Annotated in this window: 103 protein-coding genes, 1 tRNA gene and 1 pseudogene (1 of these 105 cut by a window edge); 96 read left to right on the plus strand and 9 right to left on the minus strand. The window is 41.4% G+C overall.

The window, feature by feature from the left end; translation table 11 throughout:
- The first annotated feature begins 588 nt into the window (after positions 1-588).
- Together T356_RS21125 and T356_RS0110965 are read left to right on the plus strand one after the other, a co-directional pair.
- Entirely contained in the window at positions 589-753 is a 165-nt protein-coding gene (locus T356_RS21125) for a hypothetical protein (RefSeq protein ID WP_155839023.1), read from the plus strand.
- Positions 754-1,250: 497 nt separating this feature from the next.
- Positions 1,251-1,655, plus strand: coding sequence for a hypothetical protein (locus T356_RS0110965; protein ID WP_026514518.1), 405 nt, complete (start codon positions 1,251-1,253; stop codon positions 1,653-1,655).
- Positions 1,656-2,115: 460 nt separating this feature from the next.
- Here the strand turns inward: T356_RS0110965 and T356_RS0110975 are convergent, their stop codons facing one another.
- Positions 2,116-2,391: an HU family DNA-binding protein gene (locus T356_RS0110975; protein WP_026514519.1), complete on the minus strand. Its 276-nt coding sequence runs from the start codon at positions 2,389-2,391 to the stop codon at positions 2,116-2,118.
- A 346-nt stretch (positions 2,392-2,737) separates the two neighbouring features.
- On the opposite strand from T356_RS0110975, the gene T356_RS20435 reads away from it, so the two are divergent.
- From T356_RS20435 to T356_RS0111040, 13 genes are all read left to right on the plus strand, one after another.
- On the plus strand, positions 2,738-3,838 hold the full coding sequence (locus T356_RS20435; RefSeq protein WP_051563383.1) for a helix-turn-helix domain-containing protein: 1,101 nt from the start codon (positions 2,738-2,740) through the stop codon (positions 3,836-3,838).
- Complete coding sequence (locus tag T356_RS0110985) at positions 3,835-4,740, plus strand: alpha/beta fold hydrolase (protein WP_155839024.1); 906 nt, start codon at positions 3,835-3,837, stop codon at positions 4,738-4,740. The genes T356_RS20435 and T356_RS0110985 overlap by 4 nt, the downstream gene beginning before the upstream one ends.
- A 122-nt stretch (positions 4,741-4,862) precedes the next feature.
- A complete protein-coding gene (gene cysK, locus T356_RS0110990) occupies positions 4,863-5,798 on the plus strand; it encodes a cysteine synthase A (RefSeq protein ID WP_026514521.1) in 936 nt (311 codons plus the stop codon).
- 223 nt (positions 5,799-6,021) lie between these two features.
- Complete coding sequence (locus tag T356_RS0110995) at positions 6,022-7,209, plus strand: MalY/PatB family protein (RefSeq protein ID WP_026514522.1); 1,188 nt, start codon at positions 6,022-6,024, stop codon at positions 7,207-7,209.
- A gap of 12 nt (positions 7,210-7,221) precedes the next feature.
- The gene (locus T356_RS0111000; protein WP_330370932.1) at positions 7,222-8,412 is read left to right on the plus strand and encodes a PLP-dependent aspartate aminotransferase family protein; all 1,191 of its coding nucleotides are present in this window, start codon (positions 7,222-7,224) and stop codon (positions 8,410-8,412) included.
- A 129-nt stretch (positions 8,413-8,541) separates the two neighbouring features.
- Positions 8,542-8,703, plus strand: a complete 162-nt coding sequence (locus T356_RS20860; RefSeq protein ID WP_155839025.1) for a YezD family protein — start codon at positions 8,542-8,544, stop codon at positions 8,701-8,703.
- A 74-nt stretch (positions 8,704-8,777) separates the two neighbouring features.
- Entirely contained in the window at positions 8,778-9,650 is an 873-nt protein-coding gene (locus T356_RS0111010; protein ID WP_026514524.1) for a radical SAM protein, read from the plus strand.
- Positions 9,643-10,017, plus strand: coding sequence for a NifB/NifX family molybdenum-iron cluster-binding protein (locus tag T356_RS0111015; RefSeq protein ID WP_035780984.1), 375 nt, complete (start codon positions 9,643-9,645; stop codon positions 10,015-10,017). Before T356_RS0111010 ends, T356_RS0111015 begins: the two co-directional genes overlap by 8 nt.
- Positions 10,018-10,151: 134 nt before the next feature.
- Positions 10,152-11,000 (plus strand): nitrogenase iron protein, encoded by an 849-nt coding sequence (nifH, locus tag T356_RS0111020; protein WP_026514526.1) that lies wholly within the window; start codon positions 10,152-10,154, stop codon positions 10,998-11,000.
- Between the two features lie 38 nt (positions 11,001-11,038).
- Positions 11,039-12,034 carry a PLP-dependent cysteine synthase family protein gene (locus T356_RS0111025; RefSeq protein ID WP_026514527.1) on the plus strand — a complete coding sequence of 332 codons (996 nt, stop codon included), beginning with the start codon at positions 11,039-11,041 and terminating at the stop codon, positions 12,032-12,034.
- Positions 12,035-12,060: 26 nt separating this feature from the next.
- The gene (locus tag T356_RS0111030; protein WP_026514528.1) at positions 12,061-13,536 is read left to right on the plus strand and encodes a nitrogenase component 1; all 1,476 of its coding nucleotides are present in this window, start codon (positions 12,061-12,063) and stop codon (positions 13,534-13,536) included.
- Positions 13,537-13,555: 19 nt separating this feature from the next.
- Positions 13,556-14,854 carry a nitrogenase component 1 gene (locus tag T356_RS0111035; RefSeq protein WP_026514529.1) on the plus strand — a complete coding sequence of 433 codons (1,299 nt, stop codon included), beginning with the start codon at positions 13,556-13,558 and terminating at the stop codon, positions 14,852-14,854.
- A 116-nt stretch (positions 14,855-14,970) separates the two neighbouring features.
- Positions 14,971-15,558 carry a hypothetical protein gene (locus tag T356_RS0111040; RefSeq protein WP_026514530.1) on the plus strand — a complete coding sequence of 196 codons (588 nt, stop codon included), beginning with the start codon at positions 14,971-14,973 and terminating at the stop codon, positions 15,556-15,558.
- 454 nt (positions 15,559-16,012) lie between these two features.
- On the opposite strand, the gene T356_RS0111045 is transcribed toward T356_RS0111040, so the two are convergent.
- Together T356_RS0111045 and T356_RS20440 are read right to left on the minus strand one after the other, a co-directional pair.
- Complete coding sequence (locus T356_RS0111045; protein ID WP_026514531.1) at positions 16,013-17,074, minus strand: alpha/beta hydrolase; 1,062 nt, start codon at positions 17,072-17,074, stop codon at positions 16,013-16,015.
- Positions 17,074-18,174, minus strand: coding sequence for a helix-turn-helix domain-containing protein (locus tag T356_RS20440; RefSeq protein WP_026514532.1), 1,101 nt, complete (start codon positions 18,172-18,174; stop codon positions 17,074-17,076). The genes T356_RS0111045 and T356_RS20440 overlap by 1 nt, the downstream gene beginning before the upstream one ends.
- Positions 18,175-18,448: 274 nt before the next feature.
- Between T356_RS20440 and T356_RS0111055 the strand changes: the two genes are divergently transcribed.
- From T356_RS0111055 to T356_RS0111085, 7 genes and pseudogenes are all read left to right on the plus strand, one after another.
- Positions 18,449-19,396, plus strand: a complete 948-nt coding sequence (locus T356_RS0111055; RefSeq protein WP_026514533.1) for an ABC transporter substrate-binding protein — start codon at positions 18,449-18,451, stop codon at positions 19,394-19,396.
- Between the two features lie 55 nt (positions 19,397-19,451).
- Positions 19,452-20,213 (plus strand): ABC transporter permease, encoded by a 762-nt coding sequence (locus T356_RS0111060; protein WP_026514534.1) that lies wholly within the window; start codon positions 19,452-19,454, stop codon positions 20,211-20,213.
- Complete coding sequence (locus T356_RS0111065) at positions 20,213-20,986, plus strand: ABC transporter ATP-binding protein (protein ID WP_026514535.1); 774 nt, start codon at positions 20,213-20,215, stop codon at positions 20,984-20,986. Before T356_RS0111060 ends, T356_RS0111065 begins: the two co-directional genes overlap by 1 nt.
- 16 nt (positions 20,987-21,002) lie before the next feature.
- Positions 21,003-23,114 carry an anaerobic carbon-monoxide dehydrogenase catalytic subunit gene (gene cooS, locus T356_RS0111070; protein WP_026514536.1) on the plus strand — a complete coding sequence of 704 codons (2,112 nt, stop codon included), beginning with the start codon at positions 21,003-21,005 and terminating at the stop codon, positions 23,112-23,114.
- A gap of 221 nt (positions 23,115-23,335) precedes the next feature.
- On the plus strand, positions 23,336-24,385 hold the full coding sequence (locus tag T356_RS0111075) for a DNA/RNA helicase domain-containing protein (protein WP_026514537.1): 1,050 nt from the start codon (positions 23,336-23,338) through the stop codon (positions 24,383-24,385).
- A 228-nt stretch (positions 24,386-24,613) separates the two neighbouring features.
- A pseudogene (locus T356_RS19230) lies at positions 24,614-25,105 on the plus strand (ABC transporter permease subunit); the annotation flags it as partial.
- Positions 25,106-25,138: 33 nt separating this feature from the next.
- Positions 25,139-26,035 carry a LysR family transcriptional regulator gene (locus T356_RS0111085; RefSeq protein WP_026514538.1) on the plus strand — a complete coding sequence of 299 codons (897 nt, stop codon included), beginning with the start codon at positions 25,139-25,141 and terminating at the stop codon, positions 26,033-26,035.
- Positions 26,036-26,463: 428 nt separating this feature from the next.
- Here T356_RS0111085 and T356_RS0111090 read toward each other — a convergent pair whose 3' ends face one another.
- The 3 genes from T356_RS0111090 to T356_RS0111100 form a co-directional block, all read right to left on the minus strand.
- A complete protein-coding gene (locus T356_RS0111090; protein ID WP_330370934.1) occupies positions 26,464-27,126 on the minus strand; it encodes a methionine ABC transporter permease in 663 nt (220 codons plus the stop codon).
- Complete coding sequence (locus tag T356_RS0111095) at positions 27,126-28,097, minus strand: methionine ABC transporter ATP-binding protein (RefSeq protein ID WP_026514540.1); 972 nt, start codon at positions 28,095-28,097, stop codon at positions 27,126-27,128. The genes T356_RS0111090 and T356_RS0111095 overlap by 1 nt, the downstream gene beginning before the upstream one ends.
- A 194-nt stretch (positions 28,098-28,291) precedes the next feature.
- Positions 28,292-29,221, minus strand: a complete 930-nt coding sequence (locus tag T356_RS0111100) for a MetQ/NlpA family ABC transporter substrate-binding protein (protein ID WP_026514541.1) — start codon at positions 29,219-29,221, stop codon at positions 28,292-28,294.
- 198 nt (positions 29,222-29,419) lie between these two features.
- Between T356_RS0111100 and T356_RS0111105 the strand changes: the two genes are divergently transcribed.
- Both T356_RS0111105 and T356_RS19235 read left to right on the plus strand, forming a co-directional pair.
- The gene (locus T356_RS0111105; RefSeq protein WP_051563385.1) at positions 29,420-30,526 is read left to right on the plus strand and encodes an FAD:protein FMN transferase; all 1,107 of its coding nucleotides are present in this window, start codon (positions 29,420-29,422) and stop codon (positions 30,524-30,526) included.
- Between the two features lie 164 nt (positions 30,527-30,690).
- The gene (locus T356_RS19235; protein ID WP_051563386.1) at positions 30,691-31,695 is read left to right on the plus strand and encodes a CPBP family intramembrane glutamic endopeptidase; all 1,005 of its coding nucleotides are present in this window, start codon (positions 30,691-30,693) and stop codon (positions 31,693-31,695) included.
- A gap of 58 nt (positions 31,696-31,753) precedes the next feature.
- On the opposite strand, the gene T356_RS0111115 is transcribed toward T356_RS19235, so the two are convergent.
- A complete protein-coding gene (locus T356_RS0111115; RefSeq protein WP_026514543.1) occupies positions 31,754-32,848 on the minus strand; it encodes a pyridoxal phosphate-dependent aminotransferase in 1,095 nt (364 codons plus the stop codon).
- 81 nt (positions 32,849-32,929) lie between these two features.
- Between T356_RS0111115 and T356_RS0111120 the strand changes: the two genes are divergently transcribed.
- The 8 genes from T356_RS0111120 (at position 32,930) to T356_RS0111160 (ending at position 44,481) form a co-directional block, all read left to right on the plus strand.
- Positions 32,930-34,120 (plus strand): nicotinate-nucleotide--dimethylbenzimidazole phosphoribosyltransferase, encoded by a 1,191-nt coding sequence (locus T356_RS0111120; RefSeq protein ID WP_035780985.1) that lies wholly within the window; start codon positions 32,930-32,932, stop codon positions 34,118-34,120.
- 2 nt (positions 34,121-34,122) lie between these two features.
- A complete protein-coding gene (locus tag T356_RS20445) occupies positions 34,123-35,127 on the plus strand; it encodes a bifunctional adenosylcobinamide kinase/adenosylcobinamide-phosphate guanylyltransferase (RefSeq protein ID WP_051563387.1) in 1,005 nt (334 codons plus the stop codon).
- Entirely contained in the window at positions 35,124-35,942 is an 819-nt protein-coding gene (locus T356_RS0111130; protein ID WP_026514545.1) for an adenosylcobinamide-GDP ribazoletransferase, read from the plus strand. The genes T356_RS20445 and T356_RS0111130 overlap by 4 nt, the downstream gene beginning before the upstream one ends.
- 131 nt (positions 35,943-36,073) lie before the next feature.
- A complete protein-coding gene (cbiB, locus tag T356_RS0111140; RefSeq protein ID WP_051563388.1) occupies positions 36,074-37,165 on the plus strand; it encodes an adenosylcobinamide-phosphate synthase CbiB in 1,092 nt (363 codons plus the stop codon).
- A 53-nt stretch (positions 37,166-37,218) separates the two neighbouring features.
- A complete protein-coding gene (locus tag T356_RS0111145) occupies positions 37,219-38,829 on the plus strand; it encodes a spermidine synthase (protein ID WP_026514547.1) in 1,611 nt (536 codons plus the stop codon).
- Between the two features lie 277 nt (positions 38,830-39,106).
- Positions 39,107-40,966, plus strand: coding sequence for an endo-1,4-beta-xylanase (locus tag T356_RS20865; RefSeq protein ID WP_081777820.1), 1,860 nt, complete (start codon positions 39,107-39,109; stop codon positions 40,964-40,966).
- A gap of 30 nt (positions 40,967-40,996) precedes the next feature.
- A complete protein-coding gene (locus T356_RS20450) occupies positions 40,997-44,050 on the plus strand; it encodes a family 43 glycosylhydrolase (RefSeq protein ID WP_051563389.1) in 3,054 nt (1,017 codons plus the stop codon).
- Between the two features lie 164 nt (positions 44,051-44,214).
- On the plus strand, positions 44,215-44,481 hold the full coding sequence (locus tag T356_RS0111160) for a hypothetical protein (RefSeq protein WP_026514548.1): 267 nt from the start codon (positions 44,215-44,217) through the stop codon (positions 44,479-44,481).
- 64 nt (positions 44,482-44,545) lie between these two features.
- Here T356_RS0111160 and T356_RS0111165 read toward each other — a convergent pair whose 3' ends face one another.
- Positions 44,546-45,049, minus strand: a complete 504-nt coding sequence (locus tag T356_RS0111165; protein ID WP_026514549.1) for a hypothetical protein — start codon at positions 45,047-45,049, stop codon at positions 44,546-44,548.
- A gap of 128 nt (positions 45,050-45,177) precedes the next feature.
- Here T356_RS0111165 and T356_RS0111170 point away from each other — a divergent pair, with 128 nt between their 5' ends.
- The 13 genes from T356_RS0111170 to T356_RS0111230 all read left to right on the plus strand — a co-directional run bounded on the left by T356_RS0111170 (position 45,178) and on the right by T356_RS0111230 (position 58,355).
- Positions 45,178-47,247 carry a CotH kinase family protein gene (locus tag T356_RS0111170; protein WP_026514550.1) on the plus strand — a complete coding sequence of 690 codons (2,070 nt, stop codon included), beginning with the start codon at positions 45,178-45,180 and terminating at the stop codon, positions 47,245-47,247.
- Positions 47,248-47,356: 109 nt separating this feature from the next.
- Positions 47,357-48,568, plus strand: a complete 1,212-nt coding sequence (locus tag T356_RS0111175; RefSeq protein ID WP_026514551.1) for an ABC transporter substrate-binding protein — start codon at positions 47,357-47,359, stop codon at positions 48,566-48,568.
- A 180-nt stretch (positions 48,569-48,748) separates the two neighbouring features.
- Positions 48,749-49,645: a branched-chain amino acid ABC transporter permease gene (locus T356_RS0111180; RefSeq protein WP_026514552.1), complete on the plus strand. Its 897-nt coding sequence runs from the start codon at positions 48,749-48,751 to the stop codon at positions 49,643-49,645.
- Positions 49,646-49,658: 13 nt separating this feature from the next.
- A complete protein-coding gene (locus tag T356_RS0111185) occupies positions 49,659-50,717 on the plus strand; it encodes a branched-chain amino acid ABC transporter permease (protein ID WP_026514553.1) in 1,059 nt (352 codons plus the stop codon).
- Positions 50,717-51,475, plus strand: coding sequence for an ABC transporter ATP-binding protein (locus tag T356_RS0111190; protein WP_026514554.1), 759 nt, complete (start codon positions 50,717-50,719; stop codon positions 51,473-51,475). Before T356_RS0111185 ends, T356_RS0111190 begins: the two co-directional genes overlap by 1 nt.
- A 31-nt stretch (positions 51,476-51,506) precedes the next feature.
- Positions 51,507-52,220 carry an ABC transporter ATP-binding protein gene (locus T356_RS0111195; RefSeq protein WP_026514555.1) on the plus strand — a complete coding sequence of 238 codons (714 nt, stop codon included), beginning with the start codon at positions 51,507-51,509 and terminating at the stop codon, positions 52,218-52,220.
- Positions 52,221-52,358: 138 nt separating this feature from the next.
- Positions 52,359-52,985: a cytidylate kinase-like family protein gene (locus T356_RS0111200; protein WP_026514556.1), complete on the plus strand. Its 627-nt coding sequence runs from the start codon at positions 52,359-52,361 to the stop codon at positions 52,983-52,985.
- A 476-nt stretch (positions 52,986-53,461) separates the two neighbouring features.
- Complete coding sequence (locus tag T356_RS0111205; protein ID WP_026514557.1) at positions 53,462-53,791, plus strand: hypothetical protein; 330 nt, start codon at positions 53,462-53,464, stop codon at positions 53,789-53,791.
- The gene (locus T356_RS0111210; protein ID WP_026514558.1) at positions 53,775-54,158 is read left to right on the plus strand and encodes a YwqH-like family protein; all 384 of its coding nucleotides are present in this window, start codon (positions 53,775-53,777) and stop codon (positions 54,156-54,158) included. Before T356_RS0111205 ends, T356_RS0111210 begins: the two co-directional genes overlap by 17 nt.
- 12 nt (positions 54,159-54,170) lie before the next feature.
- Positions 54,171-56,570 carry a hypothetical protein gene (locus tag T356_RS19255; protein ID WP_035780986.1) on the plus strand — a complete coding sequence of 800 codons (2,400 nt, stop codon included), beginning with the start codon at positions 54,171-54,173 and terminating at the stop codon, positions 56,568-56,570.
- A gap of 5 nt (positions 56,571-56,575) precedes the next feature.
- Complete coding sequence (locus T356_RS0111220) at positions 56,576-57,118, plus strand: hypothetical protein (protein ID WP_026514559.1); 543 nt, start codon at positions 56,576-56,578, stop codon at positions 57,116-57,118.
- A gap of 68 nt (positions 57,119-57,186) precedes the next feature.
- A complete protein-coding gene (locus T356_RS0111225) occupies positions 57,187-57,732 on the plus strand; it encodes a hypothetical protein (RefSeq protein ID WP_155839026.1) in 546 nt (181 codons plus the stop codon).
- Between the two features lie 68 nt (positions 57,733-57,800).
- Complete coding sequence (locus T356_RS0111230) at positions 57,801-58,355, plus strand: hypothetical protein (RefSeq protein ID WP_155839027.1); 555 nt, start codon at positions 57,801-57,803, stop codon at positions 58,353-58,355.
- Between the two features lie 259 nt (positions 58,356-58,614).
- Here T356_RS0111230 and T356_RS0111235 read toward each other — a convergent pair whose 3' ends face one another.
- Positions 58,615-59,622 carry a DUF6709 family protein gene (locus T356_RS0111235; RefSeq protein WP_026514562.1) on the minus strand — a complete coding sequence of 336 codons (1,008 nt, stop codon included), beginning with the start codon at positions 59,620-59,622 and terminating at the stop codon, positions 58,615-58,617.
- Positions 59,623-59,790: 168 nt separating this feature from the next.
- Here T356_RS0111235 and T356_RS20455 point away from each other — a divergent pair, with 168 nt between their 5' ends.
- The 51 genes from T356_RS20455 to T356_RS0111490 form a co-directional block, all read left to right on the plus strand.
- Positions 59,791-62,769 carry an LTA synthase family protein gene (locus T356_RS20455; protein ID WP_081777821.1) on the plus strand — a complete coding sequence of 993 codons (2,979 nt, stop codon included), beginning with the start codon at positions 59,791-59,793 and terminating at the stop codon, positions 62,767-62,769.
- A 41-nt stretch (positions 62,770-62,810) separates the two neighbouring features.
- A complete protein-coding gene (locus tag T356_RS19265; RefSeq protein WP_051563391.1) occupies positions 62,811-63,851 on the plus strand; it encodes a 5'-3' exonuclease in 1,041 nt (346 codons plus the stop codon).
- Between the two features lie 254 nt (positions 63,852-64,105).
- Positions 64,106-64,393 (plus strand): flagellar biosynthesis anti-sigma factor FlgM, encoded by a 288-nt coding sequence (gene flgM, locus T356_RS0111250; protein WP_026514563.1) that lies wholly within the window; start codon positions 64,106-64,108, stop codon positions 64,391-64,393.
- A 26-nt stretch (positions 64,394-64,419) separates the two neighbouring features.
- A complete protein-coding gene (locus T356_RS0111255; protein WP_242846599.1) occupies positions 64,420-64,947 on the plus strand; it encodes a flagellar protein FlgN in 528 nt (175 codons plus the stop codon).
- A 136-nt stretch (positions 64,948-65,083) separates the two neighbouring features.
- Positions 65,084-66,742, plus strand: a complete 1,659-nt coding sequence (gene flgK / locus T356_RS0111260; RefSeq protein ID WP_026514565.1) for a flagellar hook-associated protein FlgK — start codon at positions 65,084-65,086, stop codon at positions 66,740-66,742.
- A gap of 30 nt (positions 66,743-66,772) precedes the next feature.
- Positions 66,773-68,623 carry a flagellar hook-associated protein FlgK gene (locus tag T356_RS0111265; protein ID WP_026514566.1) on the plus strand — a complete coding sequence of 617 codons (1,851 nt, stop codon included), beginning with the start codon at positions 66,773-66,775 and terminating at the stop codon, positions 68,621-68,623.
- Positions 68,624-68,983: 360 nt separating this feature from the next.
- Positions 68,984-71,092, plus strand: coding sequence for a flagellin N-terminal helical domain-containing protein (locus tag T356_RS20460; protein WP_051563392.1), 2,109 nt, complete (start codon positions 68,984-68,986; stop codon positions 71,090-71,092).
- 82 nt (positions 71,093-71,174) lie between these two features.
- Positions 71,175-71,633: a flagellar assembly protein FliW gene (gene fliW, locus T356_RS0111275; protein WP_026514567.1), complete on the plus strand. Its 459-nt coding sequence runs from the start codon at positions 71,175-71,177 to the stop codon at positions 71,631-71,633.
- A 24-nt stretch (positions 71,634-71,657) separates the two neighbouring features.
- Positions 71,658-71,873 carry a carbon storage regulator CsrA gene (gene csrA / locus T356_RS0111280; protein ID WP_026514568.1) on the plus strand — a complete coding sequence of 72 codons (216 nt, stop codon included), beginning with the start codon at positions 71,658-71,660 and terminating at the stop codon, positions 71,871-71,873.
- Between the two features lie 187 nt (positions 71,874-72,060).
- Positions 72,061-73,248: a CgeB family protein gene (locus T356_RS0111285; RefSeq protein WP_026514569.1), complete on the plus strand. Its 1,188-nt coding sequence runs from the start codon at positions 72,061-72,063 to the stop codon at positions 73,246-73,248.
- 166 nt (positions 73,249-73,414) lie between these two features.
- Positions 73,415-73,888 (plus strand): flagellar protein FlaG, encoded by a 474-nt coding sequence (locus tag T356_RS0111290; protein ID WP_051563393.1) that lies wholly within the window; start codon positions 73,415-73,417, stop codon positions 73,886-73,888.
- Positions 73,889-74,000: 112 nt separating this feature from the next.
- Positions 74,001-75,527, plus strand: a complete 1,527-nt coding sequence (gene fliD, locus T356_RS0111295) for a flagellar filament capping protein FliD (RefSeq protein WP_026514571.1) — start codon at positions 74,001-74,003, stop codon at positions 75,525-75,527.
- A gap of 59 nt (positions 75,528-75,586) precedes the next feature.
- Positions 75,587-75,988 (plus strand): flagellar export chaperone FliS, encoded by a 402-nt coding sequence (fliS, locus tag T356_RS0111300; RefSeq protein WP_242846600.1) that lies wholly within the window; start codon positions 75,587-75,589, stop codon positions 75,986-75,988.
- A gap of 96 nt (positions 75,989-76,084) precedes the next feature.
- Positions 76,085-76,564 carry a flagellar export chaperone FlgN gene (locus T356_RS19275; protein WP_051563394.1) on the plus strand — a complete coding sequence of 160 codons (480 nt, stop codon included), beginning with the start codon at positions 76,085-76,087 and terminating at the stop codon, positions 76,562-76,564.
- 272 nt (positions 76,565-76,836) lie between these two features.
- The gene (locus T356_RS0111310; RefSeq protein WP_026514573.1) at positions 76,837-77,667 is read left to right on the plus strand and encodes a flagellin N-terminal helical domain-containing protein; all 831 of its coding nucleotides are present in this window, start codon (positions 76,837-76,839) and stop codon (positions 77,665-77,667) included.
- Between the two features lie 273 nt (positions 77,668-77,940).
- A complete protein-coding gene (locus tag T356_RS0111315; RefSeq protein ID WP_026514574.1) occupies positions 77,941-78,771 on the plus strand; it encodes a flagellin N-terminal helical domain-containing protein in 831 nt (276 codons plus the stop codon).
- Between the two features lie 218 nt (positions 78,772-78,989).
- Positions 78,990-79,697 (plus strand): ribulose-phosphate 3-epimerase, encoded by a 708-nt coding sequence (locus T356_RS0111320; RefSeq protein WP_035780990.1) that lies wholly within the window; start codon positions 78,990-78,992, stop codon positions 79,695-79,697.
- Positions 79,684-81,840, plus strand: coding sequence for a LicD family protein (locus tag T356_RS0111325; RefSeq protein WP_026514576.1), 2,157 nt, complete (start codon positions 79,684-79,686; stop codon positions 81,838-81,840). Before T356_RS0111320 ends, T356_RS0111325 begins: the two co-directional genes overlap by 14 nt.
- A 359-nt stretch (positions 81,841-82,199) precedes the next feature.
- Positions 82,200-82,979, plus strand: coding sequence for a glucose-1-phosphate cytidylyltransferase (gene rfbF, locus T356_RS0111330; protein ID WP_026514577.1), 780 nt, complete (start codon positions 82,200-82,202; stop codon positions 82,977-82,979).
- 3 nt (positions 82,980-82,982) lie between these two features.
- Positions 82,983-84,827 carry a thiamine pyrophosphate-binding protein gene (locus tag T356_RS0111335; RefSeq protein ID WP_026514578.1) on the plus strand — a complete coding sequence of 615 codons (1,845 nt, stop codon included), beginning with the start codon at positions 82,983-82,985 and terminating at the stop codon, positions 84,825-84,827.
- A 12-nt stretch (positions 84,828-84,839) separates the two neighbouring features.
- Positions 84,840-85,475 (plus strand): ribonuclease domain-containing protein, encoded by a 636-nt coding sequence (locus tag T356_RS0111340; protein ID WP_242846601.1) that lies wholly within the window; start codon positions 84,840-84,842, stop codon positions 85,473-85,475.
- A 3-nt stretch (positions 85,476-85,478) separates the two neighbouring features.
- A complete protein-coding gene (locus tag T356_RS20465; protein WP_051563395.1) occupies positions 85,479-85,754 on the plus strand; it encodes a barstar family protein in 276 nt (91 codons plus the stop codon).
- Between the two features lie 28 nt (positions 85,755-85,782).
- Positions 85,783-87,051, plus strand: coding sequence for an SLC13 family permease (locus T356_RS0111350; RefSeq protein ID WP_026514580.1), 1,269 nt, complete (start codon positions 85,783-85,785; stop codon positions 87,049-87,051).
- A gap of 250 nt (positions 87,052-87,301) precedes the next feature.
- Positions 87,302-87,979 carry a hypothetical protein gene (locus T356_RS0111355; RefSeq protein ID WP_026514581.1) on the plus strand — a complete coding sequence of 226 codons (678 nt, stop codon included), beginning with the start codon at positions 87,302-87,304 and terminating at the stop codon, positions 87,977-87,979.
- A 10-nt stretch (positions 87,980-87,989) separates the two neighbouring features.
- The gene (locus T356_RS0111360) at positions 87,990-88,508 is read left to right on the plus strand and encodes a YqeG family HAD IIIA-type phosphatase (RefSeq protein WP_035780992.1); all 519 of its coding nucleotides are present in this window, start codon (positions 87,990-87,992) and stop codon (positions 88,506-88,508) included.
- A gap of 131 nt (positions 88,509-88,639) precedes the next feature.
- Positions 88,640-89,359, plus strand: a complete 720-nt coding sequence (locus T356_RS0111365) for a VanW family protein (RefSeq protein WP_242846602.1) — start codon at positions 88,640-88,642, stop codon at positions 89,357-89,359.
- Between the two features lie 42 nt (positions 89,360-89,401).
- Positions 89,402-90,670 carry a M18 family aminopeptidase gene (locus tag T356_RS0111370; protein ID WP_035780996.1) on the plus strand — a complete coding sequence of 423 codons (1,269 nt, stop codon included), beginning with the start codon at positions 89,402-89,404 and terminating at the stop codon, positions 90,668-90,670.
- Between the two features lie 30 nt (positions 90,671-90,700).
- Positions 90,701-91,963 (plus strand): SseB family protein, encoded by a 1,263-nt coding sequence (locus T356_RS0111375; RefSeq protein ID WP_026514585.1) that lies wholly within the window; start codon positions 90,701-90,703, stop codon positions 91,961-91,963.
- 180 nt (positions 91,964-92,143) lie between these two features.
- Positions 92,144-93,037, plus strand: coding sequence for a chemotaxis protein CheX (locus T356_RS0111380; protein WP_026514586.1), 894 nt, complete (start codon positions 92,144-92,146; stop codon positions 93,035-93,037).
- A 22-nt stretch (positions 93,038-93,059) separates the two neighbouring features.
- Positions 93,060-93,416: a response regulator gene (locus tag T356_RS0111385; protein WP_026514587.1), complete on the plus strand. Its 357-nt coding sequence runs from the start codon at positions 93,060-93,062 to the stop codon at positions 93,414-93,416.
- 235 nt (positions 93,417-93,651) lie between these two features.
- Positions 93,652-94,377 (plus strand): elongation factor P 5-aminopentanone reductase, encoded by a 726-nt coding sequence (gene ymfI / locus T356_RS0111390; protein ID WP_026514588.1) that lies wholly within the window; start codon positions 93,652-93,654, stop codon positions 94,375-94,377.
- A 14-nt stretch (positions 94,378-94,391) separates the two neighbouring features.
- Positions 94,392-95,168 carry a Cof-type HAD-IIB family hydrolase gene (locus T356_RS0111395; RefSeq protein ID WP_035780998.1) on the plus strand — a complete coding sequence of 259 codons (777 nt, stop codon included), beginning with the start codon at positions 94,392-94,394 and terminating at the stop codon, positions 95,166-95,168.
- A gap of 82 nt (positions 95,169-95,250) precedes the next feature.
- Positions 95,251-96,177 carry a thioredoxin-disulfide reductase gene (gene trxB, locus T356_RS0111400; protein ID WP_026514590.1) on the plus strand — a complete coding sequence of 309 codons (927 nt, stop codon included), beginning with the start codon at positions 95,251-95,253 and terminating at the stop codon, positions 96,175-96,177.
- A gap of 218 nt (positions 96,178-96,395) precedes the next feature.
- Entirely contained in the window at positions 96,396-97,754 is a 1,359-nt protein-coding gene (locus tag T356_RS0111405; protein ID WP_026514591.1) for a C40 family peptidase, read from the plus strand.
- Between the two features lie 482 nt (positions 97,755-98,236).
- Positions 98,237-98,767 (plus strand): ribosome hibernation-promoting factor, HPF/YfiA family, encoded by a 531-nt coding sequence (hpf, locus tag T356_RS0111410; protein ID WP_026514592.1) that lies wholly within the window; start codon positions 98,237-98,239, stop codon positions 98,765-98,767.
- Complete coding sequence (locus tag T356_RS0111415; RefSeq protein WP_026514593.1) at positions 98,764-100,878, plus strand: CotH kinase family protein; 2,115 nt, start codon at positions 98,764-98,766, stop codon at positions 100,876-100,878. Before hpf ends, T356_RS0111415 begins: the two co-directional genes overlap by 4 nt.
- Positions 100,879-101,084: 206 nt before the next feature.
- Complete coding sequence (locus tag T356_RS0111420) at positions 101,085-102,275, plus strand: acetyl-CoA C-acetyltransferase (RefSeq protein ID WP_026514594.1); 1,191 nt, start codon at positions 101,085-101,087, stop codon at positions 102,273-102,275.
- A gap of 258 nt (positions 102,276-102,533) precedes the next feature.
- Positions 102,534-103,328, plus strand: coding sequence for an enoyl-CoA hydratase-related protein (locus T356_RS0111425; RefSeq protein ID WP_026514595.1), 795 nt, complete (start codon positions 102,534-102,536; stop codon positions 103,326-103,328).
- 128 nt (positions 103,329-103,456) lie between these two features.
- Entirely contained in the window at positions 103,457-104,329 is an 873-nt protein-coding gene (locus T356_RS0111430) for a 3-hydroxyacyl-CoA dehydrogenase family protein (protein ID WP_026514596.1), read from the plus strand.
- Positions 104,330-104,509: 180 nt separating this feature from the next.
- The gene (locus tag T356_RS0111435) at positions 104,510-105,670 is read left to right on the plus strand and encodes an acyl-CoA dehydrogenase (RefSeq protein ID WP_026514597.1); all 1,161 of its coding nucleotides are present in this window, start codon (positions 104,510-104,512) and stop codon (positions 105,668-105,670) included.
- A gap of 134 nt (positions 105,671-105,804) precedes the next feature.
- The gene (locus T356_RS0111440; protein ID WP_026514598.1) at positions 105,805-106,596 is read left to right on the plus strand and encodes an electron transfer flavoprotein subunit beta/FixA family protein; all 792 of its coding nucleotides are present in this window, start codon (positions 105,805-105,807) and stop codon (positions 106,594-106,596) included.
- A gap of 25 nt (positions 106,597-106,621) precedes the next feature.
- The gene (locus tag T356_RS0111445; RefSeq protein ID WP_026514599.1) at positions 106,622-107,668 is read left to right on the plus strand and encodes an electron transfer flavoprotein subunit alpha/FixB family protein; all 1,047 of its coding nucleotides are present in this window, start codon (positions 106,622-106,624) and stop codon (positions 107,666-107,668) included.
- A 110-nt stretch (positions 107,669-107,778) separates the two neighbouring features.
- On the plus strand, positions 107,779-108,789 hold the full coding sequence (locus T356_RS0111450) for an energy-coupling factor ABC transporter permease (protein ID WP_026514600.1): 1,011 nt from the start codon (positions 107,779-107,781) through the stop codon (positions 108,787-108,789).
- Complete coding sequence (gene cbiQ, locus T356_RS0111455; RefSeq protein WP_026514601.1) at positions 108,789-109,562, plus strand: cobalt ECF transporter T component CbiQ; 774 nt, start codon at positions 108,789-108,791, stop codon at positions 109,560-109,562. The genes T356_RS0111450 and cbiQ overlap by 1 nt, the downstream gene beginning before the upstream one ends.
- A gap of 42 nt (positions 109,563-109,604) precedes the next feature.
- The gene (locus T356_RS0111460) at positions 109,605-110,324 is read left to right on the plus strand and encodes an energy-coupling factor ABC transporter ATP-binding protein (RefSeq protein WP_026514602.1); all 720 of its coding nucleotides are present in this window, start codon (positions 109,605-109,607) and stop codon (positions 110,322-110,324) included.
- A gap of 138 nt (positions 110,325-110,462) precedes the next feature.
- Positions 110,463-111,644, plus strand: a complete 1,182-nt coding sequence (locus T356_RS0111465; protein ID WP_026514603.1) for a DUF4885 family protein — start codon at positions 110,463-110,465, stop codon at positions 111,642-111,644.
- A 43-nt stretch (positions 111,645-111,687) separates the two neighbouring features.
- Positions 111,688-112,863 (plus strand): acetyl-CoA C-acetyltransferase, encoded by a 1,176-nt coding sequence (locus T356_RS0111470; RefSeq protein WP_026656774.1) that lies wholly within the window; start codon positions 111,688-111,690, stop codon positions 112,861-112,863.
- 27 nt (positions 112,864-112,890) lie between these two features.
- Positions 112,891-114,030 (plus strand): HD domain-containing phosphohydrolase, encoded by a 1,140-nt coding sequence (locus T356_RS19285; RefSeq protein WP_035781001.1) that lies wholly within the window; start codon positions 112,891-112,893, stop codon positions 114,028-114,030.
- Positions 114,031-114,099: 69 nt separating this feature from the next.
- Positions 114,100-114,173: transfer RNA gene (locus T356_RS0111480), tRNA-Arg, on the plus strand.
- A 95-nt stretch (positions 114,174-114,268) separates the two neighbouring features.
- Positions 114,269-115,036 carry a GNAT family N-acetyltransferase gene (locus T356_RS0111485; RefSeq protein ID WP_026514605.1) on the plus strand — a complete coding sequence of 256 codons (768 nt, stop codon included), beginning with the start codon at positions 114,269-114,271 and terminating at the stop codon, positions 115,034-115,036.
- Between the two features lie 29 nt (positions 115,037-115,065).
- Positions 115,066-115,343: the 5' portion of an SPOR domain-containing protein gene (locus T356_RS0111490; RefSeq protein ID WP_026514606.1), read on the plus strand. 781 nt of this gene lie beyond the right edge of the window; only the first 278 of its 1,059 coding nucleotides appear in the window; the start codon lies at positions 115,066-115,068; the stop codon falls past the right edge of the window.

The raw sequence follows: 115,343 nt of genomic DNA on the forward strand, positions 1-115,343 counted from the left end.
GGAATCGATTTGTGCCCGTAGAAATAAGCGATTCTGGGAAGAGCTCTACGGGTATGGAATCCCGAAAATCGATTTGTTCCCGTAAAAATAAGTGAATATGGGAGTGAATTTACGGGTATAGAATCCAGAAATTTGACTTGCGCACGTAGAAATAGCTGAAATGTGAGAAAGAGTTTACGGACACAAAGGTTGTAATTGAATCTGAGTAACGTAGGGGGAAAGAGCATATTTTTGATTACTAAGCTATATCTCTGGAGAAAAAATATAGAAAGATTTAAAGGATGACCCAGATAAGAATTGCGATAGATTATCGTCTTATCTGGGTTTTTTGGTCGGATTAAAGGGAAAAATGCAAAGAATTCCAGATAAATCGCAGTAATAAGATAGTATCTATCTGTGTTTTCATGGCGTGTTCCGGTACAAAAGATCAGAAATCCCATATAAAAACTGTGATAAGATAGTGCTTATCTGTTTTTTTATTATGAATATCGTAAAAAAGAGCTAAAAATCCCATATAAATAATTGCGATATGAAACTATTTATCTGTAAAACTCATGAAAGAAGTCGGAGAACACAGGATAGATATTAATGCTATTGGTGCTTGCATTAACAGGGGGCAAAAAAGAAGCAAAAGACGTAACTGAAGGAGAAATGGCTACGGGAGAGAAGTCTTTGACTGCGAAATCAGAGCCTTATGATGTGGGTGGATGTCTGGGAGAAAAGAGTTATTTTGCCGAAATATCATGCAATTGAACAGGATGATAAAGAAATAGTACAGCTTTTTCCTTGCATAATAAAAATCCATACGCATATCATAAAGTAAATATATTCTTGCTTTTCCGTCATTTTAAGAACTATCGAATGTTAGGAAAAGAATATTACTAGTGCTGCTGTCATCAAATAACTCGACTTTTTATGCAGAATAAATTGTTATTTTGTGAGACGAAGGAATGAGTCGTACCGGGCGGTACGACGATTGACGACAACGAAAACCACAACACATAATCAGTAGTTTTTACGTGAATATCCCTGATTATTTGCATGGCTTCACATAAAACTTAGTGCTGCTGTCATCAAATAACTCGACTTTTTACGTAGAATAAATTGTTATTTTGTGAGACGAAGGAATGAGTCGTACCGGGCGGTACGACGATTGACGACAACGAAACAAATAACAATTTAGGCAAGTAATAAAGTCGACTTATTTGGTGACAGTAGCACTAAGATGATGAGAGGTATGATCAGGCATTATGGGTATGGCAGTAAGAAGCAAGGAAATTATTTACGACACAAGAATTGACGGAAGGGAGATTCAGACAGACGGTGGAAACAAAGTGACGTTTACCGGCAATTATTTCTGGTTAAAGACAGAAGGATTTTTGGAAGAATTAAACGTGTATTTCTTTGTGGATATCGACGGAGAAAAACAGGTAATCGAATGGAATAAAGGCGACAGTGGCGAAGGTTGGTATTTGCGCCGTTGGAAGGAAAGAGGAGAAGAAAAATCTTCATCACTTGATTCGTATATTTACAAGATGATCTATTCCAAAATGCCTGAAAAAGAAGGACAGATCTCAAAACCTGAATGGTTATTTTTTGACAGCGGATCTGAAGAGAGCAGAACATTCATTAATATGTTGGAAAATTTGAAATAATCTAAAGTAATATTGTTGCGGATATAGTCTTCTATAGCCGTAGAAAAAGGATTATCCAATCAATGGTTTGGATAATCCTTTTTTCTTAAATACTATATGAATGATATTCTTTTTACAGCGAAGATTGGCTTGAAAATCTTACATGGAGACCTGTTGGCGAAATGGTATTTAAGAACAGTAAAATGTCTATGAAGAAGGATATCTCGCCGGATATGGCACGCCTTCTTAGTGATGTGACAACGGCCTTATACATTGTGATAAATGAGAGATATTGAAGATTCTATTGTAGAAACTATGAATGAATCTAAGTCTAAGCCCGGAGTGGGTACGTTTATTGTGGCATGCGTCGGCATACTTTCAACGTTCACAGGCTGCGGTATATTTACAATAAAGAAATTAAGGGCATAAAAAATATAAAGCCGGAAATCGCGATGATTTCCGGCTTTAAAAGCATTATTTGTTAAGCGTTAACAATATCCTTCAGAGCTTTACCTGCTTTGAATTTAGGTGCTGTAGAAGCAGGGATCTCAATCTTTTCACCTGTCTGGGGGTTCTGTCCAACTCTTGCAGCTCTTTCAGCTGTCTCAAATGTTCCAAAACCAACGATCTGAACCTTACCTTTGTTTGCAAGCTCATTTGAAACTACTTCGATAAAAGCTTTAACTACTTTCTCTGATGCAGCTTTTGTAAGATCGGCCTCCGTAGAGATTGCCTCAATAAGTTCTTCTCTGTTCATACTTTGAACCTCCTTAATGCTTTTTCCATCACATAAATCGCTTAAATCACTTAAGATACGGTGTGACTAAGGAATAATAATACAATTGACGGGCATTGTCAATTTTTTTATAACGCAAAATAGCGTAAATACTGGACTTAGAACTGTTTAGTGTTCACTTGTTAATGTAATTGTATTTTTTTGACTTATAATAAATCTAAAGGATCTATACGATACGTATAGAAAAAACTTTCTTAAATATACATATGGTGTATTATATTTTTCCAAATGCTCAAATAAAATATATACATAAGCGCTGCGATCGAAGCGAAATGACAGATAAATATTGATAGTAGGGAGACGTGATATGAAGCTAAAACTGCATGAAAACATAAAGAGATTGAGAAAAGAGAAAAATCTGACTCAGGATAAATTGGCGGAGATACTTGGTGTTACAGTAGGCGCAGTGTCAAGGTGGGAAAATGAAAATAATACTCCCGATATAGTGATGCTGACAACGATTGCAAGTTTCTTTGATGTATCAGTCGATGCTTTATTGGGATATGATGTTGCATCCAAAAAAGCTAAAGACATTGTTGCGAGAATTGACGCATGTGTTGCTGAACATAATTTTGAGGAAGCGATAGAACTGTCGAGGGATGCTTTGAACAGGCATCCTCATGATTTTGCGGTCATATATTCTTCGGCAATGGTATATCAGGTAAGGGCACTTGAGAGACAGGATAAAGAAGATGCGATTAAGGCAATAGATCTTTTGACCGGATCACTTCAATATCTTTCGCAGAATAATAACCCTGAGTTAAATGAGTATGATATAAAGATGCAGATTGCATACAATTACCTGCTTGTTGACAAAAAAGTTGCACTTGAAAAATATAAGGAGATTAACTTTGCCGGTATAAACAACATATCTCTGGCATACATACATCTGCAGAACGGAGAGCTGGACCGGGCGCTTAATTATTGTACATTAAGCATGATAGATCGTCTGGCGGAATTTAGCGATGCGTCGATATGCATGATAATGGCACTTGCGGGTAAGGGAAAAAAGAAAGATATCGAGGAAGCAATCTGTCTGGCTAAAACATTGATTGACGTGATTGGGCAGTATTCAAAAGATGAAGTGGGACGGTTTAGTAAACTGCAGGCATCCTGTTATGCATTATTGGCATATCTGTACGAACGCATCGGAGATGAGGCTGAAGTGAAAAAATATGTCCGTAAAGGAAAGAAACTGGCAGAGAGTTTTGATGAAAAAGGCGCTGAAGATATAGCAAAGTGCTTTAGATTTTATCATGCAGAAAAAGAGCAGTATTTCATAATGGACAGCATTGGCGAGAATGCGGTTGAAGGAATAGAAAAGATGCTGAGGAAGCAAATCTCAAACATGGGCAGAATTGATAAAAAGGCACTGAATAAGATTATAGATTACTGGGAGAAAGAATGATGAAGAAGGCATTTATTTTGGTTGTAACAGTTATGGCGGCCTTGTTTATATTTAACGAGCTTTGGATGAAAAAAGAAGAAGCAATCTGGCTTGATCCTCCGGGACGATATGTTGAAGTAGACGGTCACAAGATGCATATCTACAGCGAAGGTGAAGGAGAACACACAATAGTGTTTATGTCCGCGTGGGGAGATACCAGTCCGTATGCCAATTTTCTTCCGCTCTGTAAAGACTTAAGTGCTTATGCAAAAGTCGTTATTATTGAAAGATTCGGATACGGACTCAGCGATACCGTGGATGGAGAGAGAACATTTGATAAGATCCTTGAAGAAGACAGAGAAGGACTTGCTAAGGCAGGCATAAAAGGGCCTTTTGTACTGTGCCCGCATTCAATTTCAGGACTTGAGGCAACTCTTTGGGCACAGAGATATCCTTCTGAAGTAGAAGGAATTGTGGCTATGGATACATCAATAGCTTCTATGAGAGATGTTTACGAAAAGCAAGGTTTCAATATTCAGATTCCGATATTTATATTTTTACAAAAAACAGGGATACTGCGAGTTATAAACGGAATACCCAAGAATGAAACAGATAAAATGGTAACTGCGATTTCTTGCAGAAATGAGGTCAATAAAAACGTTATCAGCGAAAACAAACACATTGTTGAGGCGTGCGATGAAATTGATAAGAATCCGCTTCCTACAGTACCTACGATTCAATATGTGTCTAAGCAGGCGGGTGACGCTTATCCTAAGTGGATAACCGGACATCAGGCTATTGCGGACGCATCGGTAGATGGGAAGTGTATCATGCTTGACTGCGGTCATTATGTATACAAGTTTGAAGAAAAGAGAATTGCAGGTGACATAAAAGAGTTTATTGAAAGCATAAACAGTGTATAAGCAAAGTTTATACTCCGCTATAAGTATTCCTTAATTTTCACCTCAGTACCCTTATGCTATGATTCAATCATCAAAACAAACACGAACAAAAATAAAAATTATATATAAAGGAGAAATGAATCATGGCAGACATCAAAGAAAGCGCATTGGAACTTATCGGAGGAACACCTCTTCTTAAACTTAACGGATATAGCAAGAAGGTTGGAGCAACAAATGCAAATATCCTTGCAAAGCTTGAGTACTTAAATCCCGCAGGATCTGTAAAAGACAGAGTAGCACTTAGCATGATCGAAGATGCTGAGAAGAGCGGAAAGATCAAACCCGGAGCAACAATCATCGAGCCTACAAGTGGAAACACAGGTATCGGACTTGCAGCAGTTGCAGCAGCTAAGGGATACAAAGCAATCCTTACACTTCCCGATACGATGAGTGTAGAGAGAAGAAATCTTCTTAAGGCATACGGTGCAGAGATCGTTCTTACAGAAGGTGCTAAGGGAATGAAGGGAGCAATCGCCAAGGCAGAAGAGCTTGAGAAAGAAATCGAAGGAGCAGTAATCCTCGGACAGTTCGTTAACCCTGCAAACCCTGCAATACACAAAGCAACAACAGGTCCTGAGATCTGGGATCAGACAGACGGAAAGGTTGATATCTTCATCGCAGGTATCGGTACAGGCGGAACAATTACAGGTGTAGGCGAATATCTCAAGGAGCAGAATCCTAACGTTAAGGTTATCGCAGTTGAGCCCGCTACAAGCCCTGTTCTTTCAAAGGGTGAAGCAGGACCTCACAAGATTCAGGGAATCGGTGCAGGTTTCGTTCCTGAGACACTTAATACAAAAGTTTACGATGAAGTTATCGCAATCGAGAATGACGATGCATTTGCAGAAGGCAAGAACTTCGCAGTATCAGAGGGTATCCTTGTAGGTATCTCATCAGGTGCAGCTCTTAAGGCAGCTACAATCGTTGCCGCAAGAGAAGAGAACAAGGGAAAGAACATTGTTGTACTTCTTCCCGACTCAGGTGACAGATATCTTTCAACACCTCTTTTTGCAAACTGAATGATATAGGCGTCATAAGTCAATAATGCGTACATGCTTGCATTTAAGCATTCATTGACTTCATGATCGTATATCATTCACATTATAAATGTACTAGCAGACCGCCGGTGGTCATTTCCACAAAGCGATCAACATGCAATTATATTATATTGAACTGACTAATATGAGACCGCTTGTCATCATACATGATGAGCGGTCTCAATTTTAAAAAGAGGTACTTATTGTGAGTAAATACGATTTTGACAAGGTGACAGACAGGCACGGAACAAGCAGCCTTAAATATGATTTTGGAATAGAAAGAAGGAGACGTGACGATCTGCTTCCTCTCTGGGTTGCGGATATGGACTTTAGGCTCCCTGAAGAGATACTTGATGACATAAGATCAAGAGTGGATCATGGCATTTTCGGATATACAGATCCCAAGGAAGACTATCAACAAGCTGTCGCAAACTGGTACAGCCAAAGGCATGGCTTTGAAATAGAAAAAGGCTGGAATACCGTGGTTCCCGGAATAGTTTATGCAATCGCGGTTGCTGTAAGAGCTTTTACTAAGCCCGGTGAGAGCGTCATTATTCAGGAGCCTGTTTATTATCCGTTTAGGGAGACAATAGAACTTAACAAAAGAAAAGTCGTAAACAATCAGCTTGTATATAAAGATGGGCATTACGAGATTGATTTTGAAGATTTTGAGAAAAAAGTTGCGGAAGAAAATGTAAAGCTGTTTCTTCTTTGTAGTCCTCACAATCCCGCGGGACGTGTTTGGACAAAAGAGGAACTCATAAAGCTTGGTGATATTTGCGCAAAGCACAACGTTACAATATTTGCGGATGAGATACATTCTGACTTTGTATTCAAAGGATATAAGCACACTTCGTTCATTACACTCGGAGAAAAATACACGGAGAATCTTATTCTCGGAACTTCACCGAGCAAGACCTTTAATATTGCGGGACTTCAGATTGCAAACATAATCATTCCGAATGAATCTGTAAGATACAGATTTAAGACAGAGAACGACGCAGGAGGCTACAGCCAGTGCAATGCAATTGGCCTTACGGCTACCAAAGCCTGCTACGAAAAAGGCGGTCAATGGGTTGATGAACTACTCACATATCTTGAAGGAAATCTTGATTATATCAGGTCTTTTATAAAAGAAAAACTTCCGAAGATAAAACTTATCGAGCCGGAAGGTACATACCTTATCTGGCTTGACTTTGCAGATGCTTTTGACAATTATCGGGAACTTAGGAAATTTATAGAAGATGAAGCAAAGCTCTGGCTTGACGGCGGAGTAATCTTCGGAAGAGAAACGGCTCTTTTTGAAAGAATCAATATAGCGAGTCCCCGAAGCATAATTGAACAGGCAATGGAGCAATTATATGCTGCATACATAAAAAGATTTGGCAATTAAGGAGGAGTGAATTTGAGTACAGAGATTGACTGTAGACAGCAGGAAAAGTACAGCGTGGATACCAAGTGTCAGCTGAATGATCTGAGCATCAAGGACGCATGGGGAGCGGTTAGTTATCCAATCTATCAGACTGCGACGTTTGCGCATAAGGGACTTGGAGAGAGTACGGGGTTTGACTATACGAGAATGCAGAATCCCACCAGGCAGCAGCTGGAGGCCGTTGTAGCTCTTTTGGAAAACGGAAAAGATGCGATAGCTTTTTCAAGCGGAATGGCAGCAGTTGCGGCGGTGATGGAGCTCTTTTCACCGGGAGATCATTTCATAATTGATTCGGATCTCTATGGTGGAAGTGTAAGACTTTTTAATGAGATCAGCAAAAAGAATGGGCTGACATATACAACGGCTGACTTAAGCAGTGAAGATGTGCGGCCTCTTATAAAAGAGAACACGAAGGCAGTGTATCTTGAGACGCCGACCAATCCGATGATGAATGTGACCGATATAGAGGAGCTGGCGAAAAAAGTTCATGAGAGAGGACTCATCCTCATTGTGGATAATACTTTTTTGTCCCCCTATTATCAGAATCCGCTCGATCTTGGTGCGGATATAGTGCTTCATTCGGGAACAAAGTTCCTGGGAGGACACCATGATACCATAGGCGGTTTTGCAATCGTCAAGGATGATGAGATCGATGAGAGGTTTCGTTTTATTTACAAGACGACAGGCGCGGGACTAAGCCCTTTTGACAGCTGGCTTATCCTAAGAGGAATCAGGACGTTGTCGGTAAGACTTAACAAGGCTCAGGAGAATGCTTTTGCGATCGCGGAGTATCTTAAGAAAAACAAGCATGTAACGAAGGTAATATATCCGGGACTTGAGGAGCATCCGGGGTATGAGATCATGAAGAAGCAGGCAAGAGGCTTTGGCGCGATGCTTACTTTTGAAGTTGATTCTGCCGAATTTGCAAAAGAGATACTTGCAAATGTAGATCTTATCTATTTTGCGGAGAGCCTTGGCGGAACGGAGACACTTATAACGTATCCCATCACACAGACACATGCTGATGTTCCTGCGGACGTGCTTGAAAAGAACGGTATCAACGATCGCATTTTAAGGCTGTCTGTCGGAATAGAAGGGACGGAAGATCTTATAAGTGAATTTGAGAGAGTATTCGAAGTGTCAGAAAAGAATATTCAAAAATAAAGGGTTAAGAATTTTTTATACCCTGCTATAAATTTTTAGTGTTTTACAACGACGCTATGCTAAAGCATAATGCTAGTAACACAGATGTGTAAGGTAAAAAACACAGAAACACGGCGAGGAGATAAACTTATGGCAAAGGTAGAAGTACCCCTGACAAAAGAAGTTGATGCTGCTGTTTTGGAAGGGATAGTTGAGAGCATCAAGAGTATACAGTATGGCACAATCACAATTACGGTTCACGATGGCAAAGTGACTCAGATTGAGACCAGCCGCAAGCAGAGGTTTAGCTAGGCTGTGAGAACTTGCTGAGATCTTATCGAGGCCGGTTCGAACGTTGGTAGATATTTTTGTAGGAGAAAAAGAGAATGGCTAGAACGTATGAAGAACTTGAGAAAAACCATCCGTGCTTTGGTGGGTGCAAGTTCAACGCAGGCAGGATCCATCTTCCGGTAAGCCCGGGATGCAATATTGCATGCAGATTCTGTGACAGAACGATAAATGACGTTGAACAGCGCCCCGGAGTAACGTCCAAGATAATAACCCCTGATGAAGCGAATACATTTATTGATAAAGCACTTGGCTTTGTTCCAAATATCAAGGTTGCCGGAATAGCAGGCCCCGGAGATACTTTGGCAACAGACTACGCGTTTGAGACTTTCAAAAAGATCGGTGAGAGTCATCCGGAGCTTCTTAAGTGCATGAGCACTAACGGACTTCTTCTTTATGAGAGGGCTGATGAGCTCATAAACATCGGAATAGATACGCTCACAGTTACGGTTAACGCGGTAGATCCTAAGATTGAAGCGAAACTCAATGAGTATATAATCTGGCATGGCGAGAAGATATACGGAGAAGAGGGAGCTAAGATCCTTATCGAGAACCAGCTTAAGGGAATCAAGAAGGTTGCCGATGCAGGTGTTACGGTCAAGATAAATACAGTTCTCGTACCCGGAATAAACGATGAGCATATAGCTACTATCGCGAAGACGGTTAGAGAATTGGGAGCGATAATCTACAACATAATCCCACTCATACCGCAGCATCAGCTTAAAGATATACCAAAGCCCACTTGTGAGCAGATTGAAAAAGCAAGAAGCGACGCGGAACAGTATATCAAGGTATTCAGACACTGCGCACACTGCAGAGCCGACGCAGTAGGAGTACCGGGTGTTTCGGAGTACAGTAAGCTCGTATATCAGAGCAGATTAAATGTAAGGAATACTTTTTCACATGGATAAAGCAGTTTACAGAGTCGCGCTAGCATCTACGGACAACAGGTTTGTGGATCAGCACTTTGGAAGAGCTGAGAGCTTCCTTATAGTGGATGTGGATGATAACGGCGATTATGAAGAGATTGAACAGCGATTTGTGAATCCCGTTTGTATGGGAGGACATCACGACGCTGCTGAATTAAAAAGAGGAGTAGACGGAGTTTCCGATTGCAACTTTGTTCTGGCAGCCAGAATTGGAGACGGAGCAAGAGGAGAGCTTGAAGAGCGCGGTATTGCGGCATTTGAAATGCCCGGGCCTGTTCCGGAAGCGATAAGGAAACTTGACGGATATCTGAAACTACTTCAGGAAATGAATAGAGTAAAAGGACAGTAATGAAGCTGACCGGACAACCGGAGGTTTTGTGAATGTAACTATCAGAGTTATTTTCGCATGCCTTTTTTATTTGCGCTTTTTTGCGCAAGCGAAATTCTAAAAAATAAATCAATAGTTAAGAGGAGAAAGAAAAAATGGCAGAACTTAGGCAGATTGCAATTTACGGAAAGGGAGGAATCGGAAAGTCAACAACAACCCAGAACCTTACGGCCGGACTTGTTGAACACGGCAAGAAAGTAATGGTTGTTGGTTGCGATCCCAAGGCGGATTCAACAAGACTTCTTCTTGGCGGACTTGCTCAGAAGACGGTTCTTGACACTATCAGAGAAGAAGGTGAGGACATCTCACTTGACCGTATCATGAAGGAAGGCTTTGGCGGTACAAAGTGCGTTGAGTCAGGTGGACCGGAGCCCGGTGTAGGATGTGCCGGAAGAGGTATCATCACTTCGATCAACATGCTTGAGAACCTCGGCGCGTATACAGAGGACCTTGATTATGTATTCTACGACGTACTTGGTGACGTTGTCTGCGGTGGTTTCGCAATGCCCATCCGTGAAGGTAAGGCAAAAGAGATCTATATCGTAGCCAGCGGTGAGATGATGGCTCTTTATGCTGCAAACAATATCTCAAAAGGTATTCAGAGATATGCAAGAACTGGCGGAGTAAGACTTGGCGGTATCATCTGTAACTCAAGAAATGTTGACAGAGAGCTTGACCTCTTAAGAGCATTTTCAAAAGAGCTCGGAACAAAGCTTCTCTACTTCGTTCCAAGAGATAACGTAGTTCAGCATGCTGAGATCAACAAGAAGACTGTTATCGAATACAAGCCCGATTCAAATCAGGCGCAGGAGTACAGAAACCTTGCGCAGGCTGTTATCGAGAACACAGACTTCGTTATCCCCACACCCATGACTCAGGAAAGACTTGAAGAAATCCTCATGGAGTATGGAATGATGGAACTTTCAGACGATTACAAGATTTGATCGTTATTAAGAAGATGCACAATTAAGGAGGACAGGGTATGTCAAACGTATATAAATCAATTACAGAACTTGTAGGGAAAACACCACTTCTTGAGCTTTCGGGATTTGAGAAGCATCACGACCTCAAGGCAACCGTTATCGGAAAACTTGAGTATTTTAACCCAAACCAGAGCGTAAAGGACAGAATTGCCCTTTCAATGATAGAAGATGCCGAGAAGAGCGGAAGACTTAAGCCCGGTGATACAGTTGTTGAGACAACAAGCGGAAATACAGGTATCGGACTTGCTGCGATCGCGGCGGCAAAGGGATATCCTTTCAGAGTTTATATCCAGGATCAGGTTAGTAAAGAGAGATTCCAGGTAATCCAGGCATTTGGCGGAAAGACAATTAAGCTCGGAGATGAACCTGTTATCGCAAAAGTTCTTAATGAGACAGGCGGCGACTTCGTTGCTGCTATCAAGGCACTCAAGGAAGATGTTCTTGATAAGGAAGATCATGTTGTTTTCCTCGATCAGTGTTCAAATCCCGCAAACCCTGCGGTACACAAGAGAACAACAGGCCCCGAGATCTGGGAGGATACAGACGGTGAGGTAGATATTCTTGTTGCCTGTGTAGGAACAGGCGGAACAATCTCAGGAACAGGTGCTTACCTCAAGGAAAAGAATCCTAACGTAAAGGTAGTCGGTGTTCAGCCGGGACCTAATTCACTTCCTGACAAGGATAAGAATCAGCCTGAAGAAGAAATCACGGGAGTACATCCTTTTGAAGGTGTTGCTGAAAATCTCATTCCTTCAACACTCGACAGAAAGATTTATGACGAATATATCGAAGTTGAGGCTCTTGAAGCTTTTGAAGCTGCAAGAGAGGTTGCGGCAAACGACGGTATCCTTATCGGTACATCATCGGGAGCGGCTCTTTATGCAGCAAAGAAGCTTGCACAGAGACCTGAGAATGCAGGAAAGAAGATAGTTGCTATATTCCCTGATACAGGACTCAGATATCTTTCAACCAACCTTTTTGCACCACAAGAATAAGAAAAAAGTAGGAGATAAAAGATAACATGGCAACAAATTTAAATAATTCCAATGTAGCTACAAGAGAGAACCGAATCGGATCTATCACAGGCTACATCGGTTCACTCAAAGATCTTGCAAGTCAGAGTGAGTGCGGTACTTTGAAAGGCTGTTCAAGATGTTTTTCACAGTCAAGTTCATGCCTTTCAAGCTGTGCACTCGGTCAGCTCTCTGCTATAAGAGATATTGCTATTATTCACCACGGCCCTGCGGGATGTTCCGTTGCGGCAGCAGGCACATATTACCTTGATAAGGTTATGGCCAAAAAACGTGGTGTAACAAATAACACTGTTTATGTCGGAACCGATATGAACGAGAATGATACAATATTTGGCTCTACATCTACGCTTCGCAACATCATCGTTGAAGTAAACAAAAGATATAGCCCAAAGGCAATTTTTGTTTCAAGTTCCTGTGCAACAGGTATCATCGGTGAGGATATCGACAGTATCGTCGATGAGTTAAAAGAAGAAATCGATGTGCCTATCGTTGCGGTTCACTGCGAAGGATTCAAGTCAAGAATCTGGGCTACAGGTTTTGATATCGCAGATCACGCGGTACTTCAGTCAATTGTTCAGCCTCCGAGAGAAGGCGTAAAGAGCAACAAGATCAACTTCAAGAATTTCTATGAGAGTGCAAGACCTGAAATCATCGAGATGTTCAAGAACTTTGATCTCGAGCCTACATTCCTTTACTGTAACTCAACTGTTGAAGAGCTTTCACATATTTCGGAAGCTGTTGCCACAACATGTATCTGCGGAACACTCGGAAACTACTTAGGAAACGTTCTTGAAGAAAAGTATGGTGTTCCTTACGTAAGAAGTATCAACCAGTGCGGTATCGTCGGATTTGAGGCATGGCTTCGCGAGATCGGTAAAGTTACTGGAAGAAGCGACAAGATTGAGAAGTATATTGAAGAGCAGCGTGCAATCTACCTTCCGAAAATTGAAGAAGTTAAAAAAGAGCTCAAAGGACTCAGAGCAGTACTCGGCATGGGACCCGGTTATACTTTCGAAGTATCACGTGTCCTGAATGAACTCGGAATTGAGGTTGTTTGGGCACTTGCATGGCACTATGACAAGAAATATGAGAACGGAGACGTTCCGCCTTCAATGAAATATCTTTTGGATAATAACATTGATTTCGAAGCAAGTGTTGCCGATCAGCAGAATTTCGAGGTTATGAATATCCTCAACAAATATCAGCCCGATCTGTATCTTTCAAGACATCCGGGTTCGACCGTTTGGGCTATCAAGAACGGAACACCTTCTGTGTATGTTGCCGATGAGTATATGATTTTCGGTTACAAGCACACTCTGGAATTTGCATATTCCATACTCGATAGCATCAAGAACAGAAGCTTTGAAAAGAACCTCGCAAAGAGAACAAAGCTTCCTTACACGGATTGGTGGTACAAGCAGAACGTAGGAGCTTTCCTTGTGCAGGAAAAGGACAAAAAATGATTCACGGAGGCTGATATAAATGGCAAAGTTACTTGATAAACAAAGATATAAGTGTGCACTTGGCGCGATGCAGACAGTGCAGGCAATAGAGAGAGCCATTCCGATCCTTCATTCGGGTCCGGGATGTGCGCAGAAGCTTTCTGACGGAAACGGAAGCAGCGGATACTTTTCACCAAATATTTTTCCCTGTACCAGTATCAATGAAAAAGACGTTGTATTCGGCGGTGTAAAAAAGCTTCATTCAACGATCGAGAATTCGCTCAAGGTTATCGATGCTGACCTCTATGTGGTTCTCACAGGCTGTATTCCTGAGATTGTAGGCGATGATTCGGGTGAAGTCGTATCTGAATTTGCAGATGCGGATAAGCCTGTAATCTATGCTCCCACAGCGGGATTTAAGGGAAATAACTACAGAGGACACGAGCAGATAATCGATGCGATCATAGATCAGTATGTAAAAAAGACTGACAAGAAGGAGAAGGGACTTGTAAATATTTGGGCCGACGTTCCTTATCAGGATCTTTACTGGCTCGGAAACTTAAGAGAGCTTGAGAAGCTGTTAAAAGAGATCGGGCTTACACCAAACACTATCTTCGGATATCAGAGAGGAATCAAGAACATAGACAAGATCGCTTCGGCGGAGCTTAACCTTCTTATTTCGCCCTGGGTTTCTGTTAAGAACGTAAAGAAGATGGAGAAAAAGCTCGGTATTCCTTATCTTCACTACAGCACACTTCCAATCGGAGCTTTCGAGACAAGTAAGTTCCTTAGGGAAGTCGGAAAGTTCGCGGGAATTGATGAGAAGAAGGTTGAGGATGTAATAACAGAGCATGAAAATTATTACTACTACCTCATCGAGAGATTTGCGGATCTTTTCCTTGAGAACCGTGTAATCAACAAGCAGTTCTCTGTTGTAGCGGATGCTCAGTACGCTCTCGGAATTACCAAGTTCCTTACAAACGATCTCGGACTTGTTCCCGCAAAGCAGTTCATCACCGATGATACGCCGAAGGAATACAGGGAAGCAATTACCGAAGAATTCAAGAAGCTCAACTACGGACTTGAAGCTGAGGTTGTATTTGAGACAGACAGCTACAAGGTTCATGAGCAGATAAAGAGTCATGACTATCACGGATATCCGCTGGTTCTCGGTGGTTACTATGACAAAGAAGTGACGGAAGACTTAAAGGGTAACTTCCTCAACATCTCATGGCCCGTTAAGGACAAAATCGTTCTTAATGATGCAATTGTAGGCTACGAGGGCGGAATCAGACTTATTGAGGATATCTACACGGTAGCTTCACAGAGATTCAACTAAAGAAATATTGATCCGGTCAATGTTTCTCCAATAAATAATCACAGCGACAACACAGCTTTTGATCTAACTAATCTGCCTAAAGTTCGTGTTTATAAATACTAAGAAGGAAAAAAGCGATGTCATATTTGATTGCTGTCGCAACATCAGATGCCAAGGTCGTTGACCTTGGCTTTGGTGCTGCTAAAGGGTTCCATATCTACGAGGTGGAAGGAACAAGTTATAAAGAAAAAGAATACAGAGAGTTTGCGGAAGATGTGATAAATTCCCGCGCAGGAGCAGGGAATGAAAAAGAAGGTGAAGATACTGCAGCGCAGATAAGTAAATGCGCAGGATCGCAAGGTTTTTGCGGCGGACTAGCATCCGGCTATGGCGATTCGAGCGGTTGCAACGCACAGACTTCCGAATGCGGTGACACGAGCAATTGTGGAAGGCCGAGTGGAGGTTGCGGCGATGGCTCACAAGGCGGCTGCGGCGCCGGTTCACAGAGTGGCTGCGGTGGAAGTGATGGGGCTCTCAAGAAAGTTGAGCTCATCGCAGATTGTCGAAGCCTTGTCTGCAAGAAAATCGGTTTTCAGGCTCAGAAGCAGCTTGAAAAGAAGGCTATCGCAGGATTTGATGTAGATTGCAGTGTCGATGAAGCTCTCACCAAGATTGCAACGTATTTTGATAAGATTGATAATCACGTAAGCCTCAGAAGAGGATGATTGACGGATAAGTGAGTTTAGGAGTCAATTTACTGGCACAGAATCCCGGAAAGCAGTTTGTACACGTAGAGGTGAGTGAATTTAGGAGCGGCTCTACGGGCATAGAATTCGGAAATTGATTTGTACACGTAGAAACAAGTTCATGTGAGATGGATTTTACGGGCGTAGAATTCGGAAATTGATTCACACACGTAGAAACAGATGAATGTGAGATGGTTTTTACGGGCATAGAATTCCGGAAGTTGGTTTATACCCGTAGAACTAAGCAAATGAGAGATTAATTTTATGGGTTATAAAGTTTGCAATTGAATTTGAGTAACGTAGGGGAAAATCAAAAAGAGTCTATTGGGATTATAGAGCTGTATCTCCGAGGGTGAAAATACAGCTCAAATGGTATGTGCAAGACTAACTTTTACATTGCCTTATTTTTGACCTAAAATAGCGAAAGTGAAGATTACTTTTTTCCCATTCGATTTGCGATATCGTGAACATATTCAGAAAATTCCTCGGATCTTGATTCAAGAAGTCCGTGTGTGGCATTTTTCATAACGTACATTTTCTTATCGGGAGCATTTACCTTTTCAAAGTACTCACAAGCCATATCGTAATTAGTCTGGTAATCCATGTCGCCGTTTATATTGTAATACGGCACTTTGTAGTCATATTTTCCGCTAAGCGAGCACTCATAAAGCCCATGTGCAAAAAAAGATAGATATGGATTCATCGAGATTGCAATATTTTTTACATAGCCGATATAGTCTTTTACCATGTAATTTGGATTAAAAAGAATCGTCGCAACTATATTGTAATCTCGACCATCTTTCATCATCCCATAACCGTACCTGTCCATTATTTTACTTCTGGCGGCCATGGATTCAAGACTATCCGAGTTTTCAGGCGACCATTTTTCAAGAAGTGCCTCTCCTTGCGCATCACCATTCGTCCACTCTTTTGCCGCAGCATAGAGTCTAGCTTCATTCTCATAGATGTCTATACATTGTCCTGTTCCGATAAAAGCGTCGTAGTACTGCGGATATTCCAATGACAGATTTGCGCCAAACATAGATCCCCATGAATGCCCAAGCAAAGTTATTTTTTCTTTTCCCATATAAGATAAAAGAAACTCAGTCATTGCTTTGCCGTCAGCCATCATAATATCCTTGGTTATCTTATCCGAAATGTTTTTCTTATCAAAGCTCTTTCCTACATTCCTCTGATCCCACGTAACGACAGTATATACGTCGCTCCACTTTCGGGTAAAAGAATAATCCACGGGACTTGTCGCAGATCCCGGCCCTCCGTGCAGATACAAAAGAACGGGATTGTTTATGTCTTGTCCATAAATGTTTATCCATTGACTGTTTCCGTTTATATCAACGTAAAAAGATTCATTTATCCCGCCTTTCGGTGTTATCTTATTTATTCCCATTCCGACAGATCTGACAACAGCTAAGATTATTATCATCGTTGCCAAAACCATCAAAACTGTCTTTATAATTTTTAGTGCTGTTTTCATTATGCTTTCTCCCAACAATCGATTATTTTATTAAGTGTTTTTTTATCGACACCGGCCATTTTTACGATCTGTTTGCTAAGTACCGTGCTTATTCCGGAAACTGCCTTTTCTCCAATGCTATCGATGGTATAAAAATGCTCTTTGTCCGCATGATAGAATTTAAGATGCTTTGCTACGTCATTTGATCCTTTCTTGTCAAAATTCACCGCAAGCTTTTTTCCCTCGGAAATAAACTTTTTCATTCCGGCTTCATCTTTGATACATGCACAAAAATACGCTTTTATCACATAATAAAAAGCTACATACTTACTAAAACATCCAATCTCATCTTTGGAGAATTTTTGGATTACATCAATCATCGTATCCGTCAGACATATTGATTCTTCGAGGTTTTTCTTTTTGCCCGTACTTGCAAGGGCCATTATCATGTACACCGACGAGTCTATTAATTCTGCGAGATGATTTATTATGCCTGATGTGCTATAGTTAAGCGCCTGATCCGGCTCCTCATTCTGCAGATATATAAGTGCAAGGACAGTATCGTTTATTCCTCCGAAGTTTATCTCCTTAAGACGTTCAAGCGCCGCCTTTTCATCAATGATCAGGTAATTGTATGCAATGTTGCTCCTTATAACATAATCATTTATGTCCGGGTTCTTGTTCTGCGAAAGGTATTCAAGTGATTTAGTAAAAAGATCTATTGCCATCCTTGCATCATTCTTATCTTGATTCTCAAGGGCTTTCACATGATAGATCATCGCTGATGAAAATATTACAGAAAAATCATGTGGATATCTGTTAATGGCATCACGTGATATAACTTCCGCTTCCTCAAATTTGTGATTGGAAACAAGGGAGTCAATGTTTGCAACAATGTCCTCCACTTTCCTGGATATCATGTTATATCCCAGAAGAACATCAACCGAAACATCAAAAAAGCCTGCAAGTGTTGTAAGCATCACAATATCAGGAGTATTGTTGCCGTTTTCCCACTTGGACACCGCGCCGACCGTAACGCCCAGCATCTCTGCCAATTTTTCCTGTGTCAGGTTTTTCTCTTTTCTGAATTTCTTTATATTTTCATGCAGTTTTAATTTCATCTGTCGTTCCTTTCTGCATTGGTTATATTTTATTGTGAATCCAAAAGAATTATAATATATCATTTGTACAATCCGGACACTTTATTTTTTCCATATTGGAAAATCTATGAAAATTCACGCTATGTGACAGCAGCGCTTGGAAATAAGCAAAGTTTATACTCCACTATAAGTGTTTCTTAATTTTCACTTTTATTTGCGTGTGATATTATTCAATATAATAAAATTACCTATTGACCTAGTGGGTGAAAAGACATTATAGTGGAGGATAGTTATTATGAAAAAACAATTATTACTGACAATACTGGTCGGAGCAGTGCTGACGCTGGCAGGATGCGGAAGTTCCAATGGCGCAAGTGCCAAAGCAGCAGGCAGTGCCAATGCCGGAGAAACCGTGAAGATAGCATATCTTCCCATAACACATTCGCTCGCTGTGTTGGAAGAAGCTGAGGAACTTGCAAATAATGAAAAAGTGAATGTTGAACTTGTTAAGTACGGTTCGTGGCCGGAACTTCTGGATGCTCTTAATTCGGGAAATGTAGACGGAGCATCGGTTCTTATAGAACTTGCAATGAAGTCAAAAGCTGAGGGCGTAGGCATAAAAGCTGTTGCACTGGGACATAAGGACGGAAATGTTCTCATCGTTTCAAATGATGTTAAAGACGGCGCCGATCTTAAAGGAAAGACAATAGCTATTCCTCATCGTCAGTCATCGCATAACATCCTGGTAAATGATGCACTTGCAAAGAATGGACTTACGATCGATGACATAAATGTCGTGGAACTCGCACCTACAGAGATGCCTTCGGCACTTGTCACAGGAACAATAGACGGTTATTGCGTTGCGGAGCCTTTCGGTGCGGTAGGTGTTTCTACGGGAAAAGGAAAAGTTCTGTATACCTCCGAAGAATTGTGGGAGGATTCGGTTTGCTGCGCACTTGTTTTGACAGATGATTTTATAGACAAGCATGCGGACACAGCCAAGGCATTTGTCGAGGGATACAAGACAGCGGGCAATAATCTTGATGCTGAAGCAGCCCAGACTGTTGCAGAGAAATATCTTAAGCAGAAAGACGATGTTCTTGAAACATCTTTGAAGTGGATCTCCTATGATGATCTGGATATCACAGAGGAGCAATATAACAAGCTGACCGAGAAGGTTAAAGAATACGGGCTTTCAGACAATCCACCCGCATATGCTGATTTTGTAAAGACTGATTTTTGATCTGATCACTTATTATTTTCTACATTTGATGACAGTAATAAATTAAGGGGACATGATGAAAAAAATACTCTCTCTAAAATACGTTATCGTATCAATACTTATCTTACTTGGAATCTGGCAGTTGGCATTTATGATAAGCGACTATAGCCCGGCGTTGTTTCCGTCTCCTTTAATGGCAATCGAAGCTCTTTTTGAGATGATTGCAGACGGCACGCTATTTGCATCAATAGGCGCAAGTATGTACAGATTTGTAATTGGATACGGATTATCGGTTCTGATAGCAGTCTTTCTGGGGCTTATCCTCGGAAGCCTTCCTAAGGTGTTTAAATATGTGAATCCTTCACTGCAGCTGCTAAGACCGATATCACCGACAGCGTGGATGCCTTTTGTGGTGCTCCTGTTTGGAATTGGGGATCTTCCTGCCATTGTCATTATTTTTATAGCAGCTTTTTTCCCCGTACTGCTGTCTACAGTATCAGCGGTAAGTAAGATCGATGATATGTATTTTAAAGTTGCAGATAATTTTGGAATCAGACAGCCTCAGCTTATGTGGAAAGTTATCCTTCCTGCGGCGTTCCCTCAGATTGCCAATGCCGTTCATCTTGCTCTCGGAAGCGCATGGATATTCCTTGTTGCGGGTGAGATGGTAGGAGCACAGTCGGGACTTGGTTTCCAGATTATTGATGCGAGAAACAATATCAGAGCGGATATTCTTTTGGCAACAATACTTGTGATCGGACTTATAGGACTATTGCTTGATTTCCTTATCGGATTGTTGGAAAAAAGAATTCTTAAAGCCTGGGGAGGAGAGCAGTAATGTCATATATTCATATAGAAAATGCAGGAAAAACCTTCATACAAAATGGCACGCAGTTCACTGCTTTGTCAAATGTAAATCTCGATATTGAGAAGGGCGAGTTTATCTGCCTCCTGGGACCGTCGGGATGCGGAAAAAGTACTCTTTTAAATGCTATTGCAGGCTTTGATCCGGTAAATCTGGGAAGCGTTAAGATTGACGGAAACGAGGTAAAGGCGCCAAGCACAAAGAATGTAACTATCTTCCAGAACTATGGTCTTCTTCCGTGGCGCACTGTTATCAAGAACGTAGAACTAGGTCTCGAATCAAAAGGTATTGAGAAAGATAAGAGAAAAGAGATTGCAAAAGAGTATCTTAAACTTGTAAAGCTTGAGAACTTTGCTGATAGTTTTCCAAGGCAGCTCTCCGGCGGAATGAAACAGAGAGTTGCGATAGCCAGGGCACTTGCGGTGGAGCCCGATATCATCTTTATGGATGAGCCTTTCGGAGCACTTGATGCGATTACCAGAATGAAGCTTCAGGATGATATTTTGGATATCTGCAAAAAACAAAAGAAAACAATCATCTTTGTAACTCATGATATAGAAGAAGCTGTTTATCTGGCGGACAGGATTGTTGTAATGACACCCAACCCCGGCAAAGTAAAGGGTGTTATAACAGTTCCGATTCACCATTTCAGAGATAGGACAAGCGGAGACTTTTTGCTTATAAGAGACAAGATCTTCGATCTGCTTCAGATGAAGATAGAGGAAGATATTGAATATACGATTTAATTTAAGGTAGGGAAAAATGAGCCACACACATTCACATGAACACGAACATTCACATGAACATCACCACCATCATGGCAAAAGCGGATTAGAGCATATTCATTCACACAGAAATCTGATTGGTTTTGATGAGCACGGTATTCCGACTGTTACACTTAAGGCAAGCGACCACGGCGGAGAGAGCAGTCCCGAGGACTTTACTAAAGATTATATGAACGCTGTTGCGGAATACAGAAAGACATTTCCGTCAAAGCAGGACGTAATCGATAATACACCCGATCCGGCCGTAAGAGAGATGATCCTTAGAATGGAGCAGATTGGAATAGATACGGCTTTTGACAGGTTTGATGCTCAGAAGCCTCAGTGTGCGTTCGGACTTAGCGGAACATGTTGTAAGATCTGCAACATGGGACCTTGTCATATTACAGCGAAGGCGCAGAGAGGTGTCTGCGGTGCGGATGCGGATTTGATAGTTGCAAGAAATCTTTTGCGTTCAGCGGCTTCAGGTGCGGCTCAGCACGGTATGCATGCTCGTGAGGTAATGCTTACACTCAAGAAAGTGGCTGAGGGCGAACTTGATATCCCTATCCTTGGCGAGCAAAAGATAAGGAGCACGGCGGAAGCTTTTGGAATAAAGCAAAAGAACAGACAGCTTAAGAATGTTGCAAAAGATCTTGCGGATGCTTTGCTTGAAGATATGTCCAGAAGTGTCCCCGATGATTATAAGACAATCAAAGCCTGTGCGCTTCCCGAGAGGCAAAAGGTATGGGAAGAGTTAGATATTCTTCCTATCAGTGCATATCACGAGGTCTTTGAAGCATACCATAAGTCGGGATGCGCAACGGACGGCGACTGGAAGAGCATCATGCAGCAGTTCCTTCGCTGCGGTCTTGCATTTACTTTTTCCGGCGTTGTCGGAGCGGGAATTGCGACCGATGCACTGTTTGGTGTCGGCGACAGAGTTACGTCCAAGGTCAATATCGGTGCGCTTGAGAAAGGCTATGTGAATGTTGCGGTACACGGACATCTGCCAACACTTGTAAGCCAGATTGTTGCGGCAGGAAAAAGACAAGATTTGATAGAGCTTGCCAAATCCAAAGGCGCAAAGGGTATTCGCTTCTACGGTATCTGCTGTTCGGGACTTTCTGCGATGTACAGAGACAGCGGTGTTATTCCGCTTTCAAATGCGGTATCCGCGGAACTTGTACTTGCTACCGGAGCGCTTGATCTGTGGGTTGCGGATGTTCAGGACGTATTTCCTTCAATCATGGATGTTGCAAAGTGCTTTAAGACTGTTGTGGTTACAACAAGTGATTCCGCAAGGCTTCCCGGTGCCGAGAGATATGAATACAATCATCATCACAGCAATATAGGTCAGACCAAAGAACTTGCAGAGAAGATAGTAAGACGTGCAATTGAGAGTTTTGAGATCAGAAAGGGAATGCCTGTCTACATTCCTCCGTATGAGGTTGAGGCAGAAGTCGGATTCTCTGTTGAGTATGTTCACAAGAGATTCGGAAGCATGAAGCCTCTTGCCGAAGCGATTAAATCGGGACAGATCCTCGGTGTCGTAAATATGGTCGGATGCAATAATCCAAAGGTTCTTTATGAGAAGTGCATCATTGATGTGGCCGATGAACTTCTTAAGAACAACGTTCTTATTATCACCAACGGATGTGCATCGTTCCCTCTTATGAAACTGGGATATTGTGCGGTTTCAGGAAAAGAAAAGGCAGGAGAATCCTTAAGAGAATTCCTTGAACCCGACCTTCCGCCTGTATGGCATGTCGGAGAGTGTATCGATAATACACGTTCTACAGGTATATTTGCAGGAATTGCAGGTGTGCTTGGAAAGAACCTTTACGAACTTCCTTTTGCATTCTCATCACCCGAGTGGGGCAATGAAAAGGGAATCGACGCGGCACTTGGTTTCAGACTTAACGGAATAAGTTCGTATCATTGCGTTGAGGCACCTATTTTCGGATCCAAAAATGTAATTGAGTTCTTGAAACATGGTACAAAGGAACTCCTTGGTTCAACAATGAATGTAAACACAGATCCCGTCGCACTTGCAAAACAGATCGTGCAGGATATGAAAGACAAGAGAGTAGCTCTTGGCTGGGATAAATAAAGAACAAAAACTCCCCCCGGGGTGTGGGAAGTTTTTGTGAAGAAGTAATACCATAACGATATTGAATATGGGTGTAATGCGAGAAATAGGCATTACGCCCTTTTTATATTTCATTATATAATTTTATATCGTATTATATTGTTTTATATCAAATTATATCGTATTATATTTTTGTGGAGTGTTTATATTATGGCATGTGTAAATAATCAAGAGGTGAGTGAATGAGAGAAAGAAATCCTTATGCGATAAGTTTTGGAAGAATTCCAAATCAGTATATAAGAAGGAGCTTATTGATAGATGATATTATAGATACTTTGGACAGCGATATTGTGCAGGAACAGGCCTTTAAACTGACAGGAGTAAGGGGATGCGGCAAAACAGTGACGCTTACCGCTATAGCAAATCAGTTAAAGGATGAAAAAGAGTGGATCGTAATTAATATCAGGTCTAATGCGGATATAACAAATGAACTGGTTGCATATCTTTATGCAAATGTTCCTTTTATGACTAAATATATAGATGCCAATCTTAATCTGTCGGCGTTCGGCATTGGAGTCAGCTTATCCAAAGAGCAGGCGCCGGTAAGCAGTCTCAGTGTTATTTTGGGAAGACTTATGAAAGAAGTAAAGGCAAAGAAAAAGAAAATACTTGTGGTTATAGATGAAGCTCGAAAAACGGATGCGTTAATTGATTTTATCCAGGAATTTCAAATACTTATCAGAGAGGAATATCCGATTTATCTATTAGTGGCAGGGCTATATGATGATATAGAGGATCTGGAAACAACAAAAGGATTGACATTCTTTTTAAGAGCGGAAAAGTATGAGATAGCTCCTCTTAACATTGGAATAATTAAGGAGGATTACAAAGAAACGCTTGGGCTTACAGAAGATGTCGCATATGAATTGGCTGTAATGACGAAGGGATATGCATTTGCATATCAAGCTTTTGGTAAGTATATGTGGGAAGAGAAGGCAAAAAAAATAACGCCCAGAGTTTTAGCTATGGTTGATGAAGCGCTTGCCGTAAAGGCATATGATGAGATTTGGCGTGAATTAAGACCTCAAGACAGATGGTTTTTGGAATTTATTGCGCAAAAAGAGACAATGAGTGCCAATGAACTTCTTGAGATGACCAAGAAGAAGCATAATGAATGGAGTGAACCGAGAAAAAGACTGGTTGGAAAAGGAGTGATAGATGGAGCGGTTAGAGGTGTTATATCGCTGAAACTTCCAAGGTTTAAAGAATATATTGCAAATCAATTGAGATGATACAATAATAACTTTTAGTTATAGCCTCCCTAAAGTTTAGCGTAATTGCGGCTTTAGGGAGGCTATTGTATATTAAGTTCAACAAAAGCGAATACATAAAGCAAACTCATTTGTTTACTGACCGGACAACCGGAGGTTAGTGGTTCGTCACCATTAGGCGGACCAGTAACCTCCGGTTGTCTCATGTGAACTTTTGATTTCAGGTTAAGGTATTACAAGGTACCTGTTCTTTCACAGATCTTTGCGGTGTTTGTGACTGTATATTTGGGACTACCCACTATGGTGGCAATTCTTTTGTATAACATCATATTTATGACATGCTATGCAGATGTGGCAAATGTACTTCACATTACAGTGCCCATCAGCGAAGTTGATCCGATCATAATAGGTTATTTTGTACTTATCCTTGGGACAAGCTGTTCTGTAAGTGAGAGCGTAAGAGGTGCTTTCAGAGGAATAGACAAGGTGCAATTTGAAGCGGGCTACAGTATAGGTCTTGGCAAGTTCAAGACACTTACAAGAGTTATCTATCCTCAAATGGTGCCAATATTACTTCCGGGTTTACAGAATTCTCTGATAGGACTATTAAAGGCATCCAATCTTGTGAGTGCTATCTCAGTCATTGAAATCATGACAGGAGCTCTTTTGCCGAGGATGTGGCTGACAGGGACAGAGTATAAAATATGTACTAAATATATGGCAATGTGTTATTATGTATGATATCTTGGATGAATTTATTTGGAGATTATACATATGACAATTTTGCAGCTTAAATATGTAATAGCCATTGACGAGGAATGCTCAATGAGAAAGGCGGCTGACAGGCTTTATGTGTCACAGCCGGGGCTTTCGAGTGCGGTCAGAGATCTTGAGAATGAGCTTGGAATCCAGATATTCCAGCGAGTACATAACGGCGTTGTGACAACTGTTGCAGGCGGCGCGTTTATTGCTTATGCAAGAAGCGCGGTTGAGCAGTTTGAGAAGATTGAAGACAAGTACATCAATGCCAAGACTGACAAGCCCACTTTCTCAGTATCGATGCAACATTATACAGTAGCTGTAAATGCTTTTATAGAAACAGTCAAGGAATACGACCTTGAAGAGTACCAGTTCTCTATCAGAGAGACTCAGACAAGTGAAGTAATAGACGACCTTAAGAGCCTTAGAAGTGAAGTCGGAGTTATTGCTCTTAGCGAGTTTAACAGGAACATGTTCAAAAAGATTTTTGCGGACGCATCTCTTGAGTTCCATGAGCTCTTTACAAGAGATACTTACGTATATCTTAGAAAGGATCACCCTCTTGCAGACAGAGAAGAAATTTCGCTTAAAGATCTGCAGGATTATCCGTGCATGGTATTCGATCAGGGCGACAACACATCCTTCTATTACAGAGAGGAAGCGCTTGCAACCTATGATTATAAAAAGGTCATAAGCACAAACGAAAGAGCAACATCCGTAGAGCTTATGCTCGGTCTTAACGGCTACGCTGTAGGTGCCGCAATGCTCGGTGAAAGTCTTAATACTTCCGAGATTCATCATGTTAAGCTCAAGGAAGAAGAAACGCTGACTCTCGGATATATCATCCGTAAAGGCAGTGACCTTAGCGATATGGCAAAGACTTTTATTGAGAAGCTTCAGCAGTATAAATAAAAAATTAGCAAATACAAAGATGGTGTGAAAAATGAGAGACTATTTTTCACACCATCTTTTTTGTTGAATAGGAAATTTCTCTGAAATTCCCTATTCAATAAAAACGCTCCGCAGGGATGCGACCGATGCGCAGATGAATTATGCAAGCTAAAGCTTGCGCGCATCGGCGCGCAAAGAGTCGCTCGCGACTCTTTGTTGTTTACTTATTTTTTCCATAGACAGCCCCGCCCCAAGGTATACATTCAGAAATGCGCCGTCTACGTACGAGGATGATGTTTTTCAAAACTTATAAAGCAGCAAATGCCGATTTCTCTGAGCAACGTCGAAATGAGGCATTTGCTGCTTTATAAGTTTTAGAAAAACACACCGCAGACGTAAAACAAGCATTTCTGAATGTATACCTTGGGGCGGGGCGTACGGATAAATATTCAACTCATGTGCTTGTATAGGCTGTTTCCGATCATTTGGATGATCTGGACGAAGGCTATTAGGATGACGGAGCATATGATGAGGTATTCGGTTTTGTATTGCTGGTAGCCGTAGCGGATTGCTATGTCGCCGATACCGCCGCCGCCGACTGTGCCGGCCATGGCTGAGTAGCCGATAAGTGAGATTACAAGAAGTATAATGCCGTTTAGCATTCTTGGGATGGATTCTTTTACGTAAACGCGCATAAGGATCTGGAAGTTTGAAGCACCGAAGGATCTTGCGGCTTCAATAACTCCGGGATTGGTCTCACGAAGGCTGGTTTCGAATACTCTTGCGATATAGGGGATGGCCGATACCGTAAGAGGTACGATGGAAGCGGTTGTTCCGATTGATTTGCCGACCACCATTCTTGTAAAAGGAATAAGTATTACAAGAAGGATGATAAACGGGAAGCTTCTGAATACGTTTACCAAAAAGCTCAAGATCTCATATACGATCTTGTTGGGCTTAAGCCCGTCAGGAGCTGTGAGTGTAAGTATTATGGCGGGAATAAATCCTATTATCACCGAAAAAAGTGTGGACCAGAATACCATATATAAAGTTTGTTTAAAGGCAGTGATTATAACTGAGGTCATGCCTGCATCTGATAAAATTCCGGACATTATCTGATTACCTCCCATGTGACGTTTTTGCTGTCAAGAAAAGCGCATGCTTTTTCAAGATCTTTTTCCTCCATATTGAGGACGAGACTTCCGTATACATCCTCTCTGAAATCTTCGAGTTTAGCCCAGCAGATATTGAAATTTGTCTTGAGCTCCCTCGACATCTCGGTTACGATAGGGCGCTGATTGCCTTCGCCGTAGAAAAAGAGCTTGAGATTGATTCCTGTTGTCGGAAGTTTGTCACTTTCTTCGCGAAGGAATTCACGTATCTCGCGTTCTTTGGGCCATACAAAGAGCTGCTCGGGTTTGCCGACTGCAAGGACTTTGCCGCCGCTTAGGAATGCAACCTTCTGGCAGATCTGTTTAACAACTTCCATCTGATGGGTAACGATGATGATCGTAATGCCCATTTCTTTATTTATCTTTTGCAAAAGAGCAAGGATCCCTTTTGTAATCTCGGGATCAAGTGCGCTTGTTGCTTCGTCGCACAAAAGAAATTCGGGATCGAGTGCGAGCGCTCTTGCAATAGCCACACGCTGTTTCTGACCTCCGGAGAGTTCTCTTGGCTTGGAATGAACTTTTTCTTCAAGGCCGACGAGTTTTATGAGATTTAAAATCTTCTCTTTTGCCTCGGGGGTGTTTGTGGGTATTCCCCAGAATTTCATGGGAAGAGCGACGTTATGGTATACGTCCAGTCTCTCAAGGAGGTTGAATCCCTGGAATATCATTCCCATTCTTTTTTGAAGGTTACGAAGAACCTTTTTGTTCTTAATGTCTACGGTCACATCGCCGACTGTGATCGAGCCTTCATCATAAGATTCAAGGCCGTTGATGCAGCGAAGGAGAGTGGATTTACCGGCTCCGCTCTGTCCTATAATACCGAATATCTCACCTTTTTCGATGTCGATATTTATTCCCTTAAGAACTTCGGTTTTGTTAAAAGTTTTTTTGACGTTTTTTATCTGTATCATGGATAATCAGACCACCTGTCTAAAAAAGATTTGTATTTGCAAGGCGTGTATTGCCTTTGCCATCACATTATTACATTACTTTCCATAAATATCAAATATGACACGTCACTGGCAAGGAGACGTGTCATATCTAAGGTTTGATATATGAAAGGTAGGTTTTTTCTATGATTTACGTTATTGGCTTAAAAAATAATTTACTGTGGATCAATAAATGAAGGAATTACTGCTCCCTTGTATGTCTCTTCAATATATGATTTAACTTCGTCTGACTTAAGGGCTGCTACAAGAGCTTTGATCTTCTCAGAGTCCTGAGAGCCGTCCTTAACTACAAGGAAGTTAGTTCTCTTAACTGTTGTCTCATCATCGAATTCCTCGATATCAAGTGCAGGATATTTGGAAGGAAGCTCTGCTTCAAGTGCGTAGTTTCCGTTGATAGCTGCTGCGTCAAGATCGGGAAGTGAAAGAGGAAGGTTAGCTGCCTCAAGAGGTGTGATCTTGTAACCGTGAGGGTTAGCGTTCTTATCTTTTGAAAGAGAATCCTCTGTGTAGCTTGCATCTTCTCCGAAAGAACCCTTTGATGTAAGAAGTCCCTTCTGAACAAGAAGGTCAAGTGCTCTTGCACCGTTGTCGGGATCATTGGGAATACCGATCTCTGCGCCGTCGGGAATCTCATCAAGTTTAGTATATTTCTGTGAGTAGATACCCATTGGCTCGATGTGGATGCCGGCTACTGCTGTAAGATGAAGACCTGCGTCTTTGTTCTGCTGGTCAAGATATCCGAGTGTCTGGAAGTAGTTTGCGTCAATCTCACCTGATTCAAGTGAAGTGTTGGGAAGAACATAATCCTGGAAAACAACTGTCTCAAGTGTCCATCCGTCTTTTGCAAGAACTTCCTTTACGATATTATCAAGAATCTCTGCGTGAGGAACAGGTGTTGCTCCTACAGTGATTGTCTTGTCTGAGTCAGATGCTGAATCTGTTTCGGCTTCGGCTTCAGCCTGTGTTTCTTCTCCTGTTGCTGCAGTCTCTGAAGACTGTGAATCTGCTTTTGAACCGCAACCTGTAAGCGCTCCGAAGGCAAGGGCTGCTGTTAAGATCAGACTTGTTATTACTCTCTTTTTCATAATTATTATTTCCTCCTCGATACCATTGTTTATTTATCTCCTCAACTGGTATGACTGAATTATACAGGACGGGAATGAGTTTTGGGAAATAAATAAAAATTATCAGTAGTGAAAAGTTGAGATTATCAATTCTTTTATTATTGATTGTAACAGTATATATTAAGAGAGAAAAATAAAAGAAAGCAGATAAGGTAACGGATGAATAGGATTAGGATTGGGATAGGGATAAAGAAAAAGAAGTTACGGATTGAAGATAAAACGATCAAAATAATCCCGGCTGTTGCATGTCTTGTTTCGCTTCTGATAACAGGATGCGGGGCAAAAAATAAAATAAACACTTCCACTATATTCGCAATGGATACGGTTATGCAGCTTGAGATACAGGGCGATGAAGAACTTCTTAGGGAAGCTGAGGATCATATAAGGGATATAGAAAGTGAGCTGTCGGTCACAAGCAGTGACAGTGAGATAGGGAAGATAAACAGTGATAAGAGCGGTAAGCTGTCAAAAGACGGAACGAAGATCCTTAAGGAAGCACTCAAGATATGCGATATGACAGAGGGAAGTCTTGATATATCGGTATATCCTGTTCTTAAGGAGTGGGGATTTACGACGGGCGAATACAGGGTTCCTACGGATGATGAGTTAAAAGAGCTTGTCGCAAATGTAGGTTTTAACAGAATCGGCGCGGAATATGCAAGCGATGAAGAGTGCAATGTCAGTATAGAAGACAATATGCAGATAGATCTCGGAAGTGTTGTAAAAGGTTATACGGGTTCTGATGTGGCAGCTTTTTTCAGGGAAAAAGGAGTGACTTCGGGCCTTATAAATCTTGGCGGGAATGTGGAATGTATAGGAACAAAGCCTGACGGAAAGCCATGGAGAGTTGCGGTAAAAAGTCCTTTTGAAGACAGCAAAAGTGATGTGCTCGGAGTTATAGAAGCAAGCGATACCGCAGTCATAACGTCCGGAGGGTATGAGAGATTTTTTGAAGAAAACGGTGAGAAATACTGGCATATAATAGATCCCAAGACCGGAAGACCTGCAAAGAGCGGACTTATATCAGTTACAGTCATAGGAAAGAACGGAACGGTCTGCGACGGACTTTCAACGGCTCTTTTTGTAATGGGTAAAGAAGGCGCCGAGGAGTTTTACAAGAAGTACGGAAGCGGAGAGAACGGGATCGATGCGTTTGAGCTTATCATGGTAAGCGATGATAAAAAGGTGTATCTGACAGAGGGCGTAAATACAATCTTTTCACTTGCGCCCGAGTATTCGGATCTGAAAGTGGAAGTAATCGGATAAGATATGGAGTGTTTGCATTTTAATATCGTCTGTACCAATATGTATTCTTGACATACTACGACTAGCTTAGTATCTTTATATGGGTTTGAGGATAGAAGGAATATAAAGTATATACGGCCTCGAGCAGAAAAATATTAAAGAGAGAACATCTTGGAGGAGACATCATGGAAAAGCAAAAAAACCTGTTTTACAAAATTCACAATGATTATTTCAAATGGTATGACCTTTTACTGATTACAATTATATTGTTTTTGGGATTGGTTATTTTGGGAGCAAATGTAGGTTACGTTATTACTGATCCTCTTTATAATTTCTTACTTAAATATGATGAATCGTTTACTAAAGTATTTATCAGATACAGTGAAACTATAGGATATTGGATAGTGCTCATTGTATATCTGCTTATTTTTAAAGCGGAAAGACCGATCCTTAAAACTTTCTTGCCAAAGTATAAAGGAAATACAGTGAAATTCTTTCTTATAGGTCTTCTTGTAGGCGGCGGAATGAATGTTTTTTGCGCTATCGTTGCAATGCTCAACAAAGATATAGCGCTGTATTATAATCAGTTCCCGTTTGTGAAAGTATTTTTGGTATTTCTGGCGGTATTTATACAGTCAGGTAGCGAAGAAATTCTTTGCAGAGGCTTTTTCTATCAGAGGATGAGACGTGAATTCAGAAATCCCTGGGTCTCTGTAATAGGAAATGCGCTTTTGTTCGGGGCGTTGCACCTCGGTAACAAGGGAGTTACGGCCCTTGGAGTTCTAAATATAATCTTGTTCGGAATATTCATGTCGCTTATCATCTATTATTATGAGAGTATGTGGATGGCGATTGCGGTTCATACCGCATGGAATTTCTCGCAGAGTATTGTTTTGGGACTTCCGAACAGCGGAATTGTTTTTGACTTCTCGGTATTCAAGCTGGATGCGGCTTCAGCCAGAAACAGTTTTGCATATCATGTAAATTTCGGAATAGAGGGTACAATCTTTTCGACAGTTCTTATTGCGGTTGTAATAGTTATTTTGCTTGTACTTAATAAAAAGAGACAGGGTGATAACCTCTGGATTTTGGGAGAAACAGTATTTATTAAGCAGAAAAAGAAGAAAGATGAAAAACAGGCAGAGCAGATTGCGGAAGCAAGTACAGAAGCAAATGCAGACTGCGAATGATTTAACAAGATAAAAAGACGCGTCATGGCCTTAGAAGGTATGACGCGTTTCTTTATAATTATACATATCTTTTGAGTGCATTTATAAGTGTGACATTCTCGTCGTGATTTCTGACTGCGATACGGAAATAGGAATTGTCCAGACCGCTGAAGTTTGAACAGTTTCGCACTAAGATTCCGTAGTCTCTTGCAAGACGGTCCGTGATCGAGTTGCCTTCAAGATGTGAGTGTGCTGTAGTGAGCAGAGATAACGGAAGTCTTGTGAGCATGAAGTTTGTGTCACTGTCAAAGACTGTAAAACCAAGAGCGCTGAGCTCTTTGGTCAGAAATGCCTTTTCGTTTTCTATGATTGAAATGGTATTTTTTACATATTCTTTTTCTGATATTGAATCCTCACCTGCAACAAGAGCAAGGCATGAGATGTTCCACTCGGGTTTAAGGGCGTTCATTTCGGATAATATGCGCGGGTTTGAGCAAACACAGTACCCGAGCCTTATTCCGGGAAGGCAGTATAATTTCGTGAAGGCATCGATCACTATCAGATGCGGATGATTCGGTACAAGTGAAATGGCACTTGTCTTTTTCTCATCGGGGACAAATCCCATAAAGCATTCGTCAATCACCAGATAAATTCCGAAACTTTCGCAGAAATCAGCAAGTTTATTTACAAGCTCGCGAGGAATGAGTTTTCCTGTCGGATTATTTGGATTACACAGGAATATAGCATCAACCGAGCTTGCTCTTTTTACATCAGTCAAAAAATCTTCAGTCAGAAGGAAGTCGTTGTCGCTTCTTAGCATATACTCTTTTACGCGGCAGCTCCTTGAGATTAAAGCTTTTTTGTATCCGGAAAAAGTCGGAACGGGGATCATGGCGCCGCGCGGAATGATTGTCTGAGACAAAAGTGTTATTATCTCAGATGCGCCGTTTCCCAAAACAAAATATTCTTCGGGAAGGTTGTGATGTGCGGACAATTTGGCAGTCAGCGAGTAGTCATCTATATTTGGATATTTCTCAAGAAGGGAAATATGATTTAAGATATCCTGCCTGACTTTTTCGGGCATACCCAAAGGATTTACGTTTACACTGAAATCATATTTTATTTTGTATGCTTTATCACAGATTCCGCCGTGTTCATAAGTGTGGTGTGTCATATCGGGACCTCCCTGTATAATTAGAGTATAAAGGTTTTTTTGATACTTTTACAACAATACTTATGTGTGTAAAATAAACATATGGCAGGAAATACAGAGAAAATAATAAAAAAATACATAGATGGAGTCGGAAGTGCCGACAATAAAGCAAAGAGCAGGGCAAAAGAGTATGATGATGCTCTGATAAAGCCTCCACGCAGTATGGGAAAGCTTGAAGATATTGCAGTTAAGCTTGCTGGAATAACAGGAAATGTAAAGAATCGTATAGGGACTAAAAAGATTCTTGTTTTCTGTGCGGACAACGGTGTGACGGATGAAGGCGTTGCGTCTGCTCCGATCACGGTTACTTCGAGTCAGGCGGTTAATATGACTTCGGGGATAACGGGGATGTCCGCGCTTGCAAAGAATTTCGGCACGGAGGTTGTGGTTGTCGATGTCGGCGTAGCAACTGAATTTCCGGCGACTTTTGATGGGAAAAAAGCGAATATTATAGATAAAAAGATAAGAAAAGGCACGGGAAATATTGCCTGCGAGCCAGCTATGAGCATTGATGAGTGCTTGTGCGCCATATTGACGGGTATTGAGATCGCAGTAGGAAAAGAGGACGACGAAGAGTACAACGTGCCGGAAAATAGCGGGAATATAAGCGATGAGGTGAGCCGTGGTATCGGATATGTCAATCTTGTCGGCATTGGCGAGATGGGCATAGGAAATACCACAACTTCGGCAGCAGTTCTTGCGGCTGTTACGGGGACAGACAGTGATGCTCTTACGGGGCGTGGAGCCGGAATCTGTGATGATGCATTTGCCAATAAGAAGAAAGTAATAAAAAGAGCGCTGTCACTGCATGAACTTACTGATATAAAAGATAAGTATGACAGCGATTTTGAGGCGGTAGTTGATATTCTATCCAAAGTCGGAGGACTTGATATCGCGGCGATGTGCGGTGCTTTTATAGGTGCTGCCTATGCGGGAAAAGGAGCTGTGATAGACGGTTATATTTCTGCGGTTGCGGCGCTTCTTGCGGTGAAGCTGTGTCCTGCGGTGTCGGATTATCTTTTTCCCTCTCATATATCGACGGAGCCGGGATACATGCTGGCGATAAAAGAGCTTGGACTAAAGCCGTATCTGGATCTTAACATGGGACTTGGAGAGGGGAGCGGATGCGTCCTTGCTTTCGGAGTTATAGAGGGAGCCTGCGCCATGATGAATGATATGGCTACGTTTGCAGGCGGCGGGATCGACGATTCATATCTGGAAGGAATAAGGTAGAGATGGTAGTTCTCTTGACAGGAGGATGTAAGAACGGCAAATCGAATACTGCGCAGAACATTGCCTGTAGTCTCAGGGCGAGATTGGGCGGCGGCCTTTACTACGTTGCGACCATGGAATCAACCGGCAAAGAGGACGACGAGCGTATAAGGAAGCATGTGGAGAACAGGGAAGGTCTTGGCTTTGAGACTATTGAGATGGCAAGGGACATAAAGAGACTCAGTACGGAAAAAGATAAGTTTCTTAAGCACGGGACAAATACGTTTCTTGTGGACAGTCTTACCGCACTTCTTGCAGGAGAGATGTTCAGAACAGATGAAAACGGTGAGTTTGTGCAAGATTTTGGCGCAGCTGCAAGGATTTGCGAAGATATCAGAGTTTTATGTGAAGAAAAAGATTTTAATCTCATATTTGTGAGCGACGGAATATACAGCGATGCTGCCTTATATGATGAGAGCACGGATGCTTACAGAGAGGGACTTGCTCTTATAGAAAGAGAAGTTGCGAAGACCTCGGATGAAGTGATAGAGATGTGCGCGGGAAAAGAGATCGTGCATATAGGCAGCGGCATAAGTGAACTTGATTTTATGCGAAAGAATAGGAAGATGAGTGGTAAAGAGAAGAAAGGTATTCTCATAGTGGGAGGCGCAGGGCAGGGAAAGCTTGATCTTGCAAAGCGCCTTGTTGGTGAGATTTCTGATAAAGATATATATTCTTTTAAAATAGAAGATTCAAGCGTAAGTACAAAGGCACAGGTTCCCGGTGGCTATAAGATTTATCGGCATGCAGAACGCCTTGTGCGCGGGACAGATAGGAGCGCAGAGGAGATAGCAGGGCTCTTTCCCGAAGGGGCTGTTATTATTTGTGAAGATATAACCTGCGGAATTGTCCCTGTTGATGCGACGGACAGGAAATGGCGAGAGGACGCGGGAAGGCTCATGCAGGCGCTTGCTGCGGGCAGGAGAGTCTACAGAGTGATCTGCGGAATAGAGGAAGAGATAGGATGAAGAGTTTATTCAGGGCTTTTGCGATTGCATTTTCAATGTATTCCAAGATTCCTATGCCACAGTTTAAGTGGGAAAAAGAGGATATGAAGTACAGCATAGTTTTTTTCCCTCTTATCGGAGCGGTGCTTTTCGTGGTCATATGCGGGATAAGCTGGCTTGCGGATATTTTTGGGATAGGAAGTATTCCGGCGGGACTTCTTGTTATGGCTGCGATCGCTCTTGTGACGGGAGGTATCCATGTCGATGGTTACATGGATTGCAGCGATGCGTTTTCGTCTTATGCTGATAAAGAGAAGAAACTTGAAATATTGAAAGATCCTCATATCGGTGCATTTGCGGTTATCAGAGTGCTTACGCTTTCTGCGGTTTATCTTGCCTGCATGAGCATTGTTTTTGATAAGAAAATTGTTTCGGATACTGCAGTCTTTTTTTCGGATAGATCAGTGATGGTGATCGGACTTGGATTTATCTTATCCAGGGCTCTTAGCGGAATCTCGGTCGTGAGTTTCTCGTGTGCGAAGAATGAGGGGACGCTCTATAGTTTTGCGGAAGGGGCGGACAAGAAGAGGTGTCTTTTAATATTGGTAAAAGAAGCTGTGGCGGTGTCATTTCTCATGATAATCATTGGCGGTATAAGCGGAGTGTGTGCGGTTTGCGCGGCGCTCATCATATTTGCATACTACAAATTCAAAGCAGCAAGAGAACTTGGCGGCATCACCGGTGACGCGGCCGGCTGGTTCCTCTGTCTCGCCGAAACCGCTATGGTAGTGGCGGTGTGTCTGTGCGCGATTGTTTCAGGCGTTACATATTTATAATAATTTACAAGAGCTTTCCGTGGGGGCAGCCGGAGCATATATACACATTTCCGTGGCACAAAATCGCAAAAATGTGTATATATGCTCCGGCTGCCCCCACGGAAAGCTCTATGGAAACGGAAAGATAAAGAATGATGGAATTTTGGACAACATACTTTAAGTACATACCGATAGCAGTATTTTTAGGAATCCTGATTGATGTGGTTTTGGGAGATCCTAGATTTTTGGTGCATCCGGTGCAGGTTATTGGGAAGGTGATCGAGGGGCTGGAGAAGGGCCTTAGGAAGAAGAGTTTTTTTGAAACGAGAAGAGATGGGGAAAGTGGAGAGTGTGAAAAGGATTGTGGAAAACGAGGGGATTTAGATAAGAGTTTTGTGGATTATGTGTTGGGAATTGTGGAAGTGATCGGGGTTACGGGAGTTACCGGGGCGGTCTCTTTTGGGATTTGTTATGGGGCGTATTTGTTAAATAGGTATCTTTTGGTTGCGGTGATGGGAGTTATGTGTTGGCAGTGTATTGCGGCGAAGAGCCTTAGGGATGCGGCAATGGAGGTGTATAGACCGCTTGTGAAGGGAGATGTGGAAGGTGCAAGGAAAGCGGTGTCAATGATCGTGGGGCGTGATACGCAGAGCCTTGATGATAAAGGTATTACGAAGGCGGCGGTTGAGACGGTTGCGGAGAATACGAATGACGGTGTTATCTGTCCGCTTTTTTATCAGATGCTTGGCGGGCCTGTCCTTTCGTATATTTATAAAGCGGTAAGTACGATGGATTCCATGATCGGATACAAGAATGACAGATATATGTATTTTGGAAGGTTTGCGGCTAAGACGGATGATGTTTTTGCCTATATTCCCGCAAGGCTTAGTGCGGTATTTATGATAGCGGGAACAGCCGTATTGGAGATGTGCGCAGCTATGTTTGGGGCTAAGAGTGCATTTAGATACAGTACAAAGAATTCGATAAAGATTTTTATAAGAGACAGGTATAATCATGCAAGTCCTAACTCGGCGCAGTGTGAGAGTGCATGTGCAGGTGCGCTCGGGCTTAAGCTTGCAGGGCCTGCAAGTTATTTCGGCAAGATTCATGACAAACAGTTTATAGGAGATGAGCTCCGCGCGATAGAGCCTGAAGATATCAGGAGGAGTATAGTCCTTATGAATATGACATTAATTCTTTTTTCGATAATTTATTTTTGTATTTGTATTTTCGTTGGGATGTGATAGTGATATACTCCAATACGGGTATAAAAATACAAAAAATGGATAAAGGAAAAATGGATAAGAAATCAATTTTAAACAACAAACTCTTTTTGTACATGACAGAGTTCTTTGCAGGAATGTCTGTTATGGCGGTCGAGCTTGGAGCCAGCAGACTTCTTGCACCTTACTTCAGCTCGTCTCAGATCGTGTGGACCATCATAATAGGAACTATCATGATTGCCATGGCGCTGGGAAATATCTATGGAGGTAAGGCGGCCGACAAGAATCCGGATCCCGGAAGATTGTACAAGAGAATTCTCATTGCTGCCATCTGGATCGCGGCTATTCCTGTTCTAGGCAAGTATATAATCATCGCCATATCAGCGGTTGTGATATTTGCAGTCAACAGCAATTTCCTTGTTATAGCTGCATTTGCAACATGCATGATAGTCTTTGTGTTTCCTCTTTTTCTTCTGGGAACAGTTACACCTTCACTTGCAAAATATACAACGCAGTCACTTGAGGATAATGGCAAGATCATAGGAACTCTCGGCGCTTTCAATACTGTGGGAAGCATTATCGGAACTTTTGTGCCGACTTTTGTCACGATTCCTGCGGTCGGAACTTCCATAACATTTCTCATTTTCGCGGCTATTCTGATAGCTCTTTGCATCGCTTTCTTTGTGAGCAGCGGCAAAAAAGAAACTAAGAAAATTGCAGCGGGTATTCTTATATTTCTGGTATGCACTTTTTTCGGGCACAGCACCTCATTTGCTTTTTGGGAAAATAATCTGACATATGAGGGTGAGTCTGTTTACAACTATTTACAGGTAAAAGAAGATCCTTACAGTGTGATCCTGTCTACAAATGTTCTTTTCGGGGTTCAGTCAATTCATATCAAGAGCGGTGAACTTACCGGAATGTACTATGATTATGCTCTTGCGGCGCCCTACATGAGTGGAATAAAAGAAAAGGCCGCTGCGGGAGAGGATTCTGAAATACTGATCCTTGGGATGGGAACCGGAACATATGCGACTCAGCTTCTTAAATCCTTTGACAACGTAAATGTGGAAGGCGTTGAGATTGATGATAAGATCACGGATCTTGCGCATGAATATTTCGAATTGCCGGATGAGGCCAAGGTGACGACGTACGACGGCAGGGCGTATCTTGCGGCTGTTGATAAGAAGTATGATGTCATAATGGTCGATGCTTATCAGGATATTACGATTCCCTTTCAGATGTCGTCGACAGAATTTTTTAACATGGTAAAAGAGCATCTTGCTCCGGGCGGAGTAATGGTTGTTAACATGAATATGTATAGCGACGAGAATGAAGCTACCATTAACAGATATCTTGCAGATACCATTTCTTCGGTGTTTGACAATGTGGTCACGGTCAAAGTTCCGAATTCTACGAATAAAGAGCTTTTTGCAACGGACAATGCGGAGTTTATGAACAGATTTTCCGAGAATATTCGTCTTGAAAATGATACAAAGCTTCGGACCATGATGGATATAGTAGGACTTAATGTAATGCCTTACAATGCGGGAGATAAGATAATGACCGATGATAAGGCGCCTGTTGAGCTTCTTGGAATGAAACAGATTGATTCGATAATCAAGGACGAAGTCGGTTATTACAAAGAAATCTATAGAACACAAGGGCTTGAAGGCTTATTTTAAAATATTCCACTAAAAATACCCACACCTCGGATAGCAGCAAAAGACTGCACTTACAGTCATCCGGGGGGTGGGTATTTTAGTGCTTTACAAATAAATGTTAACACAAACTTTACGGCATGTAAAATAACAGCATACGAAAAAACGTGATAATGGCGTAAATTAGCACTTTTTGATATTTTTTTAGCAATTTTAGGGTTGTCCATCCGTGAAATAATATGTTACAATAATGTTACCTTGTGAAGAAAGATTTTTAACATATTATTAATGGGAGGTTGCTATGAAGGTAAAAAGTATTAGGGGAGCAGTTGCTAAAGTTATGGCTTTTATGTGCGCTTTTTCTATGTGCATATCAGCATCAACAGTTGATGCAAAAGCTGCAGAGACAACTCTTTTGAATACATATGGTAGTGCATATGGTCGTTCAGGTACATGTATTAATTTGTATCAGTTAAGAGATTCAAATCAGTTAAATATTCTTAAGAAACACTATAATTCTATTACACTTGAAAACGAGATGAAGCCGGACGCTTTGCTTGGGGGATCTCCCAAACTGATCTCAGTATCGGAGGCAAAGAACAGAGGATACTATATTCCCGACGGTTATCGTGAACAGAACGTACCCCAGATTAATTTCGGAACAGTAGATGAAGTAATGAAGATCTGTAGTAACAACGGTCTTGGTATGAGAGCTCATACACTTGTATGGCATTCTCAGACACCGTCATGGTTCTTCAGAAGCAATTATTCAGGAAACAGCGGATTTGTAAATCAGCAGACAATGGATGCCCGTCTTGAGATGTATGTAAAGACGGTTATGAATCACGTATATTCAAGCCAGTACGGCGGATGCGTATACGCCTGGGACGTTGCAAACGAAGTAATTCACGCAAACAACTCAGGTTGGGAAGCAGTATACGGAAATAACAGAACAAACGCGCCTTATGTAAAGAAGGCATTTAACTATGCTTATGAAACTCTTGAGCACTTTAAGCTCACAGATTCAGTTAAGCTTTTCTACAATGATTACAACACATATCAGGAAGTACAGAAGATTACTACTCTTGTTAATTATATAAACCAGGGTAAAAAAGTTTGCGCAGGTGTTGGAATGCAGTCTCACCTCGGAACAAATTATCCTTCAGTTGATCAGTATATCAATGCTATGAACTCATTCCTTAAGTCAGGATTTGAAGTACAGGTAACAGAGCTTGATATCACAAATAAGGGTGATAGCGATATGGCAAATTACTCTTATGATCTTTTCAAGAAGATAAATCAGATTAAGAAGAACGGTGGAAATGTAACAGGTATCACATGGTGGGGATTGTCAGACCAGACAACATGGATCAACAATTCAAAGCCTTTGTTGTTCTCTTCACCCGGTCAGCCCAAGCAGGCATACAACAAAGTAATTCAGGCATATACAGATGTTATCGGCCAGCCCGGATCGACTCCTAACAACAAGCCGGTTCAGCCTCAGCCGGGTAACGGTCAGTCCGGTAATAACAACAACAATAATAACAACAATAATAACAACAATAATAATAACAACAATAATAATAACAACAATAATAATAACAATAATAACGGACAGACAAATCCTCAGCCTAAGCCCAATCCACAGCCTCAGCCGGCACCTCAGCCACAGCCTCAGCCGAGCAATGGACAGACAAGCAACAATGCATCTGCAACTATTCAGGATGGTTGGTACTATATCAAGGACGTTAATTCTCAGAAGTACCTTTCAGTAAAGGATAACAGAGCAAAGAAGGTTACTAACGTTCAGATTGAAAAGGGCACAGGAGCAAAGGGACAGAAATGGTATGTTCAGAATAAGGGTGACGGTTATGTCACACTTAAGTCAGCTCTTGGAGAATTCATGCTCGATGTAGCCAACGGAGAGAACAAGGATGGTGCAAACCTTCAGATCTATGATGCATACGGACATGATGCTCAGCAGTTTATGATAAAGGCTTCAAAGAAGAGCGGAGCTTATTTGATCGCAACAAAATCATCAAACGGAACAAAGAATCTTGATGTATATCAGCACAAGACAGCTGACGGCACCAACGTATGCCAGTGGAAGCACAATGGTAATGCAAATCAACAGTGGATTTTTGAACCGGCACAGAATTAATTGAAGTTTGAATGAATAGTGAGAGGTTATATGGTTAAGTCAATTAAAAGAATGCTAGGCGTAGCTATGGCATGTACGCTTGTTATCGGCTCAGCTGCAACAGTTCAGGCCGCAGGCGTTGAAAGAGGAAGCTATGTCAAAGGCGATAATGAAAATAACCCGCTTGTAACGCAGAGTTACGGTGCGGATCCGGGCGTACTCGTATATAACGATACGGTTTATATATATACAACAAACGATTCTCAGGAATTTGCAGGAAACAATAAAAATACTTATGCAAAGATCAATCAGTTAAACTGCTATTCCTCAAAGGATCTTGTAAACTGGACAGATCACGGTGCATTTAATATTGCAGGTGGAAACGGAGCGGCAAGATGGGCCGGCAATTCATGGGCACCTACTATCTGTACAAAGAAGATAAACGGAAAGGACAAGTTCTTTTTATACTTTGCAAATAATGCCAGCAGTATCGGCGTTTTGACGGCTGACAGTCCTACAGGTCCATGGACGGATCCGATCGGTCATGCACTTATTACAAAGCAAACTCCCAACTGTAACGTGGAGTGGCTCTTTGATCCGGCTGTACTTGTAGACAGCGACGGAACAGGATATCTGTATTTTGGTGGCGGTGTTCCGAATGGACAGAATGCTCATCCCAAGACAGCAAGAGTTATCAAGCTCGGTGCAGATATGGTAAGTACTTCAGGTAGTGCAGCAACAATTGATGCACCTTATCTTTTTGAAGATTCAGGTATCAACAAGATTGGTAATACATATTATTATTCATATTGCTCAAACTGGAATTGCGGCAATGGATTCAGAAATGCAACAATTCAGGTTATGACAAGTAATAACCCTATGGGACCTTTTAACCATCAGGGTGAGATCATGGCTAATCCGGGAAATACATTCAAGGGATCTGACGGAAATAACCATCACCAGATCTTTGAGTTCAAGGGCAACTACTACATGGCATATCATACACATACTGTAGAGGCTAAAGTGGTTGGACAGAACCTCGGATACAGAACAACACACATTGACAAAGTTAATGTTTCAAACGGCAAGATAAATACGATTCAGCAGTCTCTTAACGGTGTACCAATGAATCCAAGCGTTGATCCTTATAACGGGGTTGAAGCAGAGACAATGTTCACACAGGCAGGTATCGGAGTAAAAGGTAATTCAAACGGACAGGCCTGGGTTACAAATATAGACAACGGAGATTATACAAAGGTTAAGGGTGTAAACTTCTCCAAAGGTGTATCTTCAATCACCGCAACTGTTCAGAGTAACGGAAACGGCAGCATTGAAGTAAGAGAAGGATCTCCTTCAGGAAATGTACTCGGAACAATCAATGTATCAAGTACAGGAGGTTCATATAAGGACTTCACAGGAAACGTAAAGAGTGTTACAGGATCAAAGGATATCTGCTTTGTATTTAAGGGCAATTTCTCATTTGATCGCTGGAAGGCAAACACTGATGGTTCAAACGCAGGAAACGGAGGACAGGAAAAGAACAATACTCCGGATCCCCAGCCGCAGCCTACACCACAGCCGCAGCCTACTCCTCAGCCTCAACCGCAACCCACACCACAGCCTCAGCCCACACCACAGCCTGCACCTCAGCCAAATAACGGACAGGCAAACGGCGGACAGACAAATAACAGCAATGTTTCCGGCGAGATTAGAGATGGATGGTATTATATTAAAGATATCAATTCACAGAAGTATCTTACGGTAAAGGATGATAACGCAAAGAAAGTTACCAATGTTATTATCAGTAAGGGCACAGGCGTAAAGGGCCAGAAGTGGTATGTTGAGAATAAGGGAGACGGTTATATCACTCTTAAGTCAGCACTCGGAGAGTTCATGCTCGATGTAGCATATGGAGAGAATAAGGATGGCACAAATATCCAGATCTATGATGCAGTCGGTCATGACGCTCAGCAGTTTGTTGTAAAGCCTACTAAGACAAGTGGCGTTTATACAATTGGAACAAAGTCTTCAGGCGGCGCAAAAGTGCTTGATGTATATCAGCATAAGACAGCTGACGGTTCAAATGTATGCCAGTGGAAGGCTAACGGCAAGAAGAACCAGCAGTGGAAATTTGAACCTGTTAATTCTTCAGATCAGCCTGTACAGCAGGATAAGAAGAACGATAACAATAAGCAGAATGATAATAAGCAGGATAATAACAAGCAGACAGGAAATCAGCAGGGCAACCAGAAAGATAACAAACAGTCAGATAATAAGCAGGGTGGTCAGACAAACAACTCACATGCAAATCCTACTGCTTCAATAGCTAACAGCATTCCTTCAAAGTATTCTGCAGTAAGAAACGGCGAAGGAGCAGGTACTGTTAAGAGCATTTCATACACGGCTCATGATTCTTCAAACGGCCGTACATATACAAAGAAGGCAAATATTTACCTTCCCGCAAACTACAGCCCCGACAAGAAGTATAGCGTACTCTATCTTCTTCATGGAATCGGTGGTAATGAAAACGAGTGGGGAATGACAGGAAACAATTCTCAGGTAAAGGCCATTATGGATAACCTTTCATACTATGGTGATATTGATTCATTCATCGTGGTAACTCCTAACGGAAAGGCTTCACAGAGCGGATCGACAGATTCTTTCTATTCATTCGGAAAAGAACTTAGAAACGATCTTATTCCATATATTGATTCTAATTACAGCACATACGCTGACAGAGATCACAGAGCAATTGCCGGTCTTTCAATGGGCGGTATGCAGACAATCAACATCGGTCTGGGAGAATGTGTAGACTTATTCGGATACTTTGGAGCGTTCTCAGCTGCACCGACAAGTAATACTGCAGATAAGACAGCGTCAATTCTGAAGGATAATAAGTATCCTATCCACTATTTCTACAATATCTGTGGACTTCAGGATGGAACAGCTTATCAGAGTGCTTCTGCCGCAGCAAAGAATCTTCCGGCAGTAAGTAACCAGTTTGTTTCAGGTAAGAACTTTACATGGCAGGAACTTAACGGTTCTCATGATTTCAATATCTGGTATCTTGGTTTTTACAATTTTGCACAGATTGCATTTAAATAACAGTAAGGAGGGGCGTAAGCTCCTCCTTCTTCTTCTCATTTTTGGTACAAAAAATAAAAAAATACTAAAAATTTATGAAATTTTGTTTAAAATATGATATTATTTAGTAGAAACGTACCAATCGTGTTGATTTGTGTTTTTTGACGAGAAAGGAGCGACTTCCTATGGAAAATAGCCAGCTGCAATATTCTCCGTTCAAACCAAATTTGAAGACAGCAGAGGTATTTGCGTGGGGCGATCCGGAGTACAACTTATTCGATCAGTTAAGCGAGAAATATGAGAAGAGTCATCCGGAGTTTAAGAATCTGTCTTCCTATGAGAAGATGGTTATCAAAGAGCAGATTCATCATGAGGCTATCGGACTTACGCCGCTTAACCTCATAATGGATTTTGTTGAAGATCCGCAGTTTGATGAATTCAGAATTGTATGATGCAGACATAAAGAAAGACCTAAGTTCGATTGCCGAATTTAGGTCTTATTATTTACAATATATATCAGGTTTTCAGTAACTGCGCTTCACGTATCTGGGCATTTACATCTGAAAGAAATTCATGATTTATGGGATCTGTTATAAATGTAAGGAAATCACTTGCCTCTTTTACGGACAAATTCTGTATAACAGTCAGATATTCCATGATCTCTTCATTTGTTTTACCTTCGTTTATGTAGTGATCGACTATGTCGAAGAGAACCATGAAACGGCGCATTTTTGCACGTGTAGTAATCTGATGGAGTTCAACTATCAGAGAAACAAAGATAAACAATGATATTGCTGAGAAAAGAAAGAATAAAATACCATAGATATATCTGGCGGATTGGATATGTATAAATCCGGAAGAAAAACAAGACACTGCAAAGACAAGTAAAGATGTCAGGACAATTCCGAGTCTGGCTTTGTTCTGGTCATAAATACTGAGAGTCATGAACTTTACAGTTATTCCGAAGATTAAGTAGAAAACAAAAGCAAATGCAATCCCCAAGTAAGACAACTGAAGCATAATTTTATTCCCCCTTTAGCTAATTGTAGCAAGCATAAGTGATTAATGCAACGCAAATTAGGCTAATATTGCATAATTAATTAGTTTGATGTACTTTATATGTATTGTTTTGGGATTTGGTGGGTGATATGACTAGAAAAATAGCCATTTTAATAGCAGTAAGTTTTTTTTCTCTTGCAGCGCTGGTACTTTTGCGTTATGTAAGTGAAGATTATCTTTCTGATCATATAATTGACAATAACAGGTTCGAAGAAATTAAGAAAACAAGGGCACTTACGGATGATATGAGTCTTAAAGTGTGCTTTGATGAGCAGGAACTTTTCTATGATAAGGCGGCCGGAGCTTTTTTCTATTCTCTTATAGATGATAAGGAAACAGCTTATAACCCTTCCGTCGATGTAACAGGCGATGCAAATATGCAATTCGCTTTTCTTAATTCGGGGATTACGGATGATGCGATCGCGAATAATACTCCACTTACGTGTATCTTTTATAATGATGATAATTACTGCATTCGCAAGATTATCTGCACATTTCTGCCTCTTATGAATATAGAATGCGATGGCGGGATTACTGAGTTTGAGACCGGGATGAACATGCGGCTTTATGATAACAGGAAGCAGTGTGCGACCAGAGATATGTCATCTGAAGGTTTTATAAGGATTCGCGGCGGCAATACAAGATCTTTTCCCAAAAAACCCCTGAAAATATCATTGGTGCACAGTAAAGAAAGCGACAATCCTCAAAGTAGCAATATGTCGCTTCTTGGGATGCGCAAGGATGACGATTACATTCTTTATCCGGCCTATAATGACGCGGAGAAAGTGAGAAATGTTTTCAGTCAGAATCTGTGGTTTAACAGCTGCAATAAGAATAACCGCTACGAAATAACGACCGGAGTGGAATACAGATTCCTGGAGCTCTTTATAAACGGAGAGTACAGCGGGCTTTATGCGTTGGGATATACTCCGGATGAGAAGATGATAGGTATTTCCAAGAATGAGGAATATGTGGGATTCTATAAAAGACTTGTCGGAGTCGAGTCGTCAGAGGTGGCATATAACGAATACGGCGGCCTTTTGGGATGGCGCGTTGTGAATTTGCCCGCAGGTGAGGACGAAGAAAGCTATAATGGGAACAGATGGGATCCATTGATGGATTACCTTGAGAATCTTCAGAACAATTCATCTAATGTGAACGCGCTCAAAAAGTGCATTGATATAGATAATGCGATTGATTATACGTTGTTTATCAATTTGGTCCAGGGAGATGATAATCTCTTTAAGAATTATTATCTCTTTGTCAGAGATATTCCCGACGGATTTTATTCATATTACTGTCCGTGGGATCTTGATGTTGCATGGGGCAATATGTTTGTTCCGAATGTAAAGAACGGCTATCTTCAGTATGGACATAAGCCTTATTACAATCTGCTTTTCGAGGATCTTTATTTTGGACAGATCATGGCGGGAGACTGCGCCGATATTGTGGAAAAGAGCTGTGACAGATTTGCGCAGCTTCGTAAGGGCGCCTGGTCTGATGATACAATCCGGAAGATGCTTGATGAATATGAAAAAGATATTTGTTCCTCGGGAGCGTATCTTAGAGATAAAGAGCGTTGGAGTGACGGAAACTACAGGGCTGAAGGTGAGCCCAATAATTTTGATAAGTTCAGAGCGTATGTTGCTAAGAGGCTTTCTGAGGCTGACGGATATTATGCTCGTTTAAAGAACCTTGCTAAAGAAGACATTTTTATCAGAAGAGCGGCGCAGTACAAGAATTTTGATTCTTCAAGTTTTGTTATCGAGATAAATGACAGTGAGCTTCTTAATAACAGTGCTTACGCGGCGCTTCTTGACAGAATCGGCGGGATAGATGCCGGAAAGATCGGTAAAGACGTGAGATATGTGATCAAGGTTCCGGGAGAAGAAGTTATATATCTTAAAGACTTTGCGAAGGATAGTTCTCCACTGGAGAATGCTGTTGAGATAAAAGCCGGAAAGCATAAGCTTGTATTAAAGCCCGGAGCTGAGCGTGATTACCTGGATGAAGAAACGGGATATACCGTGTATCTGGACGGGGTGGCATGTTATGATGCGTATACAGACAGTAGGGAACCGTTTGTTGTTTCACTGTCTTATGAAGGTTTCGGTGAAAAGATGAATCTCAAGAGAGATTACAGAATAAATTTTAATTAAATAAAGTGTTGACATTTTTCTTTTGATATTTTAACCTAATTAAAATAAAAACAAGATTGTATACAAATATACATTTTGATTTTTGCTTTTCGTTTAGGAGGGAAATATTATGAAGAAGTTTAACAAAGTTATCAGCGCATTTATGACTTCTGCCATGGTTACTGCAATGCTCGCAGGTTGTACTGATCCTGCAAGCACAGCAACAACAAATTCACAGGAGCCTGCACAGGCAACAGAGAGCTCATCTGACAACGGAGCTACATTTAAGATCGGTGCAATCGGACCTCTTACAGGCGGAGCTGCAGTATACGGTAATGCTGTATGTAACGCTGCAGAGCTTGCAGTTGAGGAGATCAACGCAGCAGGTGGTATCAACGGATATCAGGTTGAGTACAGTAAGGAAGATGACGAGCTCAATGCAGAGAAGTCAGTAAATGCATACAATACACTTAAGGATTGGGGAATGCAGATTCTTGTAGGTTCAACAACAAGTGCTTGCTCAATCGCTGTTTCAGAAAACACAAAGGCTGACAATATGTTCCAGCTTACACCTTCAGGATCTGCTGAAGAGTGCGTTAAATATGACAACGTATTCCGTGTATGTTTCTCAGATCCCAACCAGGGTATTGCTTCAGCTCAGTATATAGCAGATCACAACCTTGCAACAAAGGTTGGTATCATATATGACAGTTCAGACGTTTATTCAAGCGGTATCTGTCAGAAGTTTACAGAAGAAGCAAAGGATAAGAATTTTGAGATCGTTTCTTCAGAAGCTTTCACAGCGGACAATGCTACTGATTTCTCAGTTCAGCTTCAGAAGGCTAAGGATGCAGGCGCTGACCTCGTATTCCTTCCTATTTACTATCAGGCAGCTTCACTTATCCTTACACAGGCAAACACAATGGATTACAAGCCTGTATTCTTCGGTGTTGACGGTATGGACGGAATCCTTTCCGTTGAGAATTTCGACACAAAGCTTGCTGAAGGCGTAATGCTTCTTACACCTTTCGCTGCTGATGCAAAGGATGATCTTACAGTTAACTTCGTAAAGAATTATCAGGAAAAGTATGGTGAAGTTCCCAACCAGTTCGCTGCTGATGCTTATGATGCAGTATACATCATCAAGCAGGCACTTGAGGCTAAGAGCGTAACTCCCGACATGAGCACATCAGATATCTGTGAAGCCCTTAAGGGTGCTATGACAGAGATTGAGGCATCAGGTCTTACATCTGCCAAGATGACTTGGGAAGCTTCAGGTGAGCCTAACAAAGAGCCTAAGGCTGTTGTTATCAAGGAAGGCGCTTACGTATCAGCAGAGTAATTCGGTTATGCCGGTTTGTTCGATTTTTAAGGTTAGTATCTTAACTGCACAGTGAAGTGCTACGCAGGGTACCTTCATAGGGTGTCCTGCGTTTTCATATCACGGAACAGTAAAAAGAAAAGCTGTTTGTGGTATCATTTATATCATAAGAATTATTAGAAATATTTTTGGAGGTATACGATGAGCTTTCTTACTTATCTCATCAACGGACTTAGTCTTGGTAGTATTTATGCCATAATAGCACTTGGATATACCATGGTTTACGGAATTGCCAAGATGCTTAATTTTGCACACGGCGATTTTATCATGGTCGGATGCTATGTGATTTTCTCAATAAGCGGTGCTTTGAGCGGAAATGGCGTAATGGGAACCGTTATAGCTGTTGTCGTTTCTATTGTTCTGTGTTCTTTACTTGGAATTACCACTGAATTTATTGCATACAGGCCTCTTAGAGGAGCAGCTTCACCTTTGGCAGTTCTTATCACTGCGATCGGAGTAAGTTACTTCCTTGAGAATCTTGCGCTTATTATATTCGGTGCCGATGTAAAGTCTTTTTCATCAGTGATCACATGGAAGGGAATTTCATTTGCGGGCGGACAGCTCAAGATTCAGGGCGTTACGATTGTTACTATCGTGATAAGTCTCGTTATTCTTATATGCCTTCAGCTTTTTATCAATAAGACCAAACAGGGACAGGCGATGCTTGCTGTTGCGGAGGATAAGGGAGCTGCTACTCTTATGGGAATAAATGTCAATAAGACTATCATGCTCACATTTGCGATCGGATCTGCGCTTGCGGCTATCGCAGGTGCTCTTCTTTGCTCAGCTTATCCCAACCTGTCTCCATATGTCGGAGCAATGCCCGGTATAAAGGCGTTTGTCGCAGCGGTTTTGGGTGGAATCGGTTCTATCCCCGGAGCAATGATCGGAGGACTAGTACTTGGAATTGTCGAGATCCTCAGTAAGACTTACATTTCTTCACAGCTGTCTGATGCCATAGTTTTTGGAATTCTTGTAATTGTGCTTATTGTTAAGCCCACAGGTATTCTTGGTAAAGTCATTCAGGAAAAGGTTTAAAGAGGTGACGACTATGCATATGGACAAAAAGACAAAAGATAATTTAATCACTTACGGAATTGTTATTGCTGCATTTTTGGTTGTGGAAGTGCTTGCGATGACGGGAAAGCTTTCAAGTCATATGGGCGGATTACTGGTTCCTATGACATATTATGCGATTATCGCGGTTGCGCTCAATCTTTGTGTTGGTATTTTGGGTGAGCTCAGTATCGGTCATTGCGGATTTATGTGTATCGGTGCTTTTACCAGCGCTACTTTTTCCAAGGTTATGGCGGATAAGATTCCTTCCGGCCCAAGATTTTTTATAGCTTTTATTATCGGAATAGCTGTTGCGGCGCTTTTCGGTTTCCTTATCGGTATACCCGTACTCAGACTTAAAGGCGATTATCTTGCCATTGTTACACTTGCTTTCGGTGAGATCATTAAGAATGTAATAAATGCTTTTTACATCGGAGTAGACAGCAAGGGATTTCATTTTTCGATGGAAAACCAGATGGCACTTAATCTTGAGTCCGATGGAACAATGATCATAAACGGAGCCATGGGTATTACCGGAACTCCAAAGGATGCAAATTTCATGATAGGAATCGGCGTTCTTCTTATCTCTCTTGTTATCGTACTTAATCTTATCAATTCAAGAGACGGACGCGCTATCATGGCTATCAGAGATAACCATATCGCAGCAGAAGCTTCGGGAATCAATGTCACAAGATACAAGATGCTGGCATTTACAATTTCCGCAGCGATCGCAGGTTCAGCCGGAGTTCTTTATTCTCATAACATAACTACACTTACGGCTTCATCACAGTATTTTGGATATAACGCATCAATTATGATCCTTGTATATGTTGTACTCGGCGGAATCGGAAATATCAGAGGAAGCGTTGTGGCTGCATGCATACTGTACCTTCTTCCCGAGCTTTTGAGAGGACTTAATAAGTACAGAATGCTTATCTATTCAATAGTTCTTATCGTAATGATGATCGTGAACTGGTCACCAAAGGTAATCGAGTGGAGAAAGAGAACATTTGCGAATTTCGGATTTAAGAAAAAGGTTAAGGTGGTGAAATAATGGCACTTTTGGATGTAACCAATTTGAGCATATCCTTCGGTGGACTTCGTGCGGTTGACGATTTTAATATGACGATTGAAAAAGGTGAACTATACGGCCTTATCGGACCTAACGGTGCGGGTAAGACTACGGTCTTCAATCTTCTTACCGGCGTGTACAAGCCAAATGAAGGAAAGATCAAGCTTGACGGTGAAGATATCACAAGAAAGAATACAATAGAGATAAATCATGCGGGAATAGCAAGAACCTTCCAGAACATCAGACTTTTCAAGCAGATGTCCGTTATCGATAACGTTAAGGTTGGACTTTCCGAGAGATATAAATACAGCACACTCGAAAGTCTCCTTCATGTAGGAAGATACAAGAAGGTTGAGAAGCAGATAGATGATGAGGCCATGCGCCTTCTTAATGTCTTTGATCTTGCAGGTGAAAGAGATACTCTTGCTTCAAATCTTCCTTACGGAAAGCAGAGAAAGTTAGAGATCGTAAGAGCCATGGCTACAGATCCCAAGCTCCTTCTTCTGGATGAGCCTGCAGCGGGAATGAATCCCAACGAGACCAAAGAACTTATGGAAACTATCGCTCTTGTAAGAAAAGAGTTTAACATGACGATACTTCTTATCGAGCACGACATGAAGCTTGTTTCCGGAATCTGCGAGAAGCTTACCGTACTTAACTTCGGTAAAGTTCTCTGCCAGGGCGAGACAAAAGAAGTTTTGACCAATCCTGAGGTAGTTAAGGCATACCTTGGTGAGTAGAGTGCTTGCATAAAATATTTTCGAGGTGTATATGGAACCAATTTTAGAAGTAAAAGATTTAAGTGTATATTACGGTGTTATTCAGGCTCTTAAGGGAATCTCCTTTAAGGTGAACAAGGGCGAAGTTGTTGCGCTTATCGGAGCAAACGGCGCAGGAAAAACAACAACACTTCATACACTTTCAGGACTTATCAAAGCAGATGAAGGTTTGATAAAATATAAGGGAGAGGAACTTACCAAGATTCCCGGACACAAGATCGTATCAATGGGAATGGCTCAGGTTCCCGAGGGAAGAAGAGTATTTGCAGAGATGACGGTTCTCCAGAATCTTAAGATGGGAGCTTACACAAGAGACAACAGTGCAGAACTTCAGGAGACACTTGAAAAAATCTACACTCGTTTCCCCAGACTTAAAGAGAGAACAAATCAGCTTGCCGGAACACTTTCAGGCGGTGAGCAGCAGATGCTCGCAATGGGAAGAGCGCTTATGTCTCATCCCGATATTATCCTGATGGATGAGCCTTCAATGGGACTTTCTCCTATTTTTGTAAATGAGATATTTAATATCATAGAAGACGTGAACAAAGACGGCGTAACAGTTCTTTTGGTTGAACAGAATGCCAAAAAAGCTCTTTCAATCGCCAACAGAGCATACGTCCTTGAAACAGGTAAGATTGTAAAAGAAGGAAACGCAGCAGACCTTCTAAACGATGAGTCTATAAAAAAAGCATATTTAGGTGAGTAGAGCACTTGCCGAGGTATTATCGAGGCTAGTGCGAACCATGGGGATACACTTAGCGAGGTTTTTCACGAGCTTAGTGAATATCCCAGGAGTAAGCTGAGAGCACTTGCGGAGGCCAGTGCGAACTGGGAGGTGAAGACTATGAAAAACGTTACTATTACAATTGCAAGACAATATGGAAGTGGCGGAAGAACAGTCGGCAAGATGCTGGCAAAAGACCTTGGAATAAATTATTACAACAAAGAACTTTTGCGTCTTGCCTCCGAAGAGAGCGGGATAAACGAAGACCTTTTTCTGGACGCCGATGAACGTTGCAGAACAATAGGCTTCTTCAAAATGCCCGCCAATGTTTACACCGGTGAGATCTTAGGCCCTGACAGCAAAGACTTTACCTCTTTTGATAACCTCTTTAATTTTCAGGCAGCCACGATCAAAAAAATCGCCGAGACCACAGGCGGTGTCATAATCGGACGCGCAGCCAACTTTGTCCTTAAAGATTATGACAATGTCATAAGTGTTTTCGTACATGCCCCTCAGGATTTCCTTATGGAGCAGGCCGCTAAAGTACAAAGCCTTCCCCCCGATGAACTTGAAAAGTTCATCGCAAGAGAAGACAAATACAGAGCCGACTACTACGAACACCACACCGGCTGCAAATGGACCGACGCCATGAACTACGACCTCTGCCTCGACAGCAGTAAACTCGGCTTTGAAAAATGCGTAGAAGCAATTAAAGCCTACGCCAAAGTCAGATTTGGAGAAATATAAATTTCGGGAATTAAAGTTTAGGTGCGTTTGACAGTAGAACGCTATATTGAGTTAATAAATCGAAGTGGTGTGTTTGATGATTGAATTTACACACCACTTTCTTTATATCATAGGAAAGTGCTTTCCTATGATATAAAAATGCTCCGCAGGATGCGCAGCTCGCGGAAAGGTAATTTATTGCTTCGCAATACCGCTCGCGCGCGAAAGAGTCGCGAGCGACTCTTTGTTCTAAATGTCATGATGACGAGTACTTTAATCTTTAGATATCCTTTTATCAATAAACCAGTTGCGGAGCATAAGTGTTGTATTAACCAAGCGATATGCGAGTTTCTGAGTATCTTCATTGATCTTACAAACATCTCCAACAAAATCTTCTGTTTTTCCGATTTTACATTGATAAAGATCCACATGAATGATAGAATTGTTAATAAAATATTAAAACTTAATTTTTGTATAGGAAACAAAAAAGGAGAAAAATGGCAGAAAGAGATATTTTCATGGACACAAACGTGTTCACGGGAATCGTTGGGGATATTCAAAGCGCGGCAGAAAATTTAGTGCTTTCAGATGACGCACTGAAAAACACAAGTTGCTTGGAGGGATTTACCGCAGGAAGACAGATTATTGAAGCATTAAAGAACGTGCATACATCAGCAGATTTATACAGACAGGAAGCGTCCATATCACTTCCAAGAGCTTTATATACAGTCAGAGACAGTATGATTGCAGTTGATAATGCTGCAAGTGAGAGCCTCACGGTTGAAAGTAAAAATGCCGGAGGTAGTTTAAATGAGTCGAAGAAGTGATATTGAACATGAGATACATAGCTATGAACGTAAAATAGATGAATGTAAGGGGCGTAAGAGCAGACTTGAAGAGATACACGAATCTATGTCCCGAAAACGTACAGATGTAGAGAATGATGTTTATGAGCCTGAGCGTATATATGATATGACTTTTGGTGAAAAGTTCAGAGGTAAGCTCGAACAAAATTCAGAGGAATACCAGTTCGAGATCAATATTAGAACAGATGCGTTCCTGAGTAATACGGCTCAGTTTATGAGTTCTATAAAAAGAGCTATAGAAAGACTGGAAGAAATGATTGACGAATATAGAAATCATATAAGTAAGCTCGAGGCCGAGCTTGCTTCTCTTGACGATGATAAATACTAAGAGGGTAAGATAATGTCATTTTATGATAATGATGAGATATATTTAAGAGATTTTGAAGATAAGCAATTTGACGCAGAAAAATTCAAGGCTTTTATGGATAACCTTGCGCAGGACATTGATGGATACGGCGCAAAGGCAATGTATCTTGAAGCAGGCTATGGCAAATACTACAATAATGAGACTTACGGTGGTAGAGCTGCTGATGCATCAAAAGAATTTATAGGTAACGGACAAAGGGATAAGCTCCATGTCCAAAATCGTAACATTCAAAAAGAACTGTACATGGCTTGTGCGGATGTAAAAGAAGCTTTTGAAGAGATGGTTGACCCTTCTCCAAAAGCGCGTATAAGTAGAGAGGTGTTAAGGCATATAAAGAAAGATCATCAAGGACGTTACGAAGAAATGGATGTGCTTGGTTGTGAGATTGAAAGCATGGTAAGAGAAGTTATAAATGACTTCAGCGATCTTACAGATTTTGAATATTTCGACGCCAAACCGGTACGTGAAATCTATGATGAATTTTGCGGTAATGGAGGATGCATGGATAAATGTATCCAAAAACTTGAAATGTTCGATGAATATGCAGAGTCGATGATGTTCAAAAAAGATATAACGGGAAAATCAGCTTTACTTCAGGATAATATCAGAAACACCGCAGGGGCTCTTGATGCCATGAAAATCTACAATCCAAGTATTGCCCACAATTCCGTAGGACTTGTTGCACTTGGAACAAATGTATCATATCTTGATAACGGGCTTGCATCTTTGTGGGCTGCGGCTTCAAATGGCACAAAGATGAATGTTAAGATCTTTGCTACTGACAAAGATGCAGCTGAATATCTTGATGCACAGATGAAAATTCTTTGTGATGATGACGATTCAAATGACGCAGATGCTATAGCTAACATCAATGCTACTGTCCAGGGATTCTTATATATGGAAGTCGTTGATGGTAAAAAGTATGTTGCATATGACCAGGAAAAGATTGAAGGAACACTAAAACATCTTGAAAAGGGTGGACTTGCATATCAGCTTTTATCTTCAGTTGATGAGCAAATAAAGGAGAATAAGAAGAAAGGCGTTGCAGTTCCTAATGCTATAACGAAGTTAGAATTTGGCGGACGATTTGAAAATACAAAGCTTGAAGTAAGGAAAGACGGCGCAGGTGTCCGTTTGGAGGTAACATCCAATAATGATCTATTGCCGCTTAATGAGATAAAGCACAAAACTGTTGCATATGCAGCGACAAGGGAATCAGCATTAAATTATTTTAAGAATGGTGATAATTACGATTGGGATGCAATTAGCGAATGGTTTAAAGCAAAAGATGACCTTAATGATGCTTATCACTTTACTTCTATAGAATATGAAGTATTAGCTGGTGAGATGTTTGAAATGACGGATGAGGAAATAGAGTCACTTTTTTGTAATGCGCAGTATGATGATGGTTCTGCTTTAATCAAGGTGTCAGATAAACTTGGTATCCTAATAGACAGGCACGATATAATGCTAAATGTTTTAAAGGAAGTTGAAGATGATTTTGTAAAATCAGATAAATTTACTCGTGCGGTACTGATTGATAGTATCTTTGATGACATGCCAAGAGCAGGTTATATTAATTATGTTCATATTAGTCATAAGGAAAACTCTGGGGGACGAAACATTTATTTAGCACGAATAGATTGCTGTCCGGGAGAATATTATGATCCTAATGTGAAAAAACCTTTTGACAAAAATGCAAGGTCAATAATGGTATATCCATATTCAAGTGCTTATGGTATAAATAAAAATATTAACCAATCTGTTAGAGAAATAAATAGAAAAAGAACAGCTGTCAATGTACCGGATGATGCAGCTAAATTTCTGGCAGAACAGACTGTATTGTACGCAGTCGATTACTGCACCAAAAGTTCTATTTCATTAGAGTATTGGACAGTAAAAGAAATGGTAGCTGAAATGGAGAAGATAAATAATGCGGAAAAATTAATGAGTGATTTCGACACGATGGATTATGGCACTTATGCACACTGCATGTTTGTTAAAGGAACGGTAGTACAAATTACTGAAAAAGATGGCGACTGTGTGTATGTTTATAACCCTGAATTTGATGAGAAGAAACTTCTATTTTGTGTTGAAGCATACAATAGAGAAAAGGGAACAAATTATACTGTTGATGAAATGATAAAAGAATTTGAAAAGGAATTTGAACAAGATGAAAATGGCAATAAAATTGGAAACAGTGATATTTTCGATAAATATAATGCATGGTGCTCGGAGGAAGAGGGACTAGATAAGGGTGAAAAACTTGAAGATGAAATGGAAAATGATTTAGCGAGGAATAAAAATAAATCTACGGATGAAATAGACGCGATGAGTGTTGAAGAGGTAGAAAAATATTTGGAAGAGCATTGACAAAAATGAAAAAAAGAGTACCGCTTATAATCTGTATTTTTTCTTTATTGCTTATAGGTGTTATATCTTATGGTATACATTTTAATCAATTAAAGAAAGAAGCTGATGAAAAAAAAGAACTTGAAAATTTATATTACAAGCAGAATATTGCTTTTAGATTGTGTTCTAATATGGACATAATAAATTATTATCATGGTATTGATGATTCAGATATAAATTATGTTGTGATTTCGATATATACATATAACATCGTGTGTCCTCAGAATAAATTGCCAATTGATGAATTTATTGCATATATAAGTGAAGAATATGATTCTGAAGGTACGCCCAGAATATATTCGCAGCCACCTAATATAAAGGGGTATATTGATTGGTTTTGGACCATAGGGCAAGGTGAAGATACTATTCAAAAATACAAAAAATATTTTATTCATTTTTTAGCCAAAAAAAGCAGACCACCATTTTGGGAAATGAGCTATGAAGAACTTATTTCCAATTTAGAAGAATTCCAAAAAGATCCTGAATATAATCCTTTTCTTGAAGGATGAGTATTCAGAGAAAAGGAAGAACCTTGATAAAGTCAAGAGTTTCCGCCACAGGGCACGAGAGGATTTTTGTGAAAAAGAAAGCAACATTTATAATCTGTATTATTTCTTTATTACTCATAGGCGTTATATTTTACGGTATACATCTTAATCAATTAAAAGAAGAAGCAAAGAAAGAAGCTGAGGAAAAAAGAGAGCTTGAATTCTTATATTATGAACAGAATACAGCGTTTTGGCTAACTTGTGATTTTAGTAAAATATATTCTTATTGTAGTTTTGAAAATGCAAATAAAAAAAATACTGCTATTTCCATATATGCATATAATGCTCAATCGGATCATGAATTGACACTTGATGAGTTTTATACATATATAAGCAAAGAATATGATTCAGATGGAAAACCTATGATATATTCACAGCCTGAAATTATAAAAGAATATATTGATTGGTATTTTAATGAAGGCAAGAAAAAGATTGATAGATATGAAACATCTTTTATTGTATACCTAGTAAGAAAAGGTGAGAAATCAATTTTAGATATGAATTATGAAGAAATCGTTGCTAATTTAGAAGAATTCCAAAAAGATCCTGAATATAATCCATTTATTGAAGGATGAGTATTCAAAGAAAAGGAAGAACCTTGATAAAGTCAAGAGTTTCCGCCACAGGGCACGAGAGGATTTTTGTGAAAAAGAAAGCAACATTTATAATCTGTATTATTTCTTTATTACTCATAGGTGTAATATTTTATGGTATACATCTTAATCAATTAAAAGAAGAAGCAAAGAAAGAGGCTGAAGAAAAAAGGGAGCTTGAATTATTATATTATGATCAGAATACCGCTTTTGCTCTATGTTATGAGCCTAAAAAAAGGTTTTTCTATCATGGGATTGAGGATGGCGATAAAAATCAGTTTATAGTAAATATATACGCATACAATAATGCACAATCTGAGCACGAGCTATCAAGCGATGAATTTATTGATTATATAAGTGAAGAATATGATTCCGAAGGAAAACCTAAGATATATTCGCAACCGTCGAATGTTAAGGAATATATTCATTGGTATAATACTGATGGTCAAAAAGGCAAAGTGGTTCATGACTATAGCATTTGTTTTGGAGCATATTTGATGGAAAAAGGAAAGCCAAATTATTGGGAAATGAGCTATGAGGAAGTGGTAGCTAATTTAGAAGAATTTCAAAAAGATCCTGAGTATATAGCATTTATGAATGGATGAGTAAGTTCAGATAAATACCAGTACATATCTAATAGCCCTTCAATAAACAGCCCCGGCATAATAGCTAATACTCAGAAATGTGCAGTTTTCGGACGAGCAAGATGATTTTCAACTTTCAGAAAACCCGAAAATGCCGACTTCTCTGAGCAACGTCGAAAGGAGGCATTTTCGGGTTTTCTGAAAGTATGAAAATCACTGCGCAGCCGTACACAAACATTTCTGAGTATTAGCTATTATGCCGGGGCGTAAAGTGATCGCATTAATTGCGCTGGCTCTTGCGAAGCGCCTTGAAGTGATTTATATATTCGGAGGTGTAGCCAATGGCAACTTGGGGATTGTGTGCCTGTAGTTGCTCGAGAATCTGATTTATGATCTGCGTTTTGCCTGCGGTTAAGCCCTGCATATCGGCTATGTTGACCGTTTTCATGTCTGAAGTCATTGCCTTTATATTGGTCAGTATAGGAACAAAGCTGTGACTCTGGTCAAAGCGGTATGCCCACAGAATGTCCGTATATTTGTGAATCTCAAGCTTGTTGCCGAGACTGACTATATACCTGGGAGTTAGATAAGTATTACACTTCTTTATAAATACAGTCTGAGGACTCTCCATCTCTGAGTAGACCATTTCAGATTCCGCATCGGACATTTTTTTGAGCGTCCTACGATATGATAAGTATTCCAATCCGGCAGCGAGTATGATTATAATTGCAAATACCAATAAGAAAATTCCGAGTATTATAAGTAATTCTACGTTGGTAGCGGATTTGTTTGCGCTTATTGCAATATCTGCGAAGTAAGCGGTGAATTTCTCTCTGATAGCTGTAGGGTCCGAGGATGTATCATCATCGTTGTATATTTCCATAGCGGTAGCAATGACTTCGTTGGACAGGTGTGCAATGGAGCCTACAAGATTATAAGTCCCGTTTGCTTTTATTGCAGATGAGATCTCATCGTATTTTGACTTGGAACATATCATTATATAGATGTCATTGCCGTCAGTTATGTAATAGTACTGCTCGTCATCATCGTAATGACCTATTTCAAGCGGTTCTTCAGCAATATTAACATATATATATCCGCCGTAATTATAGTTTTCTGTTTGATATATTTCTGAGAAAGCAATTTTTTCTTCCTGAAGCTTATTTGACAAAATACCACTGTAAATAATTGAACAAACTCCGGCAAGTGCTATTACAATACCAATTAAGACAGCGACTAATTTTCTTGAGCAAGATTTCCTGATCATAGGGTGGATATTTTCAGTCATATTTTTGTTCGTCCTTCCCGTTTTTATTTTATCGTATCATGTATAAATATGTAGTTCAATCGCATGGAAAAATCAGCATGCAGGCACACTATTTTTTTGTTTGCATTAGCATGCCGGTATTGTATAATTAGCAAGGTTGTTCAAAGTGTCTGAAGGAGTGTATGATTGATGAAAACGGGGTTGAAAAATTTCTTAGTTACTGTGATCATGGCTTTGATGAGCTTACTTGGTTTTTCCATTTTATGGTGCCTTAGGACATTCGGGCGTCTTAGCATGGAAGAACTTGTATATGAGTTGTCTGCTCCTCTTGAAGGTACCGGAAGTGATATGATATCACGTTATGTTGTCGGAGCATTGGTTCCTGCAATTGTTGTGGTAGCCGTAATATTATTTTTGGGTATATTCAGGAAAAAGAATCTTGTTATTATCTATGGGCTTATAGCCTCAATTATCTTTGCCGTAACTTCTTCGGCTGTATTTTTCAAAAGACTTAATGTATTAGAATATCTGGCAAATGCGGGAGATGAATCAACATTTATAGAAGACAATTATATCGATCCCGGTAATGTACAAATTACATTTCCTGAGAAAAAGAAAAATCTTATCTATATTTTTCTGGAATCAATGGAAGTAACTTACAGTGATATAGAGAACGGAGGAGGATTTAAAGATAATCTGATCCCTGAGTTAACTGAGCTTGCGGAAGAAAATGAGTGCTTTTCGGGAGATGACAAGTTAAACGGTCCTTATCCCGCAGTTGGTGCATCATGGACGATGGGGGCTATGTTTGCACAGTCATCGGGATTGCCGCTAAAGATTCTTGTTGAAGGAAATTCAATGTCTGAGGAAAAGACATTTTTCCCGGGAATTACCTGTATAGGAGATATTCTTGAATCGCAAGGGTATAATCAGGAACTCCTTATCGGCTCCGATGCGGTGTTCGGGGGAAGGAAGCTTTTTTTCTCGTTACATGGCAATTACACATTTCATGATTACATATATGCCAAGAATAACCACATAATACCCAAAGATTATATGGTATTCTGGGGATATGAAGATACAAAGCTGTTCGAGAATGCCAAGAATGATCTGCTTGAATTGAGCAAGGGCGACAAGCCTTTTAATCTGACAATGCTTACTGTCGATACGCATCATCCGGATGGATATGTCTGCGACAGATGTGAAAACAAATATGGAAGTAATCAATATGCCAATGTCATAGCATGTTCTAGCAAGCAGGTGTCGGAATTCGTTGAATGGATAAAGAAGCAGGATTTCTATAAAGATACCGTTGTGGTCATATGTGGCGATCATGCCACTATGAATGGCGATTTTTGCAATGGTATTGACGGCGATTATGTCAGAAAGACCTATATGACCATACTTAATTCGGATATAGAGAAGAAACGCAGAGAATCAATAGAGTATTCCACAATGGACATGTTTCCTACAACTCTTGCGGCGATTGGAGCACAGATAGATGGGAACAGGCTGGGGCTTGGAACCAATCTGTTTTCTAATGAGAAGACGCTCCTTGAAAAGTTCGGACGCGAAAATGTTGATATCCAGCTTGCAAAGCATTCCGAATTTATGGATAAAATGTCCGGAATAGGAGATGAAGAGGACAAAAAAGATAAGAGAATTCTTCCCGATGCTGAAGTTAATGTTACAGATTATAACAAAGAGCAGGGAACAATCACTCTTAAAGCGGATAATATAATAAATGTCGATAATTACACCGGTGTGCGGGCAACACTGTATGACAGTGACATGAATGAGCTTGAAGCCTTCGATATGGCACGGGATGCCGGTAACAGTTACACCTGCGAAGTAGATATAAGCAGTCTCAAGGACAGGGAAGGAACGATAGTTGTTGAGACTGTAGAAAATATCAAGGTTAATAACAGATTGGGCGCTTTTATCAACAAAGCAAAAGGGGAATCTACATGCAAGATTGACGAGATCACGGGAGATCTCAGTCTCCAGGCACATGAAGACCTTGCCGGATACATAGATCTGCTTGGTAAAAAAGATGATATTGCTGTATTTATAGCTTCATGCGGGGATATCACGACAAATTCATATGAAAAAGATCTGAATGAACTGAGAAAACTTGGTATCAACGAACATCTCGCCGGGTATAAAAATATAAGCTTATACGCCGTTATAGATTCACCGAGTATTGTTTACGGCTCGGGAGAAAAGACTGTTGAATATGACGGAGCGCTCGTTAGAAATGATATGCAGTATCATGTTGAGAGTGCTGCTGCAGGTAACAGCGGAAAATGTAGCATAGTCATAGGCGGCGATGAGTATGCACTTAATGAGAACGGACTTAATTTTGTTGTATATGATTATGAGCTTGAAAAGGTAATTGATTCTGCATGTTTTGATCTTAACCGTAAAAGGGATGTTAATCGTCCTGCGGGTATAGACATGGAACTTGCCAAAAACGGGCAGATGAAACTGAGAGTCCGTGATATGGATAATTTTGAAATGTGGAATGCCTTCGCCAAGATATGGGATAAGGATCATTGTGACAATCCTATTGTATTAACCATGGAAATGTATTCTGATTTTTCGAGCGGGGCTGAAGCAAATCTTGCGGGATATGATTTGACGGATGCCTATATTGAAGTGACATGCCAGGATAAGAAGGGTATGAAACATACTTATTTTGACTGGGAAGGTGACTTCAATTTGTTAAAAGGTGACTTCGCTGATTATATGTCATATGTAAGCTCGCTGGATGACACGATTATCCTGATGAGCGTCAAGGATGCTATATGGCTTTCTCAGGAAGAGGAAGATATAGAGGCTTTGGAAAAGTACGGCATAGAGAAGTTTGCCGATATTGGTGAACATGAAGCATATTATGCAGTAATAACACCCGGGGGAGTTGTTGAAGCACACGGCAGTGAAGAACTGTCTTATACAGGAGAGTATAACGGGACTTCATTCACAGTCAGTGGTGCCGGTTGGGATTCAGGATATTATTCTTCGATAGTAGTTGACGGCGAAGAGTACTCAAGGGGAGAATGCGGAATTAACATTGTCGTATATGATACTAATGCAAAGAAGGTTGTTGACAATACTACCTACAGATTCAACCGAAGAGGCGGTATCGATAAGGCATTGTATAGATAATTGCGATATATTTTAGATATACCAAGGAGAAAAAAGATAGTATGAGTGAAAACCAAAAATTTATTCTTATAGATGGAAGTTCTATGCTGGTTACGAATTACTACGGCAATCTTCCGAAGGCTCTTTTGTTTGAGAAAGATCCTGAAAAAAAAGAAAAGCTTTATTCGCAGATCATGCACAATGAGGCGGGGCAGTACACAAATGCCATGTTTGGTATGATGCGGACAATCCTTAAGATCATTAAGGAACAGAAGCCGACACATATGGTGTTTGCTTTTGATATGACCAGAGATACATTCAGAAGAGAGAAATATCCCGATTATAAAGGTAATCGCGGCGAGACACCCGAGCCTCTCAAAGAACAGTTTGTGAATATGGAAAAGTTCCTTGAGGATATCGGATTCCAGGTTATGTATGATATGCAGTATGAGGCGGATGACATTGTCGGAAGTGTTGCCGCTAAGTTTGAAAAAGAGATTCCGTCATATATCATAACCAAGGATCATGACTATCTGCAGCTTATAAACGATTACACCAGAGTATGGCTCATTCAGACCAAGCAGGAGACTGCAGATGAGCTTCAGAATAAATATGGTGCGGAATACGGATATAATAATAAAATGGTTTCGGTTCCGGATAAGGCGTTTGAAGTGACTCCTTCGCTCTGTCTTTCAGAATACGGAGTTCGCCCCGCGCAGATTCCGGATCTTAAGGGAATTCAGGGCGATACGAGTGATAATATTCCCGGTGTCAAAGGAGTCAGCAGTGCTGCGATTCCGCTTCTTGCAAGATACGGAACGATGGAGAAAATCTATGAGGCAATCGATGAGTGCAAGGATGCCAAAGAGCAGAAGGCGCTTAATACGATGTGGAAAGAGGAGCTTGGAATTACAAGGAGCCCCCTCAAAGCGATGATCCAGTACAAAGATATGGCTCTTTTGTCCAAAGATCTTGCGACTATCAGGAAAGATTATGAGTTTGGAAAAGAACTTGATGACTTTAAGATAAATCTTGATCCTGAGAAGCTTAAGAGTGAGTTTGAAAAGTACGGTTTCAAGTCACTTATAGATAAGATACCGTGATATTGCAGGTGTTCCGGGCATCTTTGAAAAAATTGAAGAAATTTGATCTTTTTTATAAAATTAATCTAAAGTTTTGCGTAAGATGTCCGATAAAATTAATGTAGGGTGAAAAAGGGTGCATACCTTGGGCGTTTTTGCCATGACTTTGAAAAAGATGAGGGAAAAATTTTTTTGAACTCAAAACTAAAGTTATGGAAACTTTTTCCGATAAATGTAGTGAGAAGTAAAAATGCTCCAAGGAAGGAGGAAGAGATATGCGTATAGAAGCGTACAACCAGGTTCAGCAGATCTATTCAAACAGCAAGGTAAACAAGACACAGCAGGTTAAGAAGACAAATGATGTAAGAGATACAGTTTCGTTTTCTTCTATAGGAAAAGATATTCAGGTTGCAAAGCAGGCTGTAAAGGCAACACCTGATGTCAGAGAAGATCTGGTAGCTTCGCTCAAAGCAGCTGTTAAGAACGGCACATATGATGTGAGCGGCGAGGCTTTTGCTGATAAATTACTGGCAAAATTCGAAGAAGCAAACGGTATAGGTTAATAATTTAATACAAATAATCCAGGAGGATGATTCCGGTGGCAAGCTTAATGGAAAATCTGGTCGACGTGCTCGACCGGGAGTGTACAATGTACGAAAAATTACTGGGGTTATCTAGCCGAAAGACTTCCGTAATTGTGAAGGGAGATCTAGAGGCACTTGCGGAAATCACGGATGAGGAGCAGTGCGTAATAGGTAATATTCAGTCTCTCGAAAAAAAGCGCGAAGAGGCAATGAAAGATATTGCAAACGTACTTAACAAGGATGTTAATTCATTGAAACTGACCGATTTGATCGAAGTGTTGGAAAAAAGACCTGTCGATCAGAAAAACCTGACATTGCAGCGCGATAGGCTCGTTGGTGTTGCGGGAAATGTCAGACGTGTAAACGGACAAAATCAGGAGCTGCTACGCAGTTCATTGGAGATGGTTCAATTCGAGATGAATATCATCCAGGCCTCAAAGAGAGCTCCGGAAACGGCTAATTATTCAAGAGCTTTAGGCACTACAGGCGAATGTCTTGGTTACACATCGGGCGGGTTTGATGCAAAGCAATAAAGTACCATTTGAGTACATCAATGGTGCGGATGCATGTAGATAACCCTCTCGGGTAACCGATAGATATTGTTGTAGTGTCTTTTTTGTGCTTAAAAATAAAAAGACTAGGACCTGCTAAGATCAGGAGGAAAGAAATATGTCCCTCATGGCAAACTTATATGTCGGCACATCAGGGTTGCAGACATCGCAGAACGCACTTAATACAACTGCACATAACATGGCAAACCTTGATACAGAAGGATATACAAGGCAGCAGATATCGCAGGGAACAAGAGCCTATCAGACTCTTGAGAAAAGAAATAACTGTATTGCCTGGAAGCAGATTGGAACAGGCGTTGAATATAATAATTGTAAACAAGTAAGGAGTAGCTTCCTTGACAGCTCGTACAGGCAGGAGTCGGGAAGATACGCCTTTTATGATATATCAAAAAAAGCTATCGAAGAAGTTGAAGATCAGCTTCAGGAGATGAACGGAACAGAATTTGCGGAGTCATTAAACAATATGTGGACAGCGGTTCAGGAGCTTGCCAAAGATCCCACATCCGCAGTTACACAGAGTGCTATGGTAACAAGGGCAAATGAGTTTTTGACAAGAGCAAAGAGCGTTTATGACGGACTTGTAACATATCAGGAGAATCTTGATTCTACCATTGCCGATATGGTTAGTAATATAAACGAGATCGGCGACAAGATACGTGCATTAAATGAAGATATAGTAAATATCGAATCAGGCAGAGAAGAGAAGGCAAACGATCTTAGAGATACAAGAAACCTTCTTCTCGATAAGCTCGGAGAATACGGAAGAATAGATTATTCGGAAGATATTTTCGGAAATGTGTCGGTTCTTTTTGAAGGATCGAGTTTTGTAACAACAGATCATGTAAATCATATCGGAATAGACACTACGCTTGAAAGTTGTGTGGGATATGCAACACCTTACTGGGAGTATGCGGCAGTCAAAGAATATGATAAGGACGGAAGAGAAGTAGTTACTTCCATAGACGGAGCGCATATTTTTGACTTAAGTCAGACAGTTGCCACATCGACGAATACCGATATAGGAAAGCTCAGAGCTGTACTTCTTGCAAGAGGAGATCACAATGCTACTTATCACGATATAACCGAGAGTGAAGAATATTACAATAAAAACATTGCGCAGTCGGTCATCATGAACGTTCAGGCAGAATTTGACCAGATGATACACAATATCATGACTGCAATAAATAAGATTATGGAAGATGCTGAGAGTAATCCGGCAACCCTGGACAACACTCTTGGAAAAGCAGCGGATTTCACAATGTTCAAAGTGGCAAATGAAGAGGATTCACTTATGTATGACATTGATGAGAAACATCCTGCGGGAAGTGTGATGACAGGATTTACGATAAAGAATACGCAGGTTAATTCCATTCTTTTGGCGGATCCTACAGCATTTACATTCAGAACGGTAGAAGGAAATGAAGATACAGCAACAATTGCTGCATTAAAAGAAGCTTTTACAAAAGAGGATTATACATTAAATCCTAATGTTGCTACGAGAAATAACTTTATATCATATTACAACAGCTTTGTATCACAGATTGCCAATTCGGGTGATGTGTATAACAGTATTGCAGAAGCTCAGGAGCAGACGATTTCATCAATATCTGCCGCAAGAGAGCAGATAGTAGGTGTATCAAGTGATGAGGAACTTGAATATATGATCCAGTTCCAAAATGCATACAACGCATCGAGCCGATATATAAACGTAGTAAGTGATATGCTTGAGCATCTGGTAACAACACTTGGTGCATGACGGTAACTTACATGTCGGAGGGAAGAAATTATGACATCGACATTTTTTGGACTTAATATTGCAGCATCGGGTTTAAGAGCCGCAAATGCAGCACTTAACACGACCGCCAACAACATAGCAAATGCCAATACGGATGGATACAGCAGACAGACAGTTAAGCAGGAAGCATCCGATGCGATCAGAGTATTTGCAAAATACGGTTGCGCCGGCGCCGGTGTTGATACTATCGCGATAGAAAGAGTTCGTGACAGCTTTTACGATGCTAAGTTCAGAAAAAATGAACAGCTTCTTGGCGAGGTAAGTCAGAAGAATTATTATAACAAGCTTATCGAGCAGTATCTTGATGATGACGGAACGACAGGCTTCTCATCTCTTTATAACAAGATGACAGCTTCTCTTCAGTCGGTTATGACAGCGGCAGGTACAACAGAAGCTAAGAGTACATTTGTATCACAGATGCAGAGTATCGCGGAGTATTTTAACAATGCATATAATAATCTTCAGAGCGAGCAGGCTGATGTAAATTCGGAAGTAAAGCTATGTGCGGACAGAGTAACTTCCATAGCTCAGGAAGTTGCTTCCATCAATAAGCAGATCAACATCATCGAGATGACGGGAACGGTTGCAAATGAACTCAGGGATAAAAGAGATGTGATGATCGATGAACTCTCCAAGATCATTTCGGTTGAGGTAAAAGAGACTCCTATCGTTGATGAGACTCAGCCCGACAGAAATACCGGAGCAACACGTTTTCAGATCTGGGTTGCGGGTGGATATGAGCTTGTTGATACTTATGATTTCAGAAAGATGGTCTGTGTTTCACGTCCTTCGGATGGGGCGACCAATCAGAATGATATAGACGGTCTTTATGATATTAAGTGGGGAAGTGCCAATTATAAAGATGGAGATGATATCTCCGAGCTTTCTGATTTTGCGATCGATTCAAAGCTTATCGGCGGAGAGCTTCAGGGGCTTCTTGCAATGAGAGACGGAAATAACGGGCACTATTTTAACGGAAGATGTACGGAAGTTGATACTGAGTCGAGTCCTGTTAAAGTAACAGTAAAGGTGACCGATCCGCATCTTATGGATATGACAAAGTGTACTATTCCGGGCCAGGGCGCGATCCATATCGGAGACAAAGACTATAAGTATGACGATTGGAAGTACGACGGAAAAGATACATATGTATTCACTATAGATGATGAATCACTTAAAAGTATGCCTGATTCACACAGAGATGTGTCTATAGGTAAATTCAACGATTATCAGGGAATTCCTTACTATCTCGAACAGATGAACGAGTGGGTAAGGCAGTTTTCAACCGCAGTAAACAATGTTATGGTCGGCGGATATCCTTCAGACAGCGATGAGAAAGGTCAGTTCCTTCTTACAGGCGGTGATGATATGAACTCTGCGGCACAGTACTCAATCGATCAGCTTACTACACTGTCTGAGAATAAAGGATATTACAAGGTCCGTGCAGGTAATTTTAAGGTCAACAGTGTTCTTCTTGCGGACGCAAGCAGGCTTGCAACAAGAGCAGACTTAACAGAGGGTGAATCCGAATTTGGAAATCTGACAAAGTTAAAAGATATGTTCAATACGGAAAAGATATTCCGTGGAGCTTCATCCGGAGAGTTCCTTACCAAGGTTCTTGCCGATGTTGCGCTTAATACAAACAATTCAAGCACTTTGGAAGATACATATACAGCGCTTGAGACAACAATCTCTAATCAGAGACTTTCCGACTCCGGCGTTGATAAAGATGAAGAAGCATCTAACTTAGTTAAATTCCAGAATGCATATACACTTTCATCTAAGATGATTCAGACACTTACAGAGATCTACGACAGACTCATTCTCCAGACCGGAGTTTAAATTCTAGGCAAAAATCCAAAGCAGGCAGGTGATATTTTACAATCACTTTGGGAACACTCCCGTTTCATTGTGCTTCGTAGCGGTACTAATGCCCTAAAAAACAGGGCATAAGTACCGACGAGCACAAAGACCCTCAAAGTTGCTTGTAAAAAATCACCTGCCTGCTTTGGCTTTTTTGCCGGATTTTGGCCGTCCGATGTTTTTAGATATGTGTTCTTGGCAGTTTTTTGGCTTTTGCTATAAAGATATAGTAGGTACTGTCCGATAATTATTGTGAACTAGTATACATATAAAAGAGATGCTGCACGGATGCGCATTGGTTTTTGACAAAGGATGGTCTCAGACGGAGGTCTTTTTGCTATGCGTATTACGAATAAGATAATGCAGAATAACTCTTTATATAATATCAATTGCAACAAGGTTACAGAGGATCAGCTCAATACCATGATGGCTACGGGGAAGAAGATTACAAGACCCTCAGATGACCCTGTTATCGCTATAAGAGCATTGCGCCTTCGCAGCAATGTGACTCAGATGTCACAATATTATGAGAAGAATGCAAAAGATGCCGAGAGCTGGCTTGATGTAACGGCAGATGCTTTGTCTACGGTTACTTCGGTGCTTACAGATGCTGTTAAGCAGGCAACAAAGGGCGCGAACAAAGACCTTACGGTTGACGATCTTTCTACGATCGTTACACAGATGGAGGCTCTTGCAAAAGAATATTATGCGACCGGTAATGTGGATTATGCCGGAAGATATATCTTTACAGGATATAGAACAGATACGCCGCTTACTTTTTCTACAACAACAACTGCTGACTACAGCGGAATAAATGATGAGTTCAATGCTGCAAATATCGCATCATCAAGCAGAGTGGTGGGTATGAGCAACCTTGAATCCACAAATCTTCTGAACTCCGGATCAACACCGGTGTCAGAGAGTGATATAGTGGAATACAACGTAGGAAAGATAAGACTTTCTTATGACAACTTAAATTACAGAAGTGGAGATCCTGATTTTATATCTCCGACTCTTAAGTGGAGAGAGAATCTTAAGCAGCCTGCTACTAGCAGCGTTAACGGAAATGTGGATCTTATAGATCTTACATTTACAACGACATTGGGCGCGACACATCATGTATCACTTCCTACAACGGACAAACTTGATCCGGGTGAGTCGTATACAATTACAAGTGAAGACATTACATATACCGTCACAAGCAATGCGGACGGATCGCACAATATAAAGGCCAGCGATTCATCGCAGGACTATGAGTTTTTTATAGACAGGAACGGAGTGTATGATCCGGCAGGTCAGAGCGGTAATATTGAGTCTGGCACGGCAAAAATGGAGAATGTTCCGAAAACTACTCTTACATTCACAAATGACGATGGTGAGAGAGTAAACTTCAAGCTTCCGCTCGTCGATGCGATCGGGCAGACTTACAGCATGAAGATCGAGTGCGGAGGAAGAATTGCAACGGCAGTTATAAACAGTGACGGAACATATACTGTTACAGACGGCAGCGTTAAGAACAATTCAGACGGTACGATAACAAGAAATATAATCAATGTCACAGACAATGGAAGCGTGCACTCGTCATATAAAGAGACTGAGCTTGAAATCTCATCGGCAAATATGCTCTATACAACCAGTTCCGAAGAGGAGATGGATGACGTTTACAGGGCAATTGATGCGGCACCGACAGGAAGCGTGGCATATCTGAATGCGGCAACGGGAGAGATTCTTTTGAATAAAGAGCTGTCTGATAAGCTTTCTACATTGCCAAATCTGATAAATGCCAATTCTATTGATGTTGTTTACAGCAAAAAAGAATGGGAGAGCGGAGATATAAGACCGCAAAACCTCTTCAACTGTACGTTTACCGATGACAATGGCAAAAAAATCCTTTATAATAGAGGCTCAGCGGCTCATGATATCGCTTATGACGTTGGATTTGCACAGTCTGTTGTCGTAAATACTACAGCAGATGCGGTTTTCACAACAGGTGTAAAAAGAGATATAGACGATCTTTCAAATATGCTCGGAAAACTCACTCAGATCAATTCTACGATCAAGACTCTTCAGGACAGACTTGACGGCGTGGTGGCAGATTCCGATGAGAAACAAAAACTCACGATGGAACTCGATGCAGCCAAGAAAGCTTACAATTATCAGAGAGAGAGTATCCAGAAGGAATTTGAGCACAAGATCAGCTCTCTTCAGAATGCACTAGATAATGCAAATCTTGCGGTTACAGATAACGGAACAAGATCTAAGAGACTAGATCTTATCAATTCAAGACTTATGACACAGACAACGACATTTAAGTCACTTCAGTCTGAGAATGAGGATATAGATCTTGCGGCGACGGTAACACAGCTGTCATCGGCGCAGGTGACATATGAAGCAAGTCTTATGGCTACAGGAAAGATAAGCCAGACATCGCTTATGAATTATATTTAATGTAGTATGGTAATTATACGTTTTAACGTATATAATTAAATAGTGATAACATTGTTTTTATCAGGATTATGGAGGTCGCAGCATGAAATTAAACACTAGAATCTTTGGAGAGGTTGAGATTGAAGATAGTAAGATCATTTCTTTTCCAAATGGAATAATCGGTTTTCCTGATCTTAAGAGATTCACACTTATGCATGATGAGGAACAGGGAACAAATACGATCAAGTGGTTGCAGTCAATAGATGAGCCCGGATTTGCAATGCCTGTTATGGATCCGCTCTTTGTATGCCCGGATTATCAGCCTATAGTAGAAAAGGAAGCGGTTGCAGATATAGGCGATCTTCAGGATGAGGATATGCTTGTGCTTGTAACGGTTACGGTTCCGCATGACCTTAAGCAGATGACAGTAAATCTTAAGGGACCATTTATCATCAATACCAAGGAGATGAAGGCTTCTCAGACAATCATTGATAACGAGGACTATCCTGTTAAGTTCCCTATTTATGATATTTTGCAGAATAACAAAACAGCGAACGCATGATCATACAGTTGGGAGGGATAGCATATGTTAGCATTGTCTAGAAAAAAGAACGAAGCAATCGTTATTAATAACAATATTGAGATTACTGTACTTGATATCAGAGGAGACCAGATCAAGATTGGAATCGCGGCTCCCAAGGAGATACCTATTTACAGAAAAGAAGTATATATTCAGATCCAGAATGAAAATAAAGAAGCAACAGATGTATCCGGAATCGAGGAACTCAAGAAATTGCTTTGATAAAGTGAAGTTACAGCGGCTGCTACCGGAAAGAGGTGGTAGCCGCTTGTTTATATCATAGCTTTGCTATGATATAAAACGCTCCGCTATGGATGCGACCGATGCGCAGATGAATTATGCAAGCTGAAGCTTGCACGCATCGGCGCGCAAAGAGTCGCGAGCGACTCTTTGATTAACGAGGGACAGCATGAGAATACTTTACTACTACTGGGATGAATTCAATGGCGAAGACTGTATTGATGCCATGAGAAGACTTGGACATGACGTTGATGTCATTAAAATTAAGCTTGAAGGTTATCAACTCACCGAAGAGGTCGATGATAAGTTCAGAGCTCTTTTGACCAGGGAAGAAGCAGGCAAAAGATATTATGACATTGTCTACAGCTTTGACTATTATCCGTGCATATCGGATGCGTGCCAAAAGTACGATACGACGTATGTGTCATGGGTTTTTGACTGCCCGCATTATACGCTTGATTCACATACGATAACCAATCCCGTGAACAGGGTATTTGTCTTTGACAAAGAGCGCTATAGAGAGATGAAAGAGAAGGGAATAGAGACTGTCTCTTATTCTCCGCTCGGAGTAAATGAAAAGAGACTGGCAGAGTTCTGCGAGGATCTTGATGCTCAGACAGGCGGAAATATTGTTTATCAGCATGATGTCTGTTTTCTTGGAAATTTATATGATAACGAATATAACTTTTATGACCGGGTGAGGTACCTTCCACCTGATCTTAAGGAATATATAGATGCGGTGATAAATCTTCAGGAAAAGATATACGGACACGACCTTTTTACAGATGAAAAGGCCATAACTCCTGCACATGTCAAACTGCTCAGAGAGTATATCAAATTTGAAGATACAGGAAATTACGATCTTGACTATGACAGGATAGTTCTTGATATGCTACGAAAAAAGGTGACGGTAAACGAGAGAAGACATATCCTGGAAAAGATGGGCGAAAGATTTGATACCGTGCTTTATACGATGCCCGATGCAAAGCCTATAGAAGGAGTGAGAAATCTTGGAATAGCCGATTACACAACCAAGATGCCGCTGGTATTCAGGCGAAGCAAGGTTAATCTCAATATTACATTAAGATCGATTGTTTCGGGTGTTTCGCTGAGAGTGCTTGATGTTCTCGCTGCCGGAGGCTTTCTCATAACTACTTATCAGAAAGAGATCGATGAATATTTTGAGAATGGCAAAGAACTTGTGATGGCGCGTACACCCGAAGAGATGATCGAACTTACCGCATATTATCTCGAACATGAAGATGAGAGGAAAGAGATAGCGGAAAATGGGCAAAAGAAGGTGTTTGATGAGTTTGCTTATACTAAACTTTTGCCGAAAATATTAAAAGTTTATTAAATCTGTAATTTTCTTTTCCAAAGGATTAAAGATTACAGAACATCGTCCGATATAATCAGTAAGAAATATTATGCATATATTTGTTTATAGCGGAAAGAGGAAAGTGATACTCGTAAATGTTGATATATACAGGTAATTCCTGATTCTGACATGGAGGTATGGGATTATGGGAATGGATGGAATTAATGGATTTGTACCGATTGTTCAGCCGGTTCAGCCACAGGTAAAAACACAGATAAAAGATCAGAGCCAGGCTCAGAGCGAAGTTGTAAATTATGAAGTTAACGCTCAGGCTCAGGCAATGGATCTGACTGTTGAGGCGGCAGATAATTCAGCCGGTTCCAATAATGAATCGTCTGCAAAAAATTTTGCAAATAATCAGAGCAAAAGAGCTGAGACAGAGGAACAGATACAGGCAGATAATGCCAAGATCAAGAAGGCAATCTCTGAGATGACCAAGAAAGTTCAGTCTAATGCTGAAGCTGTTTTTGGAATTCACGAAAAGACCAACAGGGTGACTATCAAGATGGTGGACAAGGATACCAAGAAGGTTATCAAGGAATTTCCGCCGGATGAAACTCTTGATATGATCGCCAAGGTATGGGAAATCGCAGGAATCCTTGTTGACGAGAAAAGATAAAAAGCTGTATCGGTGGCAGACAATATATTAAGTAAAAGCGAGCCGTAGCGAAGCGGTTCGATCGGGAATGGATTTCCGATTACATCTCACGGATTGAGAAAGGAGAATTGATATGCCTATTAGAATTACAGGAATGAACTCAGGTCTGGATACAGAGAGTATCATCACTGCTCTTACCCAGAAAAAGAAGGATAAGGTAGATACTTTTACCGGAGAACAGAAGAAGCTTTCCTGGAAGCAGGATAAGCTTAAAGAACTTAATAAGAAGGTCAACGATTTTTATAACGGCATACTGACCACAATGAAATTTTCAGCTGCGTATTCAAAGAAGACTACGACAGCTTCGAATTCAAGTGCTGTAACTGTTGTTACAGGTGAGAATGCTATGAATGCTACTCAGTCGCTGGATATTGATAGTCTTGCAAAGGCGTCATATCTTACAGGTGAAAAGATTGAGGTCGGCGGAAAGAATGCGACCAAGGATACGAAGATGTCCGATCTTGGAATCGTGGGCGAAACTCTTAAGTTCAAAATAGCCGGTAAAGAAACGGATACAATTGAAGTTAATATCGAAGAAAATGATACAATAGAAAGTGTTCTCAGTAAGTTAAAAAGTGCTAAATCCTCAGTGACGGGTACTTCTCTTAATTTTAATTATGATGAAGGAAACGGAAGATTTTATGTGGCTTCAAAAGAGATGGGAACAGCTGCATCCTTCACTGTTGACGCAGCAGCGGATTCAAGTGAAGCAATGAAAAAGCTTGGATTTGTCGATAACGGAAAGAATTACATAGAAGCAAGCCAGGCGCATATAGTCCTTAACGGCGAAGATTATTATTCTGATACAAATACCTTCGAGATCAACGGTCTTACAATAACTGCCAATGAAGAAGTAAAGGGAATAACTCTTTCTACCAAGCAGGATACAAGCGGAATCTATGACAATATAAAGAAGCTGATAAAAGATTACAACGATCTTATGAAAGATATCGCTACGTCGTACAATGCAGACAAAGCCAAGAAGTACAAGATGCTGACTGACGATCAGAAAGATGCGATGTCTGACAAAGAGGTTGAGGAGTGGGAGAAAAAGATTAAAGACGGACTCCTTAGCGGTGACGAGACACTCGGTACGATTAGGAATGCTCTAAAAGAAGTCATGAGCAAATCTTTTGAAGTAAAAGGCAAAGACGGAACGTCAAGTAAGATGACTCTTGCCGGCTTTGGAATTTCTACAGGAAGCTATTTTTCTACAGGTGAGAATGAGCGAGAAGTATTGCATATAGACGGTGACAAGGATGATTCTTCAAGCAGCGGAAATGCAGATCTTCTCGGAGCTGCTATATCATCTGATCCTGAAATGGTACAGAGCTTTTTTACACAGCTTTCATCGGCTCTTTCGGATAAGCTCTTTAATCTTATGAGGGGTAATGAATTAAGAAGCGCATTTACAATTTATGAAGATAAGCTTATGGCCTCTCAGTACAGCGCTTATAATACTAAGATCTCGGATGCACAGAAAGCACTTGAGGCAGCTCAGGATAAATTCTATAGAAAATTTGCTACCATGGAGACGACGCTTTCCAAGATAAACAGTAACAGTTCCTCTCTTTCAGGTTTCTTTGGCGGAGGAGGCTGATGGCATAATTTTTTAACTGGATTATACGGATATTTTATACAGAATGCGAGGGATCACATATGCCGGTAATGACAACTCAACAGAAAGCTTATGCTCAGTACAAGAATAATAAAGTTATGGGTGCAAGCGGCCCCGAACTTACACTTATGCTCTATGACGGAGCGATAAAGTTCCTTAATATCGCGGATTATGCGATAGAAAATAACGATGTGTCCAAGGCGCATGAGAATATTATGAAGACGGAGCGCATCATTGACTATCTCAGAAACACACTTGATATGAAGTATGCTGTTGCTCAGGACTTCGAGAATATGTATTCATATATAGGAAGAAGACTTGTTGAAGCAAATATCAACAAGGACAGAGATATTATTGCTGAAGTCAATAAGCATATGCATGCCATCAGGGATAACTGGGTAGAAGTCATGAAGGCAAACAACATTGTTGTAAAGGATGCATGACGATTGCGTGCAAATTCGCTATAATAGTCATTAGAGACCGCGCCGGAAATACAGGTTGTGTTTCCGGCGTAAGTTTTATCTAAGGGGGAAGTGCGCATGTTATCTTCAAGTATGGATATGCTGGAAGAAAGCCTTATAAAGAAGATTGATATAATGACAGAGATTGAGACAGAGAATGAGAAGCAAAAAGAAATTCTGTCCGATCCCGAAAATGTTGATGAAGAGGCTTTTGATGCTACCGTCGATAAAAAGGGAGAACTTATCGATAAACTTGGTGCTATAGATGATGGTTTTCAGACTCTTTTTGACAGGATAAAAGAAGATGTCGGAGCCAACAAAGAAGCATATGCGGATCAGATACGCCGTATGCAGGCACTGATACAGGATATTACCGCAAAGAGCGCATCTATTGAGGCTGCAGAACATAGAAATAAGAAGCTTGCAGAGAATTATTTTGATACCGCGCGACGTCAGATGAATGCAAATAAGCAGTCCTCCGCTGTGGCATTTAATTACTACAGGACTATGAATAATTTCAAAGATATTCCTCCGCAGTTTCTGGATAAGAAGAATTGAATATAAGATTAGTGCAAAGAGGTTGCTGCCATATATCGGACAGTAATCTCTTTTACTTTAGAGAAAATTCGAAAAAAGTAGAAAAAAATTCATTATTGTATGTTTTTTTGAAAAAAATTAAAAAAAGGGTTAAGTAAACGAAAACACAGCCGATAATAATAGTGTAAAACAAAAAAACAAGCAGCCATGGAAGGGAGTCCGCGCAAGCTGCACAATATGGAAAGGATGAAAAAGGCAGCAGGGAAGCGGCCCCGTTCATGGAGGATAATAATATGGTAGTACAACACAATGTCACAGCGATGAATGCTAACAGACAGCTTGGTATCACAACAGATGTACAGGCTAAGTCAAGTGAGAAGCTCTCATCAGGTTACAAGATCAACAGAGCAGCAGATGACGCAGCAGGTCTTGCAATTTCCGAGAAGATGAGACGTCAGGTAAGAGGTCTTACACAGGCTTCAGCAAATGCTCAGGACGGTATCTCAGCAGTTCAGACAGCTGAAGGAGCTCTCAACGAAGTACACGATATGCTTCAGAGAATGAGTGAGCTTGCAATCAAGGCATCTAATGACACTCTTCAGACAACAGATCGTGCATACATCCAGAGAGAGGTTGATGCTCTTAGAGATGAGATTGACAGGACAGGTGCTTCTACCCAGTTTAATAATACTAATCTTCTTGACGGAACATTTACTAACAAGAATCTTCAGGTTGGTTCAGAGAATTCAGCAAATAATGTGATCAGAATAGACATTATAGCTCTTACAGCAACTGGTCTTAAGATTGACGGAACAAATATTAAGGTTACAGGAACAAGTGGTGTCAATGCAAAGGGATCAATACAGAAGATCAAGGATGCTCTTGAAACTGTATCAAAGCAGAGATCTGACCTCGGTGCTATCCAGAACAGACTTGAGCATACAATAAAGAACCTTGATAACGTAGTTGAGAATACACAGGCAGCTGAGTCACAGATCCGTGATACAGATATGGCTGAGGAAATGGTTAGATATTCTAACAACAATATCCTTGCTCAGGCAGGTCAGTCAATGCTTGCTCAGGCTAACCAGACAAACCAGGGTGTTCTTTCACTCCTTCAGTAATAAATTTTAGGTAAAAAACATAACCCACTAATATATAAGATCGCCCCGGACCTCTCATCCGGGGCGATTTATATTGAATTTCTTCGAAATGCTTCTTTATAGAAAATTTATAATTTATTTTTCAATTTAGGGGTTATTTTTTTAGAATTATGGTCGATAATAATAGTGTAAAACAAAACAGAGATGGTTTTTAGGCCAGCACTAAGAACTATTTCGTAACGAGCAAACGAGTGGCAAGGATGCCACCGTACAAATTCAAGGAGGAATTATATTATGGTAGTACAACACAACGTCACAGCAATGAATGCAAACAGACAGCTTGGAATCACAACTGGTATTCAGGCTAAGTCAAGTGAGAAGTTATCATCAGGTTACAAGATCAACCGTGCAGCAGATGATGCAGCAGGTCTTGCAATTTCTGAAAAGATGAGACGTCAGGTAAGAGGTCTTACACAGGCTTCTGCTAACGCTCAGGATGGTATCTCAGCAGTTCAGACAGCTGAAGGTGCTCTTAACGAAGTACATGATATGCTTCAGAGAATGAACGAGCTTGCTACAAAGGCAGCTAACGAGACACTTCAGTCAACAGATCGTGCTTACATTGATGCAGAGATTTCACAGCTTAAGACTGAGATTGACAGAACAGGTTCAGCTACTCAGTTCAACAACCAGAAACTTTTGGATGGTTCTTTCAAAGATAAGAAACTTCAGGTTGGTTCTGAGACAGATGGTGAGAACCAGATTACTGTTACTATCGGATCTATGAAGTGCACAGGAATCGGCATCACAGGTTCTAACTGCACTGTTGCAGGAACAGATGGTTCTAAGGCTCTTAAGGCTATGGATACAATCAAGAAAGCTCTTGAGAAGGTATCACAGCAGAGATCTGACCTCGGTGCTGTTCAGAACAGACTTGAGCACACAATCAAGAACCTTGACAACGTAGTTGAGAATACACAGGCTGCTGAATCACAGATTCGTGATACAGATATGGCTACCGAGATGGTTAAGTATTCGAATAATAACATCCTTGCACAGGCTGGACAGTCAATGCTGGCTCAGGCTAACCAGACAAATCAGGGTGTTCTTTCACTTCTCGGATAATTGTATATGGTTCACAAGTAATAATGGTCATTTGCATAATTGCAACTACCGAAAAGGGCTCCGGAAACGGAGCCCTTTTTCTGCATGATTTTAGTCGGAATTGGTATATAAAGTGAGTAATTATGCCCATTTTGACAGCTATCTATGATAAAATATAAATGGTTTTTTAGGTAATCTATGCCTTTTTCAAACAGGCAATTTATTTGCAAGGGGGAATTATGAATAATTTTGTGCTTACGGCGTCTATGATGTGCGCTGATTTCGGCAATCTTGAGAAAGAGGTAAGAGCGCTTGAGGCTGCGGGAATAGATTCTTTTCACATCGATATAATGGACGGTAGGTATGTAAATAATTTTGCCATGTCTCTCTATGACATGATATCTATTGCAAGGGTGAGCAGCAAACCTCTTGATGTTCATCTTATGATCGAGCATCCGAGAAATAATATAGAGCTTTTTCTAAGATACCTTCGTAAGGGAGATACAGTATATATCCATCCCGAGGCGGAGTATCATCCGTCTGCAACAATCCAGAAGATAATTGATTACGGAATGCATCCCGGAATAGCGATAAATCCCGGAACAAGCGTGGAATCTATAAGAGAGCAGCTTAGAATTGTCGACAGAGTTCTTGTCATGGCTGTTAATCCCGGAAATGCCAGTCAGATGTTTCTTCCGTTTGTAGGTGAGAAGATTGACGTGCTGCTTCATCTCAGGAAAAAGATGGGCTTTGAACTGTACTGGGACGGCGCTTGCGGCGCGGAGAGGATGAAGGAGTATGTTCCGAAGAAGATGGACGGTTTTGTTCTCGGTACAACTCTTTTGTTTGGCAAAAATGCGGAATATTCAGAGATAATCCCTGCAATAAGAAAGCTTGATTTTTCATATTTGGAAAAGGAGCCTGTAAAATATAATGATCAATACTAATCCCGATGAAGAGAAGAATATCGTACCGCTTGAAAATATCAGCTTTCCCGACTCTTTTTTCAGAGAAGAGGTGAGGAACGGTTTTTATATTCCTACAATGATGAAGCGCTATTGGGCTGGGCAGCTTCAGATGTTATCCGATATTCATAAGCTGTGCCAAAAGTATGATATAAAGTGGTTTGCGGATTACGGAACGCTCCTTGGCGCGGTGCGTCACGGCGGATACATCCCGTGGGATGACGATTTTGATATTTTTATGCTGCGTGATGATTATGAGCGCTTTTTTGAACTTGCCAAAAAAGAAATGCCTAGCGTGTACATATTTCTTAGAATAAAAGATATTGAAGAGGGATATGACAATTACCTTGGAAGAGTGGTAAATTGTAATACCATAGATTGCAGTGAGAATCATCTTGGGCAGTTTAGCGGATGCCCTTACACCGTGGGTATTGATATTTTTCCAATGGATGGAATCTATAAGGATGAGGCAAAAGAAAAGGATCGACTGGCCAGAGCTAAAAAAGTGATAATGGTGCATGATGCAGTTGAGGCGGCAGATGAGCTGGGAAGTCTTGCGAAGAATATTGAGTTTCTTTTGCTTGAAGTGGAAAAAGAAAACCATGTCCATCTGCGAAGAGGTAAAAAACTCACGCATGAGCTTAATAAATTGATTGAAAAAATATATATGGAATGTCCTGTATCAGAGGCAGATCAGGTTGCTATGATGCCTTTTTACTTACAGTACGGAAATCATATCTATCCTAAAAAAGCTTTTACAGAGTCTTTTGGTATGAGGTATGAAAATACAACGGTGCAAGTGCCGTGTTGTTATGACTATAAACTTTCATGTGATTACGGTAATTACATGGAGATTCATAAGGGCGGAGGAATGCATGAGTATCCCATTTATATCAGTCAGGAGAGAGCTCTTGCAGAGAAGATGGGGCATAATCCCTATAGATATACGTTTGATGCCAATGCGATGCTTCTGTCAGTAAGAAGATATATGAGCAGAATGCTTACGCCTGCGCCTCAAAAGGAGAAAAAGACTGTAGTTTTTCTTCCGTGCAGAGCAATTTGGTGGGATACGATGGAAGGCCTCTGGCACAAGTATAAATCTGAAGGACATGACGTTCATGTGCTTCCGATAAATTTCTATGATGCCAATTTCCTTGGAAAAGTCGGTGAGATGCATGATGAAAGAGCTCTTTTCCCTGAGTATCTTAATATAGAGGACTGCGAGACGTTTGATTATGCGGGAGTTCATCCTGATGTGATAGTGATACAGGTTCCATATGATGAGTGGAATACGTCGCTTACAGTGCATGAATTCTTTTATTCTTCCAATATTGTAAACGCTACCGATGAACTAATATATGTTCCCTGCTTTGATATCGATGATCCGATTGATGATGATGACAAGGCGTGCAGAGGAATTGAGATCCTTGCGGAGCAGCCTGCTGTTGTCAATTCCGATAAGGTGCTTCTTAAGTCAGAGAAGCAAAGAGAACTGTATCTTAAGAAGCTTATCGAACTTTCCGGAGAAGAGACAAGAGCCTACTGGGAGAATAAGATCGAAGTTTCCCCGTATGTCGGAAAAGACTGGCAGAAGCAGATTGAGAGTGAAAAAACGGAAGATTGCGGCAGTGAAACAGTTGATTCAAGTGAATGCACCGATACCGATGCTGAAGTTAAGCATGCACACACCGGCAAATCATCTGACGATGATGCTGAAAGAGAAGCACAGTGGCGAGATTTCCTCGGAAAATACGCAGACCGCAAAACTGTCGTTTACTACTTTACAATAAGCACACTTATGTACCACGGAGAAGCAGCTGTCGATAAGTTCGAGAGAGTCCTCGATACCTTTGCAGATTCAGCCCGCTCAGGCAATCTCGTAGCAATCTTTGTCCCCCAGGACTACCTCACAGCAAACCTCGATAAAGCAGCCCCCCTCGTCCGCGAGAGATACTCATCCTTTATCGAGAAAGCAAAGAACACCGAAGGCATCATCTGGGACGAAGAAAACCTGAGCCTTTCCTATATCGACAAATGGAACGCCTACTACGGAGACACAGGCACCACCGCAATGGAATGCGCACAGAGAAAAATTCCAGTAATGATTGAGAATGTGAAGATATAAAATAATGGACTACAAAAAAAATTCAAAAAGTAGTATATTACTATGTAATTTATTATTGAAATAAATACCGAAAAAAATGAATATGATGTGTCATCACTTTTCGTATCGTAGTGGACCATGATTACGAGAAGATTTCATCCGTGACCACAGAGGCAAATATGTACAATATTTTGCGATATTTGTGCCACGGAGATAAGACCAAGTAATCATGAGTGCCCTTGCACGATTGATTACTGCTCTGGGCTTATCGCAGTGTTTGGCACAACTTGAGCAAAAATTGTACATATTTGCCGCAGTGCTCACGGAATAAATCTTTGACACCGACGGCATTATGTAAACTTAACGGAAGGAAAGAGATAATGAAAGTTGTAATTTTAGCGGGAGGTTTTGGTACCAGGATTAGTGAGGAGAGCCATCTTCGCCCGAAGCCGATGATTGAGATAGGTGGAAAGCCTATACTTTGGCATATTATGAAAGAATATTCCCATTATGGATTTAATGAGTTTATTATATGTGCGGGATATAAGCAGGAAGTCATAAAAGAATACTTCGCAAACTACTATCTCCACAACTGCGATGTCACTTTTGACTTTGCAAATGAGAACAAGACAACATTCCATTCTCAGAAGGCTGAGCCCTGGAAAGTTACTGTTGTCGACACAGGATACAGCACCATGACAGGTGGACGTATCAAGAGAATCAGAGAGCATGTCGGAAACGAGGCATTCTTCATGACCTACGGTGACGGAGTGTGCGATATCGACATGACAAAACTTCTTGAATTTCACAAGCAGAACGGTAAGCTTGCGACTGTAACAGCAATTCTTGCAGGCCAGCGTTTTGGTGTATTTGATATTGATAAAGGTGATAACTCTACGATCAATGATTTCAGAGAAAAGGCAAGCATGGACGGCGCACGTATTAACGGCGGTTACATGGTTCTTGAGCCCGGAGTATTTGATTATATCGAGGGCGATGCTACATTCTTTGAAAAAGAGCCTATGCACGATCTTGTAAGAGACGGAGAAATGGTAGCATATAAGTACGACGGCTTCTGGAAGTGCATGGATACTGCAAGAGAAAGAGATGAACTTACAGAGCTTGTTGAAACAGGTAGAGCACCTTGGATAAGGTGGTAAGATATGAGAGTTTCTGATTATATTGCAGATTTTTTGGTAAAAAAGGGCGTCACCGACTGTTTCACTGTAGTAGGCGGTGGCGCTATGTATTTGAATAATTCTTTTGGACATACCGGTGGAATGACATGTACGCACTTCCATCATGAGCAGGGCGCAGCGATAGCGGCTGAGAGCTACTCAAGATATGATGGCAAAGTTGCGGCTCTTTGTGTCACATCGGGACCCGGCGGCACAAATGCAATAACCGGCGTGCTCGGTGGATGGCTTGATTCGCTTCCTATGTTCGTTGTAAGCGGTCAGGTTCGCTATGATACAACAGTAAGATATGAGCATAAGCTCATGGGAAAAGAGTATGACCGCACGGGACTTCGTTCTCTCGGAGATCAGGAGTATGACATAACCAGAATGACCGAGCATATGTGCAAGTATGCGGTTATGCTTGAAGATCCTGCGGATATAAGATATCACATGGAAAAAGCATGGCATCTTATGAATGTCGGAAGACCCGGACCTGTATGGATTGATGTCCCTGTTAATTTCCAGGGCGCAGAGATAGATCCGGATTCTCTAAGGGGCTACACAGAAGAAGAGGCGGCTTCTTACGAGAAAGCCGTTCCGGAAGTTGATAAGAAAACTGTCGATGATGTTATAAAGATGGTCAAAGAAGCTGAGCGTCCCGTTATCTATGCAGGTGGCGGAGTGCGAATTTCCGGCGGCTTTGAAGCGTTCAGAAAAGTTGTTGATAAGCTCGGTGTACCTGTTTGCACATATTGGAATTCTATCGATCTGATCGAGACAGACAATCCGCTTTACTGCGGACGTGGCGGCAATATGGGTGACAGACCTGGTAACTTTGCGATACAGAATGCCGATCTTGTCATTGTTATAGGCAGCAGACTTTCTATAAGACAGGTTGGTTATACCTGGGGAACATGGGCAAGAGCTGCCAAGGTAGTGATGGTAGACATTGAGCCTGCTGAGATGGAGAAGCACACTGTTCATGTTGATGTTAAGATTCACGCTGACGCAAAAGAGTTTCTTGAAAAGCTCCTTGTAGCGGCGAATGAGTGCGGTGAGACTTACGTTTCTCCTGCGGATGCATGGAGAAAACAGTGCGTAGCATGGAAAGAAAAATATCCCGTTGTATCTGAAGAACAGCTACATACGGGGGATAACAAGGTTAACGTATACGGATTTATCAAAGCTCTTTCTGCGGCACTTCCGAAGGGAAGCCTTACTGCAGTAAGTAACGGTGCGTGCTGCGTTGCAGGCCATCAGAGCTGGGTAGTAAAAGAAGGTACGAGATTTATAATAAACAACGCGGTAGCCAGCATGGGATACGGACTTCCCGCAGCGATAGGTCTTTGCATCGCGGCAGGAAGAAAAGAAACGATATGTCTTGAGGGCGACGGAAGTATAATGATGAATCTTCAGGAGCTGCAGACTGTTATCACAAACAAGCTCCCGATCAAGGTATTTCTCATAAATAATGAGGGGTATCATTCAATCAGACTTACTCAGAACAATCTTTTCAAGGAGTTTTCCAAAGTTGGAATCGGCCCCGAGAGCGGAGATCTTGCATTTCCCTCTTTTGACAAGATTGCGGAAGCATTCGGTTATCCTTACAGCAGGGTTTTGACAGGAGCTGAACTTGAAGATAAGATGAAAGCTGCGGTAGATGCGGACAGTCCTGTGTTCGTGGAAGTTTATACAGATACGGAACAGGTATGGGCACCCAAGAGCTCTGCGAGAAGAGAGCCCGACGGAAGCCTTAGCAGTCCTCCGCTTGAAGATCTTGCACCTTTCCTTTCAAGGGAAGAGCTTGCTGAAAATATGTATATAGATTAAAGAGGTATAGAAGTGAATTTTTTTAAGAAAAAAAATAAGAACAGCATCAGGATAGTTGCTCTTGTAATGCTGTTGTTTATGGTATTTACAACAATAGGCTCCGGAATATTTGCCGCAAGAGGGCTTTCCGGAGGAGAAGATGAAGCTTCGTATTCCGATTCCAATGTGCGTGAGATATCCGCTGAGGATCTGTCAATCTTGTTTGGCGACGGCGCGGGAAATGCGATGACGCTTGACGGTGATGCGCTTGCATCCGAAATTGCAAGTGAGGCCGCTGATGTGGAAGCGGCTGAGGCTGAGCAGTCGGCACCGGAAATTGCAGAAGACGGCTCGTATACGTCCAAGGATGATGTAGCTCTTTATATTCACACTTACGGAAAACTTCCTTCGAACTTCATAACCAAGGCTGAGGCCAAGAAGCTTGGCTGGACGGGCGGAGGACTTGATGAGTTTGCGGAAGGAAAGTGCATAGGCGGAGATAAATTCGGTAACAACGAAGGAAAACTTCCTGACGGCAAGAAGTACAAGGAATGTGATATAGATACGCTCGGCGCGGATTCAAGAGGAGCAAAGCGAATAGTTTACTCCGATGACGGAAGCGTGTATTATACAGACGATCACTATGAAAACTTTGAACAGGTATATTAAACTATGGAACAGGTCTTTTATATTGATTTGACAGAAGTATCAACAAAAGAAGAATTGCAGGAAGCGCTGGTAGAAACACTGCCGCTTCCTGATTATTACGGCCGCAATCTTGATGCTCTTTATGATGTTCTTACAGAGTGTGGGGATGGCTGGAATATTATTTTTTACAATGCAAAATTTGCACAGTACAGACTCGGAAAATACTTTGATGCGCTTAAGAGATTGTGTGTTGAAGCGATGGAAGATGTACGTGACCTGAAGATCAGGTTTTATATGTAATAAATATTTTGGTAGAAGGAGCGAAAACTTGAAAACTTTAGCCATTGTTTTATTTGTTGCAATGTATGTTCTTATGATATTTTTGCCGAAGAAAAGAGCTTATGTGGCGCTTTCGACAGCACTTATCTTTGTCCTTACGGGAATTCTTCCGTATAATCAGGTTTTTTCAGCGATAGATTGGAATGTCCTTCTTATGATCTTCGGAACGATGGTCATTGTGGATTACTTCATTGAATCCAAGATGCCGAATCTGGTTGCTGATAAATTACTTGATCTGGCACCGAACGTGTTGTGGGTTACGATCCTGATGTCACTTTTTTCGGGAATCATATCCGCATTCATCGATAACGTAGCGACGGTACTTATGGTTGCGCCGGTTGGACTTGCCATCTGCAAAAAACTCAAGATATCGCCCGTTTCAATGATCATATGTATAGCGGTTTCTTCCAATCTGCAGGGCGCTGCGACACTTGTCGGAGATACGACTTCGATAATGCTCGCGGGTGCGGCTAAGATGGACTTTAATGATTTCTTCTGGATGCAGGGACATCCCGGAATCTTTTTTGCGGTGCAACTTGGAGCGCTTGCAACGGTTCCGATCATGATGGTGATATTCAGAAAAGACAAAGAGCCTGTAAGTTCCGATGAGAAGACGGTTGTTACGGACTATGTTCCTACGATCATGATGCTTGGACATGTTGTTCTTCTTATCATTGCATCCTTCTTCCAGAATAAGCCTGAGATCACAAACGGTGTAATCTGTATGGTCTGCGGTATCATAAACATTGTCTGGGAGATATTTCTTTCAAAGGGAACGGACAGTATGTGGCATTCACTTAGGGCAATTGATTATGACACGATGTTCCTTCTTGCGGGATTGTTCTGCGTTATAAGCGGAATCACAAATGTCGGGATTATAGATGAACTTGCCGGAATTATTGCAGATGCGGGAAATGGCAACATCTTTATGCTGTATACGGTTATAGTATTTGGCTCTGTTGCCATATCGGCATTTATCGATAACATTCCGTATGTTGCGACAATGCTTCCTGTACTCGGCAGCCTGTCAGCAGCGATGTCGGCCAATCCGCTTCTTTTGTACTTCGGTCTTTTGGTTGGAGCAACTTTGGGAGGTAATCTTACACCTATCGGAGCTTCGGCGAATATTGCCGGAGTAGGAATGCTCAGGAAAGAGGGCTATGAAGTTTCTTTCGGAGATTTCATGAAGATAGGAGTTCCGTTCACGTTGACTGCAGTGGTGATGGGGTATCTTTTCATCTGGTTTGTATATGCATAAATGCAGCAAGCTGAAAAATATAGCAATTAAAGAGCTTTCGACTTTGAAAAAGAGCTGGGAGCTCTTTTTCTATGCAGTATAAGAGGACGAAAAGTTCAAAAAAAATTTACATATAGTTCTGCGAAAACGTCTTGATATTGGTAGGTGGTGCGTGCTAGAATGTTAATGCTTTGTTTATATAATTAATTTAACAATAACGTGATAAGGCATATAAATAACTTCATAGGTTGGAAAAGCGAGGAAATATATTATGTCTGTTCGGGGAAAAGGTGACGGAACGGAACTGATAGCGATGCTTACATACAATGACAGAACAGTGCCTGACGCACCTGAGATTTTTGAGATATGCAAAGATTCCGACGTGAAATATTGGGGCTTCAAGGAAGACGGGCTTTCGCTTGATAAGATGAAAAAATTATTCGGCAGCATAAAAGCATGTGGAAAAACCGCAGTGCTTGAAGTTGTTGCATATACTGAAGAATTGTGCATACAGGGCGCGCTGATGGCCGTTGATTGCGGATGCGATATTCTTATGGGAACTTTTTTCTTTGATTCCGTAAACGAACTTTGCAAGAAACACGGAATACGCTACATGCCTTTTGTGGGTGATGTATGTGGCAGGCCCTCTGTTTTGGAAGGCGATATCGATCAAATGATCGCGCAGGCCGAATCGTATATTGAAAAAGGAGCCTACGGGATCGATTTACTTGCATATAGATATACAGGCGATTGCGGAGAGCTTATAAGGAGATTTGTTTCGGAGGTTGATGCACCTGTGTGTATCGCAGGAAGTGTGAACAGCTACGAACGAATTGATGAGATAAAAAAAGCTTCACCGTGGGCATTTACGATAGGTAGTGCCTTTTTTGACCATGCTTTCGGTGATGATTATTGCAAGCAGATGAACTTAGTCTGCAGTTATATATAAGGTTTTGACTATGTTTGAAAGTTACTTTCCGGCGGCACATGTGAAAAGTGTTTTTAACATTGATTATGCAAAACTGTACAGCCTGGGGATAAGGGGAATCATATTTGATATTGATAACACGCTTGTTCACCACGGCGATGATGCAACAGAAGAAATAGAAGAGTTATTTAAAAAGATTCATGCTGCGAATATAAAGACTGTTTTGCTTTCGGATAACAGTGAGGAGAGAGTTAAGCGCTTTGTGAGGAACATAGATACACCGTATGTATATTCTGCCAAAAAGCCGGCCTGCGAAGGGTATGAACGGGCGTTTGAACTTCTTGGAACAGAAAAAGATAACACGATCGCTGTCGGCGACCGGATATTTATAGATATTGTCGGTGCGAATTCTTTTGGCATCAGATCTGTTCTTGTTGATTACATAAGACTGAAAAGATTTGAATGGTGCGGTTTTAAGAGAATCTTAGAAAAAATGATCTTGATAATATTCCATATTTCAAGAAAGCCGGCAAAAATAGATTTAGGGTAGGAGAAATACGTTCAGTGGGTGCTGAAAGTAAGAGAAAGCTTTTTTGCGAGCTATGTCCGTTTACGTACAAGCTTTCGTTACAAAAAAATATTTTTATACGTCACGTTAAGAATATGATGTCGAAGGAGAAGATGGCACATGAAATAAATGAGACGCCGTTTTCGCACCTTATCGCATCACACAGCTCGCATCTTATTAAACGAGGAAAAGGTATCGATCCCGTCACACAGCAGAATAAGGCACATAATATCCGCCTTGCCTGCATGAGTATGAACGGGCTTATCATACATCCCGGTGAGACATTTTCTTTTTGGAACAGAGTCGGAAACACTTCGGCAAAAAGAGGATATCGGGAAGGCAGAGTCATTATAAACGGCAAGCTTACGAAAGGCTATGGCGGAGGGCTCTGCAATTTGGCCAATACCATCAACAGGGCAGTTCTGCAAAGCCCTTTGACCGACACGGAATTCCACAGACATTCGGATGCGCTTGCTCCTGATGAGGGAAAACGCATACCGTTGAACGCCGGTACGTCTGTAAGTTATAATTATATAGATTACAGATTTAGAAATGACACAGATGAAGATGTACAGCTTCTTGTATGGTGTGATGAAGAGAATCTCTACAGTGAGATTCGCAGTAATAAGGAATTTCCAAATTACTACGGGTTGTCTGAAGAAGGACATCATTTTACCAAAGAGGGCGATAAATATTACCGGATCTCCAAGATTTATAAGGATACCTATGACAGGGCATCCGGAGATATGGTAAAGCATGAGCTCATCATCGACAACCGGTCGGAAGTGTTCTTCGATCCGAGTCTTATACCCGAGGAAATGCTCAGGGCATAATGATTCACCGTGTCAAAAATGGTAAAAAGGCGGAATTATATCATGAAGAATATTACAGAAAAAATGCTTAAGTTTATTGACGAGTCACCTACATGTTTTCACGTAGTCGACAATCTTAAGAAAGAACTTGCCGGCAGAGGATATGCAGAACTTAAGGAGACTGATGAGTGGGAACTTAAGCCCGGAAAATTTTTTGTTACAAGGAATGATTCTTCAATAATTTCATTCAGGATTCCCGATAAGGATTTTAAAGGTTTTTATCTGATCGCAAGTCACAGTGATTCTCCTTCTTTTAAGATAAAAGAGAATCCTGAGATGGAAGAGATATCGACGTATGTCAGATTAAATACTGAGAAGTACGGAGGAATGCTCTGTGCACCTTGGTTTGACAGACCGCTTTCTGTTGCGGGAAGACTGATCGTAAGAGACAAAAAGGGAGGCTTTGTTTCAAAGCTTGTAAATGTGGACAGAGATCTTTTGATGATCCCTTCACTTGCAATACATATGAATCGCGATGCGAACAATGCTGCGAAGTATAATCCGCAGAGCGACTGCCTGCCGCTGTTTGGAGACGGAAGCTCAAAAGGCAGATTTTTTGAAATTGTAGCGGAAGCTGCGGGGGTAAAAAAGGAAGATATCTTAAGCCACGATCTCTTTTTATATAACAGGGTAAAACCTACATTCTGGGGCGCAAACAACGAGTATATCGCAAGTTCAAGGCTTGACGATCAGGAGTGTGTATATACCACGTTTGAGGGATTCTTGGAGGCAAAAGATTCTGATAATGCGGTTCTTCACTGTGTTTTTGACAATGAAGAGGTAGGAAGCGGAACAAAGCAGGGAGCTGATTCTACTTTCTTAAAGGACACACTGGTCAGAATAAATGAAGGTCTTGGAAGATCAAAACAGCAATACTATACTGCTGTCGCAAACAGTTTTATGATCTCTGCCGACAATGCACATGCGGTGCATCCTAACTACAAGGAGAAGGCAGATCCGGTGAACAGGCCGGTAATGAACGGCGGTATCGTTATTAAATATAACGCAAATCAGAAATATACAACGGATGCGGTATCCGCAGCCACATTTAAACTTATATGCGAGAAGGCAGATGTTCCGTATCAGACATTTACCAATCGCTCTGATATTCCCGGAGGATCGACACTTGGGAATATCTCGACAGCGCAGGTTTCCATTAATACTGTTGACATAGGACTTGCTCAGCTTGCTATGCATTCGCCCTATGAATCTGCGGGAAGCCGTGACCCCGAGTATCTTGCAGGGGTATCAAAAACATTTTACGAGAGCTGATGAATTATCATCGGACGAAGGAAGGAATAGATGGGACTTTTTAAGAGATTAGGGGGCAAAAAAGATAAGGAGCTTCATCCCGAGCAGATTGGAGAAGAAATTAGAAAGGCCAGAGAAAAGGAGCTTGAGACTGTGAGAAGAGCTCACGCCGATCTTGAATGGCCTACAATACCTAAGATCAATAACGTGAACATGCCCGGTGTAGAGGCGTGCCTTGCTGAGACAGTGCCTATAGACCGCAAGGATGTGATCGGACAGATCATATATGAGGATGATGTTTCGATAGACGAACTTCGAGAGCTGAACGATCAGGAGCTTTTGTTTGTTCTGACTACTTTTGATGAATTCGACAGAGAAGAACCTATACCTGACTACGAGAGAAACAGAAGAAAAGTTTATAACGAAGTAATACGAAGGATCAGGGATGCCAAGATCTTATATGTTATCTACGACAAGACAACGGGATATCCGTTTATAGATCATGGTCACGGTCTTCTGTATTTTAGTAAAGAAATGGCGGAAGAGGCTGCAGAACTCTATATCAAGCAGTACCGTCAGGTTATGGTAAAAGAGATACAGGTTGAGCCTGAGCAGGAAGAGAGCACAAACAGAAGGGGATATTTCGATTTCCTTTACTGCATAGGTTTCGAGGATCTGATAATCGATAACGGCGCATACAGAGTGAAGTTTAAGAGAGATGAGATCACGGCGGCTCTTGGAGAATGGAACGGTGTGAAAAAAGATGCTCCTATCAATCCACAGCTTTCTTTCTCGATGCTTGATATGCTTGAAGAACGCAGATGGCCCGTAAAATATGAGAAGAGAGATGAGATTCTCGCACTTAAAGAAAAGAGGATGCTCGGAAATCTTTTTAACGGAAAGTTCATCGTTCCCATGCAGTATGAGGGACGTGCCGAAAAGACTGAGAACGGCAGAGTGAGAATGGGAAAAGATACGAAGTTTACGTTCTTTATGGTAAAAACTGCCGATGATAAGATATTCATGCCGGTATTTACGGACGGTTTCGAGTTTAGCAAGATGAAGCTCGGACACGAGTGGAACGCTGCAGTATTTTCTTTCAGCGATATTGCAAGATTTATCCGGGATAAGGACGGCGTGGCTATTAATCCCGCAGGACACAGGATCTTTATGCCAAAGGAGCAGATTATTGCCATAGACAGTGCCAACAGGGCGTACAGGGAGACCAAGGCTCAGCAGCAGAAGAAACAGACCGGAGATGATGCGGTGAGCAGAGCTGTCAACGGCGCTATGGCTCATATGGAAAATAATTAAGAAAAACATAATAAAAATTTATTAAATCAGTATGCCAAGACGATGTTGAATGATTAAGCGTTGTCTTGGCATACGTTATTTTGTGAGTCAGCGAATAATAAAGGCTTGTTAATATACGAATAATGGTCTAAAATGGTACTGTAAGTTATCAATAAATTTTTATGTATAGGAGCTACAGCAATGTTCGATCGTCTAATTGGTGTATATTTGGTAGAGAAAGGCTTACTTGAAAAGAGTCAGCTCGAAGAGGCATATCAGATACAAGAATCCAATTGCGCTAAGCTGGGAGTTATAGCTGTTGCAGAGAAGCTAATGACTATTGCCCAGGCTGAACAAGTAAATGCCATGCAGGCATCTATGGATAAGCGCTTTGGTGATATTGCCATCGAGCGTGGGTACTTGACAGAGGCCCAGGTTAGCCGTCTTGTGGAATTGCAGGGAAATCCGTATCTTGCTTTCATTCAGGCACTTACGGATATGGGATGCATTTCTATGAGTAAGTTGGCTGAGGTTGAGGAAGAGTATCAGAAGCTTCACGGATTTACAGAGTCAGATATGGCTACATTGAAGTCCGGTGATGTTGAGAAAATCGTACCTCTTTTCCTTGAGACAGAAGACCCGATATACAGAGGTATGTTTTCCATGGGTATCAAAAACATGTACAGACTTGTGGATAGTCATGTTTATGTTGGAAAGGCGTACAAAACCAATAATCTTAAGGATGAAGTCCTTGGTTATCAGAAATTCCACGGTGATCAGAATGCGTTTGTAGGCATCTCGGGCAACTATGAAGATGTTCAGAGAATGGCTAAGGCGTATACTAAGGAAGAGTTTATAGAAACAAAAGAAGATGCGCTTGACGCAGTTTGTGAACTTATAAATTGTATTAATGGTTTATATGTAACAGAGCAGAGTAAGAATTCTAAGTTTATCGAGCTTGAGCCACCCGGATTCAGTGTTACAGAATCTGAGACAAGCTGTGATGAGATCATGGTAATGCCTGTTTACATTTGCGGCGGAGAAGTAAAATATCTCATTGCCATTTCAAAAGATATAAAAATTACGACCAAGTAATAGGTTGGAGGACTATAAGAAAATGAAGAACGTTTTAATTGTTGATGATTCAAGAACTTCCAGAAGGGTTCTGAGAGATATATTGGAGAGAGCAGGATATACAATAGTTGGAGAGGCTGTCAACGGACAGGAAGGCTTCGATGAGTATATGAAACTTAAGCCCGATGTCGTTACAATGGATATCACTATGCCTGTTCTTGACGGTATCGATTCACTCAAACTTATCAGAGAAGCTGATCCCAACGCTAAGGTTGTTATGATCACAGCTGCAGGACAGAAACATAAGATGATGGAAGCGGTTAAGCTCGGAGCTGCTGAGTTTGTCGCAAAGCCTTTTGTTGAAGAGTCTGTTATTGATGCAATTTCACGTTGCTGCTAATATTTTATTCAACATGATTCATATGCGCTGCTCAATGATTTGAGCGGCGTATTTTTTATTTGATAGGAAATTCCTATCAAATAAAAAACGCTCCGCTATGGATTGTGCAGAGCACTTGCCGAGGTATTTTCGAGGCTAGTGCGAGCCATGGGGATACACTTAGCGAGGTTTTTTCGAGCTTAGTGTATATCCCAATCTAGTCTGTAGTATCATATATTTATAAGGAGGTGAGCCCGTGAACAGAAAAGTTCTTATAACCGGTGCATCAAGAGGAATAGGAAAAGCAATTGCTGAAGCATTTGCCGCTATGGGGGATGAACTTTTTTTGACCTGCAAGCAGAGTGAAAAAGAACTGGCCGGCTTTGCCGAACATCTTCGAAAAGAGTATGGGGTTGAATGCAGCAGTTTCAAATGCGATGCCGCCGACTATGACTCTGTGAGTGATCTTTTTGCAAGGAAGATAAAAGATATAGATATAGTTATAAATAATGCGGGGATAGCGCACATAGGACTTCTTACGGATATGAGCGTCGCTGACTGGCGGAAAGTCATGAGTACCAATCTCGACTCAGTTTTTTTTACATGTAAATCGGCTGCGACTGTCATGTTGAGAAAACATTGTGGTAAGATAATAAACATAACTTCTGTGTGGGGATCTGTCGGAGCATCCTGCGAGGTTGCATATTCCGCATCGAAAGGCGGAGTGAATGCTTTCACCAAGGCACTGGCCAAAGAGCTTGCACCGAGCAACATCCAGGTTAATGCCATAGCCTGCGGAGTTATTGATACGGCTATGAACAGAGAACATTTGACAGAAGAGGATCTGAGCGCGCTTGAGGATGAGATACCCGCAGGAAGAATGGGTGAAGCTACAGAGGTAGCAAAGCTTGCGGTCATGCTCGCAGATTCGCCGGAATACATGACCGGACAGATTATAACCCTTGACGGAGGGTGGATTTAAGGTGGAGATATTTGATGATTTTATTTTTTGACATTGACGGAACTCTTTGGGATTACAAGAATTACATACCGGAGAGCACCAAAGAGGGAATAAGAAGAGCCAAAAAGAACGGACACAAGTGTTTTATCAATACCGGAAGAGCAAGATCTTTTGTAAGTAATAAAGAGCTGTTAGGAATAGGATTTGATGGGATAGTGTCAGCTTGCGGATGCATGATCGAGTATGGCGGAAAGACTATCTATAACAGGCTTATCAGCAGGGAAGACGCCATTAGGACTGTTGAGACGACTAAACGTTATGGTTTTAAGCTGATTCTTGAAGGGCCTGATTATCTGTATATGGACAGAAAAGATTTTGAGGGCGATATGTACGGCGAAAAAGTAATGGCGGAGATGGGAGACAGGCTCCGCGGTATCACGGATAACTGGGGAAACTGGCAGATAAACAAGCTGTCCTGCGTAACTACAGGATGTGATACAAAGAGCTGTTTTGCTGAGCTTGAAGATCTTTATGATTATATGATCCATAACGCCGATGTTGTCGAGATGGTTCCGAAGGGCTTTAATAAAGGTACCGGAATAGAGAAAGTATGTGAGCTTTTGTCGGAGGATGTAAAGAACACTTTTGCTTTCGGAGACAGCATAAATGATATGGAGATGATTCAGACTGCCGGAACAGGTATAGCCATGGGCAGATGTGCGGATGAGATCGCGAATATAGCTGATTTTGTCACAACTCACCTTGAGGACGACGGAATCTGGAATGCGCTCAAGAGATATGAGCTTTTATAAAAAATTAATTTTTATATTTGTGGAAATGATGATAAGATTAGATTGTGCACAATCTAATCTTTTTTTCTAGGAGGACGATAATATGTATGATCTTATAATAATCGGTTCAGGCCCTGCAGGTCTTTCAGCAGCCGTATACGCTAAGAGAGCAGGTCTTAATATGCTCATAATAGAAAAAAATCCTGTGAGCGGAGGTCAGATAATAGATACATATGAAGTTGACAACTATCTGGGAATCCCGGGAGTCAACGGCTTTGATCTTGCAATGAAATTCAGGGAACATGCGGATAAGCTCGGGGCGGAATTCGCCGACGGAACCGTTACCGGAATAGAGAAGGTATCGGACAATGCCAAAGGAAAAGCTGTATATAAGGTAAATACCGATAATGGAAGCTATGAGACCCGTACGGTGATTATTGCATCGGGTGCGCATCATTCCAAACTCGGCATTGTCGGAGAAGAGGAATATATAGGAAAGGGCGTTTCTTATTGTGCAACCTGCGATGGTGCCTTCTACAGAGGAAAAGTTGCAGCGGTTAACGGCGGCGGAGATGTTGCTGTTGAGGACGCTATCTTCCTTGCAAGATTCTGCGAGAAAGTTTATCTCATACACAGAAGAGACGAACTTCGTGCAGCCAAGATTCTTCAGAACGAATTGTTCGGTCTTGGTAATGTCGAGGTTATCTGGGACAGCGTTGTAAAAGAAATACAGGGTGAAGATAAGGTCACCAATCTGAAGATTGAAAATGTTAAGGAAAAGAAAGAAAGTGACCTCAAGGTGGATGGTATATTTGTTGCAATCGGTATACATCCTACAACTGATAATTTTGCAGATATTGTCAAATGTGACGAAAACGGATATATAATCGCGGGCGAGGATTGTGCAACAAATGTACCAGGAATCTTTGTTGCCGGAGATTGCAGGAAGAAGAGACTTCGTCAAATTGTTACAGCAGTGGCAGATGGCGCAAATGCAGTAACTGCGGTGCAGGATTACCTAATACTGTAAATAAAGACGTTATATTCTAATAATAGTGGAAATAAGAATTTTTTGTGAAAATTATCTACTGGTAATTTGGGTTGGAAATTTTTATTGTTGATTTTTTCCAGTGATACTCTGGGAATATTGAATTTTTGGTGAACGTTTTGCAAAAGTTGACAAATGAGAGGAAATGTCGTATATTTGTATGTGCGTAACAAAATTGTAACAAAGACCGGAGGTTTCTTTTGAAAAAAACTGCTAAACAGATTATGACCGCAAGTGTTGTAGCTGCAATAACAATTTCCAACATGAACAGTATAATCGTATGTGCTGCACCGTCAAGGAGAGTAACGAGCGTTTTGCCTCAGGCAGGCTTTACATACGCATTAGGGGATAATCAAGTATCACTTTCAACTCTTCAGAACAGTATGGACGAAGAAAACAGTAATTCAAGCAAGGGAGCGAGTAAGAAGGGGGATCAGGCGAATTCTTCATCATCTATAAGCAAGTCTGTTGCTGATAAGATCGATTCAAGTTCTGCTGTTACCGATACGACACCTTCAGCTTCAAGTATTACGAACAGTATTCTTCGTGATATCCAGGCTGCGACAGGAGCCGTAAATGGTGAGTCAGGTGATGATCAATCTGAAGATTCATCCTCAGTTGAAGAAATGAATTACGACAACCTTGTAGTCGCTAAGGTTGAAGATTATGTATATATCCGTGATTATCCGGATAAAGATCAGGGAGAAGTTGTTGGTAAACTTCCTGATAAATCAGTCGGATCTTTCATAGAAGAAAAAGATGGCTGGTACAAAATTAAATCAGGTGATGTAGAAGGTTGGGTAAAAGGCGAATTCTGTATTAAAGGTAGCGAAGCTGCTGATTATGCAATGAAGGAAGCCAGAGTAGAGGCAACAGTTTCCACTACAGATTCCACTCTTAACGCACGTAGTGAAGCCAGTGTAGAGTCTAAGAGAATAGGCTATGTATCACAGGGGGAAATCTTCGAAGTAATTGATCGCGTTGACGGATGGGCTAAGATCAGTATGGAGGAAGGTGACGCTTGGGTTTCAACTGATTTCCTTTCTTTTAAAACTTTATTCCAGGAGGCTATATCAAAGAAAGCAGAAGAAGAACAGCTTGCTAAAGAAAAGGCCGAACTCGAAGCCAACAAGAAAGCTGCAAGCAAATCTACATCTGATAAGTCTGAAGGTAAGAACTACAAGTCTGCTGCATCTTATACTACAGAGACAAGCTCAATCGGATCTGCGGTTGCTGAATTCGCTAAGCAGTTCGTTGGTAACCCTTATGTATACGGCGGAACTAGTTTGACAGAAGGTGCTGACTGCTCAGGATTCGTAATGAGTGTATATAAGAACTTCGGTGTAAGTCTTTCTCACAGTTCCGGTGCTGACAGAAGCGTTGGTGCTGCGGTTGATGGACTTGGAAATGCACAGCCCGGTGATATCGTATGTTACTCAGGTCACGTTGCTATCTATATCGGAAACGGACAGATTGTACATGCTTCAACGGCTAAGACAGGTATTAAGATTTCTAATGCTGATTACCGTAAGGTACTTGCAGTAAGAAGAATTCTCTAATAAATATAAGTTTATTCTTAAGAGCTATCGCGAAAGCGGTAGCTCTTTTTATAAAAAATCTTTTTCGGTGAAAAAGAAAAAGCTTCGCTTTAAAGAATATTTTTCTCTGATGTGCACATAAAGGTAAAAGTCAATAACAAAAAGATTATTTTTTGAAAACAAAAAATTCATAAGTTATCCACAGGTTGTGAGAAAAATTGTCTAAAAAATGAACTTATACACGAAGTTATCCACATTATCCACTAAAATATAGAATAAGATTTGATTTATCCACGTTAAAAAACATGAAATAATTTTGTGCAGTATTCACAAAAAGAGCGAAAATTTTAAAAGAACTCGCTCAATTTTCACTTATAAAATGTACTTATGGGGCACAAAATGGTATACTGTATATATATTAAAAACGGCTATTAAGTGTAGTATTTATCAGTGTTTTATTTCTGATAAATAAATTCACAAGTCGAAGCAAAGGGGATGATTGCATGAAATTTACTATCGTAGGCAAGAACATTGATGTAACACCCGGACTTAAGGCAGCGGTTGAAGAGAAGATCGGAAAACTTGAAAAGTATTTCACCTCTGATACAGATGCCAATGTTACCCTCAGCGTTGATAAGGATAGACATAAGATCGAGGTTACCATTCCCGTCAAGGGCAAAATTATCCGTGCAGAGCAGGTCAGCAATGACATGTATGTTTCGGTAGACCTGGTAGAGGAGGTTATTGAGAGACAACTTAAGAAATACAGAAGTAAGATCGTTGATAAGCAGCAGGCTGAAGTAAGCAACTTCAAGAAAGAATATCTTGAAGCTGAGTACATGGATGAAGAGACTATCCGAATCGAGAGAGTCAAGAAATTCGATCCAAAGCCTATGTATGCTGAAGATGCATGTGTTCAGATGGAACTTTTGGGACACAATTTCTTTGTATTTGTTAATGCAGAGACAGATATGGTTAATGTGGTTTATAAGAGAAAAGGAAATACATACGGATTGATAGAGCCTGAAGTATGATACGAGAATATTTTTCAAACAAAACTAAAAGAACCATAATACTCACGGGGTTGCTGGCTGTTGGTGCAGCAACCCTTTTTTATTGTGGTCTTGCAAAAGATAAGGGTACGGTTGTCATAAATGAGGTGTGCGGAAATAATTTCTGCGCATATTGTAATGAAGCCGGAGAATATACTGACTATGTGGAACTTTACAATATGTCAGGCGAAGATGTGGAAGGACTGTATCTATCCGATAACAGAAAACATCCCAAGAAATATAAGATTGAGGTGGCGATTCCCGCAAACGGATATTACCTTGCAAGTATTTCCAAGGATGTTGACGGCGGCTTTGGTATAAGTAAGAGCGGAGAGTCGCTTTATCTGTGCGACGAAAGGGGCAAGGTAATTGATTCTGTTGCTATTCCGGAACTTTCGTATGATGTTACTTATTCGAGAAAGAAGGACGGGAATGGTAAATTTGAAAGAATGTCCGCTACTCCCGGAGCGACGAATGAGGGCGCGGCATATATCGATGCGGATACAGAGGATGAACCGAAGTTTTCTATAGAAGATGGTTTCTATATAGAAGGAACGAAGTTAAAAATTTCTGCGTCTCCCTGGACAGACATTTATTACACTGATGACGGAAGTGTTCCGGATAAGACTTCGCATAAGTACAAAGGTGAGATTGAGCTTGCAGATGCTTCGGAAAAAGATAATGTGTATGCGAATGAGATTATGTATCCGACTTACGCTCCGCCTGCGTATAAGGTTGATAAGGCGAATATTATAAGCGCCGTTGCGATAAATAAGTTCACAGGGGAAAAGAGTGAGGTTGTGACTCATACTTATTTTGTCGGTTTTGACAAGAAGGAAAAGTATAAGGATATGAGAATCATGTCACTTGTCTTTGATCCCGCAGATCTTTTTGACCATGACAGAGGAATCTATACACTCGGAAAGAGGTATGATGAGTATTTGGAACTTGGCGGTTTTACAGACCTTCCGGCAGACGAAGTTCCCGGAAGTTTTGTTGATGAAAACGGCGAAGAACAGTTTAGAAGCTCTTTTACAAATTCTGAGTACAAGGGAAGAGAAGCTGAGAGAAGAGCGCATATGACTGCTTTTGATGCTGCGCATGACAGCTCTTTTGCCCAGGATATAGGAGTGAGGATATCGGGAGAGTCCACGAGATTTGTATTCCAGAAGTCACTCAATCTCTTTGCGAGAGATATTTACGACGGAGAAAAGCGCTTTAAACAGAGCTTTGTCTGCAATAATGAAAAGAAAGTGCGCCTTAGAAAAGGTGATGGCAGGATCTTATATCAGGAACCTTTCATACAGTCAGTGATGGGTGAGATCGGCATTCCGTATCAGGAATCTGTGCCGGAAGTTCTCTTTATTAATGGAGAGTACTGGGGAATCTACAACTTGAGAGAGCAGTATGACAGTAATTATTTCGAGGAGCATTTCGGGATCCCTGAGGATCAGCTCTGGGCTGAAAAAAATAACACTGTGGAAAACGGTGATGCGCAGACTGACGAGAATTACAAGTCGCTGATTGACAGGATGTGCTACTCCGACATGAGTGATGATGAGATCTATTCTTCTATTGAGAGTGAGATTGACATCAATAATATGATCGATTATTACTGCATGCTGCTGTTCTTTAATGATACCGATATAGATCCCGATCACAACAGGTTTATGTTCAGGTCAAAAGAGCCGGGATACGGCGATTACGGAGACGGGCGCTGGCGCTATGCTGCGTACGATCTTGATATTACCTGTGATGATGCAGAGGCTGATACCGTCGCATATTACAGAGAACTTGGTGAAAAGATGTTTTGGCCCGGATTCTTCTATGAAAGACCGGGATTTAAGGAGCTCTTTTACGACAGAATGGTTGAACTTACGGAAAACGAGCTCTCATATGAGCATCTGAGCAAAAAACTTTCCGAATGGGACAAGGTGTATCGGAAACAGAATATAGAGAATGTCAGGAGATTTGAGGGAATTAATTATACAGAAAAGGATTATGAGAAGGATCTTTTGAAGCTTGATACGTTCTTTAAAGAGCGAAAGCAATATGTTCTTGAAATGTTGGAAAATGATATAAATACTTATTAAAAATGCGAAGTAAACTTCCTGCGCGGGTTTGGCAAAGTGTCGAAAAAATCAAGCGTGGGAAGTTTTCTTTTTATTGCATTTGACAAGGGGGTATGCTACAATGAATCTGTTCTGATAAAAATTTGTCAATCAGTTCTAATCATAGGTTTTATGAGAAAAAACAAATAATGGATAGGTTAATATTCAAAAAACGGAGGTAATACGTTATGGCACAGAAAGTAGTATTAGCGGGCGCGTGTAGAACAGCTATCGGCAAGATGGGTGGAGCACTTAGTGGCACACCGGCAGCTGAGCTTGGTTCTATCGTAATCAAGGAGGCGCTTAATCGCGCAGGTGTAAAGCCTGAGCAGGTTGATGAAGTCCTTATGGGATGCGTTATCCAGGCCGGTCTTGGACAGAACGTTGCCAGACAGGCATCAATCAAAGCAGGTCTTCCTATTGAGACTCCTGCTGTAACACTTAACGTAGTTTGCGGATCAGGTCTTAACTGTGTCAATATGGCAGCAGATCTTATCAAAGCCGGAGAGGCTGATATAGTAGTAGCAGGTGGTATGGAGAACATGTCAATGGCTCCTTACGCACTTCCTAATGCACGTTTCGGATATCGTATGAACAACGGAACAGTTGTAGATACAATGGTAAACGATGCTCTTACAGATGCATTCAATCACTATCACATGATGATAACAGCAGAGAATATCTGCGACAGATGGAACCTTACAAGAGAAGAGCTTGACGAGTTCTCAGCAAATTCTCAGCAGAAGTGCGAGAAGGCTATGGCTGAAGGCAAGTTCAACGACGAGATCGTTCCCGTTCCTGTAAAGGTTAAAAAAGAAATGGTAGACTTCAAGGTTGATGAGGGCCCTCGTGCCGGAACAACAGCAGAGTCTCTTTCAAAGCTTAGATGCTGCTCAGGTAAGGAAGGCGGACTTGTAACAGCAGGTAACGCTTCAGGTATCAACGACGGTGCTGCAGCTATCGTTGTTATGAGCGAAGAGAAGGCTAAAGAGCTCGGAATCAAGCCTATGGCTACATGGGTTGGCGGAGCACTTGCAGGTGTTGAGCCCGAGGTTATGGGTATCGGACCTGTTGCAGCTACAAACAAAGTTCTTAAGAAGACAGGACTTTCACTTGACAATATCGATCTTATCGAGGCTAACGAGGCATTTGCAGCTCAGTCAGTTGCAGTAGCAAGAGACCTTGGATTCGATATGAATAAGGTTAACGTTAACGGTGGCGCTATCGCTCTCGGACATCCCGTAGGAGCTTCAGGATGCCGTATCCTTGTAACTCTTCTTCACGAGATGGGCAGAAGAGCAGATGCTAAGAAGGGTCTTGCAACTCTTTGCATCGGTGGCGGAATGGGATGCGCTACTATAGTAGAGAAGTATGAGTGATATAGGGATTCAAACTGAAGCAGTCTGCAGCGCTTGCGCTGAGCAGACTGCTTTAGCTTGAAGACCGAACAGACATGAGCAAGTAGCGCGATAGCGCGGATTGCGAATGGCTGTAGCATGACGGCTGAGAGCACTTGGTGAAGTTTTTTTGAACCTAGTGCGAACGTGTTCCGGCGAACGAATGTGAGAGCGGAACTTCCTTGCGGAGTCATGCGTATATCACGAATAAACATAGATTATTCAAAAGGAGATAAAGACATGAGTTTTGTAAATTGCGAAGTAAAAGACAAGATCGCTGTTATTACAATCAACCGTCCCGAAGCACTCAACGCACTTAACTCACAGGTTCTTGATGACCTTGGTGCAGCTTTTGACAGCATTGACGTTAATGTTGTAAGAGCCGTTGTTCTAACAGGTGCCGGAGACAAGTCATTTGTTGCAGGTGCTGATATCGGAGAGATGAGCACTCTTACAAAGGCTGAGGGCGAAGCTTTCGGTAAGAAGGGTAACGATGTGTTCCGTAAGATTGAAGAGTTCCCTCTTCCTGTTATCGCTGCAGTTAACGGATTTGCACTTGGCGGCGGATGCGAGATCTCAATGAGCTGTGATATTCGTATCTGCTCAGAGAATGCTATGTTCGGTCAGCCGGAGGTTGGTCTCGGAATCACACCCGGATTTGGCGGAACACAGAGACTTGCACGTCTTATCGGTGCAGGAATGGCTAAGCAGCTTATCTACACAGCACGTAACATCAAAGCAGACGAGGCATACAGAATCGGTCTTGTTAATGCAGTATATCCTCAGGAAGAGCTCCTTGCAGCTGCTGAGAAGATGGCATCACAGATCGCTGCAAATGCACCTATCGCTGTTCGTGCTTGCAAGAAAGCAATCAACGATGGTCTTCAGACAGACATCGATGCTGCACTTGTAATCGAAGAGAAGCTCTTTGGTTCATGCTTCGAGACAGAGGATCAGAAAGAGGGAATGGCAAACTTCCTCAGAAAGAAAGACGATCCGAAGAAGGTTAAGGTTGTGGATTTTAAAAATGCATAAAGTAATCACTTGGCGAGGTTTTATCGAGCCTAGTGTACTACTTTGTTCCGGCGAGGGAAGCGAGAGCGGAACTTCCGATAGGGAAATAGTATGCACACATAATAATTTATATATAGGAGGATTTTAAAATGAAGGTAGCTGTTATTGGCGCAGGTACAATGGGCTCAGGAATTGCTCAGACATTTGCTCAGGCTGAGAGCGTAGAGAAAGTATATCTTTGCGACATCAAGACTGAGTTTGCAGAAGGCGGATTTGCTAAGATCAAGAAAGGTCTTGATAAGCAGGTTGCTAAGGGAAAGAAGACTCAGGAAGAGGCTGACAAGATCACAGGAAAGATTCAGACAGGTCTTAATGACATCTGTGCTGACGCTGATCTTGTAGTAGAGGCTGCTCTTGAGGTTATGGATATCAAGAAGAACCTTTTCAAAGAGCTTCAGGATAACATCGTTAAGAATCCTGATTGCATCTTTGCATCAAACACATCATCTCTTTCAATCACAGAGATTGGATCAGGACTTGCAAAGCCTATCATCGGTATGCACTTCTTCAATCCCGCTCCTGTTATGAAGCTTGTTGAAGTTATCCAGGGTGCAAACACACCTGCAGATATGGTTGACAAGATCAAGAAGATTTCTGAGGATCTCGGAAAGACTCCTGTACAGGTTAATGAGGCAGCAGGATTCGTTGTTAACAGAATCCTTGTTCCTATGATCAACGAAGGTATCTTCGTATATTCAGAAGGCGTTTCAGATATCCAGGGTATCGACACAGCTATGAAGCTTGGATGTAACCATCCTATGGGACCCCTTGAGCTCGGTGACTACATCGGACTTGATATCGTTCTTGCTATCATGGATGTTCTTTACTCAGAGACAGGCGATTCTAAGTATCGTGCTTGCCCTCTTCTTCGTAAGATGGTTCGTGGTAAGCAGCTCGGTGTTAAGACAGGAATCGGCTTCTACAACTATGCAGACGGAAACAAGGTTCCTACTGATAAGTAATCACTTGGCTCGGCTTTGCCGAGCCTAGTGTACTACTTAGTTCTGGCGAGTGCGAAGCACGAGAGCAGAACCTCTGCTTTTTAAGTATGAGAGCAGAACCTCTGCTTTTGTACGCACGAGAGCAGAACTTCCTTATGAAAAATAATTATTATTTAAAGAAAAAATTTGGAGGAAATTATAATGGATTTTCAGCTTGATCAGCAACATGAAATGGCGAGAGCTCTTTTCAAAGAATTCGCAGAAAAAGAAGTTAAGCCACATGCAATAGACGTTGATGAGACAGAGGAATTCCCTATCGAAACTGTAAAGAAAATGCAGAAATTCGGTTTCATGGGTATTCCGATTCCCAAGGAGTACGGCGGACAGGGATGTGATCCCCTTACATACGCTATGTGTGTAGAGGAGCTTGCTAAAGTATGCGGTACTACAGCAGTTATCGTATCAGCTCACACATCACTTTGCTGTGACCCTATCATGACATATGGTACAGAAGAGCAGAAGCAGAAGTACCTTGTTCCCCTTGCAAAGGGTGAGAAGCTTGGTGCTTTCGGTCTTACAGAGCCCATGGCAGGAACAGACGCTCAGGGTGTTCAGACTAAGGCTGTTCTTACAGAAGATGGTAAAGAGTGGATCCTTAACGGTTCTAAGTGCTTTATCACAAACGGTGAGGTTGCTGATGTTTACATCATCATCGCTTACACAGATATCGTAGAAGATAAGAAGGGAAGAAAGCAGAAGAAGTTCTCAGCGTTCATCGTTGAGAAGGGAACTCCCGGATTCACATTCGGAACAAAGGAGAACAAGATGGGTATCCGTGGTTCTTCTACATACGAGCTTATCTTCCAGGATTGCCATATTCCTGCAGAGAACCTTCTCGGTGCTCGCGGAAAAGGCTTCAATATCGCAATGCACACTCTTGACGGCGGACGTATCGGTATCGCTGCTCAGGCTCTTGGTATTGCTGAAGGCGCACTTGACAGAACTGTTGAGTACGTTAAGGAGAGAAAGCAGTTCGGAAGATCAATCGGCGCTTTCCAGAACACACAGTTCCAGCTTGCTAACATGGCTACACAGTGTGAAGCTGCAAGGCTTCTTGTATATCAGGCTGCTGATGCAAAGAAGAATCAGGCATACTACGGCGTAGAAGCTGCTAAGGCTAAGCTTTTCGCTGCAGAAGTTGCTATGGATGTTACAACAAAGGCTGTACAGCTTCACGGTGGTTACGGATACATCAGAGAGTACGAAGTAGAGCGCATGATGCGTGATGCTAAGATCACTGAGATCTACGAAGGAACATCAGAAGTTCAGAGAATGGTTATCTCTGGCGCACTTTTGAAGTAATCATAAGTAATCACTTTAAGTAATCACTTGGCGAGGTCCTTTCGAGCCTAGTGTACTACTTAGTTCTGGCGAGCACGAAGTGCGAGAGCAGAACTTCCTTATGAAGAACATAAGACTATAAAGGAGAAAAAATAATGAAAATTGTAGTTTGCGTTAAGCAGGTTCCCGATACAAAGGGCGGCGTTAAATTCAAACCCGATGGAACATTGGATAGAGGTGCTATGCTTGCAATCATGAACCCTGATGATAAGGCAGGACTTGAAGCAGCACTTAGATTAAAAGATCAGTACGGCGCAGAGGTTACAGTTCTTACAATGGGACTTCCTAAGGCTGAGGCTGTACTTAGAGAAGCATTTGCTATGGGCGCTGACAAGGGAATCCTTGTAACAGACAGAGTACTCGGCGGTGCTGACACATGGGCAACATCTTCAACTATCGCAGGTGCTATCAGAAACCTTGAGTATGATCTCATCATCACAGGTCGTCAGGCTATCGATGGAGATACAGCTCAGGTTGGACCTCAGATCTCTGAGCACCTTAACCTTCCTGTTATCTCTTACGCAGAAGAGATCAAAGTTGATGAGAAGGCTAAGACTGTAGAAGTTAAGAGACAGTTCGAAGACAGATATCACATTGTAAAGGCTAAGATGCCTTGCCTTGTAACTGCTCTTTCAGAGCTCAACGAGCCCAGATACATGACTCCCGGCGGAATCTTCGATGCTTTCGAGAAGGAAGTTACAGTATGGGGCAGAGCAGATCTTAAGGACGTTGATGATTCTAACCTTGGACTTAAGGGATCACCTACACAGATTGCAAAGGCTTCTGACAAGGTTAAGAAGGGTCAGGGAGAGAAGGTTGTTCTTGACTCTGCCGATGAAGCAGTTGAATATCTGATGGGTAAGCTTGTAGAGAAGCATATCGTTTAATTAACATAGGAAAAGGAGAAGCGTCATGTCTTTAGAAGAATATAAAGGTGTATTTATCTTTGCTCAGCAGGTTGACAATGAAATTTCAAGCATTGCACTCGAGCTTCTGGGCAAAGCAAAGAATCTTGCAGAAGATCTTGATGAGAAGAAAGTTACTGCAGTATTACTTGGAAGCGAGGTTAAAGGTCTTGTTGACGAGCTCGCACAGTATGGTGCAGACAGAGTAATCGTAGTTGATGATCCTGCACTTAAGGATTACAGAACAGAGCCTTACACACACGCTCTTGCATCTGTTATCGATGAGTTCAAGCCTGAGATCCTCCTTGTTGGTGCTACAGCAATCGGTAGAGATCTTGGCCCCAGAGTATCATCAAGAGTACATACAGGACTTACAGCTGACTGTACAAGTCTTGAGATCGGTGATTTCCCGATCAACCCTGTTGCAGGTCAGGAGCAGAAGCACAAGCAGCTTCTTATGACTCGTCCTGCATTCGGCGGAAACACAATCGCTACAATCGCATGCCCTGACTTCCGTCCTCAGATGGCTACTGTACGTCCCGGTGTTATGCAGAAGATTGATCCTATCAAGGGTGCTAAGGCAGAAGTTGTTGAATTCAATCCCGGATTCGAAGAGAACAACTGCTACACAGAGATTGTTAAGATCGTAAAGGAAGCTACAAGCGTAGCTGACATCCAGGCTGCTAAGATCCTCGTATCAGGTGGTCGTGGAGTTGGTTCTGCAGAGAACTTCAAGCTTCTTGATGATCTTGCAGAAGTTCTTAACGGAACAGTATCATGCTCACGTGCCGTTGTAGATTCAGGCTGGAAGCCCAAGGATCTTCAGGTAGGACAGACAGGTAAGACTGTTCGTCCCGCTCTTTACTTTGCTATCGGTATTTCAGGTGCTATCCAGCACGTAGCAGGTATGGAAGAATCAGACATAATCATCGCTATCAACAAAGATGAGAATGCTCCTATCTTTGACGTAGCTGATTACGGTGTAGTAGGAGATCTTAACAAGATCCTTCCTGTACTCACAAAGAAGATTAAAGAAGCTCTTGCAGCTAAATAAATAAGTAAAAAGGTGCTCCACGAACCCCCTAGGGGGCTTGTGGAGCTTTTTTATTTTGCCGTATACTCTTTTATGGTGTTAAAAAAATAACAGTGTTGGAGGATATGGCTATGCATATGGCGGACGCATTGGTTGCTCCGGCAGTTGCCGGAACAATGTATGTATTATCTACAGGAGCAGCCGGAGTTTCTGTAAAGAAAGTAAGAGAGGAAAGTGATGAATCCAAGATTCCTGTAATGGGAGTTATGGGAGCATTCGTATTTGCTACACAGATGCTCAATTTTACAATTCCGGGAACAGGTTCATCGGGACATCTCTGCGGAGGAATGATGCTCTCAGCGATGCTCGGACCATTCGCCGGATTTCTTACAATGATAGGAGTGCTTCTTGTTCAGTGCCTGCTATTTGCGGACGGTGGACTTATGGCGCTTGGATGTAATATCTGGAATATGGCATTCTACGGGTGCTTTATCGGATCTCTTTTGATATGGCGTCCCATCATGAAGAAAGGCGCTACGAAAATAAAAATTGCACTTGCATCGATATTTGGATGCGTTCTGACGTTGCAGCTGGGAGCATTCTCGGTTACTATAGAGACATTGATATCGGGAATTACGGAGCTTCCTTTTTCAACCTTTGTTGCAACAATGCAGCCTATCCACCTTGCAATAGGATTTGTTGAGGGACTTATCACATCAGCGGTTCTTATATTTATACATGAAGCAAGACCTGAACTTCTCTGGGGAATTGGCGAGAGCACAGAGAAAAGGGATGCTAAGCTTTCATTTAAGAAAACAATCATTACGATAGCAGTAGCAGCAGCACTTTGCGGCGGCGTTGTTTCACTTTTTGCATCTGCATTCCCTGACGGACTTGAGTGGTCCATGGAGCAGGTTGCGGGAACAACAGAGCTTGAAGCTCAGGGACAGGCTTACGAGACAGCGGAAGCAATCCAGGAGACAACATCTCTTTTGCCCGATTATGCATTCCCAGACAGCGAAGCGGCAGCGGGAACAAGCTTTTCGGGAATTGTCGGAGCGCTTATAGTTGCGGGACTTTCAGCAGCTTGCTGCTATGCTTTCAGATTCTTTAGAAGAAAGACTGAGACTCAGACAGCTTAATGGACAGTATTGAGAAAAAAATCTTAGAACTGAACAGACTACAAGACATTCAGCAGCGTTCTCATTGGATGAATAACCTTCATCCTTTGGGGAAGCTGCTTATTAGCATTATGTACATTTTTCTGGTGACATCTGTCGGAAAGTACGATGTGGTCACGATTATTCTTATGTCGGTGTACGTTATCTTTACCTTTATCATCGGCGAACTCTCAGTAAAAGAGGGAATCTACAGAATGAGACTAATCCTGCCGCTTGTAATGTTTGTGGGAGTGTTCAATCCATTTTTTGACAAAAGCAGCGTGCCGGTCGCGGGATTTGCGGTGCGCGGCGGGATAGTATCAATGGTCACGCTTGTCATCAAAGGACTGTACACAGTGTTTGCGGTCTATGCGCTTGTTGCGACGACTTCCATAGATGATATCTGTTACGCGCTTAGGAGCATCAAGGTGCCCAAGATAATCGTTATTGTCATAATGCTGATATACAGATATATTGATGTTATGGCGGGCGAAGCGGACAGGATATACACTGCGTACAGGTTAAGGGCGCCGGGGCAAAAAGGCATCGAATACAGATCCTGGGGCACTCTGGTTGGCCAGTGGCTTCTTCGCAGCATGGACAAGGCGCAGATTGTATATGAGAGTATGCTCCTTCGCGGATTTAGGGGCGATTTTATCCCTAAGAAAAAAGGGGTAAAAAAACTTGATGTGATATATCCGCTTGTCTGGGCAATAGTTCTTTTGCTCATAAGACTGCACGTGTTTGGCATATAAATATTTGGATGCATAAGAGAAAAAGTTTGAGCGAGGTACGTTATGAAAACCGGAGTAAACGGTGAACTTCTGAATATAGATGGTTTGAGTTTTTCGTATGAAAAAGACAGCGTGGTTTTAAAAGACATTTCTTTTAAGGCAAACTACGGTGAGAGTATCGCGCTTGTCGGCGCAAACGGAATAGGCAAGTCGACGCTTATGAAGCTGATGGTAGGTCTGTATCTGAATTATACGGGTAACATTACCGTTGCGGGACATGAGATGTGCAAAAAAAATCTCGATCACATACGAGAGCACATCGGCTATGTTTTTCAGGATTCGGACAGTCAGCTCTTTTTATCGACAGTCGAAGACGACGTGGCATTCGGTCCTAGAAACTATGGGCTTTCTGAGAAAGAAGTTGAAGAAAGGGTTACAGAGGCTCTTAGGCTTGTAGGAATAGAGCGGCTTAGAAATAATAAGACATACAAATTATCGGGTGGTGAGAAAAAACTTTCGGCGATAGCCACGATTCTTTCGATGAAACCGGATATAATAATTATGGATGAACCTTCGATAGCCTTGGATCCGAGGAACAGAAAAAATCTTATAAAGGTGCTCACAGGTATCGGCGGGCTTAAGATCATAGCTTCGCACGACCTTGATTTTGTGAGAAATACCTGTGAGAGAACGATTCTTTTGGACGAGGGAACAATAGTTGCCGACGGAAGAACGGAAGATGTTATCGGAGACGAAAAGCTGTTAGAGGAACATGGACTTTAATGAGAAAAAGCGTAAACATTAATGCGTTGAGAGCTTATCATTAAAGTGATAAAATATTAATGATGTAGGTGTATGGTTTACTTCACTTAATGCTAGCAATTCAAGCGGAAGGTATCATGCATTTTTAGGTGAAAACATATGAGAGTATTCTTAAATGAAAAGGTTCATCAAAAATCATTGCTGATTGATTATCTTTTTGGAAATGCGAAAAATGAGAAAAATAATGTGAATTCCAAGGAGAAGAAATATGATAGAGACACTGTCACTATCAGTATGGAGGCAAAAGAGTTATCAATAAAAGATGCTAATGTCGATAGTTGCAGAAATACCAATATAGATAAAAGTATTGATTTAAAAAGCTATATTGATGCCGTTAAAAAAGAAAATGATAATGCGATTGAAAATGCCGGAACAAGCATAGATGGTGCGGGAGTTGAGCTAAAAACATATAAGGATGCGGTTCATGCTGCATTAACTGATAAGTATGAGAGATTGGTACAGGAGGCAAAGCGCCATTCTGATCCGGCGGCTTATATCCAGCAGAAATATTTTGATAAATCTTCACCTTATTATCAAAGTGATTTATCTGATGCTGAAAGATCTGCGGGATATAACAATGAAATGGATATGCTTAAAATGGGAAAGCTGAGTCATACTTATTATCAGGATTCTCTATTACGCGGATGTTCATTTGGAGCATATCAAAATGAAGAATATCAATTAAGCAGAAGAATGGTAAACAAGCAGGTTGAAAACATATTTAAAGAAGCAGATATAGATTTGAGTTTTTTGACCGATAAATGCATTTTTTATATTGATCCTTATACATATCATATTTCGGTTGATGGCGCTGATAAAGAGATAAAAGAGAAAATAGAAGATGCTCTTAATGTTGGTGACAACGGGAAAGAACTTTTTCTGCATATTTATAAAGCAACCCAACAGGAAAAATGTGAAAGTAATCAGATAGATAGAATCAGTAATCTAAAGTATCAAGCGAATGCAGCAATACATGAATATACCGGTTTAAATTTATATGAGATGTCACAAAGAGATGGGACATTTTATACAAAAGATGGTAAAGATATTCGTTTACAGCTTAAACAAGATATTGAAAAAAATATAAAAGATAATAAATACAATGCTCTTGAATATGTTAACCATCTACTCAATGAAGTAGGGAATATCGATTGGAAAAATACAGGTGATATGACGCTTGGCATTTCATATACACCGACCGGGCTTATGGATATAGGACAAAATATAATATTTGACGGATATAGTAAGCTTGATGGAACTAATTGGTATTCTGTATTATAGAAATGACATGATTTTTTTAAACGTAATTTTTGGAGGTAGACACATGAGAAAAGTAGTACTTGCAGGAGCATGCAGAACAGCAATCGGAACAATGGGGGGAGCACTTAGCACAACACCTGCTCCGGCACTTGGAACTATTGTTATCAAAGAGGCACTTAACCGTGCAGGAGTTAAACCTGAACAGGTTGACGAAGTATATATGGGATGTGTTATCCAGGCAGGACTTGGACAGAATCCCGCAAGACAGGCAGCATTAAACGCTGGTATTCCTGTTGAGGTTCCCGCTACAACAATCAACGTATTGTGCGGATCGGGTCTTCACTGCGTTAACCTTGCAGCAAAACTTATCGGAATGGGAGATGCAGATATCATCGTAGCCGGCGGTATGGAGAACATGTCAATGGCTCCTTACCTTATGCAGCAGGGAAGATACGGATATCGTATGGGATCCGGAGAACTTCAGGATGCTATGATTAAAGACGCACTTACAGATGCTTTTGGCGGATATCATATGGGTATCACTGCTGAGAATATCGCAGAGCAGTGGCATCTTACAAGAGAGCAGCTCGATGAGTTTGCAGCATGGTCTCAGAACAAAGCTGAGAAAGCAATTGCGGACGGTAAATTCAAGGAAGAGATCGTTCCTGTAGAGATAAAGAAAAAGAAAGAGACAATCATTTTTGACACTGACGAAGGTCCGAGAAAGGGCGTTACAGCAGAGGGTATCGCACATCTTAAGCCCGCATTCAAGAAGGACGGCGTGGTTACAGCAGCAAATTCTTCGGGAATCAACGATGCCGCATCGGCAATAATCGTTATGAGTGAAGAGAAGGCAAAAGAGCTTGGTGTTAAGCCTCTTGGAACATGGATCGCCGGAGAGCTTGCAGGTGTAGAGCCCAGCATCATGGGAATCGGACCTGTAGCAGCTACTCAGAAAGTTATGAAAAAAGCCGGATATTCAATCGGTGATTTTGATCTTATCGAAGCAAATGAGGCTTTTGCCGCACAGTCAGTGGCTGTTCAGCATGACCTCGGATTCAGCAAAGATGTACTTAACGTAAACGGTGGAGCAATTGCACTTGGACATCCCGTTGGATGCTCAGGAAACAGAATTCTTGTTTCACTTCTGTATGAGATGCAGAGAAGAGATGTTCATAAGGGACTTGCAACTCTTTGTGTTGGCGGTGGAATGGGCTGCGCTGCAATTGTAGAGCGATAAATGACTTAAAACTCATGGAGGCTTTTGATGGCTGATCGTTCAATTATGCTTGTTGATGACAATGACATTAACAGAGGTATCCTTGCAGAGATTTTTAAAGATAAGTACAACATCATAGAGGCGAGTGACGGAAGTGAAGCTGTGAGACTTATCAATCAGGAGCGCTCAAAGCTTGCTGCCATATTGCTTGATGTTATCATGCCGGGAATGGACGGTTATGCTGTTCTGGAATCTATGGTAAGTCAGGACAACTTAAACGAGAAAATACCTGTGCTCATGATCACTGCGGATACGTCTACCGAGGCAGAAAGAACCAGCTACGAGAAGGGTGCGGCGGACGTAATTCACAAGCCTTTCGATCCTGTCATTGTAGACAGGCGTGTTTCAAAAGCAATAGAGTTATACGATCACAAGAATAATCTTGAGAGTAAGATAGATGATCAGACGAGAGTCTTGAAGAAGCAGTTCATCTATCTGAAAAAACAGGAAGAAAAACTTCGTTACAGCAACGAAAAGGTCATAGATACGATTGCGACCATCATCGAATTCAGAAATATGGAATCGGGCTATCACCTTAAGAGAATCAAGGGATTCGTGCGAATTCTTGCTCTTACGGCGATGAACAATTACCCGGAGCTAGGACTTACGCCGCACATGATAGAAGTCATAACACAGGCTTCAGCCATGCATGATGTAGGCAAGATCTCGGTTCCCGATTCAATCCTTCTTAAACCCGGAAGACTTACTTCCGAAGAGTTCGAAGTGATGAAGTCTCATACGACAAGAGGGTGTGAGATAATCGAGAAGCTCAAAGATATTCAGGATAAAGAATATTACGAAGCCTGCCTCGATATCTGCAGACACCACCACGAGAGATACGACGGAAGGGGATACCCCGACGGGCTAAAGGGCGAAGAGAACTCCATAGGAGCTCAGCTCACAGCCATTGCCGACGTATACGACGCCCTTGTAAGCGATCGTGTATATAAATCCGCATATCCTGTGGATAAAGCCTATGATATGATCAAAAACGGCGAATGCGGCGTATTCTCACCCAAGCTTCTTGCGTGCTTTGAATTTGCAAGACCCGATATGGAGAAACTTGTGGCTCAGACCAAAGCCGCAGAAGCAGCAGAAAAAAACAGCTATTCACCATATGGAACTTAAAAGAAAAATATTATTGACAAAGACGCCTGCGGTACATATAATATAGTTTGTTGCCGCAGGCGACACTATGTGAGTGTAGCTCAGCTGGATAGAGCGTCTGGCTACGGACCAGAAGGTCGCGAGTTCGAATCTTGTCACTCACATTACAGTTAAGAAGGGGCTGTGAAAAAATGAGAAAATCATTTTTTCCAGCTCCCTTTTATTGCTATTTTTTATATGATAGTGGGAAGGTGAAACGATGACAAATAACGAATTATTGCAGATTGCGATGAGACAATCTGCGGAAGATATCGGTTGCAGGCCGGAGGATTTTCTTTTGGATACAAATGTGATTGTTCCGTTTAGGTTGGGGCAGGACGCAAAAAGATATTATGAACTGCCGATAGGAGGCGATTTTATATCATATGGAAATAATGTGGTTGCGGCAGCTACAGAAGAATTATCCGAAATAATAGGTGGGTATATAAAGAAATTTGAGTTTTATCACTGCTTCGAGACTCCTTATATGTATTGGCTGAACAAGCAAATTGAGCCAAAGGGGTACACCGTTTGTTTTATGGCAGAGTACTATCTTCCTGATCTTAACAGATTGACAAGCTTGCCGTGTGCTTATGAACTGCGCGTATTGAGTCCGAAAGATTTTGAAGGACTCTATTTGCCGGAATGGTCAAATGCATTGTGTAGCTATAGAAAAAATCTGGATGTGCTTGCAGTAGGAGCATATGATGGAGAGAATCTGGTCGGACTTGCCGGCTGTTCCTCAGATGCAAATGAAATGTGGCAGATAGGAGTTGATGTTTTACCTGAGTATCGCAGAAAAGGAATAGCATCGGCACTGACTTCAAGGCTTGCTCTTGAGATTTTGAAGCGTGATAAAGTTCCGTTTTATTGTTCTGCCTGGTCTAATATCAGATCAATGAGAAATGCCATAAAGAGTGGATTTTTGCCGGCATGGATGGAAATGACAGTGAAGCCGACAGCAAAAGTAGAGGAAATGATCAAATAATAACAGGTTATAGTGGGAAAGAGTAAAAGATGAAGAAAAAAACAATTGTTGCAATTATGATTTGTCTTATGATGTGTGGTATTTTTGCAGGATGCGGGCAGAGCGATGCTGCAGATACCACCGATCAGGCAAAGAAAGAAGAAAAGACAGTAGAGAATGAGCTTGAGAAGACGGCGGAATTCGATACTGCAGCTGCAGAAAAGTCGCTTAAGGAAATGAGTGATGCTCTTAGCAGTTTTCTGTGGGCTTCGATGATGAAAGAGGCTGAATACAGTCCTCAGGAAGCCGGAGAAATTAAGCTGGAACT

It is taken from the genome of Butyrivibrio sp. LB2008 (assembly GCF_000621565.1).
In the GTDB taxonomy this organism is placed as follows: domain Bacteria; phylum Bacillota; class Clostridia; order Lachnospirales; family Lachnospiraceae; genus Butyrivibrio.

Coding starts and splice junctions, on each gene's coding strand:
- T356_RS21125 (WP_155839023.1), top strand. CDS start 589: ATGCTATTGGTGCTTGCATTAACAGGGGGCAAAAAAGAAGCAAAAGAC.
- T356_RS0110965 (WP_026514518.1), top strand. CDS start 1,251: ATGGGTATGGCAGTAAGAAGCAAGGAAATTATTTACGACACAAGAATT.
- T356_RS0110975 (WP_026514519.1), bottom strand. CDS start 2,391: ATGAACAGAGAAGAACTTATTGAGGCAATCTCTACGGAGGCCGATCTT.
- T356_RS20435 (WP_051563383.1), top strand. CDS start 2,738: ATGAAGCTAAAACTGCATGAAAACATAAAGAGATTGAGAAAAGAGAAA.
- T356_RS0110985 (WP_155839024.1), top strand. CDS start 3,835: ATGATGAAGAAGGCATTTATTTTGGTTGTAACAGTTATGGCGGCCTTG.
- cysK (WP_026514521.1), top strand. CDS start 4,863: ATGGCAGACATCAAAGAAAGCGCATTGGAACTTATCGGAGGAACACCT.
- T356_RS20860 (WP_155839025.1), top strand. CDS start 8,542: ATGGCAAAGGTAGAAGTACCCCTGACAAAAGAAGTTGATGCTGCTGTT.
- T356_RS0111010 (WP_026514524.1), top strand. CDS start 8,778: ATGGCTAGAACGTATGAAGAACTTGAGAAAAACCATCCGTGCTTTGGT.
- T356_RS0111015 (WP_035780984.1), top strand. CDS start 9,643: ATGGATAAAGCAGTTTACAGAGTCGCGCTAGCATCTACGGACAACAGG.
- nifH (WP_026514526.1), top strand. CDS start 10,152: ATGGCAGAACTTAGGCAGATTGCAATTTACGGAAAGGGAGGAATCGGA.
- T356_RS0111025 (WP_026514527.1), top strand. CDS start 11,039: ATGTCAAACGTATATAAATCAATTACAGAACTTGTAGGGAAAACACCA.
- T356_RS0111030 (WP_026514528.1), top strand. CDS start 12,061: ATGGCAACAAATTTAAATAATTCCAATGTAGCTACAAGAGAGAACCGA.
- T356_RS0111035 (WP_026514529.1), top strand. CDS start 13,556: ATGGCAAAGTTACTTGATAAACAAAGATATAAGTGTGCACTTGGCGCG.
- T356_RS0111040 (WP_026514530.1), top strand. CDS start 14,971: ATGTCATATTTGATTGCTGTCGCAACATCAGATGCCAAGGTCGTTGAC.
- T356_RS0111045 (WP_026514531.1), bottom strand. CDS start 17,074: ATGAAAACAGCACTAAAAATTATAAAGACAGTTTTGATGGTTTTGGCA.
- T356_RS20440 (WP_026514532.1), bottom strand. CDS start 18,174: ATGAAATTAAAACTGCATGAAAATATAAAGAAATTCAGAAAAGAGAAA.
- T356_RS0111055 (WP_026514533.1), top strand. CDS start 18,449: ATGAAAAAACAATTATTACTGACAATACTGGTCGGAGCAGTGCTGACG.
- T356_RS0111060 (WP_026514534.1), top strand. CDS start 19,452: ATGAAAAAAATACTCTCTCTAAAATACGTTATCGTATCAATACTTATC.
- T356_RS0111065 (WP_026514535.1), top strand. CDS start 20,213: ATGTCATATATTCATATAGAAAATGCAGGAAAAACCTTCATACAAAAT.
- cooS (WP_026514536.1), top strand. CDS start 21,003: ATGAGCCACACACATTCACATGAACACGAACATTCACATGAACATCAC.
- T356_RS0111075 (WP_026514537.1), top strand. CDS start 23,336: ATGAGAGAAAGAAATCCTTATGCGATAAGTTTTGGAAGAATTCCAAAT.
- T356_RS0111085 (WP_026514538.1), top strand. CDS start 25,139: ATGACAATTTTGCAGCTTAAATATGTAATAGCCATTGACGAGGAATGC.
- T356_RS0111090 (WP_330370934.1), bottom strand. CDS start 27,126: ATGTCCGGAATTTTATCAGATGCAGGCATGACCTCAGTTATAATCACT.
- T356_RS0111095 (WP_026514540.1), bottom strand. CDS start 28,097: ATGATACAGATAAAAAACGTCAAAAAAACTTTTAACAAAACCGAAGTT.
- T356_RS0111100 (WP_026514541.1), bottom strand. CDS start 29,221: ATGAAAAAGAGAGTAATAACAAGTCTGATCTTAACAGCAGCCCTTGCC.
- T356_RS0111105 (WP_051563385.1), top strand. CDS start 29,420: ATGAATAGGATTAGGATTGGGATAGGGATAAAGAAAAAGAAGTTACGG.
- T356_RS19235 (WP_051563386.1), top strand. CDS start 30,691: ATGGAAAAGCAAAAAAACCTGTTTTACAAAATTCACAATGATTATTTC.
- T356_RS0111115 (WP_026514543.1), bottom strand. CDS start 32,848: ATGACACACCACACTTATGAACACGGCGGAATCTGTGATAAAGCATAC.
- T356_RS0111120 (WP_035780985.1), top strand. CDS start 32,930: ATGGCAGGAAATACAGAGAAAATAATAAAAAAATACATAGATGGAGTC.
- T356_RS20445 (WP_051563387.1), top strand. CDS start 34,123: ATGGTAGTTCTCTTGACAGGAGGATGTAAGAACGGCAAATCGAATACT.
- T356_RS0111130 (WP_026514545.1), top strand. CDS start 35,124: ATGAAGAGTTTATTCAGGGCTTTTGCGATTGCATTTTCAATGTATTCC.
- cbiB (WP_051563388.1), top strand. CDS start 36,074: ATGATGGAATTTTGGACAACATACTTTAAGTACATACCGATAGCAGTA.
- T356_RS0111145 (WP_026514547.1), top strand. CDS start 37,219: ATGGATAAGAAATCAATTTTAAACAACAAACTCTTTTTGTACATGACA.
- T356_RS20865 (WP_081777820.1), top strand. CDS start 39,107: ATGAAGGTAAAAAGTATTAGGGGAGCAGTTGCTAAAGTTATGGCTTTT.
- T356_RS20450 (WP_051563389.1), top strand. CDS start 40,997: ATGGTTAAGTCAATTAAAAGAATGCTAGGCGTAGCTATGGCATGTACG.
- T356_RS0111160 (WP_026514548.1), top strand. CDS start 44,215: ATGGAAAATAGCCAGCTGCAATATTCTCCGTTCAAACCAAATTTGAAG.
- T356_RS0111165 (WP_026514549.1), bottom strand. CDS start 45,049: ATGCTTCAGTTGTCTTACTTGGGGATTGCATTTGCTTTTGTTTTCTAC.
- T356_RS0111170 (WP_026514550.1), top strand. CDS start 45,178: ATGACTAGAAAAATAGCCATTTTAATAGCAGTAAGTTTTTTTTCTCTT.
- T356_RS0111175 (WP_026514551.1), top strand. CDS start 47,357: ATGAAGAAGTTTAACAAAGTTATCAGCGCATTTATGACTTCTGCCATG.
- T356_RS0111180 (WP_026514552.1), top strand. CDS start 48,749: ATGAGCTTTCTTACTTATCTCATCAACGGACTTAGTCTTGGTAGTATT.
- T356_RS0111185 (WP_026514553.1), top strand. CDS start 49,659: ATGCATATGGACAAAAAGACAAAAGATAATTTAATCACTTACGGAATT.
- T356_RS0111190 (WP_026514554.1), top strand. CDS start 50,717: ATGGCACTTTTGGATGTAACCAATTTGAGCATATCCTTCGGTGGACTT.
- T356_RS0111195 (WP_026514555.1), top strand. CDS start 51,507: ATGGAACCAATTTTAGAAGTAAAAGATTTAAGTGTATATTACGGTGTT.
- T356_RS0111200 (WP_026514556.1), top strand. CDS start 52,359: ATGAAAAACGTTACTATTACAATTGCAAGACAATATGGAAGTGGCGGA.
- T356_RS0111205 (WP_026514557.1), top strand. CDS start 53,462: ATGGCAGAAAGAGATATTTTCATGGACACAAACGTGTTCACGGGAATC.
- T356_RS0111210 (WP_026514558.1), top strand. CDS start 53,775: ATGAGTCGAAGAAGTGATATTGAACATGAGATACATAGCTATGAACGT.
- T356_RS19255 (WP_035780986.1), top strand. CDS start 54,171: ATGTCATTTTATGATAATGATGAGATATATTTAAGAGATTTTGAAGAT.
- T356_RS0111220 (WP_026514559.1), top strand. CDS start 56,576: ATGAAAAAAAGAGTACCGCTTATAATCTGTATTTTTTCTTTATTGCTT.
- T356_RS0111235 (WP_026514562.1), bottom strand. CDS start 59,622: ATGACTGAAAATATCCACCCTATGATCAGGAAATCTTGCTCAAGAAAA.
- T356_RS20455 (WP_081777821.1), top strand. CDS start 59,791: ATGAAAACGGGGTTGAAAAATTTCTTAGTTACTGTGATCATGGCTTTG.
- T356_RS19265 (WP_051563391.1), top strand. CDS start 62,811: ATGAGTGAAAACCAAAAATTTATTCTTATAGATGGAAGTTCTATGCTG.
- flgM (WP_026514563.1), top strand. CDS start 64,106: ATGCGTATAGAAGCGTACAACCAGGTTCAGCAGATCTATTCAAACAGC.
- T356_RS0111255 (WP_242846599.1), top strand. CDS start 64,420: ATGATTCCGGTGGCAAGCTTAATGGAAAATCTGGTCGACGTGCTCGAC.
- flgK (WP_026514565.1), top strand. CDS start 65,084: ATGTCCCTCATGGCAAACTTATATGTCGGCACATCAGGGTTGCAGACA.
- T356_RS0111265 (WP_026514566.1), top strand. CDS start 66,773: ATGACATCGACATTTTTTGGACTTAATATTGCAGCATCGGGTTTAAGA.
- T356_RS20460 (WP_051563392.1), top strand. CDS start 68,984: ATGCGTATTACGAATAAGATAATGCAGAATAACTCTTTATATAATATC.
- fliW (WP_026514567.1), top strand. CDS start 71,175: ATGAAATTAAACACTAGAATCTTTGGAGAGGTTGAGATTGAAGATAGT.
- csrA (WP_026514568.1), top strand. CDS start 71,658: ATGTTAGCATTGTCTAGAAAAAAGAACGAAGCAATCGTTATTAATAAC.
- T356_RS0111285 (WP_026514569.1), top strand. CDS start 72,061: ATGAGAATACTTTACTACTACTGGGATGAATTCAATGGCGAAGACTGT.
- T356_RS0111290 (WP_051563393.1), top strand. CDS start 73,415: ATGGGAATGGATGGAATTAATGGATTTGTACCGATTGTTCAGCCGGTT.
- fliD (WP_026514571.1), top strand. CDS start 74,001: ATGCCTATTAGAATTACAGGAATGAACTCAGGTCTGGATACAGAGAGT.
- fliS (WP_242846600.1), top strand. CDS start 75,587: ATGCCGGTAATGACAACTCAACAGAAAGCTTATGCTCAGTACAAGAAT.
- T356_RS19275 (WP_051563394.1), top strand. CDS start 76,085: ATGTTATCTTCAAGTATGGATATGCTGGAAGAAAGCCTTATAAAGAAG.
- T356_RS0111310 (WP_026514573.1), top strand. CDS start 76,837: ATGGTAGTACAACACAATGTCACAGCGATGAATGCTAACAGACAGCTT.
- T356_RS0111315 (WP_026514574.1), top strand. CDS start 77,941: ATGGTAGTACAACACAACGTCACAGCAATGAATGCAAACAGACAGCTT.
- T356_RS0111320 (WP_035780990.1), top strand. CDS start 78,990: ATGAATAATTTTGTGCTTACGGCGTCTATGATGTGCGCTGATTTCGGC.
- T356_RS0111325 (WP_026514576.1), top strand. CDS start 79,684: ATGATCAATACTAATCCCGATGAAGAGAAGAATATCGTACCGCTTGAA.
- rfbF (WP_026514577.1), top strand. CDS start 82,200: ATGAAAGTTGTAATTTTAGCGGGAGGTTTTGGTACCAGGATTAGTGAG.
- T356_RS0111335 (WP_026514578.1), top strand. CDS start 82,983: ATGAGAGTTTCTGATTATATTGCAGATTTTTTGGTAAAAAAGGGCGTC.
- T356_RS20465 (WP_051563395.1), top strand. CDS start 85,479: ATGGAACAGGTCTTTTATATTGATTTGACAGAAGTATCAACAAAAGAA.
- T356_RS0111355 (WP_026514581.1), top strand. CDS start 87,302: ATGTCTGTTCGGGGAAAAGGTGACGGAACGGAACTGATAGCGATGCTT.
- T356_RS0111360 (WP_035780992.1), top strand. CDS start 87,990: ATGTTTGAAAGTTACTTTCCGGCGGCACATGTGAAAAGTGTTTTTAAC.
- T356_RS0111365 (WP_242846602.1), top strand. CDS start 88,640: ATGGCACATGAAATAAATGAGACGCCGTTTTCGCACCTTATCGCATCA.
- T356_RS0111370 (WP_035780996.1), top strand. CDS start 89,402: ATGAAGAATATTACAGAAAAAATGCTTAAGTTTATTGACGAGTCACCT.
- T356_RS0111375 (WP_026514585.1), top strand. CDS start 90,701: ATGGGACTTTTTAAGAGATTAGGGGGCAAAAAAGATAAGGAGCTTCAT.
- T356_RS0111380 (WP_026514586.1), top strand. CDS start 92,144: ATGTTCGATCGTCTAATTGGTGTATATTTGGTAGAGAAAGGCTTACTT.
- T356_RS0111385 (WP_026514587.1), top strand. CDS start 93,060: ATGAAGAACGTTTTAATTGTTGATGATTCAAGAACTTCCAGAAGGGTT.
- T356_RS0111395 (WP_035780998.1), top strand. CDS start 94,392: ATGATTTTATTTTTTGACATTGACGGAACTCTTTGGGATTACAAGAAT.
- trxB (WP_026514590.1), top strand. CDS start 95,251: ATGTATGATCTTATAATAATCGGTTCAGGCCCTGCAGGTCTTTCAGCA.
- hpf (WP_026514592.1), top strand. CDS start 98,237: ATGAAATTTACTATCGTAGGCAAGAACATTGATGTAACACCCGGACTT.
- T356_RS0111415 (WP_026514593.1), top strand. CDS start 98,764: ATGATACGAGAATATTTTTCAAACAAAACTAAAAGAACCATAATACTC.
- T356_RS0111420 (WP_026514594.1), top strand. CDS start 101,085: ATGGCACAGAAAGTAGTATTAGCGGGCGCGTGTAGAACAGCTATCGGC.
- T356_RS0111425 (WP_026514595.1), top strand. CDS start 102,534: ATGAGTTTTGTAAATTGCGAAGTAAAAGACAAGATCGCTGTTATTACA.
- T356_RS0111430 (WP_026514596.1), top strand. CDS start 103,457: ATGAAGGTAGCTGTTATTGGCGCAGGTACAATGGGCTCAGGAATTGCT.
- T356_RS0111435 (WP_026514597.1), top strand. CDS start 104,510: ATGGATTTTCAGCTTGATCAGCAACATGAAATGGCGAGAGCTCTTTTC.
- T356_RS0111440 (WP_026514598.1), top strand. CDS start 105,805: ATGAAAATTGTAGTTTGCGTTAAGCAGGTTCCCGATACAAAGGGCGGC.
- T356_RS0111445 (WP_026514599.1), top strand. CDS start 106,622: ATGTCTTTAGAAGAATATAAAGGTGTATTTATCTTTGCTCAGCAGGTT.
- T356_RS0111450 (WP_026514600.1), top strand. CDS start 107,779: ATGCATATGGCGGACGCATTGGTTGCTCCGGCAGTTGCCGGAACAATG.
- cbiQ (WP_026514601.1), top strand. CDS start 108,789: ATGGACAGTATTGAGAAAAAAATCTTAGAACTGAACAGACTACAAGAC.
- T356_RS0111460 (WP_026514602.1), top strand. CDS start 109,605: ATGAAAACCGGAGTAAACGGTGAACTTCTGAATATAGATGGTTTGAGT.
- T356_RS0111465 (WP_026514603.1), top strand. CDS start 110,463: ATGAGAGTATTCTTAAATGAAAAGGTTCATCAAAAATCATTGCTGATT.
- T356_RS0111470 (WP_026656774.1), top strand. CDS start 111,688: ATGAGAAAAGTAGTACTTGCAGGAGCATGCAGAACAGCAATCGGAACA.
- T356_RS19285 (WP_035781001.1), top strand. CDS start 112,891: ATGGCTGATCGTTCAATTATGCTTGTTGATGACAATGACATTAACAGA.
- T356_RS0111485 (WP_026514605.1), top strand. CDS start 114,269: ATGACAAATAACGAATTATTGCAGATTGCGATGAGACAATCTGCGGAA.